This is a genomic window from Thermobifida alba (genome assembly GCF_023208015.1).
GTDB classification, from domain to species: Bacteria; Actinomycetota; Actinomycetes; order Streptosporangiales; family Streptosporangiaceae; genus Thermobifida; species Thermobifida alba.
This window is the reverse complement of the sequence record NZ_CP051627.1, coordinates 964210-1079552: the sequence shown is the minus strand read 5'-3', so window position 1 is coordinate 1079552 and position 115343 is coordinate 964210. Positions and strand designations below refer to the sequence as shown.

General features: G+C 74.9%; 86 protein-coding genes, 2 pseudogenes and 1 CRISPR repeat array (2 of these 89 only partly in view). Of the genes and pseudogenes, 28 read left to right on the top strand and 60 right to left on the bottom strand.

The window, feature by feature from the left end:
• From FOF52_RS04885 to FOF52_RS04855, 7 genes are all read right to left on the bottom strand, one after another.
• Window positions 1–177: the 5' end (the start) of a TRAP transporter large permease gene (locus FOF52_RS04885; RefSeq protein WP_248592636.1), read on the bottom strand. The gene continues 1344 nt to the left of window position 1, outside the view; only the first 177 of its 1521 coding nucleotides appear in the window; the start codon lies at window positions 175–177; its stop codon lies off the left edge, out of view.
• A 16-nt stretch (window positions 178–193) separates the two neighbouring features.
• Entirely contained in the window at window positions 194–730 is a 537-nt protein-coding gene (locus FOF52_RS04880) for a TRAP transporter small permease (protein WP_248592635.1), read from the bottom strand.
• Between the two features lie 98 nt (window positions 731–828).
• The gene (gene dctP, locus FOF52_RS04875; protein ID WP_248592634.1) at window positions 829–2124 is read right to left on the bottom strand and encodes a TRAP transporter substrate-binding protein DctP; all 1296 of its coding nucleotides are present in this window, start codon (window positions 2122–2124) and stop codon (window positions 829–831) included.
• A gap of 276 nt (window positions 2125–2400) precedes the next feature.
• Window positions 2401–3189 carry an SDR family NAD(P)-dependent oxidoreductase gene (locus tag FOF52_RS04870; RefSeq protein WP_248592633.1) on the bottom strand — a complete coding sequence of 263 codons (789 nt, stop codon included), beginning with the start codon at window positions 3187–3189 and terminating at the stop codon, window positions 2401–2403.
• A complete protein-coding gene (locus FOF52_RS04865; RefSeq protein ID WP_248592632.1) occupies window positions 3183–5324 on the bottom strand; it encodes an acetate--CoA ligase family protein in 2142 nt (713 codons plus the stop codon). The genes FOF52_RS04870 and FOF52_RS04865 overlap by 7 nt, the downstream gene beginning before the upstream one ends.
• An 8-nt stretch (window positions 5325–5332) precedes the next feature.
• On the bottom strand, window positions 5333–6181 hold the full coding sequence (locus tag FOF52_RS04860; RefSeq protein ID WP_248592631.1) for a glucose 1-dehydrogenase: 849 nt from the start codon (window positions 6179–6181) through the stop codon (window positions 5333–5335).
• 35 nt (window positions 6182–6216) lie between these two features.
• Window positions 6217–7668: an aldehyde dehydrogenase gene (locus tag FOF52_RS04855; protein WP_248592630.1), complete on the bottom strand. Its 1452-nt coding sequence runs from the start codon at window positions 7666–7668 to the stop codon at window positions 6217–6219.
• A gap of 145 nt (window positions 7669–7813) precedes the next feature.
• Here FOF52_RS04855 and FOF52_RS04850 point away from each other — a divergent pair, with 145 nt between their 5' ends.
• The gene (locus FOF52_RS04850) at window positions 7814–8278 is read left to right on the top strand and encodes a nuclear transport factor 2 family protein (protein WP_248592629.1); all 465 of its coding nucleotides are present in this window, start codon (window positions 7814–7816) and stop codon (window positions 8276–8278) included.
• 77 nt (window positions 8279–8355) lie between these two features.
• Here FOF52_RS04850 and FOF52_RS04845 read toward each other — a convergent pair whose 3' ends face one another.
• Window positions 8356–9480, bottom strand: a complete 1125-nt coding sequence (locus FOF52_RS04845) for an NAD(P)H-dependent flavin oxidoreductase (RefSeq protein ID WP_248592628.1) — start codon at window positions 9478–9480, stop codon at window positions 8356–8358.
• Window positions 9481–11631: an acyl-CoA dehydrogenase family protein gene (locus FOF52_RS04840; RefSeq protein ID WP_248592627.1), complete on the bottom strand. Its 2151-nt coding sequence runs from the start codon at window positions 11629–11631 to the stop codon at window positions 9481–9483. It abuts the gene before it with no gap.
• Between the two features lie 104 nt (window positions 11632–11735).
• Between FOF52_RS04840 and FOF52_RS04835 the strand changes: the two genes are divergently transcribed.
• The 3 genes from FOF52_RS04835 to adhP all read left to right on the top strand — a co-directional run bounded on the left by FOF52_RS04835 (window position 11736) and on the right by adhP (window position 14529).
• Complete coding sequence (locus tag FOF52_RS04835) at window positions 11736–12389, top strand: TetR/AcrR family transcriptional regulator (RefSeq protein ID WP_248592626.1); 654 nt, start codon at window positions 11736–11738, stop codon at window positions 12387–12389.
• Window positions 12390–12441: 52 nt separating this feature from the next.
• The gene (locus tag FOF52_RS04830) at window positions 12442–13245 is read left to right on the top strand and encodes an SDR family NAD(P)-dependent oxidoreductase (RefSeq protein ID WP_248592625.1); all 804 of its coding nucleotides are present in this window, start codon (window positions 12442–12444) and stop codon (window positions 13243–13245) included.
• 270 nt (window positions 13246–13515) lie between these two features.
• Window positions 13516–14529 carry an alcohol dehydrogenase AdhP gene (gene adhP / locus FOF52_RS04825; protein ID WP_248592624.1) on the top strand — a complete coding sequence of 338 codons (1014 nt, stop codon included), beginning with the start codon at window positions 13516–13518 and terminating at the stop codon, window positions 14527–14529.
• Window positions 14530–14670: 141 nt separating this feature from the next.
• Here adhP and FOF52_RS04820 read toward each other — a convergent pair whose 3' ends face one another.
• Complete coding sequence (locus FOF52_RS04820) at window positions 14671–15552, bottom strand: helix-turn-helix domain-containing protein (protein ID WP_248592623.1); 882 nt, start codon at window positions 15550–15552, stop codon at window positions 14671–14673.
• 297 nt (window positions 15553–15849) lie between these two features.
• On the opposite strand from FOF52_RS04820, the gene FOF52_RS04815 reads away from it, so the two are divergent.
• On the top strand, window positions 15850–16179 hold the full coding sequence (locus FOF52_RS04815; protein WP_248592622.1) for a hypothetical protein: 330 nt from the start codon (window positions 15850–15852) through the stop codon (window positions 16177–16179).
• A gap of 146 nt (window positions 16180–16325) precedes the next feature.
• Here the strand turns inward: FOF52_RS04815 and FOF52_RS04810 are convergent, their stop codons facing one another.
• Together FOF52_RS04810 and exaC are read right to left on the bottom strand one after the other, a co-directional pair.
• Window positions 16326–16694: a DUF779 domain-containing protein gene (locus tag FOF52_RS04810; protein WP_248592621.1), complete on the bottom strand. Its 369-nt coding sequence runs from the start codon at window positions 16692–16694 to the stop codon at window positions 16326–16328.
• 2 nt (window positions 16695–16696) lie between these two features.
• On the bottom strand, window positions 16697–18220 hold the full coding sequence (gene exaC / locus FOF52_RS04805) for an acetaldehyde dehydrogenase ExaC (protein ID WP_248592620.1): 1524 nt from the start codon (window positions 18218–18220) through the stop codon (window positions 16697–16699).
• A gap of 283 nt (window positions 18221–18503) precedes the next feature.
• Between exaC and FOF52_RS21875 the strand changes: the two genes are divergently transcribed.
• Complete coding sequence (locus FOF52_RS21875; RefSeq protein ID WP_282573863.1) at window positions 18504–20090, top strand: helix-turn-helix domain-containing protein; 1587 nt, start codon at window positions 18504–18506, stop codon at window positions 20088–20090.
• Between the two features lie 224 nt (window positions 20091–20314).
• A CRISPR array of direct repeats spans window positions 20315–23399; the repeat unit is 29 nt; unit sequence GTGAGCCCCACGCACGTGGGGATGGACCG.
• 452 nt (window positions 23400–23851) lie between these two features.
• On the opposite strand, the gene FOF52_RS04795 is transcribed toward FOF52_RS21875, so the two are convergent.
• From FOF52_RS04795 to FOF52_RS04715, 17 genes are all read right to left on the bottom strand, one after another.
• On the bottom strand, window positions 23852–24040 hold the full coding sequence (locus FOF52_RS04795) for a DUF397 domain-containing protein (RefSeq protein WP_248592619.1): 189 nt from the start codon (window positions 24038–24040) through the stop codon (window positions 23852–23854).
• Window positions 24037–24837, bottom strand: a complete 801-nt coding sequence (locus FOF52_RS04790; protein ID WP_282573862.1) for a helix-turn-helix domain-containing protein — start codon at window positions 24835–24837, stop codon at window positions 24037–24039. Before FOF52_RS04790 ends, FOF52_RS04795 begins: the two co-directional genes overlap by 4 nt.
• A 225-nt stretch (window positions 24838–25062) precedes the next feature.
• Window positions 25063–26106: an acetylxylan esterase gene (locus FOF52_RS04785; protein WP_248592617.1), complete on the bottom strand. Its 1044-nt coding sequence runs from the start codon at window positions 26104–26106 to the stop codon at window positions 25063–25065.
• A gap of 200 nt (window positions 26107–26306) precedes the next feature.
• The gene (locus FOF52_RS04780; protein WP_248592616.1) at window positions 26307–27791 is read right to left on the bottom strand and encodes an ABC transporter ATP-binding protein; all 1485 of its coding nucleotides are present in this window, start codon (window positions 27789–27791) and stop codon (window positions 26307–26309) included.
• Entirely contained in the window at window positions 27788–28573 is a 786-nt protein-coding gene (locus tag FOF52_RS04775) for an ABC transporter permease subunit (RefSeq protein WP_282573861.1), read from the bottom strand. The genes FOF52_RS04780 and FOF52_RS04775 overlap by 4 nt, the downstream gene beginning before the upstream one ends.
• Entirely contained in the window at window positions 28570–29574 is a 1005-nt protein-coding gene (locus FOF52_RS21870; protein ID WP_282573860.1) for an ABC transporter permease, read from the bottom strand. The genes FOF52_RS04775 and FOF52_RS21870 overlap by 4 nt, the downstream gene beginning before the upstream one ends.
• Window positions 29574–31079 carry an ABC transporter substrate-binding protein gene (locus FOF52_RS04765; protein WP_248592615.1) on the bottom strand — a complete coding sequence of 502 codons (1506 nt, stop codon included), beginning with the start codon at window positions 31077–31079 and terminating at the stop codon, window positions 29574–29576. The genes FOF52_RS21870 and FOF52_RS04765 overlap by 1 nt, the downstream gene beginning before the upstream one ends.
• A 46-nt stretch (window positions 31080–31125) precedes the next feature.
• Window positions 31126–31347, bottom strand: coding sequence for a ferredoxin (locus tag FOF52_RS04760; protein ID WP_248592614.1), 222 nt, complete (start codon window positions 31345–31347; stop codon window positions 31126–31128).
• Window positions 31344–32570, bottom strand: a complete 1227-nt coding sequence (locus tag FOF52_RS04755; protein ID WP_248592613.1) for a cytochrome P450 — start codon at window positions 32568–32570, stop codon at window positions 31344–31346. The genes FOF52_RS04760 and FOF52_RS04755 overlap by 4 nt, the downstream gene beginning before the upstream one ends.
• A 46-nt stretch (window positions 32571–32616) precedes the next feature.
• The gene (locus FOF52_RS04750) at window positions 32617–34356 is read right to left on the bottom strand and encodes an ABC transporter ATP-binding protein (RefSeq protein WP_248592612.1); all 1740 of its coding nucleotides are present in this window, start codon (window positions 34354–34356) and stop codon (window positions 32617–32619) included.
• Window positions 34353–36170: an ABC transporter ATP-binding protein gene (locus tag FOF52_RS04745; protein ID WP_248592611.1), complete on the bottom strand. Its 1818-nt coding sequence runs from the start codon at window positions 36168–36170 to the stop codon at window positions 34353–34355. Before FOF52_RS04745 ends, FOF52_RS04750 begins: the two co-directional genes overlap by 4 nt.
• Window positions 36167–36895, bottom strand: a complete 729-nt coding sequence (locus FOF52_RS04740) for a class I SAM-dependent methyltransferase (protein WP_248592610.1) — start codon at window positions 36893–36895, stop codon at window positions 36167–36169. The genes FOF52_RS04745 and FOF52_RS04740 overlap by 4 nt, the downstream gene beginning before the upstream one ends.
• A 34-nt stretch (window positions 36896–36929) precedes the next feature.
• Window positions 36930–37715 carry a thioesterase II family protein gene (locus FOF52_RS04735; RefSeq protein WP_248592609.1) on the bottom strand — a complete coding sequence of 262 codons (786 nt, stop codon included), beginning with the start codon at window positions 37713–37715 and terminating at the stop codon, window positions 36930–36932.
• A complete protein-coding gene (locus FOF52_RS04730) occupies window positions 37712–38863 on the bottom strand; it encodes a Gfo/Idh/MocA family oxidoreductase (RefSeq protein WP_248592608.1) in 1152 nt (383 codons plus the stop codon). The genes FOF52_RS04735 and FOF52_RS04730 overlap by 4 nt, the downstream gene beginning before the upstream one ends.
• Window positions 38860–40008: a saccharopine dehydrogenase NADP-binding domain-containing protein gene (locus FOF52_RS04725; protein WP_248592607.1), complete on the bottom strand. Its 1149-nt coding sequence runs from the start codon at window positions 40006–40008 to the stop codon at window positions 38860–38862. The genes FOF52_RS04730 and FOF52_RS04725 overlap by 4 nt, the downstream gene beginning before the upstream one ends.
• A complete protein-coding gene (locus FOF52_RS04720) occupies window positions 40005–45497 on the bottom strand; it encodes a non-ribosomal peptide synthetase (protein ID WP_248592606.1) in 5493 nt (1830 codons plus the stop codon). The genes FOF52_RS04725 and FOF52_RS04720 overlap by 4 nt, the downstream gene beginning before the upstream one ends.
• Window positions 45498–45570: 73 nt before the next feature.
• Complete coding sequence (locus FOF52_RS04715) at window positions 45571–52086, bottom strand: non-ribosomal peptide synthetase (RefSeq protein WP_248592605.1); 6516 nt, start codon at window positions 52084–52086, stop codon at window positions 45571–45573.
• A gap of 155 nt (window positions 52087–52241) precedes the next feature.
• Here FOF52_RS04715 and FOF52_RS04710 point away from each other — a divergent pair, with 155 nt between their 5' ends.
• The gene (locus FOF52_RS04710) at window positions 52242–53864 is read left to right on the top strand and encodes a (2,3-dihydroxybenzoyl)adenylate synthase (protein WP_282573858.1); all 1623 of its coding nucleotides are present in this window, start codon (window positions 52242–52244) and stop codon (window positions 53862–53864) included.
• A 10-nt stretch (window positions 53865–53874) separates the two neighbouring features.
• Here the strand turns inward: FOF52_RS04710 and FOF52_RS04705 are convergent, their stop codons facing one another.
• The 4 genes from FOF52_RS04705 to FOF52_RS04690 all read right to left on the bottom strand — a co-directional run bounded on the left by FOF52_RS04705 (window position 53875) and on the right by FOF52_RS04690 (window position 57369).
• Window positions 53875–54549 carry an isochorismatase family protein gene (locus FOF52_RS04705; protein WP_282573856.1) on the bottom strand — a complete coding sequence of 225 codons (675 nt, stop codon included), beginning with the start codon at window positions 54547–54549 and terminating at the stop codon, window positions 53875–53877.
• 9 nt (window positions 54550–54558) lie between these two features.
• Window positions 54559–55728: an isochorismate synthase gene (locus FOF52_RS04700; RefSeq protein WP_248592604.1), complete on the bottom strand. Its 1170-nt coding sequence runs from the start codon at window positions 55726–55728 to the stop codon at window positions 54559–54561.
• A 52-nt stretch (window positions 55729–55780) separates the two neighbouring features.
• Window positions 55781–56533: a 2,3-dihydro-2,3-dihydroxybenzoate dehydrogenase gene (locus FOF52_RS04695; protein WP_248593755.1), complete on the bottom strand. Its 753-nt coding sequence runs from the start codon at window positions 56531–56533 to the stop codon at window positions 55781–55783.
• A gap of 98 nt (window positions 56534–56631) precedes the next feature.
• Window positions 56632–57369 carry a class I SAM-dependent methyltransferase gene (locus FOF52_RS04690; protein ID WP_248592603.1) on the bottom strand — a complete coding sequence of 246 codons (738 nt, stop codon included), beginning with the start codon at window positions 57367–57369 and terminating at the stop codon, window positions 56632–56634.
• 236 nt (window positions 57370–57605) lie between these two features.
• Here FOF52_RS04690 and FOF52_RS04685 point away from each other — a divergent pair, with 236 nt between their 5' ends.
• Entirely contained in the window at window positions 57606–58586 is a 981-nt protein-coding gene (locus tag FOF52_RS04685) for a TIGR03557 family F420-dependent LLM class oxidoreductase (RefSeq protein WP_248592602.1), read from the top strand.
• A gap of 19 nt (window positions 58587–58605) precedes the next feature.
• On the opposite strand, the gene FOF52_RS04680 is transcribed toward FOF52_RS04685, so the two are convergent.
• The gene (locus FOF52_RS04680) at window positions 58606–60000 is read right to left on the bottom strand and encodes a hypothetical protein (protein ID WP_248592601.1); all 1395 of its coding nucleotides are present in this window, start codon (window positions 59998–60000) and stop codon (window positions 58606–58608) included.
• Window positions 59997–60893: pseudogene (locus FOF52_RS22025) on the bottom strand (ATP-binding cassette domain-containing protein). Before FOF52_RS22025 ends, FOF52_RS04680 begins: the two are co-directional and overlap by 4 nt.
• A 220-nt stretch (window positions 60894–61113) precedes the next feature.
• Between FOF52_RS22025 and FOF52_RS04665 the strand changes: the two are divergent.
• Both FOF52_RS04665 and FOF52_RS04660 read left to right on the top strand, forming a co-directional pair.
• Window positions 61114–62445, top strand: coding sequence for a sensor histidine kinase (locus tag FOF52_RS04665; protein WP_248592599.1), 1332 nt, complete (start codon window positions 61114–61116; stop codon window positions 62443–62445).
• Window positions 62424–63089: a response regulator gene (locus tag FOF52_RS04660; RefSeq protein ID WP_248592598.1), complete on the top strand. Its 666-nt coding sequence runs from the start codon at window positions 62424–62426 to the stop codon at window positions 63087–63089. Before FOF52_RS04665 ends, FOF52_RS04660 begins: the two co-directional genes overlap by 22 nt.
• 15 nt (window positions 63090–63104) lie before the next feature.
• Here FOF52_RS04660 and FOF52_RS04655 read toward each other — a convergent pair whose 3' ends face one another.
• Window positions 63105–65975, bottom strand: coding sequence for an RNA repair domain-containing protein (locus FOF52_RS04655; RefSeq protein ID WP_248592597.1), 2871 nt, complete (start codon window positions 65973–65975; stop codon window positions 63105–63107).
• A gap of 3 nt (window positions 65976–65978) precedes the next feature.
• Window positions 65979–67766, bottom strand: coding sequence for an RNA ligase family protein (locus FOF52_RS04650; RefSeq protein WP_248592596.1), 1788 nt, complete (start codon window positions 67764–67766; stop codon window positions 65979–65981).
• A gap of 142 nt (window positions 67767–67908) precedes the next feature.
• On the opposite strand from FOF52_RS04650, the gene FOF52_RS04645 reads away from it, so the two are divergent.
• Complete coding sequence (locus FOF52_RS04645; protein ID WP_248593753.1) at window positions 67909–68631, top strand: spermidine synthase; 723 nt, start codon at window positions 67909–67911, stop codon at window positions 68629–68631.
• A gap of 69 nt (window positions 68632–68700) precedes the next feature.
• Here FOF52_RS04645 and FOF52_RS04640 read toward each other — a convergent pair whose 3' ends face one another.
• The 5 genes from FOF52_RS04640 to FOF52_RS04620 all read right to left on the bottom strand — a co-directional run bounded on the left by FOF52_RS04640 (window position 68701) and on the right by FOF52_RS04620 (window position 76136).
• Window positions 68701–69915: a VWA domain-containing protein gene (locus tag FOF52_RS04640; RefSeq protein WP_248592595.1), complete on the bottom strand. Its 1215-nt coding sequence runs from the start codon at window positions 69913–69915 to the stop codon at window positions 68701–68703.
• 17 nt (window positions 69916–69932) lie between these two features.
• Window positions 69933–72152 (bottom strand): DUF5682 family protein, encoded by a 2220-nt coding sequence (locus FOF52_RS04635; protein ID WP_248592594.1) that lies wholly within the window; start codon window positions 72150–72152, stop codon window positions 69933–69935.
• Window positions 72152–73243, bottom strand: a complete 1092-nt coding sequence (locus tag FOF52_RS04630) for an ATP-binding protein (protein ID WP_248592593.1) — start codon at window positions 73241–73243, stop codon at window positions 72152–72154. Before FOF52_RS04630 ends, FOF52_RS04635 begins: the two co-directional genes overlap by 1 nt.
• Before the next feature lie 2 nt (window positions 73244–73245).
• Window positions 73246–74724: a DUF5691 domain-containing protein gene (locus FOF52_RS04625; RefSeq protein ID WP_068755858.1), complete on the bottom strand. Its 1479-nt coding sequence runs from the start codon at window positions 74722–74724 to the stop codon at window positions 73246–73248.
• A gap of 83 nt (window positions 74725–74807) precedes the next feature.
• Entirely contained in the window at window positions 74808–76136 is a 1329-nt protein-coding gene (locus tag FOF52_RS04620; protein WP_248592592.1) for an SWIM zinc finger family protein, read from the bottom strand.
• Window positions 76137–76277: 141 nt separating this feature from the next.
• On the opposite strand from FOF52_RS04620, the gene FOF52_RS04615 reads away from it, so the two are divergent.
• Window positions 76278–77513 (top strand): hypothetical protein, encoded by a 1236-nt coding sequence (locus FOF52_RS04615; RefSeq protein WP_248592591.1) that lies wholly within the window; start codon window positions 76278–76280, stop codon window positions 77511–77513.
• 49 nt (window positions 77514–77562) lie between these two features.
• On the opposite strand, the gene FOF52_RS04610 is transcribed toward FOF52_RS04615, so the two are convergent.
• Complete coding sequence (locus FOF52_RS04610; protein ID WP_248592590.1) at window positions 77563–78627, bottom strand: NADH:flavin oxidoreductase/NADH oxidase; 1065 nt, start codon at window positions 78625–78627, stop codon at window positions 77563–77565.
• Between the two features lie 977 nt (window positions 78628–79604).
• Here FOF52_RS04610 and FOF52_RS04605 point away from each other — a divergent pair.
• Complete coding sequence (locus FOF52_RS04605; protein WP_248592589.1) at window positions 79605–80006, top strand: DUF2267 domain-containing protein; 402 nt, start codon at window positions 79605–79607, stop codon at window positions 80004–80006.
• Window positions 80007–80110: 104 nt separating this feature from the next.
• Window positions 80111–80548, top strand: a complete 438-nt coding sequence (locus FOF52_RS04600) for a DUF2267 domain-containing protein (protein WP_248592588.1) — start codon at window positions 80111–80113, stop codon at window positions 80546–80548.
• Window positions 80549–80617: 69 nt separating this feature from the next.
• Here FOF52_RS04600 and FOF52_RS04595 read toward each other — a convergent pair whose 3' ends face one another.
• Window positions 80618–81112: a YciE/YciF ferroxidase family protein gene (locus FOF52_RS04595; RefSeq protein ID WP_248592587.1), complete on the bottom strand. Its 495-nt coding sequence runs from the start codon at window positions 81110–81112 to the stop codon at window positions 80618–80620.
• 203 nt (window positions 81113–81315) lie between these two features.
• On the opposite strand from FOF52_RS04595, the gene FOF52_RS04590 reads away from it, so the two are divergent.
• On the top strand, window positions 81316–82773 hold the full coding sequence (locus FOF52_RS04590) for an MFS transporter (protein ID WP_248592586.1): 1458 nt from the start codon (window positions 81316–81318) through the stop codon (window positions 82771–82773).
• Window positions 82774–82780: 7 nt separating this feature from the next.
• On the opposite strand, the gene FOF52_RS04585 is transcribed toward FOF52_RS04590, so the two are convergent.
• A complete protein-coding gene (locus FOF52_RS04585; RefSeq protein ID WP_248592585.1) occupies window positions 82781–83536 on the bottom strand; it encodes a tyrosine-protein phosphatase in 756 nt (251 codons plus the stop codon).
• Window positions 83537–83750: 214 nt separating this feature from the next.
• Between FOF52_RS04585 and FOF52_RS04580 the strand changes: the two genes are divergently transcribed.
• The 6 genes from FOF52_RS04580 to FOF52_RS04555 all read left to right on the top strand — a co-directional run bounded on the left by FOF52_RS04580 (window position 83751) and on the right by FOF52_RS04555 (window position 87641).
• Window positions 83751–84569 (top strand): hypothetical protein, encoded by an 819-nt coding sequence (locus FOF52_RS04580; protein ID WP_248592584.1) that lies wholly within the window; start codon window positions 83751–83753, stop codon window positions 84567–84569.
• 38 nt (window positions 84570–84607) lie between these two features.
• Window positions 84608–84820 carry a hypothetical protein gene (locus FOF52_RS04575; protein WP_248592583.1) on the top strand — a complete coding sequence of 71 codons (213 nt, stop codon included), beginning with the start codon at window positions 84608–84610 and terminating at the stop codon, window positions 84818–84820.
• Window positions 84821–84927: 107 nt separating this feature from the next.
• Window positions 84928–85308, top strand: coding sequence for a hypothetical protein (locus FOF52_RS04570; protein WP_248592582.1), 381 nt, complete (start codon window positions 84928–84930; stop codon window positions 85306–85308).
• Window positions 85290–85595 (top strand): hypothetical protein, encoded by a 306-nt coding sequence (locus FOF52_RS04565; protein ID WP_248592581.1) that lies wholly within the window; start codon window positions 85290–85292, stop codon window positions 85593–85595. The genes FOF52_RS04570 and FOF52_RS04565 overlap by 19 nt, the downstream gene beginning before the upstream one ends.
• Before the next feature lie 82 nt (window positions 85596–85677).
• Window positions 85678–86166: a hypothetical protein gene (locus FOF52_RS04560; protein WP_248592580.1), complete on the top strand. Its 489-nt coding sequence runs from the start codon at window positions 85678–85680 to the stop codon at window positions 86164–86166.
• Between the two features lie 359 nt (window positions 86167–86525).
• The gene (locus FOF52_RS04555) at window positions 86526–87641 is read left to right on the top strand and encodes an NAD(P)-dependent alcohol dehydrogenase (RefSeq protein ID WP_248592579.1); all 1116 of its coding nucleotides are present in this window, start codon (window positions 86526–86528) and stop codon (window positions 87639–87641) included.
• An 827-nt stretch (window positions 87642–88468) separates the two neighbouring features.
• On the opposite strand, the gene FOF52_RS04550 is transcribed toward FOF52_RS04555, so the two are convergent.
• Together FOF52_RS04550 and FOF52_RS04545 are read right to left on the bottom strand one after the other, a co-directional pair.
• On the bottom strand, window positions 88469–91033 hold the full coding sequence (locus tag FOF52_RS04550; RefSeq protein WP_248592578.1) for a M48 family metalloprotease: 2565 nt from the start codon (window positions 91031–91033) through the stop codon (window positions 88469–88471).
• Complete coding sequence (locus FOF52_RS04545) at window positions 91014–91517, bottom strand: hypothetical protein (protein ID WP_248592577.1); 504 nt, start codon at window positions 91515–91517, stop codon at window positions 91014–91016. Before FOF52_RS04545 ends, FOF52_RS04550 begins: the two co-directional genes overlap by 20 nt.
• 312 nt (window positions 91518–91829) lie before the next feature.
• Between FOF52_RS04545 and FOF52_RS04540 the strand changes: the two genes are divergently transcribed.
• Complete coding sequence (locus tag FOF52_RS04540; RefSeq protein ID WP_248592576.1) at window positions 91830–92945, top strand: NAD(P)-dependent alcohol dehydrogenase; 1116 nt, start codon at window positions 91830–91832, stop codon at window positions 92943–92945.
• Window positions 92946–93093: 148 nt separating this feature from the next.
• Here the strand turns inward: FOF52_RS04540 and FOF52_RS04535 are convergent, their stop codons facing one another.
• Together FOF52_RS04535 and FOF52_RS04530 are read right to left on the bottom strand one after the other, a co-directional pair.
• Window positions 93094–93852, bottom strand: coding sequence for an ABC transporter permease (locus tag FOF52_RS04535; protein WP_248592575.1), 759 nt, complete (start codon window positions 93850–93852; stop codon window positions 93094–93096).
• On the bottom strand, window positions 93849–94838 hold the full coding sequence (locus FOF52_RS04530) for an ATP-binding cassette domain-containing protein (RefSeq protein WP_248593752.1): 990 nt from the start codon (window positions 94836–94838) through the stop codon (window positions 93849–93851). Before FOF52_RS04530 ends, FOF52_RS04535 begins: the two co-directional genes overlap by 4 nt.
• A gap of 73 nt (window positions 94839–94911) precedes the next feature.
• On the opposite strand from FOF52_RS04530, the gene FOF52_RS04525 reads away from it, so the two are divergent.
• Window positions 94912–95898, top strand: coding sequence for a helix-turn-helix transcriptional regulator (locus FOF52_RS04525; protein ID WP_248592574.1), 987 nt, complete (start codon window positions 94912–94914; stop codon window positions 95896–95898).
• A 176-nt stretch (window positions 95899–96074) separates the two neighbouring features.
• Here the strand turns inward: FOF52_RS04525 and FOF52_RS04520 are convergent, their stop codons facing one another.
• From FOF52_RS04520 to FOF52_RS04505, 4 genes and pseudogenes are all read right to left on the bottom strand, one after another.
• Window positions 96075–96563, bottom strand: a complete 489-nt coding sequence (locus tag FOF52_RS04520) for a hypothetical protein (protein ID WP_248592573.1) — start codon at window positions 96561–96563, stop codon at window positions 96075–96077.
• A gap of 455 nt (window positions 96564–97018) precedes the next feature.
• A pseudogene (locus tag FOF52_RS22120) lies at window positions 97019–97255 on the bottom strand (PQQ-binding-like beta-propeller repeat protein); the annotation flags it as partial.
• Window positions 97256–97276: 21 nt separating this feature from the next.
• A complete protein-coding gene (locus tag FOF52_RS04510) occupies window positions 97277–97570 on the bottom strand; it encodes a hypothetical protein (RefSeq protein WP_248592571.1) in 294 nt (97 codons plus the stop codon).
• Between the two features lie 1657 nt (window positions 97571–99227).
• Complete coding sequence (locus FOF52_RS04505; protein WP_248592570.1) at window positions 99228–101015, bottom strand: outer membrane protein assembly factor BamB family protein; 1788 nt, start codon at window positions 101013–101015, stop codon at window positions 99228–99230.
• A 590-nt stretch (window positions 101016–101605) separates the two neighbouring features.
• Between FOF52_RS04505 and FOF52_RS04500 the strand changes: the two genes are divergently transcribed.
• The 3 genes from FOF52_RS04500 (at window position 101606) to FOF52_RS21865 (ending at window position 103656) form a co-directional block, all read left to right on the top strand.
• A complete protein-coding gene (locus FOF52_RS04500) occupies window positions 101606–102589 on the top strand; it encodes a serine hydrolase domain-containing protein (protein WP_248592569.1) in 984 nt (327 codons plus the stop codon).
• Window positions 102590–102743: 154 nt separating this feature from the next.
• Complete coding sequence (locus tag FOF52_RS04495) at window positions 102744–102992, top strand: hypothetical protein (RefSeq protein ID WP_248592568.1); 249 nt, start codon at window positions 102744–102746, stop codon at window positions 102990–102992.
• Window positions 102993–103527: 535 nt separating this feature from the next.
• Window positions 103528–103656 (top strand): hypothetical protein, encoded by a 129-nt coding sequence (locus tag FOF52_RS21865; protein WP_282573854.1) that lies wholly within the window; start codon window positions 103528–103530, stop codon window positions 103654–103656.
• A 20-nt stretch (window positions 103657–103676) separates the two neighbouring features.
• On the opposite strand, the gene FOF52_RS04490 is transcribed toward FOF52_RS21865, so the two are convergent.
• Window positions 103677–104102: a hypothetical protein gene (locus FOF52_RS04490; protein ID WP_248592567.1), complete on the bottom strand. Its 426-nt coding sequence runs from the start codon at window positions 104100–104102 to the stop codon at window positions 103677–103679.
• Between the two features lie 985 nt (window positions 104103–105087).
• On the opposite strand from FOF52_RS04490, the gene FOF52_RS04485 reads away from it, so the two are divergent.
• Entirely contained in the window at window positions 105088–106026 is a 939-nt protein-coding gene (locus FOF52_RS04485; protein WP_248593751.1) for a CPBP family intramembrane glutamic endopeptidase, read from the top strand.
• An 881-nt stretch (window positions 106027–106907) separates the two neighbouring features.
• Here FOF52_RS04485 and FOF52_RS04480 read toward each other — a convergent pair.
• The 5 genes from FOF52_RS04480 to FOF52_RS04460 all read right to left on the bottom strand — a co-directional run bounded on the left by FOF52_RS04480 (window position 106908) and on the right by FOF52_RS04460 (window position 112797).
• Window positions 106908–107687 carry a maleylpyruvate isomerase family mycothiol-dependent enzyme gene (locus tag FOF52_RS04480; protein ID WP_248592566.1) on the bottom strand — a complete coding sequence of 260 codons (780 nt, stop codon included), beginning with the start codon at window positions 107685–107687 and terminating at the stop codon, window positions 106908–106910.
• A gap of 174 nt (window positions 107688–107861) precedes the next feature.
• Complete coding sequence (locus FOF52_RS04475; protein WP_248592565.1) at window positions 107862–108266, bottom strand: four-helix bundle copper-binding protein; 405 nt, start codon at window positions 108264–108266, stop codon at window positions 107862–107864.
• 120 nt (window positions 108267–108386) lie between these two features.
• A complete protein-coding gene (locus tag FOF52_RS04470) occupies window positions 108387–108896 on the bottom strand; it encodes a hypothetical protein (RefSeq protein ID WP_248592564.1) in 510 nt (169 codons plus the stop codon).
• Window positions 108897–109758: 862 nt separating this feature from the next.
• A complete protein-coding gene (locus FOF52_RS04465) occupies window positions 109759–110748 on the bottom strand; it encodes an LLM class flavin-dependent oxidoreductase (RefSeq protein WP_248592563.1) in 990 nt (329 codons plus the stop codon).
• Between the two features lie 159 nt (window positions 110749–110907).
• Complete coding sequence (locus FOF52_RS04460; protein ID WP_248592562.1) at window positions 110908–112797, bottom strand: outer membrane protein assembly factor BamB family protein; 1890 nt, start codon at window positions 112795–112797, stop codon at window positions 110908–110910.
• Between the two features lie 619 nt (window positions 112798–113416).
• On the opposite strand from FOF52_RS04460, the gene FOF52_RS04455 reads away from it, so the two are divergent.
• A complete protein-coding gene (locus FOF52_RS04455) occupies window positions 113417–113662 on the top strand; it encodes a hypothetical protein (protein ID WP_248592561.1) in 246 nt (81 codons plus the stop codon).
• Window positions 113663–113841: 179 nt separating this feature from the next.
• Here FOF52_RS04455 and FOF52_RS04450 read toward each other — a convergent pair whose 3' ends face one another.
• On the bottom strand, window positions 113842–115343 hold the 3' portion of the coding sequence (locus FOF52_RS04450; protein ID WP_248592560.1) for a DEAD/DEAH box helicase. It continues 184 nt past the right edge of the window; the window shows 1502 of its 1686 coding nt (coding positions 185–1686); its start codon lies beyond the right edge, outside the window — the gene reads right to left on this strand; the stop codon is at window positions 113842–113844.

The following is a 115343-nucleotide window of genomic DNA, read 5'->3' as shown; positions in this document are numbered from 1 at the left end:
GATCGCCTCGGGGACCAGGGGAAGCATCACGCAGATCGCGGAGCCGACGAGGACGACCAGGGTGACCGCGGCCACGATCCACGGTCGGCGTCCCTCGGGGGCGGCCCCGTTCTGCCTGCCGGCCCGCGGTTGCCCGTTGTCGTCCAGCGCCGGGTCGGTCTGGGTTGCGCTCGTCATGGTCTTCTCCCTCCCACTACACGGAGGTGGTCTCGGCGCCCGACGACTCGTCGGCGTCGTCGGCCTCGGGGTTGCGGACGGCCTGGACCGTGGCCCACGCGAACTGCACGGTCAGGCTGGCGAAGGCGAGGGGAACCAGGAAGTAGGTGGGCCAGGAGATCACGTCGCTGACGCCCGCGGTCATCGTGATCTCCCAGGCGTGCACGGCCTCGCCCCAGCCGTACCAGGCGAATCCCGCGGCCATCAGCGCGCTCGCCGCGCAGCCGACCGCGGTGACGTAGGGCTTGGTCGACCGGGGCAGCATCCGGAAGACCAGGTCCGCGGCGATGTGCTGGCCGCGCAGCTGCGCGGCGACGAAGCCGAGAAACGCGACGATCGGCATGTACCAGTACTGCACGTACTCCAACGTGTTGGGCAGCGGGCTGTTGGCGAAGGAGCGCAGCAGGGCGTTGGCCGTGATGTGGAGCATCATCACGAACGTCACGGTGACGGCCGGCACCTCGATGAGCAGTTCGATGACGCGGCGGCCTTTCGGAGCCGGTGGTGCGGTCATGGCTTCTCCGCGGGGCTGGGGTCGGAAGAGAGAGAACGGGAGGGGAGGGGGTCCGGGGCGGGGTCGCCCGCCCCGGACGCGGATGCGGGGGTGCGGGGTCAGGAGGGGCGGTGCTCCAGGAGGATCTCCTCGTACACCCGGGTGACGTAGGGCTCCAGGTCGACCGCGTCGGCGGTGTACCAGTCGGCGAAGCCGTTGTAGTCGGTCTCGTTGGTGTAGCCGAGGTCCTCCTCGACGATCTGCAGCCACTTGGCGGCCGACTCTTCCATCCGGTCGACGAACGCGTCCCCGTCGGCGATCGCCGGGGTACCGCGCAGGTCCTCCAGGAGTTCGGCGTTGGCCTTGTTGAGGGCCTTGCGGGCGTCGTCCTCGAAGACCTCGATCGAGCCGCCGGCCTCGGCGACCTGCGTGGAGGCCTCGACGATGTTCGGCCAGATCTTGTCGGCGATGTTGCTGGTCAGGAAGACGTCCAGGCGGTCCCACATCAGCTGCCGGGCCACCAGCGGCAGCGAGTCCCAGGTGGCCTGGCTGACCGCCATGCCGCCGGGGGCCAGCGCGAAGCCCGCGTCGGGGTCGACCACGACGTGCGGGGCGGCCTCGATGAACCCGCCGAGCACGCCCACGGTGAGGCTGGAGACGCTGCAGTCGACGACGCCGCGCTGCAGGCTCTCGTACAGCTCGGGGTAGGCGACGGACGCGGCGGAGCCGCCCAGCGCCTCGATCTCCTTGCTCTGGGCCTGGCCGCCGGCCGCGGCCTGCATGCCCTTGAGGTCGTCGAGGCTGCGGCGCTCCTTGCTGCAGAACAGCGCGTTGGAGCCGGAGTTGTAGGACGGCATCATCAGCTTGATGCCCTTGTCCTCGTACTCCTGCAGGATCTCGGGGGTGTCGAAGGCGGTCTCCAGCGGCCAGGCGTTGGACTGCAGCGCGCCGACGACGACGCTGTGGTCGGAGAGGAAGCTGGCCTCGATGAGGGCGGCGTTGGCCGGGTACTCCGACGGCTCGTAGATCGGCAGGACCTGGGCGATGTCGAGGCGGCCGTCGATGAGTGCGTCGTCGGCCTCGGCGGGCTCCACGATCGCGTTGGAGTAGGCGATGTCGAACTGCAGTTTGCCGTCGGACCACTCGGTGAGGGCCTCGAAGTAGGCCTCCACGTTGGCTCCGGTGATCGAGCCCTTGGGGGCGGGGCTCTGCGTGGTCAGCGTGATGGGCTCCACGTCGGCGAAGGCCGCGTGGTACTCCTCCATGCTGGCCCCGTACTCGACGCCCTGGCCGGAGCCGCCGCCGGCGCCGGTTCCGGTCTCGGCGCAGCCGGTGAGGGCCAGTGCGCCCACCACGCCGAGCGCGACCCAGGACGCTCTGGGAGCGGCGTCCTTGCTTCCACGTCGTGTGACCATGAATGAACTCCGTTGTTGGATGGGGGGTCGGAGCAACGGCTCCACGTCGCCGACCGCTCAGCGGGATCGGCGGATCAGTGATCTACGCCACTTGGCCCTGATCATCATTAGCCTTATCTGTCCACCGGTCAAGGGTTCATGAGCATCGATTTGACCCCGGTCCCGTCCGCACCACCGCCGCTACCGTGAGTGGTTGCCCCTGGTCACGGCAGGCTGGGGAAGCCTCCCGTGCGTGAACGGCACGGGACCTTCCCGGCCCCGGCGGCCTGCGCCCGCTCAGCTCCGCAGACCGCGCCAGGCGGTCGTGCCCCCGTCGACGGGGAAGATCCCGCCGGTGACGAACGAGGCGTCGTCGGAGGCCAGGAAACACACCACCTTGGCGACCTCCTCGGCCCTGCCGAACCGGGGGATCAGGTGCGCCCCCGTCATCGAGCGCAGCCGCTCCTCGCGGTCCGGCGCCGCCTCCAGGTGCGCCCGGCTCATCGGCGTCTCGATGGACCCGGGGCAGTAGGCGTTGCAGCGCACCTCGGGGGAGAGCGCGATGGCGGTGGAGCGGGTGAGCTGGATGACCGCGCCCTTGCTCGACGCGTAGGCGGGGGTGGCGTAGCCGGTCATGCCCGCGACCGAGGCCGCGTTCACCACCGACGGGCCGCGCTCGGAGGCCCGCAGGTGGGGCGCCGCGAACTTGGTGGCCAGCCAGACCGCCTTGACGTTGACGGCGTAGACCCGGTCCCAGGCCTCCTCCGGCAGCTCCTCCAGCGTGGGCGTGTCGGTGAACGCCGAGTCCAGCACCCCGGCGTTGTTGACGAGGGTGTCCAGTCCCCCTCCGGCCGCCACGGCCTCCTCCACCATCCGCCGCACCTGCGCGGCGTCGGACAGGTCGACCACGGCCGCGTGGGAGCGGGCCCCGTGCTCCGCGACGGCCGCCGCGGTCTCGGCGGCCGCGGCGGCGTCGATGTCGGCGACGGTGACGCAGGCCGCGCCCTGCCGGGCCGCCTCCAGGGCGATCGCCCGCCCCATGCCGTGGCCTGCTCCGGTGACCAGGACCCTCTTGTCGGTCAGCATCCGGCGGTGTCCTTTCCAGACGTGTGCGGGGCGGTGTCGCACCAGGTGACGAGCGCGTCGAGGGCCTCGATGCGCTCCCCCGCGACACGCAGCGGGTTGATCTCCAAAGACTCCAGTCGGGGGCCGAGCTCCTCGGCGAGCCGCCCCACGGCGCTGACCGTCTCGGCCAGTGCGTCGACGTCGGCGCCCGGGCGGCCCCGCACCCCGCGCAGCAGCGCCGCGCCGCGCAGGCTCTGCAGCATCGACCGGGCGCGGCCGGGGGAGACCGGCAGCGGGGTGAGCGCGACGTCGTCGAGGACCTCCACGAGGACGCCCCCCAGGCCGACGGCCAGCATCAGCCCCCAGTCGGGGTCGCGGGTCACCCCGACGAGCAGTTCCAGGCCGTCCGGACGCATCGGGGAGACCAGGACCCCGTCCAGGCGGGCCTCGGGGGCCTTGGCCGCGCACGCCGCGACGATCTCCTCGTAGGCCTCGGCTGCCGCCGCGGCGTCCACGCCCAGCCGCACACCGCCCACGTCGCTCTTGTGCGGAAGGTCGGCGGAGACGATCTTCATGGCCACCGGGCCGCCGAAGCGGCCGGCCGCGGCCCGCGCCTCCGCCGCGGAGCGGACGTGCTGTGCGGGGACCACGGGGATGCCCGCGTCCTCCAGCAGGGCGCGCGCCTGGACCTCGGAGAGCGGGACGGGGTCGACGTCGCGGAGGCGCACCCGGCCGCGCTGCTCCTCCCCGGCGATCCGTTCGCGTTCCAGCGACCAGCGCGCCACCCGGGCCAGGGCGTCGATGCCCAGGTGCAGGCCGGGCACGACGTGGGTCAGTCCCCCCTGGTCGAGGACGGCGCGGGCCTGTGCGCCGATCGGCTGGGTCACCTGGGTGAGGTAGAGGACCGGGGCGGTGGAGCGCGCTGCGCCCGCGCCGATGGCGTCGACGTACTTCTGGCCGTAGAAGGGCTCGCCGTCCTCGCGCCAGGGCAGGCTGTTGACCGCGACCACCACGCCGACACCGGGGTCCTGTCCCACCGCGGCGACCGTCTCCTCCCACAGGGAGGGGTCGAGGATGGCCGCCCCGGTGATGTCGAGCGGGTTCTGCACGTGCCCGTAGGAGGGCATGACCGCCCGGATCCGCTCGGTGGTGGCCGGCGACAGCTCCGGCAGTGCGGCCCCGGCGTCCTGGGCGAGGTCGGCGAGGATGTCGCAGGCGCCGCCGGAGATGGAGACCACGCCCACCCCCGGGCGGGCCAGCGGGCCGGTGTGCGCCGCCACCCCGGCGGTGACCAGCATCGACTCGATGGTGTCGACCCTGATGACCCCGTGGCGGGCGAACACCGCGTCGATGACGCGGTCGTCGCCGACGAGGGCGCCGGTGTGCGAGGCGGCCGCGCGGGCGGCCAGTTCGCTGCGCCCCGCCTTGAGCACGACGACGGCCTTGCCCGCCGCGGCGGCGCGGCGGGCCGCGGCGGCGAACACCTCGGGCTGGCGGACTCCCTCCATGAACACCGCGATGGCGCGGGTCTGCTCATCGTCGACGAGGTAGTCGACCAGGTGTCCGACGGTGATCATCGCCTCGTTGCCGACGGTGATCACGTGGGACAGGCCCACCCCGGACAGCGCCGCGAAGTCCTTCATCGCGCCGCAGCTGGCGCCGCTCTGCGAGATGAGGGCGACGTGGCCGGGGACGGTCGGCGGGTCGGCGAGCACCATCGCGGGCACGCCCGCGGCGACGTTGGTGAAGCCGAGGACGTTGGGGCCGAGCAGCAGCAGGTCGAGTTCGGCGGCCAGGTCGACCAGCTGCTGCTGGCGGCGCCGCCCCTCCTCGCCCGCCTCGGCGAAGCCGGAGCTGAGCACCAGTGCGCCGCGCGCCCCGGCCGCGGCGGCGTCGCGCAGGGCCTCCCCCACCGCGGCCGCGGGCACCATGACGAAGACCAGGTCGACGGGGCGGCCGATGTCCTGGCAGCTGGCGTGGGCGCGGCGGCCGTGCACCCGCTCGGCCCTGCGGTTGACCAGGTAGGTCGCCTCCTCGTGGCCGGCCGCCACGAGGTTGCGGTACAGCAGCGCCGAGAAGGTCGACTTGTCGCTGGCGCCGACGAGGGCGAAGGAGCGCGGCCGGAAGAACTCCCGCAGCCGCTGGGGGGTCACCATGGCGTTCCTCAGCTCTCCGTTCCGATGCGCCGCCCGGCCTCCAGCAGGGCGACGGGGGTGGCGTAGCGGCCCGAGGTGTAGGGGGAGGGCCGGCTCGCCCCGGTCAGTCCGGCGTCCACCGGCAGCACGACGCCGGTGACGAAGGCGGCGTCGTCACTGGCCAGGTAGAGGGCTCCGGCCGCGACGTCGGCGGGCTGGATGGGGCGCCCCATGAGGGCGGTGCGGCCCAGCGCCTCCTCGGCTCCGGCGAGGTCGGTCGCGTCGTCGGCGACGACCCCCGCGGTCATGGGGGAGACCACGGCCCCGGGGATGATCGTGTTGACGCGGATGCCGTGCTGGCGCAGTTCGGCCGCGACCGAGTTGGACAGGCCGATGACCGCGGCCTTGACGGCGCTGTAGATGTGCGGTCCGATGCCGCCCAGCACGCCCGCGGGGCTGGAGGTGGACAGGATGACGCCGCTGCGCCGGGGCTTCATGACCCGGGCGGCGTGCTTCATCCCGCAGATGACGCCGCGCAGGTTCACCGCGATGGTGAGGTCGGCGTCGCTCATCCGGGTGGCGTCGATGGGGCCGAGCGCGCCCATGATCCCGGCGTTGTTGAACATCACGTCGAGTTGGCCGAAGCGGTCGACCGCGGTGTCGACGAGCGCGGCGACGTCCTCCTCGCGGCTGACGTCGGTGCGCACGAACAGTGCGCGCTCGCCCAGCTCCGCGGCCAGGGCGCGGCCGGCGTCGTCCTGGATGTCGGCGATCACGACGCTGGCCCCCTCGGCGTGGAAGCGCCGCGCGGTGGCCTCGCCGATTCCGCTGGCGCCGCCGGTGACGGCCGCGACGCGCCCGGTCAGGCGTTGGGTCATCGTCTCCTCGTTCCCTGTCGTGCCCTTCGCGTCCTTCAGGAGCCGACGGCGATGGACATGGTCTCCAGGTAGGCCCGGAAGCCCTCGGGGCCCATCTCGCGGCCGATGCCGGACTCCTTGAACCCGCCGAAGGGGGAGCCGAAGGCCTGGGGGCGGCCGTTGAGGCTGACCATGCCGGTGCGCATGCGGCGGGCGACGGCCAGGGCGCGTTCCTCGTCGTTGCTCCACACCGAGCCGGACAGGCCGTAGACGGAGTCGTTGGCGATGGCGACGGCCTCGTCGTCGCCGTCGTAGTCGATGACGGCGAGCACGGGGCCGAAGATCTCCTCCTGGGCCACGCGCATCGAGTTGTGGACGTCGGCGAGCAGGGTGGGGGCGACGAAGTGGCCTCCGGCCAGTTCCGGGGGCAGGTGGGGGCGCTCGCCGCCGACGACGACGCGGGCTCCCTCGGTGCGGCCGGTGGCGATGTAGCCCTCGACGCGCTCCTGCTGGCGCCGGCTGACCATGGGGCCGATCATCGTGGCGGGGTCGAGCGGGTCGCCGATCCGCTGGGCGGCGATGGCCTGGGCGAACGCGTCGATGAACTCGTCCCTGCGGGAGCGGGGCACCAGCAGCCGGGTCTGGGCGATGCAGGCCTGGCCGTTGACCATGAACGCCATCGGCAGCAGGGCGGGGACGACCTTGTCGACGTCGGCGTCGTCGAGGATGATCGCGGCGGACTTGCCGCCCAGTTCCAGGGTGACGCGGGCGACGCGGGCGGCGCAGGCGGCCATGATCTTCTTGCCCGCGGCGGAGCTGCCGGTGAAGGCGACCTTGTCGACTCCGGGGTGGTTGACGAGGTGGGCGCCCTCCTCCCGGTCGGCGGGGACGATGTTGAGCACGCCCTCGGGCAGGCCCGCCTCACTCAGGGCGTCGGCGAGGTTGTAGGCCGACAGCGGCGTCTCGGGCGGCGGCTTGAGGATGACCGAGCAGCCCGCGGCGAGCGCGGGGGCGACCTTGAGGGTGGGGGTGCTCAGCGGCCCGTTCCAGGGGGTGACGGCGGCGACGACGCCGACGGGGACCTGGGTGACGAGGCTGGTGTTGCTCCCGTCGCCGCGGCGCTCGTCGTAGTCGAAGTCCTTGGCCAGGTCGGCGTAGTAGCGCAGGTTGCGGAGGGGGTTGGGGACGTGGGCGCGCTCGCTGAACCAGATGGGGCAGCCGAGTTCGGAGGTGATGAGCCGGGCGAGCTCGGGGGCGCGGGCCTCCAGCAGGTCGGCGGCCCGGTGCAGGACGGCGGAGCGCTCCTCGGGCGGGGCGTCGGCCCACACCCCGGAGTCGAAGGAGGCGCGGGCGGCCTCGACCGCGGCGTCGATGTCCGCGGTCGAGGCCAGGGCGGCGCTTCCGACGCGGGCTCCGGTGGCCGGGTTGCGGACCTCGATCTGCCGGGTCTGGCTGCCGGCGGTCCAGCGCCCGCCGATGAACAGTTCGGGACGTTCCGTCAGGGACACGGCGCCCTCCCCTCTCTCCGTCGCTCGGGGCGACTCCCCACGTTCATTTAATGATGATAATTATGAGAATGATAATAATCACATTTGCCGGGTGGGGTCAAGGAAGTTCCGCGGCCCTGCCCCGCCGAGGACGAGGAGACCGGCCATGACCGCCACCGACCCGCACGCCGTGGAGGACCTGCTGAACCGTGTGCGGCGGCTCGAAGAGATGGAGACCGCCCGCAACCACCTGCACCGCTACGCCGAGACCCTGGACGACCCCACCCCCGAGGCGGTGGCCGCCCTGTTCACCGAGGACGGCGTGCTGCGCACCCGGCGCGGCGACGCCGTGGGGCGGCGCGGGATCGCGGAGTTCTACCGCCGGCTCCTGCAGCTCGACCCCGCGGAGAAGCGGCACTTCATCACCTCCCCCAAGACCACCTGGCTGGCGCCGGGCCTGGTGGAGGTCTCCTCCTACTTCCTCTTCACCGGCCGCGGCGCCGACCGTTCGGCCATCGGCTGGGGCACCTACCTCGACCGCATCCGCGTCACCGGCGACGAGGCGCTCATCGCCGAGAAGACCATCACCATGCACGTCGGCACCGACCTGGACGCGGGCTGGCCCGCCTGAGCCCCGGCTGTCCGGGGCCGCGCGGCGCGGCCCCGGACAGCCTTCTCCCTTTCTCTCCACGAAGGTCTGCACGACGCTCACAGCATCCGCTGGAGTCCGCTGATGCACTCGGCGCACTCGGCGGCCATCCCGGCGACGATCTCGGCGGTGGGCCGCAGCTCCGCGAAGGAGCCCACGACCTGCCCGACGAAGAACGACTCCAGGGCTCGGGCGCCCGGCGAGCCCGCCCGCGCCGCCGCGTCGATGCGCTGCCAGGCGTCCTTGGCCAGCATCATCTGCAGCGGCATGCCCAGCGGCTCCGGGGCTCCGGGACGCTCCCACTCGTCGTGCCAGGCGCTGCGCAGCTGGCGGGCGGGCTTGCCGGTGCGGGTGCGCGACCGCACCGTGTCGGTGCTGGCCGCGGCCTGGAACTTCCGTTTGACGTGCTCGGGGGTGATGTCCTCGACGCTGTTGAGCCACACCGACCCGCACCACACGCCCGCGGCGCCCAGCGCCAGCGCGGCGGCCATCTGCCGCCCCGAGGCGATCCCGCCCGCCGCCAGCACCGGGGTGTCCCCGGCGATCCGCACGACCTCGGGGGTCAGCACCATGGTGGCGACGGCCCCGGTGTGCCCTCCCGCCTCCGTTCCCTGGGCGACCAGCAGGTCCACCCCGGCCTCCAGCTGCCGGACGGCGTGCCGGGCGTTGCCGACCAGCGCGGCCGACACCACGCCCGCCCTGCGGGCGCGCTCCACCAGTGACGGCGGCGGCGGACCGAGCGCGTTGGCCACCAGGGAGATGTCGTGGGAGAAGGCGACGTCCAGCAGCGCCTCCACCCCCGTCGGGGCGATGCCCGCCACCTGGCCGTCGGCCGCGCCGAACCCCCGGGACAGGTCGCCGGGGTCCACCCCGTACTTCTCCAGCAGGCCCCGGACGAACTCGATGTGCTCGGCGGGGATCTGCGCGCGCAGCTCCGCCGCCAGGGCCTCGGGGTCCCGGTCCGACGTCGCGGCGGGGACCAGCAGGTCCACCCCGTAGGGGCGCCCCCGCACCTGCTCCTCGATCCAGGTGAGCTGGGCGTCGAGCTCCTCGGGGCGGTAGGCGGTGGCCGCCAGCACCCCGAAGCCGCCCGCCTTCGACACCTCGGCGACCACGGCCGGGGAGCGGCTGAACCCGACCAGGGGAAGGTCGACGCCGAGCAGCTCGGTCAGCGCGGTCCGCATCTACCGCTCCTTCTTCCGTGCCGCGCGCTCCTCGCGGGGCAGTCCCAGGCCGCGCGCGATGATGGCGCGCTGGATGTCGTTGGTGCCGCCGCCGATGACGAACATCGGCGAGGTGCGCAGCGCCCGTTCGAACCCCCCGCCCCCGGGCACGCCGGGCACCTGCGCGCCCAGCGCGGCTTCCGGTCCCAGCAGTTCCAGCACGCCCTGGCCGAAGTCCTCGGCGAGTTCCCCGCCGAGCACCCCCGCCATCGGGGCGGCCAGGTCCGAGGCCCCGCCCCCGGCCATGGCCCGGGTGGCCTCCAGCACCAGGGCGCGGGCGGCCTGCAGCCGGGCGGCCAGCGACTCCAGCCGGTCGCGTTTGGCGGAGCCGTCCGCGCCGAGCAGCCGCTCGGGGTCGGTGCGCAGGTGCTCCAGCAGGTCGTCGAGCTGGCGCAGCAGCGTGGCGGCGACCCCGCCCATGACGACGCGCTCGGCGGCCAGGGCGTCGGTGATCACCCGCCAGCCGCCGTTGACCTCGCCGACCCGCATGCTGTCGGGCACCCGCACGTCGTCGTAGAAGACGGTGCAGGAGACCTCGCCGGACAGCGCGGTGTGCTGCTGGACGGTGATGCCGGGGGTGTCCATCGGCACCAGGAAGATCGTGATGCCCGCGTGGCGCGGCACCGCGTCGGGGTCGGTGCGCACCGCCAGCCACACGTGGCTGGCGGTGTGCGCCCTGGTGGTCCAGGACTTCTGGCCGTTGATGACCCAGTGGTCGCCGTCGCGCACTGCCCGGGTGCGCAGGGACGCCAGGTCCGAGCCCGCCTCCGGTTCGCTGTAGCCCAGGCAGAAGCGCAGCTGGCCGCGCCGGATCAGCGGCAGGAACTCCGCCTGCTGCTCGGGGGTGCCGTGCCGCAGGATCGAGTGCCCCAGCAGCATGGTGGCGCTCATCGCGCGGTCGACCGGGCCGCGCGCGTACTTCATCTCCTCGTTGAGGACGGCCTGCTCGGCGACTCCGGCCTGCCGGCCGCCCGCCTCCTGCGGCCAGCCGAGGCTGAACAGTCCGTGTTCGGCCATCGCCGCGCGCAGCCCCTCCTGGTCGTGCCCCTCCCGGCCGTGCTCGTCGACGAGGCGGTGCTCGGCGAGCAGGGCGCGCACCTCGGCGCGGAACCGCTCGGCGGCCTCGCCGAGGTGGAAGGACGGCAGCGACCGGCCCTGCTCCACCAGGGCGCGGCTGATCCGCACGGCGTGGCGGGCGTGGGCGTGCAGCCGGACCACGTCGGCGTGCACCCGGCGGAACAGCCAGGCGGCCTCGTGCTCCTCGAAGAACCCGATCGCGCCCAGGGTGTGCTGCGCCCCGAACATGACGGACGTGGCCGTGTCGCCGATGTGGCGCACGGCCAGCGCCGCGGCCAGCGGCCACTCCCCGCTTCCCGCCAGGCCGTGGCCGACCGCGTCTCCGACGAGCGCGTTGGCCGCGGCCGTCTCGATGTGGCAGGCGGCGACCCGCTGCTGCACCGCGCCGAAGCCGCCGATGACGCGGCCGAACTGCTCCCGCGTGGTGGCGTGGGCGACGGCCAGCTCGTGGCCGCGCTCGGCCGCCGCGAGCGCCCGCACCGCCAGTCCCAGGGTCCACACCGCCAGGGCGTCGGTGACCGCCGCGGGATCGGCCGCCACCTCGGTCTCCGTCGCGCCGGCACGCACCCGCGACCAGGCGGGCACCGCCAGTCCGGGGGTGGGCTCGGTCCGGCTGATCGGCGCCAGCCGCACCCGCCCGCCGGCCGGGTGGACCAGCAGGAGGTGGGTGGCCTGCGGGGCGGCCTCGCAGTGGTCGGCCGTGTCGGTGTCGGGGTCGTCGACGACGGCCACGATCGGGCGCAGCTGTCCGGAGGCGACCTGTGCGCCGCGGTCGGCGTCGAGCAGCAGTCCGGCGACGTAGGCGTCGACGAGCGGCAGCGGGCAGGCCCGCGCGCCGAGTTCGCGGACCGCGGCGACGAGGAAGTCCAGGGCCCGTTCGGAGGCGAGTTCGAACCATCCCTGCTCGGCCGCGGTCCGCCACAGTCCGGCGAGGTCGCCGTGGGGCGCGGCGGTGGCGTCGCCCCACCGGTCGTCGAGGACGGCGGCGACGGTGCGGCCGAAGTCCTCGGCCTCAGCGCGGATTCCGGTAGACACGTGCCCCTCTTTACTGAACGATTGCCGTATACAAACCTGATAATGAACGGTAGCTGTTCAGTAAGTCAACCCCCGCGAGATGTACGAGTCTGGAGCCCATGAACATGTCCTCACCCAGGGACCGAGGAGGTCGCCCCCGCGACCCGGAGGTGGACCGGCGCATCATCGCCGCCGCCCTGCAGGTCTTCGGCCTGTCCGGCTGGTCGGGATTCAGCATGGAGGCCGTGGCGCGGACCGCCGGAGTCGGCAAGGCCTCGCTGTACCTGCGCTGGACCAGCAAGGCGGACCTGCTCACCGAGGCGGTGGCCAGCAGGTTCGCCCCCATCGCCGAGATCGACAACGGCGACGTCCGCACCGACCTGGTGGAGTTCGCCGACCTGCTGATGGACCTGTTCTGCGGCCCCGACGGGATGGCCGCGCGGCGCATGGCGGTGGAGTCGCGCATCATCCCCGACATCACCGAACGCTGGAGCCGGGTGCGCGAGTCGCAGATCCGCACGAGCCGGGCGATCGTCAAACGGGCGCTGGCCCGCGGCGAACTGAGCCCGCACACACCCGTGTCGGTGCTGCTCGACGCCCTGCACGGCGCGGTGGTCAACTACTCGACCGCCGCTCCCGACCACGTCCGCTCCGACGCCGCGGCCCGCCGCCGCTACGCCCGGCGCCTGGTCGACTTCCTGCTCGCCGCACTGCGCGCCCACACCGCCGAGCAGCGGGCCGCCGACACCGCACCGAGCATGGACAGCACCCCGATTTAGTGATAATCAAAACACTTGATTTGGGTATGTTGTCGGCGTCTCGGGAGGACCCATGGCCGCACAGGGCCGCTTGACGGACAAGGTCGCGCTGATCACCGGAGCCGGATCGGGCTTCGGCCGCGCCAGCGCCCTGCGTTTCGCCGCGGAGGGCGCCCGGGTCGCCTGCGTCGACCTCGACGCGGACGCGGCCCGCCGGGTCGCCGAGCAGATCAGCGAGGCCGGCGGCACCGCCATCGCCCTGGCCGCCGACGTCTCCGCCGCCGCCGACGCCGAACGGATGACCGAGGAGACCCTCGCCCGCTTCGACCGGATCGACGTCGTCTTCGCCAACGCGGGCATCCCCGGCTCCGGCGACGCCGCCGACACCACCGAGGAGGAGTGGGACCGGGTCATCGCCGTCAACCTCAAGGGCGTCTGGCTGACCTCCCGGTACGCGCTGCCGCACATGGTGGAGCGCCGCAGCGGCGTCATCATCAACCAGGCCAGCGTCGGCGGCCTCATCGGCATCCCCGGCATCTTCCCCTACGCCGCCGCCAAGGGCGGCGTCGTCTCCATCACCCGGCAGATGGCCGCCGCCTACGCCCCCGACAACATCCGCGTCAACGCGATCTGCCCGGGCGGGGTCTACACCCCGCTGGTGGAGCGCTCCCGGCAGAAGCGCGGCCTGACCGCGGCCACCGTGGCGGAGGCCAACGCCGCCGCCGCACGCCACTACCCGCTCGGCCGCCTCGGCACGGTCGAGGACATCGCCTCCCTCGCCCTCTTCCTCGCCAGCGACGAGGCCGACTGGATCACCGGGGGCATCTACACCGTCGACGGCGGCCGCAGCGCGGTCGGCACCCTCCCCACGCACTGACCCCGAAAGCCTTCCTCCTCCATCCCCCGCGTCCCCGGACGTCCCCCCGTCCGGGGGCCCACCGCTCCCCCGCCGACCGGTGCGCCGACACTCCCGCGACGCGGGGGAGCCGCCGCGGCTCCCGGGGCAACCTCGGTGCAACCCTGCCGGACCTAGCGTGATGCCCGTCACTTTCCGGGCGCGGCGGGCCCTCGGGAAACCCCCTTCCCCGTTTCCCGGCCACGGCCCGCCCCCCCACTCCGCCCTCCGGTAGGAACGAGGAGCACCATCGTGAAAGCCGCCGTGGTCACCAGCTTCACCGAGCCGCTGCGCGTCGAGGAACGCGACGTCCCCGCCGTCGGCCCCGAACAGGTCCTGGTCCGCATCGAGACCTCCGGCCTGTGCCACACCGACATCCACGCCGCCCGGGGCGACTGGCCCGTCAAACCGTCCCTGCCGTTCGTCCCCGGCCACGAGGGCATCGGCCTCGTGGCGGCCAAGGGCGACCTGGTCGACCACCTCAGGATCGGCGACCGGGTCGCCATCGCCTGGCTGGCCCAGGCCTGCGGCCGCTGCGACCACTGCGTCAGCGGCTGGGAGACCCTCTGCGAGGCCCAGCAGAACAGCGGCTACTCCGTGGACGGCGCCTACGCCGAATACGCCCTCGCCCACGGCGAGTACGTGGTGCGGGTCCCCGACGGCGTCGACCCGCTGGACGCCGCCCCGCTCGCCTGCGCCGGCGTGACCACCTACAAGGCCGTCAAGGTCTCCGGCGCCCGCCCCGGCACCCGGGTCCTGGTCTCCGGCATCGGCGGTCTCGGCCACCTGGCCCTGCAGTACGCCCGCGTCTTCGGCGCCGAGACGATCGCCGTGGACGTCACCGACGCCAAACTCGCCCTCGCCGAGGAACTGGGCGCCGACCACGTCATCGACGCCCGCACCAGCGACGTCGCCGCCGTGGCCCGGCACCTGGGCGGGGTCGACGCCGCCATCGCCCTGGCCGTCAACAACACCGCCGTGCGCGCCGCCTACGACTCGCTGCGCCGCGGCGGCTCCCTGGTCCTGGTGGCGCTGCCCGAGGACGGGCGGCTGGAGATCCCGGTGTTCGACCACGTGCTGGGCGGCAAGAAGGTCATCGGCTCGATCGTGGGCACCCGGGAGGACCTCGCCGAGGTCTTCCGCATCCACCAGCGCGGCGCCACCCGCGTGATCCGCGAGACCCGCCGCCTGGACGAGGTCAACGCCTGCTTCGAGCAGGTCCTCTCCGGAGAGGTCACCGCGCGCCTCGTCTTCGACCTGCGCTAGCCCCGGCGGGGCGGGAGCCCCGGGCCGCCCGACACGGCCGACCGCGGCCGCGCCCGCCCCGCGCCGGTCCGCCGCACAACGACGGCGGACCGGGTCGGGGGGTGAGGGGCTCGGGGGCGGAGCGTGCCGCCCCCGAGCCCCTCACCCCCCGACCTGGTCGAGGTAGGTCTGGATCGGGACGAGACCGTGCCAGAGCTGGTCGAAGTACGCGGCGTAGTAGCTCAGGAAGGTCGGGTCCTTGACGCTGAAGCCGTTCAGCTTCTGCCGCGAGCCCCCGGAGAACGCCAGGAACGCGGTGCTGTCGTCGATCAGGGCCATGTTCTGCCCGTCGGCCCCGGTCGGCCAGCGCAGGATGGTCACCTCGTAGTTGAGCAGACCGGCGGTCTCCGCGTGGTGGTCGCGGACCCAGTCGAGCATGACGGGGTCGGGGGTCCCGGCGATCTCCGGGACCCCGATGATGCGCCGCACGGTCCTCTCGCTGTCCTCGTCCACGGCGGCGCGCGCCCAGTCCAGGATGGCGGCGAAGTACTCCGCGGAGGCCGCCGAGATGTAGTGGGTGGGCGGGTGGCGGCGGATGTAGGTCACCCGGATCTCGGAACGGGCGCCGCGGACCTCCCGGGCCACCGCCCGGTAGAACTCCGGGTTGCTGCGGTACCAGACCACGGGCAGGAGGGCCCCGCCCGACGGCGCGGAGACGGCGCGCCGGGTGCGGCGGATCTCGTCGAGGAGCAGGTGGGTCTCCTCCCACAGGCCCTTCCACTGCCCGGGGGAGCTCCCGCAGGCCCGGACCAGGTTCGACAGCAGCTCCCAGTTCGGGAACCGGCGCCCGTTGAGGATGTCGGAGACCGTGGTGCGCCCGCACCCCATCTGCCTGGCCAGGCTCTCCTCGGTCGGCTGCCCCGCCCGCAGACGCAACTCCCGCAGCCGTTTGGCGAAGTCCAACTGCGGTTGGGGAAACGGTCCGGGAGGTGTGGGCACGCGAACCTCGCAGAACACGGAGCGGCGGACGGCGGGGTCTTCCATTGTCTCCTTTTTCCTGCCTCTGTCACCCCGTTCCGTCCTTTTCCTCCGCTGCCTCCTCTCTTCACCGCCCGGTGCCGCAAAAACGGACATTCCACATCGCTGCCGTTCATCATCGAAGCACCCCGGCACGAAAGGAGGCCGGAATGTAGCACGGTCCCGCCGTCGAAGAAGCGCTCCACGAACCGCGGCACCGCCGCGGCCCCCTGCGCCGAACGCCACCACGCGGGGCCGCCGCCTCCGCCGGCTCACCGGAAGCGGAGGCGGCGGCCCCGCACGAACCCTCCAGGAGCAACTCCCGTGTCCGCACTCCCCACACGGCCTCCCGAGGCCCCCAGGAGGCCCTCCCCGGCCTGGCTGCTCGTCGTCCTGGCAGCCGGCCTCGCCCCGACCGCGCTGGGAGCCGACCCGCTCGTGGTCCTCACCGTCGTGACCACGGCGGCCTCCCTGATCCCGAAAGGAGCCGATACCGTGCAGCTGCTGACGTGCCCGCACTGCGGGCGGACCACCCCGCACACCGAACTGTCGGTCCTGCCGACCTTCGACTGCACCGGACAGGTCCTCGTCGTCTACACCACCTACCGCTGCCACCACTGCGGCCGGCAGCACCGCACCCGGACCACCCCCTGAACCGGCACCGGGCGGCGCTCCCCAGCCCCGGGGTGCCGCCCCGCGTGACCGGCGGGCCTTCTCTCTCCTCGCCGCACATGCGGCGATCTTGTCCCCAATGCCATTTCGGCGGCTTTCGGTGCCTCTGGGGACAAGACCGCGGCGGGCTACTCCTCGTCGGTCAGCAGCCGGGAGCGGATGAGGAACCGCACCCCCTCGGGGGCCTCCACCGAGAAACCGCTGCCCCGCCCCTCGACCACGTCGATGGTCAGGTGGGTGTGCCGCCAGTAGGCGAACTGCGCCTTCGACATCCACACCCCGACCGGCCGCTCCAGCCCGTCGACCCGCAGGTCCCCCAGGTGCACGTCGGAGGCTCCGAGGCGGAACTCCCCCTCGGGGTAGCACATCGGCGAACTGCCGTCGCAGCACCCGCCGGACTGGTGGAACATCAGCGGACCGTGCCGTTCGGTGAGGCGGACCAGCAGCTCGGCCGCCGCGGCGGTCAGCGCCACGCGCTCGACCCGGTGCGCGGCCACGGCTAGAACAGCCCCAGCGCGCTGTCGGAGTAGCTGACCAGCAGGTTCTTGGTCTGCTGGTAGTGCTGCAGCATCATGTGGTGGGTCTCCCTGCCGATGCCCGACTGCTTGTAGCCGCCGAAGGCCGCGTGCGCCGGGTAGTTGTGGTAATGGTTCACCCAGACCCGGCCGGCCTGGATGTCGCGGCCCGCCCGGTAGGCGGTGGTGCCGCTGCGCGACCACACGCCCGCCCCCAGCCCGTACAGGGTGTCGTTGGCGATCGCGATCGCGTCGGCGTAGTCGGTGAACCGGGTCACCGAGACCACGGGGCCGAAGATCTCCTCCTGGAAGATCCGCATCCCGTTGTGCCCCTCGAAGATCGTCGGCGCCACGTAGTAGCCGCCCGCCAGCTCGCCCCCGTGCTCCAGGCGCTCCCCGCCGAGCAGGACCTTCGCCCCCTCCTTCCGGCCGATGTCGATGTAGGACAGGATCTTCTCCAGCTGGTCGTTGCTGGCCTGCGCGCCGATCATCGTCTCGGTGTCCAGCGGGTTGCCCGTCCTGATCCCCCGGGTCCGCTCCACCGCGTCAGCCAGGAAGTCGTCGTAGATGTCGGCCTGCACCAGCGCCCGCGACGGGCAGGTGCACACCTCCCCGGAGTTCAACGCGAACAGCGCGAACCCCTCCAGCGCCTTGTCGTAGAACGCGTCGCGCTCGGCCGCCACGTCGGCGAAGAAGATGTTGGGGCTCTTGCCGCCCAGCTCCAGCGTCACCGGGATCAGGTTCTCGCTGGCGTACTGCATGATCAGCCGCCCCGTGGTGGTCTCACCGGTGAAGGCGACCTTGCGGACACCGCTGTGCTGCGCCAGCGGCTTGCCCGCCTCCGCGCCGAACCCGTTGACCACGTTGAGCACGCCCGCCGGCAGCAGGTCGGCGACCAGCTCCACCAGCAGGTGGATGGACGCGGGCGTCTGCTCGGCCGGTTTGAGCACCACGGCGTTGCCCGCGGCCAGCGCCGGAGCGAGCTTCCACGCCGCCATGAGCAGCGGGAAGTTCCACGGGATGATCTGCCCGACCACGCCCAGCGGCTCGTTGAAGTGGTAGGCCACGGTGTCGTCGTCGATCTGGGAGGTGCGGCCCTCCTGGGCGCGGATCGCCCCCGCGAAGTAGCGGAAGTGGTCCACGACCAGCGGCAGGTCGGCGGCGAGGGTCTCCCGCACCGGCTTGCCGTTCTCCCAGGTCTCGGCGACCGCCAGCCGCTCCAGGTTGGCCTCGACCCGGTCGGCGATGCGGTTGAGCACCAGCGCGCGCTCCGCGGGCGAGGTGCGCCCCCACGCCGGGGCGGCCTTCTGCGCGGCGGCCACCGCCCGGTCCACGTCCTCGGCGGTGCCCCGCGCGACCTCGGTGAACGGACGCCCGGTGACGGGGGTGACGTCGACGAAGTACTCCCCCTTGACCGGCGGCACGTACTCGCCGCCGATGAAGTGGTCGTACCGTCCCCGGTAATCGACGATGCTGCCGGTCGTGCCCGGCGCCGCATAGACGGTCACTGCCGCTTCCCTCCTACAGACACGAGCGAAATGTGTGCTGCGCCACACTAGAAGCGGGAGCGTTGCAGTCCCGTTGCATCCGGCCCCGCCCGACCGGACGGACCACCGTGGCCCAGGTCACCCCGACGATCCGGCGGTCCACCACCGTCCCCCGGACGCCTCGACCCCGGAAGGGGCTTGCCCTCCCGGGGTTTTGCGGTCATGATCCGCAGCATGGCCGCCAGACACCCCCCGCCTGGCCGCCCGCACGCCACGACCGCTTCACCCATCGGACGGTGACGACGTGTCCGTTTCTTCCGGGTCCCCCTTCCGGCAGGGCCGCGCACGGGCACCGCGGCCGCCCTCCCTCCGCGCGCTGCACCGCGCCCACGACGACGTGCTCAGCGGCAACCGCGCCGGCCCCGACCTGCGCTCCGTGGTGTCCGCGTCCTGGGACCGCTCCCTGCGCGCCAGGGTCGACCCCGAGGGCAGCGCCCCTCCCCTGGTCTACGACCGCGACGAACTGCACGAGGTCCGCTCCAGCCACCCGCTGGCCGCCGTGGTGCCGACCCTGCGCCGCATCCTGGACGCCGCGGTGGACGCCTCCGCCCAACTGCTCATCGTCACCGACGCCGACGGCCGCATCCTGTGGCGCGAGGGCTCCGCCCAGGTGCGCGGCGCGGCCGACCGGGTGCTGCTCACCGAGGGCACCCAGTGGCGCGAGGACACCATCGGCACCAACGCCATGGGCACCGCGCTGGCCACCGGCCAGCCCGTGCAGATCTACGCCGCCGAACACCTGGTGCGCACCTACCACAGCTGGACCTGCGCGGCCTGCCCGATCACCGACCCCGACACCGGGCGGCTGCTCGGCACCATCGACGTCAGCGGCCAGCAGGACAGCGTGCACCCGGCGATGGTGCAACTGGTGTCGGCCGCCTCCGAACTCGCCGAGAAGGAACTGCGGCTGCGCATGCTGGCCGCCGACCAGGGCCTGCGCGAACGCCGCCTGCCCGACCTGCACCGCCTCGGCGGCCAGCCCGGGGCGCTGCTCAGCGACAGCGGCCGGGTCATCGCCACGCACCGGCGCGAGGACTGCCCCGTCGCCCTGCCCGACCGCGTCGACACCACCGGCGGCACCCGCGTCGACCTGGGCGGCGGCGTGCACGGCACCCTGGAGCCGCTGACCGAGGGATGGCTGCTGCGCCTGCCCCGCCCCAGGGCACGCGCCGCACCCCGGGGCGGCACCCGGCCCCGCGTTGCGGCCACGGCCCCGCCCCGGTCCCGCCCCGCCACGCCGGGAGCGGACGAGCCGCTGGCGCTGCGCCTGCTGGGACCGGACGCCCCCGCGGTCCGCCTGGGCGGCCGACGCGTCCCGGTGTCCCTGCGCCACGCCGAGATCCTGGCCCTGCTGGCGCTGCACCCGGCAGGACGGACCGCCGAGCAGTTGGCGCTGGGGCTCTACGGCGAGCACGGCAACCCCGCCACCGTCCGCGTCGAGATGCACCGGCTGCGCGCCCAGCTCGGCCAGCACGTCCTGCTTCCCCGCCCCTACCGGCTCGCCGCCGCCCCCGACTGCGACCTGCTACTGGTGCGCGACCGGCTGGCCGCGGGCGACGTGCGCGCGGCCCTGGCCGCTTACCGGGGCGAACTGCTGGGCCGCTCGGACGCCCCGGAGATCCGCGCGGTCCGCGACGAGGTCGCGGCCACCCTGCGCACCAGCGTCCTGGAACTCGGCGACAGCGACCTGCTGTGGCAGCTCGCCTGCCTCGACCTGGGCCGCGAGGACGTCGCGGTCCTGGAGGTCCTGGCCGCGTCCCTGCCCCGCACCTCACCCCGCAGGGCCAGCGCGGTGCAGCGGCTCAACGCGCTGCTCGCCTCGGACGGCTAGCACCGACTCCGGCCGGGAGACGGGGGCCGGGAAACGTTGTGGTCCCCGGCCCCCAGCTGTCCACCGTCCGGTTACGGCCCTCTTCCGCCACGCGGGACGCGGCGGGTGAGCGAAACAGGCGGACTACTGCCGTGAAACTGGTCTAGGCTGCCCCTACGGGCAGAAGCCGCCTGCGAAGCTGGTCACGCGGAGATAACGCTCCACAAAACCGCAGGTCATCTTCTGTGAGCCCCACGCACGTGGGGATGGACCGGCGTCGCGGTCGCACAGAACGGCGTACAGCTTGTGAGCCCCACGCACGTGGGGATGGACCGACGTACCTAAGAAGACCTCTTCCTCGGCTTCGCGTGAGCCCCACGCACGTGGGGATGGACCGGCTTATCCCCTTTTCGCAGGTTGCAGGACGGGGTGAGCCCCACGCACGTGGGGATGGACCGCTCACCTGCGCCACCCCCCACGGCCGCGCTTGGTGAGCCCCACGCACGTGGGGATGGACCGGCCCGTGAGCTGGAAGAGGCGCAGAAGTCGGAGTGAGCCCCACGCACGTGGGGATGGACCGGTGGTAGTGCGGCGCCCCGCGCCGCTGGAATTGTGAGCCCCACGCACGTGGGGATGGACCGGACCGAACATGGCCGTGGCAGCGCCGACCAGAGTGAGCCCCACGCACGTGGGGATGGACCCGCCCCAATGCCCGTTTTGTCCCGGTTTCTGGTGTGAGCCCCACGCACGTGGGGATGGACCGCACGGTGCCACGATCGGCGGCAACGAGTCGAAGTGAGCCCCACGCACGTGGGGATGGACCGTCGGCGCGCATGAGGTCCCGGCGCGCCCTGGCGTGAGCCCCACGCACGTGGGGATGGACCAACGTTCCGGCCGTACCTGCCGGGCGCGAGCCGGTGAGCCCCACGCACGTGGGGATGGACCCGCGTCTGAGTGCGTCTGAGCGCGTCTGATGGTGTGAGCCCCACGCACGTGGGGATGGACCGCTGGCCGCACGCACCCTCGCCTACGCCCGCGGCGTGAGCCCCACGCACGTGGGGATGGACCGTCCGGTCGCGTACTTGATGCGGCCGTTCGCGAGTGAGCCCCACGCACGTGGGGATGGACCGGACTTTCGGCAGGCTCTTCCCGGCGTCGGCGCGTGAGCCCCACGCACGTGGGGATGGACCGCCCAGGCGCACGCCTGGGCTGGCTGTTTGTTAGTGAGCCCCACGCACGTGGGGATGGACCGCCCCGTCCCTGACGTACCGACTGGAGAGCGCGGTGAGCCCCACGCACGTGGGGATGGACCGCTGCACGAGGTCGGGCCGGTGGTGTTCCCCGCGTGAGCCCCACGCACGTGGGGATGGACCGCGGGGTCGGCTTTTGAGCGGATGGTCGCGGATGTGAGCCCCACGCACGTGGGGATGGACCGATCAGCCATCAGCTCCGCCAGGGGCGGGGGCTGTGAGCCCCACGCACGTGGGGATGGACCGTCACGTTCAACGCCTCGTCCGGCGGTCCGTGGGTGAGCCCCACGCACGTGGGGATGGACCGGTGATCCACGTCTCTTCCCTCCGTTGGTTACTGTGAGCCCCACGCACGTGGGGATGGACCGCCGCTTAGCCCGGAAGTGAGGGCCGCGGTGCTGTGAGCCCCACGCACGTGGGGATGGACCGGCGTGGGAGCAGCAGCAGTCGCCCCCCACCGAGTGAGCCCCACGCACGTGGGGATGGACCGACCGGTACCGGGGTGGCGGAGGTGGCGGAGGTGTGAGCCCCACGCACGTGGGGATGGACCGGCATCGCCCCCATCGACGACTGCAAGCAGGCCGTGAGCCCCACGCACGTGGGGATGGACCTCCACTGGTCGATGACGTAGCGTTCGGCGACCTGTGAGCCCCACGCACGTGGGGATGGACCGATCCGCGTGCTCAGCTACGACCAGCTCGCGTTGTGAGCCCCACGCACGTGGGGATGGACCGGCTGTCCGTTGGCTCGCACCGGTTTCGCCAAGGTGAGCCCCACGCACGTGGGGATGGACCGCCCCCCCGCCCCCGTGGGGGGTGCGCATCACGTGAGCCCCACGCACGTGGGGATGGACCTCGTCGGGGCGGTACCAGGCGGCGCCCCTGGTCGTGAGCCCCACGCACGTGGGGATGGACCCGACAGGAGATGACCGATGGGGACTGAGACTGAGTGAGCCCCACGCACGTGGGGATGGACCGGCTTCATTTCGTCATATCGACATGCCCAACCGGTGAGCCCCACGCACGTGGGGATGGACCCGCGGAGAGCGGGTGGACGCTGGTGGCGGTGGCGTGAGCCCCACGCACGTGGGGATGGACCGGCGTCGCGCACGGCCTCGCATTCGGGCATCTCGTGAGCCCCACGCACGTGGGGATGGACCGACGCCGACGCGTTGGCCGCGCGCGGGTACACGGTGAGCCCCACGCACGTGGGGATGGACCGGCGTCGCTACCGAGAACGGTTTCCCCCTCGTCGTGAGCCCCACGCACGTGGGGATGGACCTCCGCCCCGGCCGCCCTGTCCAGCTCCGCCGCCGTGAGCCCCACGCACGTGGGGATGGACCGGCGTACAACAACGTCCGGTCGGCGGCGGTCGCGTGAGCCCCACGCACGTGGGGATGGACCGTGCTCCCCGAGGAAATCCGGTACCTGGCCGTCGTGAGCCCCACGCACGTGGGGATGGACCGCCCCCACGTGTGGGCGCACGTGGGGGCTGACAGTGAGCCCCACGCACGTGGGGATGGACCGGCGACGGCTCTGGCTCGTGTGGATGCTGCGCAGTGAGCCCCACGCACGTGGGGATGGACCGGGTTATGCCCAGTTCCTCGGACTGGCCCGCACGTGAGCCCCACGCACGTGGGGATGGACCGTACGCCGAGCGCGGCTTGGATGACTCCGCTCCGTGAGCCCCACGCACGTGGGGATGGACCGGACACCGCCGTGACCCCCGACCTCATCAGACTGTGAGCCCCACGCACGTGGGGATGGACCGCTGAGCATTCCGATGATGAGTCTGGTGCTCATGTGAGCCCCACGCACGTGGGGATGGACCGCCGGCCGCCCCGCCCACGTGCCCCCGCCCCCGACAGCGTGAACCTCACGCACGTGGGGATGGACCTAGGGGTCGGGTGCCCAGAACTCGATCTCGTGGGTGAGCCCCACGCACGTGGGGATGGACCGCTCGACAAACCCGTCCGCCGCCCGGGTAGGACGTGAGCCCCACGCACGTGGGGATGGACCGTCGAGCTTGCGGCATGCGCTCCTTGGCCTCGTGTGAACCCCACGCACGTGGGGAAAGACCGACCGCGGGCAGGCCGTGGGATTTCGGTATCCGGCGAGCGTCACCACACCGTCTGCAACTATCTCGGGGGCGTTCTCGGGGTGTTGTGCGCTACCGTTGGGATTGCACCTTTCTGTAAGGGTGGTGGGGTGGCCGAAGTTCCCGCTTCCGGGGTTTCCCGGTCGCCGACCTTGCGTCGGTCGAGGCCACCCCGTTTTTCATCGGTTCGCCTCTCCCCAGGGAGTGAAGGGCGGCCGGACGGGGTTGAGACCGTCAACCAACTCTCGGACGGTGTCCGACAGCACGTCCCCGGGTTGTGCGGCGCAGAAGCCGCCGACAGCGCGGATCCGCGCACCCGTCTGCCGCCCCCACGCACGTGGGGACAAACCGTCTACTGTGCTGACGACGCACCTCGGACATGACAGCGCCCCCGGGCAGGAAACCCGGGGCGCGAAGAACCAGCGGGGGCGGCAGCTACAGCCGCCCTGCCTTGGCCTCCGCCAGGAACGCCGCCCACGCCCCGGGGGTGAAGTCCAGGTGCCCCAGTTCCCGGTGCTGTGTGTCGCGCACCAGCACCGCACGCGGAGTCTCCGCGACCTCGACGCATTCGCCACCGGTCGAGTTGCTGTAGCTGGACTTGTGCCAGACCAGTTCAGCGCTCATGAGAATTCTCCTTGAATCTGCGCGATCAACTCCCGGGAAGCCGAGGGGGGTAGCGCGGCACCCAGCAAGTCTCTGAACACTCGTGCGTAGTCGCCTATGTCGGTGGTTGCGCTGCTGGAACGCCGTGTCTCCAAGTACAGGATGTCAGGTCGGTCGTGAAGAGAGTACAGCGTGAACGCCTCAGGAAACCCTGGATGATACTCGGTTTCGAAAGGGATGACATGGAGCGAGATGTGCGGTTCCTGCGCCTCTTCCAATAGATGGGCGAGCTGTTCCGCCATGAGGTCGCGCCCGCCGAACGGACGCCGCAGGACCGTCTCCTCGACCGCGACCACCAGTCGCGGAGGGTCCTTCTTCTTGAGGACGGCCTGCCGGTCCATCCGCCCGCGCACCAGACGGGCGATCTCCTCGGCCGGGCTGGTGGGCATCCCCGCCCTCAGGAGGGTGTGGGCGTACCTCTCGGTCTGGAGCAGGCCCGGGATCACGAGCGGCTGATAGGTGCGGATCTCGTATGCGGCCCGCTCCCGCTCGGTGCCGTCCTGGTACCACTCGGGTATCCCCGCGCCCGATGAGGCGTCCCACGAGTCCACCAGTATTCCGCCGGTGCCGAGCACCTTGTCGAGACGTTCCAGGTGTTCCCGTTTGATCCCTCGCGCGCCTCGTTCCATTGCACTCAGCATCGTGGGGGAGACCATGATCTTCTGGGCCACTTCGTGCTGTGAAAGCCCAGCTCGCTCACGGTATCCCCGGATTTGGCGACCGAGTCGCAACCAGCGTTCTTTAACCGCATGCGCCATGGCTGCACATTTCAGCACACGTCAACGACCATTCGCCACCTGGTCACTCTCCCCTTTGCGGAAGGGAGCAGACCCCCTGGCGGCTCAGAAGGTGTGCAGGCATGGTAAAGGTGAACGGCCCCGGCCCGCCTTCCCCCAGTCGGCGATCCTGGCCCCAGGGGCATGGTCGAGCGCTTCTGATGGTCCTGGGGACAAGATCACCGCGGGTTCAGGGATGCCGCGGGCTCAGAGGCGACCGCGTTCTCGGGACTGCCCGTCCGTCCCGTCGTGGACGGTGACCGTGCCGCGCGCCGTCACCGGTTTGCCGTCGAGCAGCGGCGCGAGGAAGGCCAGGGAGGCGCGCAGGTCCTCCACGCCGCCGCCCTCGTGGGCGTTGTAGGGCCACACCAGCATGTCCTTCGGTCCCGCGTAGGCGTTGTGGGCGGCGAACACCGTCGACGGAGGGCAGACCGGGTCCATGAGCCCGACGGTGAACAGCGCGGGCGCGCCGGCCCGGGCCGCGAAGTGCACGCCGTCGATGTAGGACAGCGTCCGCAGCACCGCACCGGCCCTGGTCCGGTGCACCGCGAGGTACCGGGGGATCTCCGCGTAGGGGTGGGCGTCGGTGACGGTGACGGCGCGGTCGATGTGGCAGAGGAACGGCACGCAGGCGACCACCCCGGCCAGGCCGTCGACGAGCCCGGCGGCGGCCAGCGCCAGCCCGCCGCCCTGGGAGCCGCCGACGACCGCCACGCGCGCCGGGTCGACGGCGTCGAACGTCCGCGCGGCCTCCACCGCCCGCACCGCGTCGACGACGAGGCGCCGGTAGTAGTAGGCTGCGGGGTCCTCGATGCCGCGGGTCATGAAGCCGGGGAACGCCGCGGCGCTGCCCACCGGGTCGGGGGTGGCCCCGGCCCGGCTGCCGGCCGCGCCCTGCCCGCGGGCGTCGATGCTCAGGTGCGCGAACCCGGCGCTCGCCCACTCCAGGCCCTCCAGCACGTCGCCGCGGCCGTTGCCGTAGCCGGGGAACTCCACGACCGCGGGCAGCGGGCCGTCGGCTCCCCGCGGGGTCTTCAGCCACGCCCGGACCGGGTGGCCGCCGTAGCCGTTGAAGACGACGTCGTGGACGTCGAGGGTGCGCACCGGGGTGTCCACCTTCGCCACGCGCAGGCCCAGGGGACGGGTGCGGGCCTCGGCTAGCGAGGACTCCCAGAACTCGTCGAAGTCCGCGGGGGCGCCGGTCGCCGCCCGGTACTCCAGGAGGCTGTCCAGTGGGAGGTCGACGTGCATGGTCGCCGTTCCTTTCGGTCGTCCGGCGGCCGTGCCGGAACGGCCCGGAGCAGCCCGCGTGGCCGGGCTTCCGGTCGGCGCGCCGGTGGCTCACGCGGGAAAGGTATCCGAATCCCGGACCTCCCCCGCACGGGGCGGTGCGGCCGCGGTCCGGCCCCGGGCGTCCCGCCGCGCGTGCGCGGGGCTCCGGGGCGGCCGGGTCAGGAAAGGTCGGCCGCGGTGCCGTGCCGCGCCCGGTCGGGGCGTCCCGCCGCGCTGGCCGCGGCCGGGCGGGGCCACCGCTGGGGGACGAGCGCCCGCCGCTCGGGGTCCACGGCGAGCACCCGGTCGGCGCGGGCGGCCACCGCGCGGTCGTGGGTGGCCACGACGAGGGCCGTGCCGTGCGCCGCGCGCAGCCCGTCCAGCAGGTCGAGGACGCCCCGGGCGGTCGCGGCGTCCAGGGCCGAGGTGATCTCGTCGGCCAGGACCACGTCGGGGTCGGCGGCCAGCGCCCGCGCGATTGCGACGCGCTGGCGCTGGCCGCCGGAGAGCCGGCCGGGGCGGCGGCGCGCCGCCTCCGCGGGCAGGCCGACGTCCTCCAGCAGGCGCGCCGCGGCCGCGGCGGCCTCGGCGGGCGGCATCCCGCGCAGCAGGCGCGCGGTCCGCGCCAGCGCGGTCGCCGCCCGGTGCGCGGGGTTGAGCGCGCCCGCCGGGTCCTGCCCGACGAACTGCACCGCGCGCAGCAGCGCGCGGTCCCGCTCGCGCACCCGGGGCGGCGCCTCCCGGCCGTTCACCTCGACCGTTCCCGAGCGCGGCGGGTGGAGTCCGGCCAGGGCGCGCAGCAGGGTGGACTTGCCGCTGCCGGAGGGGCCGAGGACGGCCACGAACTCCCCCTCCCCCACCTCCAGGTCCGCCCCGTCCAGCAGCACCCGCCCGCCCGGCACGTCCAGGGTCAGGCCGCGCGCCGCGAGGACGGCGCGCCGCCCGGGACGCCGCGCCGGGGCGGCGGGGGCGGGACGGCGCGCGGTCCGCCGCGGGCCGACCTCGACCACGTCGTCGGCGACCCGTTCGACGAAGGAGCGGTCGTGGGAGACGACGAGGGCGGCCGCGCCCGGGTCGGCGCGCCGCCGCTCCAGCAGGGCGGCCACCAGTTCCACCGTCGCCGGGTCCAGTCCGCTGGTCGGCTCGTCCAGGACGAGCAGCGGGGGCGCGCCCACGGCCGCGCGGGCCAGCGCGACCCGCTGGGCCTGGCCGCCGGACAGCTCGTGCGGGCGGCGGTGGCGCAGCCCGGGCTCCAGGCCGAGGTCCTCCAGCACGCGGGCGACCGCCCGGTCGCGTTCGCCGCCGCGCAGGCCGGGGCAGCCCTCGGCGACCAGGGCCGCGACCGTGCGCAGGGGGTGCAGGTCGCCGACCGGGTCCTGGCCGAGCCACCCGACGGTGCTCCTGCGCCAGCGGCGCGCGGCCCGCCCGTAAGGCACCGGGCGGCCGTTCCACAGCGTCGTGCCGCCGACCCGGCGCAGCCCGGGGGCGAGCGCGTCCAGCGCGGCCAGCACCGCGCTGGTCTTGCCGCCGCCCGACTCGCCCACCACGGCGACGACCCGCCCCGCGGGGGCGCGCAGGTCCAGCGGTCCGACGATCCGCCGTCCCCGCGCGTCGGCCACCTCGATCCCGCGGGCCAGCAGCCCCGTCCCGTCCCCGGTGGTCATTCCGCCCTCCCGTCGTGCCGCGCGGCCGCCTGGACCGTCAGTGCCAGTGCCACGGTCACCAGTCCCAGCGCCGCCGCGGGGGCGGCGACCGCCGCCGGGTTGGCCGCGACACCGGGCATGTTCTCCCGCAGCATCAGCGCCCAGTCGGGGGCGGGCGGGGACGCCCCGAAGCCCAGCAGGCCCAGCGCCGAGGCGACCTGCACCGCGATGACCAGGCGCAGCCCCAGGTCGGCGGCGACCAGTCCGCGCACGGCGGGCAGCACCTCGCGCACGAGCACGGCGGCGGGGCGCTCCCCCCGCGTCCACGCCGCCTCGACGTAGCCCGCGTGGCGGACGCCGCGGACGGCGTCGCGGACCACGCGCAGCGTCAGGGGCGCGCCTCCGCAGACGGTCGCCGCCACGACCGCGGCCCGGCCCGGGACGGCGACGGCGACGACCAGGGCCAGCAGCAGGGAGGGGACGGCCAGCAGCAGATCGGCCGCACCGGTCAGCACCCGGTCCGCGAGCCGCCCGCCCCAGCCCGCGGCCAGTCCCCCGGCCACCCCCACCGCTGAGGCGGCCAGCGCGGCCGCGGCCGCGGTGGCGACGAGGTCGCGTCCGCCTGCGAGCACCCGCGACCACACGTCGCGGCCCAGGCCGTCGGCGCCGAACGGGTGGCCGGGCCCGGGGGCCTGCCAGGCCGCGGCCACGACGGCGGTCGGGTCGTGCGGGGCGAGCAGCGGGCCGCCGACCGCTGCGCCCAGCAGTGCCGCCGCCACCGCGGCGGCCGCCGCGCCTCTCACCGCGCCTCCCGGGGCGCTCCGCCGCGGCGGGGGTCCACCGCCGCGGCGACGAGGTCGGCGGCGAGCAGTCCGGCGAGGACGACCAGCGCGGCCAGCATCGCGACGGCCTGGACGACCGGGACGTCGCGGGTGGCTACCGCGGAGACCAGCAGCGATCCCAGGCCGGGGTAGCCGAACAGCGTCTCCACGACCGTGGTGGCGGCGACGAGCCCCCCGGCGCTGACCGCCACCACGCGCACGAACGGGGCCAGCACGAACGGCAGCACGTCGACGCAGGCCACGGCCCAGGCGGGGCGGCCCCGGCGGCGCGCGTCGGCGACGTGCGGCCGGCGCAGGGCGTCGGCCACCGCCCCCGACAGCAGACCCGCGCCGAACAGCGCCGTGGGCAGCGCCACCGACAGCACCGGCAGCACCAGCAGCTCGGGGCTGTCCAGCGGGGAGGCCCCCGGTGCCAGGAGCGAGACCGCGGGCAGCAGTCCCAGGGTTCCCGACAGCAGCGCGGCCAGGCCGCTGGCGGCCACGGCCGTCGGGACCGCCGCGGCCCCGGTGAGGACGGCGGTGGCCGCCGCCCGGACGCGCCGGGCCGCCCCGGCCCACCAGCCCAGGGCCAGCATGAGGGGGGCCGCCACCGCCAGCGCGCCGGCGACGAGCGCGGCGGTCGCCGCGGCCCGCTGGGCGACGGCGTCGGCGACGGGCCGCCCGTTGACCAGTGAGGTCCCCGCGTCGCCGGTGAGCAGGCCGCCGACCCAGTCGGCGTAGCGCCGCCAGGCCGGACGGTCCAGGCCGAGCTGCGCGCGCAGCTCGGCGACCTGCTCCTCGGTGGCCCCGGGGGCGGCGCGCGTCCACGCGGCGTCCCCGGGCAGCACGTCGGTGGCCGCGAACACCGCGATCGAGGCCGCGGCGAGGAGCAGGCCCGTGCGCGCGGCGGCCAGCGCCGCGGCACGGGCCGCGCCGCCCCCGGAGGAGGGGGAGGGGGCGGCGGCCTTCACGGTGTCCGGCATCAGCCGCCCACGCCGGCCTGGTCGATGAACAGCCGGTGGAAGCCGGGGCCGGTGGGCAGGCCGCTCACCGCCTCCGTGGCGAGGTCGAGCCCGTCGCCGGTGCCCCACACCACGTAGCCGCCCTCGTCGGCGAGGCGCTGCTGCAGGCCGGCGAGGCGGTCGCGGCGCTCGTCGGCGTCGGCGGTGGCCAGCGCCTCGGCGAAGTCGGCGTCCCACTCCTCGTCGTTCCACCCGGTCTCGTTGATGGGGCCGTCGGAGACCAGCGCCATCCGGGCGAAGTCGACGAACCCGCTGCCTCCCAGGCTGTTGAGGTAGAACGGCTCGACGTTCCACACCTCGGCCCAGTAGGTGTCGGGCGGGACCACCTCGACCTGGACGTCGACGCCGGCCTCCTGGAGCTGCTCGGCGACCAGCACCGCGGCCTCCTCCATGCCGGGGTAGGAGTTGGTGGTGTGCAGGGTGAGGGAGAGCCCGTCGCCGTGCCCGGCGTCGGCGAGCAGCTCGCGCGCCCGCTCCACGTCGCGGTCGACCGGGGCGGCGTCGGGCGCGGAGGGGTCGGCGGGGCTGACGATGTCGGCGCCGACCTGCCCGTGGCCGAGGAAGACCGTCTCCACCAGCTGCTCGCGGTCCACGGCGAGTTTGACGGCCTCGCGGACGCCGGGGTCGTCGAAGGGCTCGCTGCCCAGGTCCATGACGAGGGGGTAGTTCACCGCCGCGGGCCGGTGCACCACCTGCAGTCCGCCGGTGCCGCCGTGCTCGCCCGCGGCGGCCGGGCTGACGCTGCCCGCGACGTCGGCCTGCCCGGAGGCCACCGCCGCGGCGCGGGCGGCCGGGTCGGCCATGGCGATGATCTCCAGGCGGTCGACCCGGGGCTCGGGCCCCCACCAGTCGTCGTTGCGTTCCAGTACGGCGGTGGTGTCGTCGCCGTCGCCGAGCACGAACGGCCCGGAGCCGACGGCGGGCTCGGTGAGGTCGTCGCTGCCCTCGGGGACGACGAAGGTCAGCGCCGCCAGGGCGGCGCCCACCTCGGCGTAGGGCTGGACGGTGGCCAGTTCCAGTCCGTGCTCGCCGGTGACGGTGGAGGCGTCCAGGTCGAACATCGACAGCCGCCCGTTGTTCTCCGCCCCCTTGCCCTGGATGCGGCGCAGGGAGAACAGCACGTCGGCGGCGGTGACGGGGCTGCCGTCGGAGAAGACCGCGTCGTCGCGCAGGTCGATCCGCCAGCGGGTGAGGTCGCCGTCGACCGGCTCCCAGGACTCGGCGAGCCGGGGCTGGATCTCCCCGTGCTCGTCGGGGACGGTGAGCACGTCGTAGAGCATGGCGAAGCGCAGGTAGTCGGCTTCGTTGGCGACCCTGCCGTGCGGGTCGTGGGTCGTGGCCGCCGGGGAGCCGACCGCCGCGTAGCGCAGGGTCGCCGTCTCCTCGGCGGGGGCGGCCTCGTTCGCGCATCCGGCCGCGGCCAGGGTGATGGCGCACGCCGCGGCGAGAACGGATCGCAGTCTCATCTGGTTCGGTGTCCTTTCGGGAGGGAGGCGGCCGCAGGCCGCGGGGTCAGGCGGGGTCGGTCACGCGCAGCGCGCCGGAGGGGCACAGGTCGGCGGCCAGCAGCGCGCGGTCGCGGGCGGGGCCGTCGGCGTCGGCGCGCCGCAGGACGACCAGTCCGTCGTCGCCCTGGTCGAACAGGTCGGGGGCCACGCGGGCGCACTGCCCGGCTCCCGCGCACACCCCGGTGTCGGCGCGCAGCCGCAGCGGCCGCGCGGGGTCGGGGCTCACCACCGGACCGGCACCTCCTCCAGGCCGAAGATGGCGGAGGCGGACCTGGTCGGCAGCTCCTCGACCGGGACGGCGAGCCGCAGCGTCGGCACCCGGTCGAACAGGACGCGCAGCGCGACCTCCAGTTCCAGGCGCCCCAGGTTCTGGCCGACGCACTGGTGGGGGCCGTAGCCGAACGCCACGTGGTGGCGTTCGGGGCGGGTGATGTCGAGGGTGTCGGGGCGGTCGAAGGCCCGCGGGTCGCGGTTGGCGGCGGCGAGCAGCGCGATGAAGCCGTCGCCGGCGGGGATCGTCGCCCCGTCCAGTTCGATGTCGTCGGCGGCCACGCGCAGCGGGATGACGTCGGCGACCGACAGGTGGCGCAGCAGCTCCTCCACGGCGTCGGGCCACCTGTGGGGTTCGGAGCGCAGCAGCTCCAGCTGGTCGGGGTGGCGCAGCAGGGCGAGCGCGGCCAGCGGGATCATGTTGCGGGAGGTCTCGTGCCCGGCGTTGAGGGTGATCCCGATCTGCGACAGCAGCGACTGCCGGGAGATCTCCCCCCGGGCCAGCGGTCCGGTGACCAGGCGGCTGATGAGGTCGTCGCGCGGGTCGGCGGCCTTGGCGTCGACGAGCTTGTCCAGCAGGCCGAACAGTCCGGCGAGCGCGGCCCTGACCTCCTCGGCGGTGCTGGAGCGGCTGCCGGAGACCGAGGTGACGCGCCGGAAGAACTCCAGGTCCTCGGTGGGCACGCCGAGCAGGCGGCAGATCACCGTGGTGGAGACGCGGTTGGCGTAGTCGCCGACGAGGTCGGCGGGGCGCGGCCGGGAGAGCAGGTGGCGCACCTGCTCCTCGCAGATCTCCTCGACGGCGGGGCGCAGTTCGCGGACGCGCTTGACGGTGAACTCGCCGATGAGCATGCGGCGGACGCGGGTGTGCTCGGGCGGGTCCATCCGGATGAACGGCCGCAGTTCGGCGGCCACCGCCTGCTCGCCGTCGCCGAGCGCGGGGAACGCCGGGTGGCGGGCGTCGGAGCTGGCGGCGGGGTGCGCCAGCGCGGCGCGCACGTCGGCGTGCCGGGTCACCAGCCACGCCTCCTTGCCGCCGGGGATCGCGGCCCGGGTCAGCGGCCGCGCCTCCCGCAGGTCGGCGTAGCCGTCGGGCGGGGCGAAGGGGCAGGAGCGGGCGATGGGGAAGACGACGGCGGAGTTCTCCTCCGGTGCGGCGGAGTCCGGCGGTGGGGTCATGGCGGGATGCCTCAGCTTTCTCTGTCTCGGGGTGAGGACGTGCGGGTCAGGTGCTCGCGGCGGCGGTCAGCCGCCAGCCGAGCGCCTTCTGCCTGGCGTGCAGGAACTCGGCGTAGCGGCCGTTCGCGGCGGCCAGCTCGCCGGGGGCGCCCTGCTCCGCGACGCGGCCGCCGTCGAGGAAGACGATCCGGTCGGCGGCGCGGACGGTCGCCATGCGGTGCGCGATGACGATGACGGTGCGTTCGCGGGCCAGTTCGGTGACGGCGGCGGAGACGACGGCCTCGTTCTCCGCGTCCAGGGCGGCGGTGGCCTCGTCCAGGACGACGACGGGGGCGTCCTTGAGCAGCGCGCGGGCGATGGAGACGCGCTGCTTCTGCCCGCCCGACAGCGCGGTGCCGCCCTCGCCGACGCGGGTGTCCCACCCGTCGGGCAGTTCGGCGACGACGCGGTCCAGTCCGGACAGGCGGGCGACGCGCTCCAGTTCGGCGCCGTCGGCGCCGGGGCGGGCCAGGCGGATGTTGTCGGCGATGGTGGCGTCGAACAGGTAGACGTCCTGGAACACCATGGCGACGTGGCGCGACAGTTCCTCGCTGCCGATGTCGCGGACGTCGACGCCGCCGATCCGCACGGCGCCGCCGGTGGCGTCGTGGAAGCGGGCCAGGAGGCGGGCCGCGGTGGTCTTGCCCGCCCCCGACGGCCCCACCAGCGCGGTCACCGACCCCTCGGGGACGTGGAACGACACGTCGGACAGGGCCTGGGTGCCGTCGTCGTGGCGGAAGCTGACGGAGTCGAACTCCACGTCGAAGCGTTCGGGGCGGCGCGGGCGGTCCGGTTCGGGCAGCGGCTCGGCGGCCAGCACCTCGTTGATGCGGCGCAGGCCGGTCTCGGCCATGCGCAGCGCCCCGCCGAGTTCGGCCGCGCCGGCCACCGCGTGGGCGCAGCGGGCGACCGGCACGAGCAGCGCCACCAGCAGCGGTGCGGGGGTCTGGGCGTCGAGCGCGAGCAGGACGGCCACGGCCAGCAGCGCGCCGAAAGCCAGGCGGGCCAGGAAGCCGAACGCGAACATGGCGGGGACGGCGCGCAGGAGCAGGCGGCGCACGGCGGCGTGCTCGCCGCGCAGGGACTCCTCCAAGGCCGCGTGCCCCTGGTCGAGGCGGCCGAAGGCACGCAGCACCGGCTGGGCGCGGGCGTACTCCAGCACCCGCCCGGCGGCTTCGTCGGCGGCGGCGTCGCGGGCGGCGTCGTTGCGCGCCACGGCCGCGTTGCTGCGGCGGAACGCCGCCCACAGCGGCAGGGCGGCGACGGCGGCGGCCGCCGCGAGCCGCCAGTCGAACACGGCCAGGCCGACCAGTGCCACGGCGGGGGTGATGACCGCGTCCGACAGCGGCGGCAGGATGTGCACCGGCACCTGCATGGTGCGCGAGACCCCGTCGGTGGCGATCCGGTTCAGCTCGCCGAGGCGGGCCCCGGTGAACCAGCCCAGCGGCAGGCGCGCCACGTGGTCGCCGATGCGGCGGTGCAGTCCCCGGGAGATGCTGCCGCCGAGGGTGAAGTTCAGGTAGAGGCTGACCGACCGCAGCACCGCGTAGCCGGCGGTGACGGCGAGCAGGGCCGCCAGCCACGGCAGCGCGGCCTCGGGGCCGGGGCCCAGCAGGGCCGCGAACACCGGCACCAGCAGGGCCAGCAGCACGCCCTGGAGCGCGGAGACGGCCGCGGTGAGCAGCAGGCGGTTGCGGACCGGCCGGGCGTGGTCGGGTCCGAGTGCGTCGAGGAACGCGCGGATCACCGGGGGGCTCCTTCCCTGGGGGCGGGGGTCTGCTGGGCGCGCCACAGGGCGGCGTAGCGTCCTTCCCGCTCCAGCAGTTCGGCGTGGGTGCCGGTCTCGACGATCCGGCCGCCGTCCATGACGGCGATCCGGTCCGCGCCGGTGACGGTGGCCAGGCGGTGGGCGACCACCAGGACGGTGCGGCCCCGGGCGAGCGTGCTGAGCGCGTCCTGGACGGCGGCCTCCGCCACCGGGTCGCTGGCCGCGGTGGCCTCGTCCAGCACGAGCACGGGGGTGTCGGCGAGCAGCGCCCGGGCGACGCAGACGCGCTGGACCTCTCCCCCCGATAGGTGGGCGTCCTCGCCGACGACCGAGTCGTAGCCGCGGGGCAGGCGTTCGACGCGGTCGGCGACGCGGGCCGCGCGGGCCGCCGCCTCGATCTCGGCGCGCGAGGCGGACGGGCGGCCCAGGGCGATGTTGTCGGCGATCGACCCGCGCAGCAGCCGGGCGTCCTGGAAGACGAAGCCCACGGTGCGGTAGAGCGCGTCGGCGGGCATGTCGCGGACGTCGGCGCCGCCGACGCGGACGGCGCCGCCGGTGACGTCGTGGAAGCGGGCCGGGAGGGTGGCCAGGGTGGTCTTGCCCGCCCCGGAGGGACCGACCAGGGCGGTGACCGTTCCGGGTTCCAGTACCAGGTCGACGCCGTGGAGGACCTCGGCGGCCTCGCCGCCGTCCTCAGCGGGGTAGGAGAAGCGCACGTCGTCGAAGACCACGCGCGCCCCGTCGGGCCGGGCCGTGCCCTGCCGGGCGAGCACGGGTGCGTGCAGGAGCGCGTGGACGCGGCGGGCCGCCGCGGCCGCGGCCTGGATCTGCTGGACCCGCGAGCCGATGACGTTCATCGGCGCGCACAGCGCCGGGGCGAGGAGCGCGCACGCCGCGACGTCCAGCGGCCGGCTCCAGCCCAGCGCGGCGCTCGCGGTTCCCGCGGCGGTGACCGCGACGGTCGCCATCACCGGGGACAGCACCAGGAAGGAGGCGACCGACGGCGCCATCGTGGAGCGGGACCAGTCGGTGAAGAACGCGGCGAAGCGGTCGGCGGCGCGGACGTAGCGCTCGTGGGCGCGGCGGTGGCCGCCGAAGTGCTTGACCACGGCGATGCCGTCGATGAACTCCACCGCCCCGGTGTTGATGTCGTTCATGGCGGCCGCGTACTCGGCCATCTTGCGCATCGACCCCGACATGGCGCGGGCGAACAGCGCCGTCCCGGCCGCGGCCAGGGCGGCCGCGACCAGGGCGAGCCGCCAGTCCACGGCGAACAGGTAGACCAGGGCCACGACCGGTGCGGTGAGCACGGCGGCCAGGTCGGGCAGCGTGTGCGCCACCAGCGAGTGCACCTCGCCGATGTCGTCGTGCAGGGCCTTCTTCACCCGGCCCGACCCGCGCGCGGTGAACCAGCCGAGCGGGACCCGGGCCAGGCGGGCGGCCAGGGCGAGCCGGACGCCCAACTGCATGTCGTTGTCGGCGAGGTGGCCGACCAGGGTGGAGGCGTATCCGGCGGCCAGGGCGGCGACGGCCGCGGCGAGGGCGAGGGCGACCAGCGTCCAGGCGCGGCCCGCGTCGACGGCCCCGCCGTCCAGGAGGGTGCGGCCGAGTTCGACCACGACCACGAGCGGCAGCAGGCCCAGCGCGCTGGCGGCGGCCTGCAGGGCCACCGCCGCCCCGATGCGGCCCCTGACGCCGGCGAGCAGCGCGGCCAGCGGTCCCGGCTCCCGGCGGGATCCGGGGGGCGGGTCCGCCGCGCCTGCGGGGGGCGCCGTGTCGGCGTTCCGGGTCATTTGACCAGCACCCCGATCTCGGGTGTGGCCTCGCGTCCGGCCTGCACGAGGCGTTTGGCGGTCATCCCCGCCTCCTCGGCGAGCTGGGGGATGCCGAAGGTCTCCCAGTCGTACTCGTCGGTGACGGTGCGCACGAGTTCGCCGCCGCGGTGGACCCGCCACTCGGTGCGCCAGCGCATGACGTCCGCGCCCGCGGGCTCGCCCGCGATCCACCACTCGTAGACCTGCTCGCCCACGGTCTCGCGGACCATCCGGGTGGGGGGGATGCTGCGGGGCGTCTCCACTCCCATGAGCTCGACGACGATCGGCCCGCCCGGGGGCAGCCGGTCGGCCAGGCGGCGCCACAGGTCGGCGCGTTCGGCGCGGGTGAGGTGCCCGGCGACCCCGAAGATGACCGCCGCGGAGATCGTGTCGGGCAGCGGCATGGTCTGCGCCGGATCGGGCAGCACGGTGACGCGCCGGCGCAGGTCGGGGTCGCCGAAGACGCGGCTGGTGAGGATCGCCCGCATGGTGGGGGACGGCTCGGCGGAGACGATGCGCGCCGACGGCAGGGTCTGGGCGATGGTCGCGGTGACGAGCCCGGTGCCCGCCCCGATGTCGACGACGGGGCCGTGGCCGGTGTCGAGCCCGGCCAGGGCGGCCCGCAGCGCGGGGCCGCTGGAGGCCAGGTGGCGGTGGCCGACGAGGTCGAAGAACTCGGCGGCCGGGGAGTAGTAGTCGATCACGGGGGTGCTCTCTTCCTTCCGCGGGTCGGTCGGGTCAGGGCGTGCTCGGCCACGGCCCCTGGGCAACCAGTGCCGGGTCGATCCGGCGCAGCAGCGCGCGGACCACCTCGCCTCTGCGGGCCGCCAGGTAGAAGTGGCCTCCGGGGAACTCCTGGACGTCGACGCGCCCGGTGGTGGCGGTGTCCCAGCGCCGGGCCGAGGCGGCGTCGACCTCGGGGTCGCGGTCGCCGACGAACACGCTGACCGGGCAGTCCAGCGGCGGTCCGGCCAGCGGGCGGTAGCGTTCGATCAGCCGGTAGTCGCTGCGGACGTAGCCGAGGACGGCGGCGCGCAGCCCGGGGTCGTCGAGGATCTCGCGTTCGGTGCCGCCGAGGCGGACGAGTTCGGCGACCAGGGCGTCGTCGTCGGCCTGGTGGACCCGTCCGCCGGGCGCGTCGGCGGGGGCGCGGCGCCCCGAGGCGAACAGCCGCGTCGGCCCGGCGTGCCCGCGTCCGCGCAGCTCGCGGGCGAGCTCGTAGCCGACGGCCGACCCCATGCTGTGGCCGAAGACCGCGTAGGGCCGGTCCAGCAGGGGTTCCAGCCCGTCGGCGGCCGCGGCCACGAGGGCGGACATGTCGTCGACGGGCGGGTCGGTGAACCGGTCCTCGCGGCCGGGGTACTGCACGCACAGCAGGTCCACGCCGGTGGGCAGCAGCGCGGCCCAGGAGCGGTAGGCGTTGGCTCCTCCGCCGGCGTGGGGCAGGCAGATCAGGCGCATCCGGGCGTGCGCGGCGGGTCGGAAGCGGCGCAGCCAGGGGTGGGGCGAGGTCGCGGCGGTCATCGTGGTCCTGTCTGGGCGGAGGGGGCACTCGGGCTGGGGCCGCAGACGTCGGCGGCGCGCAGCGGGCGCGGGGGCGCGGGGCGGATGATCTCGGGCCGGCCGAGCCGGGCGGTGACGTCGTGCCACATGCGGCACACCGACAGGTCGTACTGGCCGCGGGCCAGGGGGTCGGCGCGGGCGGCGATGTCGGCGGCGAGTCCGCGCAGCGCCCGGGCGATCGCCTCCGGCCAGGTGTGGTCGAACACGCCGCGGAAGGGGCGCGGCGCGGTGCCGTCGAGCACCGTGGTGCTGGGCTCGTCCAGGTGCGCGGTGCCCTCCCCGTCGGTGGTCAGCCGCCGGTGGGCGTCGCGCGGCACGTGCAGCCGAGGGCTCCACAGCACGGGGCCGTGGGTGTCTGCGAGGGTGAGCACCCCGCCCTCCGCGCCGACGGCCAGGCGGTGCCAGAGCAGGGCGTGGTTGTCGCCGTCGGCCGGGTCGAGCTGGTTCTGCACCCGCAGCACCACCGGCACACCGCCGACCACCCCGTGCAGCACCCGGTAGGGCTGGGGGGAGTGCGCGAGCGCGGCCACGGCCTCCTCCTGGGGGTGGGGGCCGGCGAACGCCCACGGCCGGACGCCGCCCAGCGCGCGGCCGAGCACGTCGAGCAGGGGGTAGAGCACCTGGATCGCGGAGGCGGCGTCGACGAACAGCGGGCGCCCGTGTCCGCGCAGCGCCTCGGCGGCCCGCAGGAACCGGGTGATCGGGGCGACGTGCCGGTAGAAGGGGTTGAGGTGGTAGACGCGGCCCGCGGCGCGGGCCGCGCGCAGGGTCTGCGCCAGTTCGTCGTGGTGGACGGGGTGCTCCTGGAGGACGTGGACGCCCCTGGCCAGCAGCGCGCGGGCCAGTTCGCTGCCCGGCCCGCCGGAGACGGCCGCGCCGACGACGACGCAGGCGACGTCGACGTCGTCGGGCACCTCGGCGACCGAGGTGTACAGCGGCACGCCCTGGGCGCGCGCGTAGTCGCGGGAGTAGTCGCCGCCCCTGGCGAGGATGCCGACCAGTTCGAACTCCCCGTCCATGGCCCGCACGGCCCGGACGTAGCAGCGGCCGAACCCGGTGCCGCAGACGATGGTGCGCAGCGGGCGGACGGGGCGGGCGGCGGCCGTCACAGCGCCCCCTCCTCGACCCCGGCCGCGGTCCCGTCCGCCGCGGCTCCGTCCAGCAGGTGCAGCGTGCCCGCGTCGGCGTCGTCGAACAGCAGGCGCACGGTGGTCCGCGGGTCCAGGACGTCGCAGGCGTAGTGGAGGCCCGGGGGAACCGCGCCGCGCAGCACCTCGTGCGCGGCCACCGCGGCGACGCGGCCGCTCAGGCGGTAGCTGTCGGCGGTGCGGACGACGAGGCAGCGTTCGCGCACCTTCCCCTCCACCCGTTCGGTCAGTTGGAAGACCAGCAGGTAGTAGGGGGTGCGTCCGGCCAGGTCGAGGTCTGCTGCGGCGCGCAGCCGGGCAGCGGTCGCCCCGTCGGCGCCGTCGGGGCGGCCGGCCGCCCCGGTCAGCACCGCGCGGGTCCGCGGCCCCGGGTGGACGGTGTGCCACTGCACCTCCCGCAGGCCGAGCGCGGCGGCGAGCCGTTCGGCCTCGCCGGTCAGGAACGGCTGGACGAACGCCTCCTCGGGGAAGAAGGGGGCGCGGACGCCGTCGCGGGCCTGCAGGGCGCGGGGCACGCGCCGCCCCGCGCGCCAGACGGCCAGGGGCTCGCCGAAGACGGCGGCCTGGCGCGCGCTTCCGGGCAGCGACAGCAGCAGGTCGGCCGCCGCGGCCTCGGTGCACCGCTCCAGGCCGCCGGTGTAGGCGACGACGCGCTCCAGGCGGCCCCGCGCCGCCCAGCGGGGCAGCAGCGCGGACAGGCCCGGCAGCACCCCCGCCGACAGCACGGCGGTGCGCCGCCCGGCGAGGCCGTCCCGGCTGAGCCGGGCGTGCACCGGGGCGTCGCCGGTGACGTCGACGTAGTCGGCGCCGGCGGCCAGCGCCGCCCGGGCCACCCGGTCCACGATCCGGTAGGAGGGGCCGGCGCAGTTGACCACGACGGCGCAGCCGGAGCAGAAGTCCGCCAGCGCCGCGGCGTCGTCGAGGTCGACGGGGCGGGCCTCGGCCCCCGCGCCGAGTTCGGCGGCCAGGGCGCGCAGCGGGGCCGCGCGGCGCCCGCCCAGCCGCAGCCGGGTGCGGCCCAGGCCGCGCAGGGCGCGCGCGGCCTGGGCTCCGACGGCTCCGGAGGCGCCGACGAGGCCGACCAGAGGCTGGTCCGCGTCGGTCATCGGATGACGTCCCCTCCGGTGATCTCGGCGAGCAGCTTCACGATGCCCGGGGCGTAGGGCACCGACAGGCAGCTGAAGTGGTCCCCGGGCACGTCGACGATCCGCAGCTCGCCCAGGACCAGCCGCTCCCAGTAGTCGGTGACGCTCTCCTTGTTGCCGGGGAAGGGGTAGGAGCCGCTGTGCCGCAGGAACGTGACGTCGCCCGCGTAGGGCTGCGGCTCGTAGCGGGAGATCGCGAAGACGCTCTGGCGGAAGATGCGGAACAGGTTGTGCAGCGCCTCCGGCTCGTAGGTGCCCGCCGACGGCGGGACCGCCGCGCACATCCGCTCGACGCGGACCTCGCGCGGCACGTCCGCCAGCGCGCGGAAGCACGCGGCGACGTCGGCGTACTCGCCCCCCAGGCGTCCGATCGCGCCGTCGGGCAGCAGGCCGGGGGTCTGCTCCAGCAGCGCGTCGGAGGCCGCCGAGACGCGGTTCTCGTCGGCGGGGAAGCCGACCGCGGCCGGGTCGATGCCCATCATGACCGCGAACGCGTACTCGGAGATCAGCTCGTCGTCGAGGCGGAACGGGGGCCGGTGGGTGCTGATCGCGGTGAGGGAGGCGACCTCGGCTCCGGCCTCGGTGAGGGTGCGCGCCACCTCCGTGGCGATCAGTCCGCCCAGGCAGTAGCCGACGACGTGGAACCGGCGCACGCCCCGCTCCAGCAGGGCGTGCGCGTAGTCGGCGGCCCAGCGGGTGATGACGGTGCCCGGGTCGGCGTCGAGGAACGCGGCCACGTCGGGCAGTTCCAGTCCGGCCAGCGTGGCCGCGCCGCCCGCCCGGCGGCGGATCTCGGTGATCAGCGCGCGGTAGGGGACGAGCGTGCCGGTGCCGGCGTGGACCAGCGCGGTGACCGGTTCGCCGCCGGAGCCGTTGAGCGCCACGTAGGGGGTGGCCGCGGCGGCGGGGGCCTGGACGGCCGCGCCGGAGCGGTCGCGCAGGTAGGCGGCGAGGCCGGAGACGGTGGGGCGGCGCAGCATGTGCCGCAGCACGACCTCCCACTCGATGCCCTCGGCGTCGGGCACCGCCTCCCCCAGGCGGCCGACCATGCGGGCCACCAGCAGCGAGTCGCCGCCGAGCGCGAAGAAGTCGTCGTCGCGTCCGACGTGCTCGCGTTCCAGGAGTTCGGCCCAGAGCGCGGCCAGGGAGCGCTCCAGGTCGTCGGCGGGTTCGGCGGAGACGGTGGCCACGGTGGCGGCGTCCTCGCGCGGCAGGCGGGCCGCCAGCGCGGAGCGGTTCACCTTGCCGTTGGCGGTCAGCGGCAGCGCGTCGAGGATCTGCCAGTGGGCGGGCACCATGGGGTCGGGCAGCCGCTCGGCGGTGTGGCGGGCCAGTTCGCCCGCGGTCACCGCAACGCGGTCGTCCTTGAGGCGGACCAGGTGGAGGGTCTGCCCGGTGCGGGCGAGGCGGTCGTCGGCGTCGGGCAGGACCGCGGCCGGGTGCGCGTCCGCCTCGGCGTACAGGTCCTCCCACTGTCCGCGGGTGAGGAACGTCTGGTCGGCCTCGGCCCGCACGTCCCGGTGGCCGCCGTCCAGCCCGTCCAGGAACTCCATGGACACCAGCAGCGGCGGGTTGTGCTCGCGCGTGGTCTCGATGGACACCAGGTGCCCGCCCGGGGTGAGCAGTTCCCTGATCCGGCGCAGCGCCGCCGCGGCGTCGACGGCGTTGTGCAGGACGTTGGCGGCGACGACGACGTCGAAGGAGTTGGGCGCGTAGCCCTGCTCCGCGGTGTCGCGGTTGAGGTCGAACAGGCCGTAGGAGATCCAGGGGAAGTCCGCGAACTGCTCGCGCGCCTCGGTGAGGAAGAACGGGGAGATGTCGGTGAACCGGTACTCGACGTGGTGCCCGGCCAGGGCCGGGACCGCCGCGGCGGTGGTGCCGCCGACGCCCGCGCCGATCTCCAGGACCCGCAGCGGCTCCTCCCCCCGGTGGGCCCCGGCGATCGCGCGCAGCGCCGCCGCGGCCGCCGCGTTGAGGTGGCGGATGGCGAGGTTGTCGCGGTAGGCGGCGCCCGCGGTGTCCAGTTCCGCTCCGGGGAACAGCAGGGTGCGCACGTCGAGGTCTGCGGCGACCAGTTCGGGCAGCCGGTCGGCGCAGGCGCGCATGTACTCCAGCACCTCGGTGCCGTAGTCGACGCCGCGCTCCAGTTCCGCGACCCGCTCCCAGGCGTTCCGGTACTCCTCCTCGGAGACCGGGCGCAGCCCCGACAGCGTGCCCGCCTCCTCGCGCAGCCGTCCGGCGCGCACGAGCGCGTCCAGCCAGCGGCCGACCAGGCGGTGGTGGCGCCGGTCGGCGCGCAGCGCGGCGAGGACGGCGGCGCGGTCGCAGGCGGCGCCGGGGGAGGCGAACAGGCCCGCGCCGGTGAGGGTGCGGGTGACGGCGGCCAGCGCCACCTCGTCCATGGCGTCCAGGAGCGCGGTGAGGCCGTCGCGGTCGAGGCCGGCCGTGGCGCGCCGCACGGCGTCGCGGGCGGCGTCGGCGGCCTCGGCGGTGGCGCGGCCGTCCGGTCCGGTGCCGTCGCGGCGGGCGGTCTCGACGAACGCCGCGAGCCTGCGGGAGTCGCGTTCCCCCACGGCGACGACCGCGGCGGCGGCGACGGCCGGGTGCGTCTGCAGCGCGGCCTCGATCTCGGCCAGCTCGACCCGGTGGCCGCGGATCTTGACCTGGGAGTCCTCGCGGCCGAGGAACTCGATGTCGCCGCTCGGCCGGTAGCGTCCCATGTCGCCGGTGCGGTAGAGGCGCTCCCCGGTGGCCGGGTGGGTCACGAACCGCTCGGCGGTGCGGGCCTCGTCGCCCAGGTAGCCCAGGGCCACGCCCGCTCCGCCGATGTACAGTTCGCCGGGCACCCAGTCGGGGCGGTCGCGCATCGCCCCGTCCAGGACGTGGAAGGTCTGGTTGGTGAGCGGACGTCCGTAGGGGATGCTCGGCCAGTCGGGGTCGACCCGCTCGACCGGGTGGTGGATGGACCAGATGGCCGCCTCGGTCGCACCGCCGAGGCTGACGACGGACAGTCCGGGCACGCGGGCGCGGACGCGGTCGGGCAGGGCGACCGGAATCCAGTCCCCCGACAGCAGGGCCACGCGCAGCGAGGGCAGCTCGACCGTCCGGTCGGCGTCCAGGTAGTCGCAGAGCATCTGCATCTGCGCGGGCACCGAGTTCCACAGCGTCACCCCGTGCTCGGCGGCCAGTTCGGCCCAGTGCGAGGGGTCCCCCCTGCGTTCGGCGTCGGGCAGCACGACGGCGCCGCCCGCGCCGAGCAGGCCGAAGACGTCGTAGACCGACAGGTCGAAGCCGAGGGAGGCCAGTCCCAGGACGCGGTCCTCGGCGGTGACCGCGAAGCGCCGGTTGACGTCGTCGACGGTGTTGCGGGCCGCGCGGTGGGAGACCATCACCCCCTTGGGGGTGCCGGTGGAGCCGGAGGTGTAGATCACGTAGGCGAGGTCGTCGGGGTCGGCGGCGCGCGGCGGGAGCTGCGCGGGCGGCTCGGCGGCGGGGACGAGGTCGACGGCGACGGGGTCGGTGTGCGCGCCCCAGTCGGCCGCGGCGGCCAGCCACGACTGGGTGAGGACGCAGCGCACCCCGGCGTCGTCGAGGATGGCGTTGCGGCGCGCGGCCGGCTGGGCGACGTCGACGGGCACGTAGGCGGCCCCGGCGAGCAGCACGGCGCAGACGGCGACGACCTGCTCGACGCCCTTGTCCATGGCGACGGCGACCCGGTCGCCGGGGCGGCAGCCCCGTTCGGCGAGCACCGCGGCGAGGGCCGCGGCCCGGCCCCACAGCGCTCCGTGGCCGAGCGCGCCCTGGGAGGTGATCACAGCCGGGGCGTGGGGGGTGCGCAGCGCGGCGGCCAGCGCCTCCTCGTGCAGCAGCCCCTCGGGCAGCGGGCCCGCGGTGGCGTTGGCGCGGGCGCGCCGGCGCGCCTGGTGCTCGGGGAGGCGGACCGGGTCGGCGGCGTCCCACGGCCCGTCGGAGGCGGCCAGGTCGCGCAGGAGCGCGACGTAGGCGGCGAAGGCGTCGTCGGCCACCCCGTCGGGCAGGACCCCGTCGCGCACGTCCCAGCGGACGGCGAGGCCGCCGCCGGTCTCGGTGACCTGGCAGTCCAGCCACACCTGGGGGGTCTGGCTGAGGCCGTGGACCTCGTGGTCGGCCCACGAGCCGCCCTCGGCGCCCGCCGCGGCGCCGAGGGCGCCGGTGAAGACGACCGGCATGAGCACGGCCGCCTCGTCGCGGCGGCGCGACAGCTCGGCCAGCAGCTCCACACCGGAGTACAGGGAGTGGTCGAGGTCCTCGACCAGCCGCGCCTGCCGGGTGCGGGCGCGTTCGGTGAAGGTCGCCCCGTCGCCGGCGCGCACGGCGAGCAGGGTGACGGTGGTGAAGTCGCCGACGATCCGGTCGACGTCGGGGTGCAGGGGCAGTCTGCGCGCCGCGGGGAGGTTGAGGGTGAAGTCGGGGCGGCGGCTCCACCGGGCGACCGTCTCGGCGTAGGCGGCCAGCGCCACGGAGGAGGGGGTGACGCCGCGGGCCGCGGCCCGGGCGCGTAGCTCCTCCCACTCGGCCGGGGAGAGCGCGGCCGAGCGCCGGGTGAAGCGGGGCGGGGCGTCGGCGGCGCGGTCCGCCAGCGGCAGTTCCGGGGCGGGAGGGAGGTCGTCGATCCGCTCCATCCAGTAGGCCCGGTCGCGGTGGTAGCGCGCCCCCTCCTTGAGGGCGCGCTGGGCCAGCACGTAGTCGCGGAAGGTCGCGCCGATCGCGGGGAGTTCGCGGCCGGGGTCGGCGTACAGCGCGGCGAGCTCGTCCAGCAGCAGCCGCACGCTCGCGTAGTCGGCGACGAGCAGGTCGGCCGACAGGTGCAGGACCGAGCGGTCGTCCCCGCGGGTGTGGTGCAGGCGCACCAGCGGCCAGGCCGCGGGGTCGGGGACCAGGTCGCGCAGCCGCTCCCGGGTGTGGCGGGCGCGCGCCCCGACGTCGCCGCCGCGCGCGTCGGTGACGGTCAGCGAGGGCTGGGGGGCCTCGGCCAGGACCCGCTGGTGGCCTTCGGCCGACACGACCGCGCGCAGCATGTCGTGCCGCCGCACCAGGGCGTCCCAGGCCCGGCGCAGCCGGTCGGGGTCGAGGGGCGGCAGCTCCAGTTCGGCGTAGGCGTGGCAGGCCACCCCGCCGTAGTCGTAGGCCGTCCCCCGGCCGACGAGGTAGGCGCCCTGGACGTCGGTGAGGGGGAAGGGGTCGTGGCGCCGGGCGGGGTCGGGGGTCAGCGACGGGGCCTCCTCGGCCCGCAGCAGGGCCACGACCTCGTCGCGGCGGGCGCGCAGCAGTGCGCGGCGCTGGTCGGTCAGTGTTCCGGCGGGGGCGCGGTAGCGCAGCCGGCCGCCGTCCTCCCACAGGTGGACGCCTTCGGCGCGCAGTTGTTCCAGCAGGGTCGCAACGGGCTCGAAGGGCCCCTGGGCGGCATTCACGTGTTCTCGTCTCTTCCTGTCGACGTCGCCGACCGGGCGGGTCGGGAGGGGCTGGGGGTGAACGGGGGCGGGGTCAGATCTCGCCGGTCTCGTCCGCGCCGACGGCGGCGCGGACCTGGTCGGCCAGTGCGGCGAGGGTCGGGGCGGCCAGGAAGGCGCGGGTGGACACCTCCGCGCCGAAGACCCGGCGCAGTTCGCCGATCATGCGGATGGCCAGCAGGCTGGTGCCGCCCAGCGCGAAGAAGTTGGCCTCGCGGTCGGTGACGGGGGTGTCGAGGAGTCCGCCCCAGACCTCGGCGAGGCGGCGTTCGACGTCGTCGGCCGGTGCGGCGCCTTCCGTCTCGGCGGCGGGTGCGGCGAGGTCGGCGAGCGCGGCGACGTCCACCTTGCCGTTGGGGGTCAGCGGGAACTCCGCCACCGCGCGGACCACCGCGGGAACGGCGGGGCGGGGCAGGCGTTCGGCCAGGTGCGCGGTGAGTTCGCCGGGGTCGGGGGCGGGCTCGCCGGTGGTGACGAACGCGCACAGCCGCCGCCTCTGGCGCGGTCCGACCGCGACCACGGCCGCGCGGCGCACGGCCGGGTGCTCCTCCAGCGCCGCCTCGACCTCGCCGGGTTCCAGGCGGTGCCCGGCGACCTTGACCTGCCGGTCCAGGCGGCCGAGGAACTCCAGCACCCCGCCGGGCCGGTAGCGTCCCAGGTCGCCGGTGCGGTACCAACGCTGTCCGGCGGCGGTGACGAACTTCGCGCGGGTCCGCTCCGGGTCGCCCCGGTAGCCGCGGGCCACACCGCCCCCGCCGATCCACAGCTCACCGGGCACCCAGTCGGGGCAGTCGCGGCCGTGGGCGTCGACGACCCGGTAGCGCTGGTTGCGCAGCGGGTAGCCGTAGGGCACGGAGGGCCACCCGGGCGGGGCGTGGCCGCCGTCGAAGGCGTTGGACCAGATCGCGGCCTCGGTGGCGCCGCCGAGCGCGACGAGGCGGGCGCGGCCCGCGGTGGCGGCGCGCAGCCGGGGGGCCAGGTCGGTGCCCACCCAGTCGCCGGAGACCAGGGCCAGGCGCAGGTGCGGGGGGAACTCGGCGCCCTCCGCGGCGAGCAGCAGCATGTCCAGCAGGGCGGGCACGGTGTTCCACACCGTCACCCGGTGCCGGACCGCCAGGTCGCGCCAGCGCGCGGCGTCGCGCCGCTCCTCCTCGGTGGGCAGGACGACGGCGCCGCCCGCGCCGAGCAGGCCGAAGATGTCGTAGACCGACAGGTCGAAGTCGAGCGCGGACAGGCCGAGGACCCGGTCGTCGGGGCCGACGCCGTAGCGTTCGTTGACGTCGGCGACGGTGGCGGCCGCGGCGGCGTGGGTGACCTCGACGCCCTTGGGCTCGCCGGTGGAGCCGGAGGTGAAGACGACGTAGGCGAGGTCGTCGGGGTGGCGGGGCACGGGGGCGTCCAGCGGCGGCTCGGCGTACAGCTCCTCCGGCCGGGCCCGCCGCGCCGGGTCCCCGCCCGCGCCGACGGTGAAGGCGATCCGGGCCGCGCGGTGGACGCGGTCCCGGCGCAGCCGCGGCTGGTCGGGGCCGACCGGCACGTAGACCGCCCCGGCGGCCAGCACGCCCAGCACGGCGGCGACCTGGTCGGGGCCCTTGGGCAGGCACACCGCGACCGCGTCGTCGGGGGCGACGCCGCGCCGCCGCAGGCCCGCCGCGATCCGCAGCGCGCGCTCGGCCAGCTCGCCGTGGGTGAGCACACCGCCGTCGGTGACGACCGCGGGCCGGTCGGGGGCGCGGTCGGCGGCGGCGAACACCGCCTCGTGCAGGACCGCGCGCACCGCCGGGGCCGCGGGGGCGTTGACCCGGTCGCGCGCGGCGCGCTGCCCGCTCGGCAGCACGTCGTCGGGAGCGGCGATCCGCCCGGTGGCGGCGAGGTCGCGCAGCAGGTCCAGGTAGGCGGCGAACATGGCGTCGAGCACGCCGGGGCGGAACAGCTCCTCGACGGCGTCCCAGTACACGTCGAGTCCGCCGCCCACCTGGAGCACCTGGTTGTCCAGGTGGACCTGGGGCGACTGCGACAGCCCCCAGATCCGTCCGGGGAAGCCGGGCGACAGGTCCATGGACGCCTCCCCGCCGCCCACGCCCAGGGAGCTGGTGAACACCACCGGCACGCCGGGCTGGGCGGTGCCGGTGCGCCGCGCGAGCTCGTGCAGCACCCAGCCGGCCGAGACGTCGCGGTGGTCCAGGTCGGCGCCCAGCCGCCGCTGCAGCGCGCGGGCCGCCTCCAGCAGCCCCTGCCCGGGGCCGCGCCGGTAGGAGGTCAGCGACAGCGACGTGAAGTCGCCCAGGACGCGGGAGATGTGCGGGTGGACCTCGGAGCGGTTGAACAGGGTCAGCGTCAGGCTCAGCTCCGTCTGCCCGCTCCACGCGGCGAGCACGTCGGCGTAGCAGGCCAGCAGCAGGGTGGAGGGGGTGATCCCGGCGGAGCGGGCCAGGCCGGCCAGCGCCCGCCACTCCCTTGGGGCCAGCCGGTCGGCGCGGCGGGTGAAGCGGGGGCGGTCGACGTCGGCGGGGTCGACGGCGAGGGGCAGGTCGGGGGCCGGCGGCAGCGCGGCGATCCGTTCCCGCCAGTAGGCGCGCGCCGCCTCCACGCGCTCGGGGTCGGCCCGGACCTGGGTGACGTAGTCGCGGAAGGACACCTCGACCGGCGGCAGCTCGGCGTCGGGGTCGGTGTGGAGCCGGTCCAGTTCGGTGTAGAGGGTCATGATGCTGAGCGCGTCCAGGACGATGTAGTCCAGTCCGATCCCGAGGCGGGTACGCCGTTCGCCGTCGCGCGTGTACCGCACGGCGCGCACCTCGAACAGCGGCCACCGGGTCGGGTCGAACAGGCGGTGCGACATCTGCTCGCGCAGCGCGGCCAGAGCGGGTGCGGGGTCGGTGTCGGCGGCGTCGACGACGGCGATGCGGTAGGCGGGCACCTCCGCCAGGACCCGCTGGTCGCCGTGGTCGTCGAAGACCGCCCGCAGCATGTCGTGCCGCCGCACCAGCCGGTTCCACGCCCGCTCCAGCCGGTCCAGGTCCACTTCGGCCCCGTCGAACTCGCTGTAGTGGTAGGTGCCGACGCCGCCGAGGGTGAACTCGGGCGATCGGCCCAGCAGGTAGGCGCGCTGCACCTCGGTGGGCGGGAAGGGGTCGTGCCGGTGTGCGGGGTCGGGGCGGACGGCGGGGGCGCGCCGGGCCGGCCCCCGCGCGGTGAGGGACGCGGCGAAGTCCCGCAGCACGGGTTCGGCGAACAGCCGGGCGACCCCCGCGTCGGCGTGCCCGGCCGCGCGCAGCGCCGCGACCACGCGCGTGGCCAGCAGGGAGTCGCCGCCCAGCGCGAAGAAGTTGTCGTCGCGGCCGACCCGGTCGCACCCGAGCAGGTCGGCCCAGATCCGGGCGACCTCCTGCTCGACCGGTCCGCGGGGGGCGTCGCCCGTCCCGCCCCCGCCGCGGGAGTGTCCGCGCACCAGCCGGGCCACGGCGGCCCGGTCGGGTTTGCCGTTGGCGGTCAGCGGCAGGCGGTCCAGGACCACGATCCGCTCGGGCAGCATGGCCGCGGGCAGCAGCGACGCCGCGTGCTCGGCCAGGCGTGCGGGCAGGGTGCCGTCGCCGCCGTCGGCGGCGACCGCCGCCGCCAGGCGGGGGGCGGGCCCCTCCTCGGCGAGCGCCACCGCGGCGCCCACCTCGGGGTGGGCGCGCAGGGCGGCCTCGATCTCGCCGAGTTCGACGCGCACGCCGCGCACCTTCACCTGGTGGTCGACGCGGCCGAGGAAGTCCAGGGTCCCGTCGGGGCGGTAGCGCAGCAGGTCGCCGGTGCGGTACCAGCGCTGCCCGTCGCGCTCCACGAACCGGTCGGCGGTCGCGGCGGGGTCGCCCCGGTAGCCGTCGGCCAGTCCCGCGCCGCCCACCCACAGCTCGCCGGGGACCCAGTCGGGGCGGTCGCGCTCCTGGGAGTCGACGACGCGGCAGCGCACGCCGGGCAGGGGTCGGCCCCACGGCACCGAACTCCACGCGGGGTCGGCCCGGTCGACCTCCTGGAGCGTGGAGTGGATCGCGGCCTCGGTCATGCCGCCCAGCGCGAGGAAGCGGCAGCCGGGGGCGAAGGCGCGCAGCCGGGCGGGCAGATCGGCGCCGACCCGCTCGCCGCCGAGCAGCACCGCCCGCAGCGGCGGCAGCTCCGCCAGTCCCGACTCGGCCGCGGTGAGCAGCATGTCGAGGAGGGTGGGCACGCAGTTGAGGACGGTCACGCCGCCGCGGACGGCGGTGCGCGCCCAGTTCGCGGCGTCGCGGCGCGCCTCCGGCTCGACGAGGACCGCGGCGCCGCCCGCCGACAGCGGCGCGAACAGGTCGTAGACCGACATGTCGAAGTCGGCTTCGGCGAGGGCGAGCGTGCGGTCGGCGCCGGTCATGCCCAGCAGGGCGTTGAGCACGTCGACGGTGTGGGCGGCCGCCCGGTGCGGCACCTGCACCCCCTTGGGCTCTCCGGTGGAGCCGGAGGTGAACAGCAGGTAGGCGGGCGCGTCGGGGGAGACGTCGCGCGGCTGTTGCAGGGGGTCGGCGGCCAGCGCCTCGGCCAGTCCGAGGACGGGCACCTCCGGGGCGGCCGCGGTGCCGTCGGCGTCGGTGAGCAGCAGCGCGGCCCGTCCGCGGGCCAGGACGCGGGCGAGCCGGGCGGGCGGCTGGTCGGCGCCCACCGGCAGGTAGGCGCAGCCCGCGGCGAGCACGCCGAGCAGCGCGGCGGCCTGGTCGCGGCCGCGGGGCAGCGCCACCGCGACGGTGTCTCCGGGTTCGACGAGCGGGGCGAGCGCCCCGGCGACGCGCAGCGCGCGTTCGGCCAGCTCCCCGTAGCCGGTTCCGGTTCCGTCGGGGGCGACCACGGCGGTGCGGTCGGGGGCGCGGCGGGCGTGTTCGAAGAACGCGCGGTGCAGGGGGCGCGGCGCGGGCGCTTCGGCGTCGACGGCCGCGGCCGCGCGCCGCCGCAGTTCCGGCAGGCGGGGCCGGTAGGGGGCCCGCCATGCCTCGGAGGTGTCGACCAGCGCGTCGACCAGGCCGCGGTAGGCGGCGAACGCGGCGTCGAGGAAGCCGGGGGCGAACACCCGCTCGCGCGCGTCCCAGTTGAGCAGCAGTCCGCCGTCGAGTTCGGTGACCTGCGCGTCCAGCCACACCTGCGGCCCCTGGGAGATGATCCACGACGGTTGGCCGAAGCGCTGTTGGACGGTGTCGGTGAACAGGGGTCCCAGGCCGATGGCGCTGGTGTAGACGACGGGGGCGAGCACGGGGGCGCCGCCCGCCGCGCGGGCGAGGTCGCGCAGCACCTCGACCCCGCTGTAGGCGCCGTGGTCGATGGCCTGGCGCAGCTCCTGCTGGGTGCGGCGGGCCCGTTCGGCGAAGGGCAGGGGCTCGGTGGTGTCGGCGGCGACCAGGACCGAGCCGCTGAAGTCGCCGACCAGCCGGTCGACGTCGGGGTGCAGCGGGGCGCGGTCGAACAGCGGCAGGTTGAGCAGGAAGCGGGGGGAGGCGCTCCAGGCTCCCAGGACCTCGGCGAACGCGGTGGCCAGCGCGGCCGCGGGGGTCAGTCCGCGGGCGCGGGCGCGTTCGGCGAACCGCCGGGAGCGGTCGGGGTCGAGCCAGTGGTGCAGCCGGGTGGAGCGCGTGTGGGGGCCGCCGGCCGGGGTGGGGCGGGTGGCGTCGACGACGGTGGGCAGCTCCGGGGGCGCGGGCAGGTCGGCCAGCCGCTGGTGCCACCAGTCCCGGGCGCGCTGGCGGGCCGCGGTGTCGCGTGCGGCGCGTTCGGCGAGGTAGCGGGCGAAGTCGTAGTCCAGCGGGGGCAGGTCCCGCCCGTCGTAGGCGGCGGCCAGGTCCTCCAGCAGCACCCGCAGGCTCAGCGCGTCGGCCACGATCATGTCCAGGTCGACGTGCAGCCGGGTGGCCCCGCCGGGCAGCAGGGACAGCGCCACGTCGAGGACGTGGCCGGAGGCGACGTCCATGCGCCGGTGGGTGGCCTGGTCGCGCAGGTCGGCCAGGCGGCGTTCGGCCTCCTCCGGCGGCAGGCCGCGCAGGTCGTGCACGGTGACCGGGCGGTGGCGGCCGGGCGGTGCGACGCGCTGGCGGCCGTCGTCGAGGAAGCGGGCGCGCAGCATGGGGTGGCGCCCGGTGACGGCGGCGACGGCCGCGTCGAGCCGCTCGGGGTCCACCGCGCGGCCGTCGAACTCGGTGTAGAAGTGCGCGGCGACCCCACCGAGCGGCTGCTCGTCCTGGCGGCCGATCCAGTAGGCGTGCTGCATCGTGGCGAGGGGGAACGGCGCGTCGGCGTCCGGCGCGGCCGCCGCCGCGGCCCGGGGCGGGGTCGGGGCGGCGTGCTCCAGCAGCGCCGCCCACTGCTTGACGGTGGGCGCGGCGGCCAGTTCCTCGAAGGTGACCTCGGCGCCCCTCTCCCGCCACTCGCCGACCAGGCGGATCAGGCCCAGGGAGTCCAGGCCGTGGTCGAAGAGGTCGTCGCCGTCGGTGAAGTCGGTGGTGCCGAGGATCTCCGCGACCCGCTGCCGGACCGCCGCGACCGGTTCCCGCACGTCCTACCGCCCTCCGTCTCGGGTGGGGCCACCCACCGCCCAGAAAATGAAAACTGTTTTCATTTGCGGCACTATGTATAGCATCGCCGCCTTGGTCCAGTCGAGACCGTGATGCGGCAATCGCGAGCAGACGCCCGAAATATGCGGAGGATCACGTGGAACAGGACTGGACTCCCTGGCCGGAGGAGGTCGCGGCCGAGTACCGCCGGGCCGGGTACTGGCGCGACCAGACCCTCGACGCGCTGCTGCGCGAGGGAGCGCGCCGCCACGGCGCGCGCACCGCCCTGGTCTCGCCCTCCGGCAGGCTCGACTACGCCGGACTGGACGCGCGCGTCGACCGGCTGGCCGCGGGCCTGGCCGCCCTCCCGCTGCACCCGGGAGAGCGCGTCCTGGTGCAGCTGCCCAACTGCGAGGAGTACGTGACCGTGCTCTTCGCCCTGCTGCGCCTGGGCGCGGTCCCCGTCCTGGTACTGCCGTCCCTGGGCCGCGCCGAGGTCGTCGCGCTGGCCCGGCTCAGCGGCGCCGCCGCCCACGTCGTCGCCGCCGGCCGGGGTGTGCGCGACCCCCGGCTGCTGGCCGAGGAGACGGCGCGCGCCTGCCCGACGCTGCGCCACGTCGTCGTGGCCGGGGAGCCGGGGGCGGACCGCCACCACGGTGTCGCCGGCCTGGCCGCCTCCGCCGGGCCCGTGCCCGAGGCGCCCCCGGGTCGCGCCGAGGACCCGGCCCTGCTGCTGCTGTCGGGCGGCACCACCGGAGTGCCCAAGCTCATCCCCCGCACCCACGCCGACTACGGCTACAACGCGCGTGCCTCGGCCGAGGTCTGCGGACTGCACGGCGGGTCGGTCTACCTGGCGGTGCTGCCCGCGGCGCACAACTTCACCATGGTCTCCCCGGGCATCCTCGGCACCGTCGCGGCGGGCGGCACGGTCGTGCTGTGCCCCGACCCCAGCCCCACCACCGCCTTCTCCCTCGTCGAGGCCGAGCGGGTCACGATCACCGCGCTGGTCCCCGCCCTGCTGCCGCACTGGCTGGACGAGGCCGCGCGCACCCGCCGCGACCTGTCCAGCCTGGAGGTCCTCCAGGTGGGCGGCTCCCGCCTGGACGAGGCGACCGCCCGCCGCGTCCGCCCGGAGCTGGGCTGCCGCCTGCAGCAGGTGTTCGGCATGGCCGAGGGGCTGAACAACTACACCCCGCTGGACGCCCCCGACGACGTCGTGTGCACCACGCAGGGCCGCCCCCTCTCCCCCGCCGACGAGATCCGCGTCGTCGACGAGGAGGACCGCCCCGTGCCCGCGGGGACCCCCGGCGAGCTGCTGGTCCGGGGGCCGTACACGCTGCGCGGCTACTACCGGGCCCGGGAGCAGGACGCGGCGCGGTTCACCCCCGACGGGTTCTACCGGACCGGCGACCTGGTGCGCCGCACCGCCGACGGCGACCTGGTCGTCGTCGGCCGGGTCAAGGACCAGGTCAACCGGGCCGGGGAGAAGGTCGCCGCGGTGGAGGTCGAGGAGCACCTGCTCGCGCTGCCCGGCGTGCGCGCCGCCGCGGTCGTGGGCGCGCCCGACCCGCACCTGGGCGAGCGCACGGTGGCGTTCGTGGTGACCGACGGGCCCTGCCCGCCGCAGGAGCAGGTGCGGCGGGCCCTGCTGGAGCGCGGGCTGGCCCCCTTCAAGGTCCCCGACGAGCTGCGCGGGCTCCCCTCCCTTCCGCTCACCGGCATCGGCAAGGTGGACAAGAAGCGGCTGCGCGAACTGCTGGCCGACTCCCCGGCGCCCTGACCCCTCCCCCTCAGCGGTCCCCGGCCGGGACGGCCCCGTTCCGGCCGGGGACCGCTCGGTCCAGGTCCTCCAGGACGGCCCGCGCGGTCGTGACCGCGGCGCAGCGGCGCGCCGCGTAGTCCAGCGCCATGGCGTGGTCGGCGGCGGAGAAGTCGGCGACCGCGTCGGCCACGACGAACGGCTCGATGTCGCGCATGAACGCGTCGCAGGCCGTCATGAGGACGCCGATGTGCGCGTAGACCCCGCAGACGACCAACTGGTCGCGGCCGGCCCCGCGCAGCAGCTCCGCCAGGCGGCTGCGGGCGAAGGCGCTGTAGCGCCGCTTGGTCAGCACGGTGTCCCCGGCGCGGGGCGCCACCTCGGGCACCACGGCGGTGTGCCGCTCCTCGTCGCGCAGCCCCTCCCCCCAGAACGCGCGCAGCAGCCCCCGCTCCGCGCTGCTCTGGGACCCCGGCTGTACGGTGTAGATTACAGGGATGCCCAGGTCGGCGCAGCGGTCGCGGAGCGCTCGGACGTTGCGCAGCAGCGCGGGCACCGGCTCGGCGTCGGCGCGGAAGGCGCCGAGGAAGTAGCGCTGCATGTCGTGGACCAGCAGCGCGCAGCGGTCGCGCTCCGGACGCCAGCCGACCCGGGTGGGCGGCGGCTCCTCGGGCATCGGGTAGGGGGCGATTCGGGGCAGGGTCACGGGTCCTCCTCACTCCGCCGGTGCGGCGGCCAGCGCGGCCAGCACGGTGCGGAACTTGGCCTCGGTCTCGGCGAGCTCGGCCGCCGGGCGGGAGTCGGCGACGATCCCCGCGCCCGCGAACAGCCGCACCTGCCCGCCCGCGACCTCGGCGCAGCGCAGGGCGACCGCCCACTCGCCGTCGCCGTCGGCGCCGCACCAGCCCACCGCTCCCGCGTAGTGGCCGCGGTCGAACGGTTCGAGCTCGCCGATGGCCCGCCTCGCCTCCTCGGCGGGCGTCCCGCACACCGCCGGGGTGGGATGCAGCGCGCGGGCGAGCGCCAGCGAGGACACCCCCGGGTCGGCCAGCTCCCCGGTGATGCGGGTGCCCAGGTGCCACATGGTCGCGGTCGCGGTCAGGGCGGGCCGCGCGGGCACCTCGAGGGCCGCGCACAGGGGGCGCAGCGCGTCGGCGACGGCGGCCACGACGAACGCGTGCTCCCGCCGGTCCTTGGCCGAGGCCGCCAGGGAGCGGGCCCGCTCCCGGTCGACGCCGGGGTCGGCGTGGCGGGGAGCGGACCCGGCGAGCGGATGGCAGGACACGGTCCTCCCCCGTTTGGCGACGAGGAGTTCGGGGCTGGCGCCGACCAGGGTGGTGCGCGGGCCCGCGGCGGGCACGTCCACGGCGAACAGGTACCCGCGCGGGTCCGGCCCGGCGAGCCGCCGCAGCAGCAGCCCCGGGTCGACGGGGCGGTCGGCCTCCAGCCGCAGGGTCCTGGCCAGGACGACCTTGCGCAGCCCCGTCCGGGCGATCCGGTCGACGGCCAGCGCGACGCCGCGCGCGTACTCGTGCGCGGCGGGCTCCTCGCGGCGCTCCCGGATGCGCGGGAGGGGGCCGGGCGGCACCCGGGCGCGCTCCGGCGGCCCCGCCACCGCGGTGCGCGGCACCGCGAGGCGCGCCGGGGCGCCGGGGTCGAAGGGCAGCGCCCCCACCGCGATCGGGGCCGACTGCGCCCCCGCGGCGGCGAACGCCTCGGCCAGCCGTTCGCGCAGGCCGCTCTCCGGCTCCCCCGGCGGCAGGACCACCTCGCGGACCGGGTCGCGCGCCAGCAGCGTGCGTCCGGGCGCGGCGAAGGCGAAGTCCCCGGGGCGGTAGTCGGCCAGGGACACGGGGGGCGGGGCGAGGGGGCGTGCGGAGGTCATGGAGGTGTCTGCCGTTCTGTCCTGGAGGGTGCTGTCCGGCGGCGGCGCGCGGTCAGGAGCCGAGCGTGGCCCCGCCGTCGACGCGGAGGTCGTGCATGGTGATGTGCCGCGCCCCGGGCGAGGCGAGGAAGAGGACCGCGGCGGCGACGTCGTCGGGGTCGGCGACGCGCCCCAGGGGGATGCCCGCGCGGAAGTCCGACGGCGACCCGGCGACGGCGCGGGCCGCCCCGGCGCCGCCGCGCCACAGCTCCCGCTGCATGGGGGTGTCGGTGGAGCCGGGGGAGACCACGTTGCACCGGATGCCGAAGCGTGCCAGTTCCAGTCCCAGGCACCTGGTGAAGTGGGTGGCGGCGGCCTTCGACGCCGCGTAGGCCGCCATGCCGGTCCGGGCGACGTCCGCCGCGTTGGAGCTGACGGTGATGATCGTCCCCGTCCGCCGCGGCACCATCCTCCGGGCCACGGCCCGGGAGACGTGGAACACCCCCGCGCTGTTGACGGCGAAGACGGCGGCCCAGTCCGCCGCGGCGTAGTCGAGGACCGGTCCGGGGCGCAGTGTCCCGGCGACGTTGACGGCGACCGCGACGGGGCCCTGCTCCTCCTCGACGCGGGCCACGGCCTCCTCCACCGCCGCGGGGTCGGCGACGTCGACGAGGTGTCCGCGGACCTGCGCCCGCCCCGGGGCGGCGAACCGCTCGCCGAGGCGCTCGACGCCGCCGTCGACGTCCAGCGCGGCCACGGGCACGCCGTGGTCGGCCAGGGCCCGCACGACGGCGGCGCCGATGCCCCCGCAGGCCCCCGTCACCACCGCGACCCCGGTCTGTGCCGCGCCGCGCCGGGCCGTGGAGGACGCCTCGCCGGGGCCGGTCCGGGTGGACCCGCCCCGGCCCCGGCCGGAGTGCGGGGTCACCGCCTCCCCTCCCGGGTGACGACGAAGAAGCCCGCGTCGGCGGGGCCGTGCGGGACGGCGGCCAGCCCGTGCCCGGCGACCTCCGCGGCCAGGGCGTCGGGGCCGAGCGTGAACCACTCGTAGGAGACGGCGCTCTCGGTGACGGCGCCGTCCGCTCCGGTCACCCGGTAGGTCATCTCCCAGACGAGGCGGTCCCGCCCCGCGGGTTGCGCCCTCGCCCACCCCTCGTAGCGGGCGTGTCCCACGCGCACGTCCGCCATCGGCGACAGCGGTACCGCCACGGGTTCGAAGGGAGGTGAGAGGTTGAGCACCACGCGTCCGGCGGGGGCGAGCCGTTCGGCGGCCAGCGCCCAGAACCCGGCGCGGTGGGCCGGGGGGAGGTGTCCGATCACGTTCATGGCGACCAGTGCGCCGAGGGGGGCCGGCAGCCGGGCCCCGGGCAGGCCGCCGGCGACCACGGTGACGCGCGTGCGCAGCCGCTCGTCGGCGAGGACGCGGGTGAACAGGGCGGCGCGCATCCCGGGCGAGGGCTCCACCGCCAGCACCTCCGCGCCGGGGACCGCCTCGACGACCGTCCGCAGGGCCCGCCCGCTCCCGGCCCCCGCGTCCACGATCGGCCCCGACGCGGCGTCCAGGCCGTGCAGGGCCCCGGCCAGCAGCGGCGCGGCGCTCTCCCACCAGGGGGCGATCATCATGTCGATGTACTCGGCCGAGGCCCTGTAGTGGTCGTCCACGGCGTTTTTGTCCCTTCGTCCCGTCGCGCCGGATCGGCGTGAGGTGCGGCCGTTTGCTACCGAAAATGATTATCACTCTCAAAATGGTCTGTCCACCCCGGGGCAAGCCTCCGGGGCTCCGGCCGGGCGGGCCCCGCCGTCCGCGTGCCGTATGCCCGGCCGAGCCGCGTTTGCCGGAAACCTCCCCTGGATAGGGGGCAGCGGTGGCACCGCAGAACCCTTCGGAGGGAGTCGGCATGAGGATCGGATACAAACTCGCGACCGAGGCGTTCGGCCCCGACGAGATCGTCCGCCAGGCGGTTCTGGCCGAGGCGGCGGGCTTCGACTTCGTGGAGATCAGCGACCACTTCCACCCGTGGCTGGACGACCAGGGGCACTCGCCGTTCACCTGGACCCTGCTGGGCGCGATCGCCGTCCGCACCGAACGCGTCGGCCTGGTGACCGGCGTGACCTGCCCGACCGTCCGCTACCATCCCGCGATCATCGCGCAGGCCGCGGCGACCACCGCGCTGCTCTGCGGCGGCCGCTTCACCCTGGGCGTCGGCTCCGGGGAGCGCCTCAACGAGCACGTCGTGGGGCGCGGCTTCCCCGACACCGTGCGGGTGCGCCACGAGATGCTGGGCGAGGCCGTGGAGATCATCCGGCTGCTGTGGCGCGGCGGCTACCAGAGCTACGAGGGCCGGTACCTGCGTCTGGAGGACGCGCGGATCTTCGACCTGCCCTCCGAGCCGCCGCTGATCGCGGTGGCGGCCAGCGGGCAGCCGTCGGCGGAACTGGCCGCCCGCCTGGGGGACGGGCTGTTCGCCACCGAGGCCAAACCGCAGATCGTCGAGTACTACCGGGGCGCGGGCGGCGGCGGACCGCGCTACGCCGAGGTCCCGGTGGCCTGGGCGCCCGAGGAGGAGGCCGCGGTGCAGGCGGTCCTGGCGACCTCCCGGTGGGCGCTGACCGGGTGGAAGGTGATGAGCGAACTGCCCAACCCGGTCAACTTCGACGCGGCCAGCGCCACCGTCCGCGCCGACGACGTCCTCGACGCCTTCGCCTGCGGCCCCGACCCGGAGCGCTACGTCGAGGCCGCGCAGCGCTACGCCGACGCCGGGTTCGACCACCTGGTGATGCAGAACGCCGGTCCCGACCCCGACGGGTTCCTCGACTTCTACCGCAGCGAACTGGCCGACCGGCTGCGCCGACTGGCTCCGCGGACCGCGGCGGTCTGAGCCGCCGCTCCGCGGCGGCTCAGCGCCGGGCGTGCCGGAGTTCGGCGACGGCGACGGCGGCGGCGAACAGGGCGACCGCGGCCAGGAGGACCGCTCCGGGAGGCGGTCCGGCCAGTCGGCCGCCAACCCGCACCGCACCGAGGAAGTCCACCGCCGACACGCCGTTGAGGACGAGGTACCACAGGGGCGTGTACCCGGCCTGGAACAGCCGCCGCGTGCCCGAGACCGTGCCGAGCACGAGGGCCAGCGAGGCGACGAACGCGGCCCCGCCCGCCCAGGCGGCCACGCCGGGCCAGTCCGCCGTCGCCGCCATGCGGACGAGGGGCCCCAGGCCGGTGAGGGCGGTCAGGAGCATCCCGGCCGCCCACTCCGCCGCCACGCGCCGGCGGCGTGCGGGGCAGGCGGCCAGCACGGCGTCGACGTCGCCGCGCCCCGGATGCCGGGTGCCCAGTCCCGACCAGAGCAGGACGGGCCAGATCCACGCCGCGAGCAGCACCGCCGGCACCGTCCCGCCGGGGACGGCCAGGGCCGCCGCGTTCACCGCCGCGGCGACCGCCCACCACCAGCGCGGCATGCTCCGTGCCAGGACCCGCGACCGTGCGGCGACCGTCCTCGCAAACGCGCCGAGGCTCCGGTCCGGCGCCGCCGCCAGCCCCCGGTAGGCCACCCGCCGCCACGGCCGCGGCGCCTCCGGCGCCCCGTCCGCCGCGCGCCGCCCCCGGCCGGGGGCGGCGCGCCGGAACCACAGGGCGGGCAGGAGCGCCACCAGGAGAGCGCCGAGCACCACGGCGAGGCGCTCCGCCAGGTAGCCCCACGGCAGCTCGAACCCCGACCACGAGAACACGCCCGCCGTGGAGTCGATCTGCATCAGCCCCACCGCGAACTCGGCCGTGTCCGCCTCGATCCCCTGCCCGGCCATCTGGTCCCGCATGGACTCGGCGACCGGCCCGGTCCCCAGGACCCTGCCCTGGGCCGCGATCACGAGAGCCAGCCACACGGGGAACCAGACGAGGGTGCCCGCCCCCTTCCGCAGCCCGGGGACGGCGTCGGCGAGGACCGCGAGGTTCCCGGTGAAACGGCCGGCGTAATGGGCCCAGCCGCGCAGCGGGCCCGCCGCGAGCACCTGCGCGAGCCCGGCGGCCCCGCCCCGCCCGCCGGTTCCGGTGACCACGTAGAAGCCCGCCAGCGACAGCCACAGCGCGCCCGACAGCGCCGCGGCCGTGCCGACGTAGGCGCTGTTGTACTCGGCCCGGTACTCCCCCAGGCCCACCACGACCCAGCGCGACTCGGGGTCCGGGACCGCCAGGTGGGCGAGTGCGGCCGACGCCAGCAGCGCCGCCAGGAACGACGGTTCCCTGACCCGCTGCCGCCAGGTTGCCAGGGCGGTTCCGGCGGCCGCGCGCATCTGCCTCACCACCGCTCCTCCCCCGGGCCCGGGCGCGCTGCGCCGTCTTGGAGGAGCGCGAGGTAGGCGTCCTCCAGGTCGGGGTCGCACGGCCGGCCGTCGCGGTGCGGGGGCTCCTCGGCGACCAGCCGCATCCGCACGCCGTCGCCGGTGTGCACGATCCGGCTGACCGGGAAGCGGCGTTGCAGCGCCGCGGCCTCCTGCGGGGCGGCGGTGACCTGCCAGACCCGTCCCCGCGCCCGGTCCCGCAGCTGCTCGGGGCTGCCCCGGTAGACCAGGCGGCCGCGGACGACGACCGCGAGGTCAGCGGCGACGGACTCGACGTCGGAGACGATGTGCGTGGACAGGACCACGGTCCGGTCCGCCGCCAGGTCGCCGAGCAGGGAACGGAACCGGACGCGTTCCTCGGGGTCCAGGCCGGCCGTGGGCTCGTCCACGATGAGCACCCGCGGGTCGGCGAGCAGCGCCTGGGCGATGCCGACCCGCCGCAGCATGCCGCCCGACTAGCCGCCGAGCGGGCGCCGTGCGGCGTCCGCCAGGTTCACCAGTTCCAGCAGTTCAGCGATGCGCCTGCGGGCGGTCCGGGCGGGCATGCCCCTGACCGCGGCGAGGTAGGCCAGGAACTCCCGGGCCGAGAGGTTGGGATAGCCGCCGAAGTCCTGCGGCAGGTAGCCGAGGACGCGGCGCAGCGGGTCGGGGCGGGCGACGGCGTCGACGCCGCGGTAGCGGACGGTGCCGGCGGAGGGCCGGGTGACGGTGGCCGCGATCCGTATCAGGGTGGACTTGCCCGCGCCGTTGGGGCCGAGCAGCCCCAGCAGGCCGGTGCCCAGGCGCAGCGTCAGGCCGTCGACGGCCCGGGTGCCGCCCCGGTAGGTCTTGGTGACGTTCTCCAGTTCCAGCATCACGCGGCCCGCCCCGCCGCCGTGTCCCGCCGTCCCGGTTCTGTCGGCATGCGTTCCTCGTCCTTTCGTGTCGGGTCCTCGGGGGCGGTGTCGAGCACACCACCGGCGGGCGCGGTCCGTCACTACGTCCACCTCCGGTCCGGGGGTGGGGCTGGCCCCACCCTTTCCGGGGGGTCTGGGCGGATGGCCGGGTGCGGCGGTCGGCGCCTACGATCGGTGCGTGGCCGATCGAGCTCCCGCGACTCTGCTGAGGGCGCTGGCCGTTCCCCGCTACCTGGTGTCGGGCTGGCCGTGGCGCGCGCTCGGCTACCTGCTGTCCGCGCCGCTGCCGGTGACGGCGGCGCTTCCGGCGCTGCTGCCGGTCGCGGCGGGGACCGTCGTGGCCTGGGCGGTGCTGGCGCGGTGGTGGACCGGTGCGGGGCTGGCGGCGGCCGTGGCGCTGGTGGGCGTGGCCCTGGCGGCCGCGGTGGCCCCGGTGGCGGTCGCGCCGGTGACCGCGGTGGAACGGCTGCGGCTGGGCCTGGTGGACGGGCGTCCGCTGCCGCCGCGCCCCGAACCGTCCGACGGCGACGGCTGGCGGCGGCTGCGCGCCCGCTACACCGATCCGGAGGTGTGGCGGGAGGTGGCGCACGCCGTCGTCGCCGTGCCCGCGGCCGTCGCGGCCTGCTGCGTCGTGGCGCCGCTGCTCCTGCTGGTGGGCACCGTGCTGGCGGCCCCGCTGATCGTCCTGTCCGGTGGCGGGCCGGCCGTGTTCGGTCCGGTCGTGGTCTCGGGGGCGGGCGGTGCGCTGCTGGTCATGCTGGTCGGGGTGGCGGCGCTGCCCGTGCTCGGATACCTGGCGGGTCTGCTCGCGGCGGGGCAGGCCGCCCTGGGCCGGGCGCTGCTGGGGGGCGGCTCGGCGCGGCGGCTGCGGGCAGAGCTGTCGGAGGTGGCGCGGTCGCGCGCCCGGATCGCGAACGCGTTCACGGCCGAGCGCCGCCGTATCGAACGCGACCTGCACGACGGGGCCCAGCAGCGGCTGGTCAACCTCACCCTGCGGCTGGGCATGGCCCGCCTGGACCTGCCGCCCGACTCTCCCGCGTCCGCGTCGGTCGCGGCCGCCCACGAGGAGGCCAAGCAGCTGCTCGCCGAGTTCCGGGAGTTCGTCCACGGCATCCATCCGGCGATCCTCACCGACCGCGGGCTGGTTCCGGCGCTGCGGGAGCTGGCCGACCGCTGCGCCGTTGCCGTCACCGTCGACGCCGACCTGCCGGAACGGCCGCCGGCTCCCATCGAGTCCACGGCGTACTTCGTCGCGGCCGAGGCCCTGTCGAACGTGGCCAAGCACAGCGGTGCGCGCCGGGCCGAGGTGACCGTGCGCGGCGACGGCGCGGTGCTGTCGCTGCAGGTGCGCGACGACGGCCGCGGCGGTGCCGAGGAGCGCGGCGGCACCGGCCTGTCCGGGCTGTCCGACCGGGTGGCGGCGGTCGGCGGCACCCTGGTCCTGTCCAGTCCGGTCGGCGGTCCGACCGTGGTGAGAGTGGAGCTTCCGTGCGGTCCGAACCAGCTGTGAGCGTGGTCCTCGCCGAGGACGGGGTGCTGTTGCGGGAGGGCCTGGTCGGCCTGTTGGAGCGCTTCGGCTTCCACGTGGCCGAGGCGGTCGGCGACGCCGACGCGCTGGTGGCGGCGGTCCGCCGCCACCGGCCCGAGCTGCTGGTCACCGACATCCGCATGCCGCCCGGGCACCGCGACGACGGGTTGCGGGCGGCCGTGCGGCTGCGCGCGGAACGCCCCGACCTGGCGGTGGTGGCGCTCAGCCAGTACGTGGTGCAGGACTACGCCGCCGAACTGCTCGACTCCTCCGCCGGTGCGGGCCTGGGGTACCTGCTCAAGGACCGGGTGGCCGACGTCGCGGAGTTCGCGCGGACCCTGCGCCGGGTGGTGGACGGGGCGACGGTCATCGACCCGGAGGTGGTGCGGCGGCTGCTGCGCCGCCGCGACGACCCGATGGAGCGGCTCACCCCGCGTGAGCTGGACGTGCTGGCGCTCATCGCCGAGGGGCACTCCAACACGGCGATCGCCCGCGCGCTCGTCGTCAGCGAGGCGGCGGTCGGCAAGCACGTCGGCAACATCCTCGCCAAACTCGACCTGCCGCCGTCGCAGGACGTCAACCGCCGTGTCCTCGCGGTCCTGGCCTACCTGCGGGGCCGCGGCTGAGGGGCGGGCCGCCGCTCAGCGCAGCGTGGGCACCTGCCCGCCGTCGGCCCGGTGGACGCGGACGCCGGGCAGGCGGGCCCGCCACGGCCCGGTGACGTCGGCGAGCGCGGCGGCGTCCGGCGGGGTGCGGCCCAGGCCCACGGCGAAGCAGACCTGCCGCGGATCGGCGGTGAACGGGCGCGGCCAGGCGTGCGCGTCCGCCACGCCCGCCTCCGCCAGGGCGGTCAGCAGCGCCCGCATCCGGCCGCGGACCCGGCCCAGTGCGGTGTCGACGTGCTCGCCGGGCAGCGGCCGCACCTCCACCACCGCCCACGCGGCGTGCCTGCGGTGCAGCGGCGGCGGTCCGCACAGTGCGGGCCGGGGGTCGGTGCCGGTGCGCGCCGCCTCCTCCACGGTCTCCCAGGCCCGGTACAGCTCCTGGTCCAGCAGGTCCCGCAGGGACTCGTCCACCTGGCCGGTGCAGGAGCGGACCGGTGCCGTGGGGGTGAGGATCCGCACGGGCGCGGCCGGGACGTGTGCCCTGGGAGCGGTCGGCAGGGTGACGGGCCGCCGCCAGTCCCAGGCGGCCCACTCGGCGAAGAAGCGGCCGAGCAGCGTGTCGGGGCCGTCGTCCGCGCCGCTGTCCCGGACGGTGCGTGCGGCCAGGACGGTCCAGGCCAGGCCGGGCAGTCCGCCGAACGGGGCGCAGTCCAGTCCGCGTGCAAAGGCCCACGCTCTGACGTCGCGGGCCAGGGCGGCGAAGGCGGTGTGGCGGCCGTCGACCGCGGCGCGCACCGCCTCGGCGTCGCTGACCGCGCTCAACGCGGCCGCGGCGGCGTCGCCCAGCTCGGTGCGGCGGGCCACCGCCTCGGCCGGGTCGACCTCTCCGGTGGCGACCACGACCAGGTCCACGGGGACGGGACCGAGCCGCAGCCGCAGTCCGGGGGTGCGCGCCCCGGTGATGTGCCGGACCCGGCTGCTGCCGGGGAGTGCGGACACGCGTGCCGCCAGGGCGTCGAGGTCGGCCTGCCCGGGCAGGGCCGCGACCAGGTCCAGGTCCGATCCGGTGCGGGCGCAGCCCATGCGGCGCGATCCGACCAGGTGGAGTGTCGCCTCGGGCAGGGCCTCCGCCAGCCGTGCCACGAGCCGGGCCTCCTCCGTGTCCCGGGGTGCGGCGGCTCCGGCGGTGGGGGGCGCCGGGGCGGGGGTTTCCGCGGGCGCGGGGGCCGGCTCGTCGAGCCAGCGCACCTCGCCGGTGCCCAGCGCCACGGTCGCGCGGGGCCGCATGGGTTCGCCGCCCCGGCGTGACAGCAGCACCAGTTCGCTGACGCGGGCGGCCGTGTCGGGCGGCTGCGCCGCGTGCTCGGCGGTGGACCGGTCCGGGGCGGCGGCCCGCCCCGGGACCGGGTGCGGGGTGGGGTCCGTGCCGTCCGTCCCGCAGCGGGGGAAGCGGCGGCGCAGCGCGGCGCGCAGCTGCTGCCACGGCCCGGCCTCTGAAAGGGCCGGGTCCAGCTGGGCCGTGGCGTGGCCGCGGCGGGCGGGGACGCCGGTGCCGCGCAGGCGCGTGTCGAACGGGGCGACGGTGGCGGCGGCCTCGGCCAGCAGCGGTGCGGCCCGCTCGAAGTCCGCTTCGGGTACGAACCCGGACAGCACGGGGACGTGCGGCGGCCACCGGTCGGCGTCCGGGTGGTGGTGTCCGCAAAGGTGCTGCGGTGTCGGCCGCGGCTCCTCGGGCGGCAGCCACACCAGTGCGGTGCGGGTGCTCGGCGCCGTGTCGAGGACGTCGGAGGGCGTATCGCCGCTGCCGCCGACCGCGATGTCGGCGACGACGCCGTAGTGGTCGGAGGCGAACAGGCCGTCCCCGGTGGCGGGGGCGTCCCCCAGCAGGCGCGCGGCCGTGGCGTGCAGGCCCGTTCCGCGCAGCAGCACGCGGTCGAGGCGGGCCGCGCGTCCGGTCCGGGAGGAGAGTGCGGCCAGCGGGTTGGCGCCCGGGTCGAAGGTGGGGGTGTGGTCGTCGGCGCCGTGCACCTGCGTCCAGGCGTCGTCCAGGCCCAGCCGGGAGGCGAGGGCGGGGTCGCCGTCGTTGAAGTCGCCCACCAGGACGACGTCGGTGCCGGCGACGGGCAGCGCCTCGGCGAGGAGGGCCAGCTCCGCTGTGCGGCGTGCGGCCCCGTCGACGGTGTGGTCGCTGGTCAGGTGGGTGGCGGCCACCGTGATCGGCCCGTCGGCGGTCGCCACGACCAGGGCGGCCGCCGCCTTGTGGGGGCCCAGCGCGCACAGTCCCGCCTCGGTGACGGGCAGGCGGCTGAGCAGCAGCAGTCCGTACTCGGCGGTGTCGCGGCCGTGGGGGTCGAGGGAGAGGGTGTAGCGGTCGCGCACCCACGGTTCGCGGCACAGCAGGTCGAGCAGGTCGGGTTCGACCTCCTGCAGCGCGATGACGTCGGCGTCGGCCCGCCGCAGCGCCTCCAGCAGCAGGGGTCTGCGCCGCGCGGTGTCGATCCGGTCGCCGTCGTAGCGGTCCCACAGCGTGTTCCAGGTCAGCACGCGCAGGCGCGCCACGGGCGGCGCCTCCCCCGCGGGTTCGGCGGGCCGCCATCCGGTGCCGGGCCGCCAGGCGTGCGGGGGGCGCAGGACGAAGAACGGGGCGGTGAGCCGGCGCGGGCGGCGGACCCGTCCGGCGGTGGAGCCGTCGATCCGGTCCACGCCGGTGGCGCGGTCCCAGACCACTTCGCCGTCGGCCTCGATGAACAGGATGCGGTGCCAGGGGATGTCGCCGCCGGGGGTGAAGTCGGTCAGCCGGACCCGTTTGGTCTGCCCGCTCCGGTCGTGGACGCCGAGGACGAACCGCTCGGGGTCGAACCGCGGGTCCCAGCGGACCCGGTGGTAGATCTCCTCGCTGGTGCGCATGGTTCAGTCCTCCTCGTCGTGCAGGCCGCCCGCGGTGTCGCCGATTCCGCCGCCGGCTCCGACGTACCAGGTGCGGTGGGCCTCGTCCGGGTAGGGCGGTTCGTAGCGGCGCAGCTGGCCGTCCAGTACCGCGGGGGGAACCGGGTGGTCGCGGGCGGTGTTGCGGCGGGCCAGGTCGTCCTCGTCGAGCAGCCACACCGCGTGGGTGAGGAGCGCGTCGCGGCGGCGGGCCACGGCGTGGACCAGGGAGCGCTGGTGCCGGTTGAGGGCGGTGGCGTCCCACACCACGGTGCCCCCGTCGGGCGCCGCGTCGCGCAGGGCGGCGTCGAGCCGGTGCAGGCCCTCGTCGAGGACTGCGCGGTTGGCGCGCTGGTCGGCGCGGGAGCCGCGGTCCCGGCGCAGGTCGTCGAGGGAGACGACGGTGTGGACCGCGGGCAGGGAGCGGGCGAAGGTGCTCTTGCCGCTGCCGGACGGTCCGACGGTGACGACGAGGCGGGGGAAGGCGCCGTTGCGCCACCGCCAGGTCAGCGCGGCCGCCTCCGCGGCGGTGCCGATGCGTCCCCGGGTGAACGCGCGCCGCGCCTCGGCCCAGCGGCGGTCCGCCGTGTCGGGGTCGCCGTGGGCGAACTCGTCGCGCAGCTGGGCGCGCAGGGTCTCCAGGGGCGCCTCGCCGAGCAGTCCGGCGTCCTCGGCGTGCAGTTCGGACCAGGCGACCCGGTCGCGGGCCTCCTCGGCTTCGGCGTCGTCGCGTCCGGTGAGGACGGCGGCGGCCAGGGCGTGCAGCACGCCCAGGTCGGCGGCCTCGGCCAGGCCGGCCAGTCCGGTGCGCCGCTGCTCGTCGGGGAAGTCGCGGTGCAGCAGGCCGTGCAGGCCGACCAGGTCGGCGGTGCGGCGGGCCTGGCGGGGGCCGAGCCGGTCCGTCAGGCGGGGGGCCAGCCAGGCGCGGCGGGTGCGGTGCAGCAGGGCGGCCAGCACCCCGGTGAGGCGGGCGTCGCCGGTGCGGCCCAGCAGGTCGAGGCGGGAGGCGGCGTCGGCCGCCGCGGCCCGGGCGTGCGCGGCGTCCGCGGGGGTGGCCGCCGCGGGCCCGCACAGGTCGGCGGGGGTGAGGTCCAGGGCGGCGAGCAGCGCCTCGGGGTCCGGTTCGGCTCCGGAGCGCACCTCCCACAGGGCTGCGGTGGGCGCCAGCCCGTTGGGGACGACGGGCGCGGACATCCAGTGCTCGTCGGTCTGCACGTGGTGGGGGCGCACCCACTTGGCGACGCGGTGGGCGAACTCGTCGTAGGAGAAGCCGTCGACGGTGCGCACCACGTAGCCCTCCTGGCGGGCGGTGTCCACGCGCAGCGCGCGCAGGGCCCGCTCGTCGAAGACGCCGCGCCACAGCACCGGCGGTGTCGGCAGGCCCAGCCGCCGGGTGACGCGCACGGTGGCGTCCCAGTCCAGGCAGTGGTCGCCGTCCCACACGGAGAAGGCGTAGAACCAGCTGTCCAGGGCGGGGTAGGCGAGGGAGTGGCGCGCGTACATGTTCTCGCCGCACACCCGCCGGCCGGGCGGGAGGGCGCGGGCGATCCGGCCGTGCAGGGCCTTGATCCAGGCGCGGGAGGGGTGGTGGGCGGAGTCCAGGGACCGGGCGTGCAGCCCGTCGGGGTACAGGGTGGTGTTCTCCCCGTCGAGCTTCTCGGTGACCACGACCTCGCGGCCCGCCAGCCCTGCCAGGCCGCTGGTCCGCACGTCGTCCGCGCTCGCCCCCGGGGACCAGGGCAGGTGCGGGGTACGGGGGTAGGCAAACCACATGATCGGTGCTTTCGACGCCGGGTGCTGCGACGACTGTAGGGGCGGCCGCGGCGCGGGGCCACCGATTTTCTCCGGTCCCGGCGGCGCGGCGCGCCCGGACGTGGCATGCTCGTCGCACCCCACAGCATCGGAGGAGCACATGGTGAGCACCCGTTTCCAGGAGCTCGACTGGAGGCCGACCCCGATGGGGGAGCTCAGTCTGCGCCGCCGCTGGGACCCGGTCTTCGGCGAGTACGCCTACGAGGTCAAGCTCGGCGACGAGTACCTGATGTCGAGCCTGTTCACGACGGCGGAGGTGGAGGTGGCGCGGCTGGCCCTGGCCTGGCTGCCGCAGCCGCGCCTCGACGTGGCCGTGGGCGGGCTGGGGCTCGGCCACACCGCGCGTGCGGTGCTGGCGGACCCGCGGGTGGGGTCGCTGGTCGTGGTGGAGGCGCTGGGCGAGGTGATCGAGTGGACCGAACGCGGCCTGGTGCCGGAGGGGGCCGCGCTGGCCGGCGACGCCCGCTGCCGTCTGGTCCACGGCGACTTCTTCGCGCTGGCCGCGTCACAGGAGGGCTTCGACCCCGACACCCCGAGCCGGCGTTTCCACGCCGTCGTCGTCGACATCGACCACTCGCCGCGGCACCTGCTGTCCCCCGGCCACGCCGGGTTCTACGAGGCGGCCGGACTGCGGCGGCTCACCGGCCACCTGCATCCGGGCGGGGTCTTCGCCCTGTGGTCCAACGATCCGCCCGACGCGGGCTTCACCGCGGTGCTGGAGGAGGTCTTCACCGAGGTGCGGGCGCACACCGTCGCCTTCCCCAACCCCCTGCAGGGGCGCGAGGCCGCCAACACGGTCTACCTGGCGCGGCACGGGTCCGGGTGAGGCGTCGGCGGTTCCCGCCGCACGCCCCACCCGCGGCCCCGCGCGCAGGCGCTGCGCGGCCCCGTCCGGCTACGCGGAGTCCGCGTGCTGCTCCACCCAGGCCGTGAGCGGCCGCCCCTGGATGGCCGCGGCCATCAGCTCCGGGAACTGGTCGGGGGTGCAGGCGAACGCGGGCACCCCCAGCGCGGCCAGGGCCGCGGCGTTGTCGCGGTCGTAGGCGGGCGCGCCGTCGTCGGAGAGCGCCAGCAGCACCACCACCTGCACCCCGGCCGCGGTCATCTCCGCGACCCGGCGCACCATCTCGTCGCGGATGCCGCCCTCGTACAGGTCGCTGATGAGCACGAACACCGAGTCGGCGGGCCGGGTGATGAGGCTCTGGCCGTAGGCGATGGCCCGGTTGATGTCGGTGCCGCCGCCGAGCTGGGTGCCGAACAGCACCTCCACGGGGTCGCTCAGGTGCTCGGTGAGGTCGACCACGGCGGTGTCGAACACCACCAGGGAGGTGCGCAGGGTCCGCATCGACCCCAGCACCGCGCCGAACACGCTGGCGTAGACCACGGAGGAGGCCATCGACCCGCTCTGGTCGACGGCGAGGACGACGTCGCGCTGCACGCCCCTGCTGCGCCGCCCGTAGCCGACGAGGGTCTGCGGTACGACGGTGCGGTGGTCGGGCAGGTAGTGCTGGAGGTTGCGGCGGATGGTGCGGTCCCAGTCGATGTCGGAGACGCGGCGGGGGCGGGTGGTGCGCGCCGAGCGGTCCAGCGCGCCCTGCACCGTGGAGCGGGTGTGCTGGGCCAGTCTGCGTTCCAGGTCCTCCACGACCCGGCGGACCACGGCGCGCGCCGTCTCGCGGGCGGTGTCGGGCATGACGTCCTTGAGGGACAGCAGGGTGCCCACGAGGTGGACGTCGGGTTCGACGGCCTCCATCATCTCCGGTTCCAGCAGGAGCTGCCGCAGGTTGAGCCGGTGCAGGGCGTCCTGCTGCATGACCCGGACCACGCTGGCGGGGAAGTAGTCGCGGATGTCGCCGAGCCAGCGCGCCACCCTCGGCGCGGAGGCGCCGAGGGTGGCGCCGCGCCGCCCGCCGAGGTCCTCCACGCCTTCGTCGGAGCGGTTGTACAGGGCGGCGAGCGCGGCGTCCATGCGGGCGTCGTCGCCGGTGAGGACGGTGCCCGGGCCGCCGCCGAGCGACGCGGCGCAGGCGTCCTCGGCCTTGTTGCCCAGCACCAGCCGCCAGCGGCGCACCCGTTCGGCGGACGCCGCGGGGTCGAAGTCGTCGTGCATCGTTGCCTTCCGTGCTCTCAGGTGTGGGCGGGCAGGCCGAGGACCGCGGCGGCCGCGGCCACCGCGGCGGCGGCCCGTCCGGTGTCGACCGGCTGCTCGGCGGGGTCGCGGTCGACGCCGCCGCGGACCACCAGCTCGGCGATGGAGCGGCGTTCGGCCGCGGTGAAGCCGCCGAAGGTGCGGCGCAGCAGCGGCAGCACGTCGACGAAGGCGCGTCCGCTCAGCCCGGTCAGCCACTGGTCGATGAGGTCCAGCAGGGCGCTGTCGTGCACCAGCAGCAGCCCGCTGTCGGCCGCGAAGCCCTCGATCCAGGCGGCGGTGCGTTCGGGCGGGGTGCCGGGCGAGGCGACCTGGCTGAGGCGCAGGCGCAGGGTGTCGGCGTCCAGGCGGCCGCTGTCGCGCAGGAGGCGGTGTGCGCGTCCGCTGAGGCGGCCGGGGACGCCGCTGCGCGGCGCGAGGGCCTCCAGGGCGTCCAGCCATCCGGTTTCGGCGTCGCCGCCGAGCAGGACCGCCGCCGTGTGGGTGGCGTCGACGTCGGCGGCCACCGGGACCGCCGCCGCCTCGTCCAAGCCGGTGACCGCGACGGTGAGGCCCGCGCAGACGCGGCGCAGCATCTCCACGGCGACGCCGCGCAGCGCGTCGGCGTCGAAGCGGCGGACGCTGCCGTAGCGGACGGAGCGCGCCAGCGGCGGCAGCGCCCTCATCAGCCGTTGGATGTCGGCGTCCTCGGCGGCCCGCCGCGAGAGCTGCGCCACCGTGTCGGTGAGGGCGTCGGGCAGGTCGGCGAGCAGGCAGTCCTCGACGAGTGCGGTCAGCGCGGGCAGGTCGGCGTCGGCGGCGCGGTCCCGGACGCGGGCGGCGGTCGCGGCGGCGACGGTGGTGCCCCACCGGCTGGCCTCGATGACCGCGAGGTCGTACTCGGGTTCCCAGCGCAGGGCCCACGTCTCGCGGAACGTGCCGCGCGACCGCACGGTGTCGCGGCGCGGGGCGCCCCACGGCACGCCGAGCAGTCCCAGCCGGTGCAGCAGGACGCTGCGTTCCCGGTCCACGTCCTTGCGCAGGTCGAGGACGAGGTCCCGGTCCAGTGCCCCGGGTTTGAGGCGCAGCCGCTTCTGCTGGGCGGCGAGGTCGCGCTGGAGCGGGACGGTGGGCGTGTCCGGCGGGACCGCGCCGAGCCGCTCCCCCAGGGCCATCTCGTCGTGCACGAGGCGGGCGCGCAGTTCCGCTCCCTCGCACAGCACCGCGGAGGTGGCCTCGGCGGTCTCCTCCAGTCCGGCCAGTGGGCGGCCGCGCAGCGCCGCCAGGGTCTCGCACAGCCGTACCGCCTCGATGACGTGGGAGGAGGAGACCGCGTGGCCGCGGTCCCGCAGTCGGCGTGCGGTCTCGGTGAGCCACCGTTCCACGGGCCGGTCGGGCGTGGTGAACAGGTGGTGGTACCAGCCGGGGGAGCGTACTCCGGCGCGGTAGCCGCTGGCGGCGGCGAGCCGTCCGTGGGTCCACGGGATCCAGGTGGTGGCGACCCTGGTCTTGGGCAGGCCGCGCAGCAGGCGGGCGTCGGCGGTGGCGGCGGGCAGTTCCAGCAGGGCGGGCACGTGCCAGGCGCCGCAGACCACGGCGATCCGTTCGTGCCCGGCGCGCAGGGCGGCGCGCAGCACCTGGCGCATGTGCGCCTCGCGGCGGGCCTCGTGCTCGGTCTCGGGTTCGGGGGCGAGTTCGGCGCGGACCGCGGCCATGGCCTCGGCGATGGCGGGGAACGGGGAGGGGCCGCCGTCGCGGCGCTGCTCCACCACGTCGTCCCACCAGCGTTCGGGGTCGTCGTAGCCGGCGGCCTCGGCGAGGACGCCGAGCGGGTCGACGCGCACGCGCGGCGCCTCCCCCTCTCCGGTCTCCTCCTCTTCTTCGGTGCGCGCGGCCAGGGTGTGGGCGGCGGGCAGGTCGCAGAAGCGCACCTCGGCGCCGTGCTCGGCGGCGTAGCGCAGCGCCTGCCACTCCGGGGAGAAGACCGCGAACGGCCAGAACGCGGCGCGGGACGGTTCGGAGCGGTCGTAGGCGAGCAGCGCCACCGGCGGTTCCAGGCCGCCGACGTGCCCGACGAGCGCGTCGGCTTCGGGGGGGCCTTCGATGAGGACCGCGTCGGGGCGCAGCCGCTCCAGTTCGGCCCGGACCGCGCGCGCCGACCCGGGGCCGTGGTGGCGGACGCCCAGGACGTGGACGCGGTCGGTGTCGAGTGCGGGCATCAGTGGCTCGCCTCCCGGCAGGCGGCGTAGAAGTCGTCCCAGTCCTCGCGTTCGCGGACCACGGTCTCCAGGTACTCGCGCCACACCACGCCGTCGGAGACGGGGTCCTGCACGACCGCGCCGCTGATGCCGGCGGCGACGTCGGTGGGGCGCAGCACGCCGTCGCCGAAGTGCGCGGCCAGGGCGATGCCGTTGGTGATGACGGAGATGGCCTCGGCGGTGCTGAGGGTGCCGCTGGGGGACTTGACCTTGGTGCGGCCGTCCTCGGTGATGCCGTTGCGCAGTTCCCGGAAGACGGTGACGACGCGGCGGATCTCGGTGAGGGAGGCGGGCACCTCGGGCAGGTCGAGGTTGCGGCCCAGCTGGGCGACGCGGCGGGTGACGATCTCGACCTCGTCGTCGGCGGTCTGCGGGACCGGCAGCACGACGGTGTTGAAGCGGCGGCGCAGCGCGCTGGACAGGTCGTTGACGCCGCGGTCGCGGTCGTTGGCGGTGGCGATGATGTTGAAGCCGCGCTGGGCCTGCACCTCGATGCCGAGTTCGGGCACCGGCAGGGTCTTCTCCGACAGGATGGTGATCAGCGCGTCCTGCACGTCGGAGGGGATGCGGGTGAGTTCCTCGACGCGGGCCAGGCGGCCCTCGGCCATGGCGGTCATGACGGGGCTGGGCACCAGGGCCTTCTCGGAGGGGCCCTCGGCGAGCAGGCGGGCGTAGTTCCAGCCGTAGCGCACCGCTTCCTCGGCGGTGCCCGCGGTGCCCTGGACCAGCAGGGTGGAGTCGCCGGAGATGGCGGCGGCGAGGTGTTCGGACAGCCAGGTCTTGGCGGTGCCGGGCACGCCGAGCAGCAGCAGGGCGCGGTCGGTGGCCAGGGTGGCGACGGCGACCTCGACGATGCGGCGCGCGCCCACGTACTTGGGGGTGATCTCGGTGCCGTCGTCGAGGGTGGCGCCGAGGACGTACTGGGTGACGGCCCACGGCGACAGCTTCCAGCCGGGCGGGCGGGGGCGGTCGTCGGCCTTGGCGAGGGCGGCGAGTTCCTCGGCGTAGGCCTGTTCGGCGTGGGGGCGCAGCACGGCGGGGGTGGCGGTCATGGTCAGGTCAGCTCCTTGCGCATGTCGTGACGGAATCTGAGGGTGTTGACGAGGTCGGTGAGGCGGCGGTTGCCAGCGCCTTCGGCGGCGAAGCGCTCGTACAGGCCGGGGTCGAGGTGCCGGGAGGCGTGCTCGCGCACCTGGTACAGGCGGTGGGGGTCCTGGTCCTCGGCGAGCAGCCGGTCGGCCATGCGTTCGCTCAGTTCCCTGTTCCACGGGAAGTCCAGTGCGTCGAGCAGGGCGCCGAAGCGGTGCGGGATGTGGAGCCGCCCGCTCTCCCAGCGCAGCGCCCAGGCGTGCTGCTCGTCGCGGGGCAGCAGGGCCAGCAGGCCGGCCATCCGGCACTCCGCCTCGGGGAGGTCGAACGCCGCCGGGGTCATGGAGTCCAGGAGCGCCCGTGCCCAGTCCAGGTCGCCGTGCAGTGCCGCCGCGTTGGCGAGGATGCTGCGGACCTCGGGGTCCGCGACGGCGTCCAGCACCTGTCGGGGGGTGTCGCCGAGGCGGCCGATCCAGGTGGCCGGGGGGATCTGGGACAGCAGGGGGCGCACCCGCGCCGCGGGGGTCTGCTGCTCGTCCTTCTCCTTCTTCTTCTTGGTCCCCGGGTCGAGCAGGGAGGTGAACTCGGCGTCGACGTCGCCGGGCTGGTCGACGACGATCCTGCGGGTGCCGCCCGAGTCGTCGACGCGCAGCAGGCGGGCCGTCTGCTCGGCCAGGCGGCGGCCGGTGTCGCTGCCGGGCAGCCGCATGAGCAGGACCGCGGCCAGGACGCGCACCCGGTGGGTGCGGTCGCGCAGCGCCGTGGCGAGCAGCGGTTCGTCCTCCTCCGACAGTCCGGTCTCCAGGGTCGCCAGGAGCGCGTGGCGCTGGTCGGCGCGTTCGTGCGTCCAGGTCTGGGCGAGCAGGTCGCGGGCCGCGGCGGGGTCGGTGCGGCGCAGCGCGGCGAGGTGGAGGCGGCGCAGCGCGGGGGTGCCGGTCTTCCAGGCCTCGGGGTCGAAGACGGTCTCCTCGGGGTCGGCGCTCTCCAGGAAGAAGAGCCAGGCCGGGTTGTGTTCGGCCAGCCAGCGGGCGCGGGCGCCGCCGAGGCGGGCCAGGACGGGACGGACCTGCGTGTTGCTGCGGGCCCGGTCGAGCAGCGCGGGCAGGACCTCCGGGGGGAGCCGGCGGCCGGTTGCGGCGGCGAGGTCCAGCCATTCGGGCAGGACCTCGGGGTGCCTTCCGGCGAGGATCGACTGCAGCCGGACCAGGGCCGGGCCGTCGATCAGGGGTGCGGTCTCGTCCGGGGCGGGCGGCGGCGGGGCGATCCGGCGGGGGCGCTGTCCCGCGCGGCGCCGCACGGCGGCCAGGGCGGCGCGGTCGAGCAGCGCGGTGGCGGGGTCGCCGCCGCTGGCCCCGGGCAGGCCGGGCGTGGGCGGCACGGCGCGCCGGGAGGTACCCACCAGGGCCGTCGACACGAGGTCGGGCCAGGGGTCGGGGTCGGTCACGTGGCTTCCTTTCGGGATGGCACGGGCACTGCGCACAGCGGGCGGGTGGGGGTCGGGGGCGGTGTCGCCGGGCGGGACGCGGGTCAGGCGACCGGAACGGCCCGTCCCCGGGCGTCCCACACGGTGAGCGGGCGCAGCCCGTCGGGGGTCCACTCGCCCGCTGCGGTGAGGCCCCGGCCGCCGCTGATGCTGAACAGCTTCCAGCCGGCGTCGTCGACGAGCAGCGGCAGGGCGTCGCCGGAGGGGTCGACGATCCACCAGCCGTCGTCGTGGGCGACGACGGCGTCGGCGAGCACCACCGGCCACACGTCGCGCCACGGGTCGTCGGCCAGGGCGCGGGAGACGTCGTCCAGCGCGTCGGCGACGGAGCCGCCGGGCGGGGCGCCGACGCGCTGTTCGGCGTGGCGTGCGGCGACCACGGCGCGGTTCTCCGCGGGGTGGAGGGCGAGGTCGGCGTCGAGCAGGGTGCCGACCCGCGCCGGGGTGTCGAGGGCCCGCCCCCCGTGGGCGAAGGACAGCAGCGCGGCGGTGCGCCCGGTGTCGCGGCCGCGCAGCCAGATCCGCCGTCCGCGCACCCGCTGTCCGGCGTCGAAGTCGTGGCGGCCCAGGACGTACCAGTGGTCGCGGACGGTCTCGTCGGGGTCGGGCAGCGGGAGGCCGACGCGGGCGCGAACCGCGGCGCCCAGCCCCGCGGGCAGTTCGTCGCGGCGGCGGTAGCCGACGCACAGCAGGTGCAGCAGCGCGTACTCGGTGAGGAGGCGGTCGGGCCAGTCGGCGGCGGTGATCACCCCGGACAGGGCCCGCACCCGTTCGGCGAGCCGCCCGGCCTGGGCGTCGACGAGGCGGGCGGCCACGGTGTCCCACTTCTGGTAGCCGCGTCGGCGGCTGTCGACGAGTCCGGTGCCGATCTGGTCGGTCAGCCAGGTCTGGAACTCGGTCAGCCCTTCGGCGACCCGTTCCTCGCGCTGCCGTGCGCGGCGGGCCGCGGCCTCGGGGTCGGCGGGGGGCCCGGCCTTCTTCGGGGTCGTGGGTGCGGCCGCCTTGGCGGTGCGCTTGGCCAGCCATTCGTCGAGCCAGTCGGGGCCCGCGTCCTCGGCGGCCTCGCCCTCGGCCCACAGGCTCAGCAGGGCCAGCACGTGCTTGCAGGGGAACTTGCGGCTGGGGCAGCTGCACCGGTAGGCGGGCGCGCCGGGGCCGACCAGGTGCGCCGCGGCCTGGTACGGCTTGGCTCCGCTGCCCTTGCATTCGCCCCACACCGCTGCGGCGCCGCCGGGCGCGTCGGTCCCGGGCTCGGCGGCGCGCCAGCCCAGCCTCGGCCAGGAGGTGGGTCGGGCGATCTTCGTCGCGGCCCTGCGGGACGACGCGTCGGGGGCGAGTGCCCAGACGTCGTCGGTGGTCCATCGTTCGCTCACGTCAGCAGACCGTAGGGGCAGCCGGTGACAAAACCGCGATCATCGGGGTGAGCTGCGGCAACACCGTTCCGGGGCCGCGCCGCTCCGGGGGCCGGCCGCCGTGCGCCGCCGGGTGTCGGCGGTGTCGGGCACACTGCCGCCATGACGCACACCACCGGTTGGGACGCGGCCGCCGAGGTCGACTGGTCGAAGCTCTGCCACGCCTACGGGGCGGCCTACGACACGCCCGCGCACCTGCGCGCGTTGACCGACGGCGACGCCGACGCCGTGCGGCGGGCCCTGAAGCACCTGTGCAGCGCGGTGGTGCACCAGGGCACCCCCTGGCCGGTCACCGCCCCGGCGGCCCGGGTCGTCGCCGGGCTGCTCGCCGAGGAGTCCCTGTCCCGTCCGGCGGCCGCCCCGGTCGGCGCCGCGGGGGACGCGGGGGACGCGGGGGCCCCGCTGCGTTCGGCGCTGCTGTCCTTCCTCGCCGGTGTGGCCGAGGCGGGGTGCCCGCACCTCGACGACGCCGAACTGCGCGCGGCGGCCTTCCCCGCCGATGTGGCGCCAGAGCGGGTCGACGCGGCCCCGGAGGCGGTCCTCGACGGGGACGCGGCGGCGTGGCCGGGCGAGTCCGGGGCCGTCGAGGCGCTGACGGCCCGCGCGGTCCTCGACCTCCGCGCCGCCGCCCCCGTGCTGCTGGACGCGGTCGTGCCCCACCTGGCCGACGGTGAGCCGCTGACCCGGATGCACGCCGCGCACGCGGCGGCCGCGCTGGCCGTCCTCGTCGGCGACGCCGCCCGGAGGGAGGACCTGGCCGACCGGGTCGCGGCGGCGGCCCGCCGTGCGGTGCGGCGCGACGAGCGCGCCTGCCTGGTGCTGGCGCTGGGCGACCTGGGCCGTGCCCCGCGCGCCTTCCTGGCCGATCCCGATCCGGCGGTGCGGGCCTGCGCCGCGCTCGCCCCCGCGCTGGCCGGCGACCCCGACGCGGTCGGGGAGCTCCTGGCCGCGCTGGCCGATCCGGCCGCCGCCGACGCCTGGTTCACCCACCGGCCGCCGCAGTTTCCGCACCACGTCCGCTTCACGCTGGTCCGGGCCGCGGTGGAGCGGGTGGACGACTTCGCTCGGCTGCTGCCGGCGGCGTGCGCCGTGGCCGCCGTGGCCGGTCCCTTCACCGCCGACTTCGACTGGGGTCCGCTGCTGTGCGCCGCCTTCCCCACGCCGCTGTCCGGTGCCGCGGTGGGCGCCGACCTCACCGACGCGCAGCGGGCCTACCTGCGTGCGCTGGTCGCCAACGAGTCGCTGTGGCGGGGGCGGGTCGGCAACGCGGCCCTGGGGCTGCGCCGGGTGGGGCTGCCCGAGGACCGCGAGTCCTGCCGTCGGCTCGCCGCTTCCTGACAGCCCTGGGGCTGGGGCCGCGGCGCGGCCCCCGCCGGGGTGTGCCGGTTCAGACGAGGCGGGCGCGCTCGTAGGGCCGGGGCCACAGGTTGCCCGCGCGCAACCGGTCGGCGGCGTGCAGCGGCCAGTGCGGGTCGCGCAGCAGGGTGCGGCCCAGCAGCACCGCGTCGGCCGAACCGGAGGCGACGATCTCCTCGGCCTGCTCGGGGGCGGTGATCAGGCCGACCGCGCCGGTGGGCACCTCGGCCTCCAGCCTGATCTGCCGGGCGAAGGGCACCTGGTAGCCGGGGCGGACCCGGATGGGGGCGTTGGGCACCGCGCCGCCGGTGGAGGTGTCGATGAGGTCGACGCCGCGTTCGGCGAGCAGCCGGGCCAGGCGCACCGAGTCGTCCCCGGTCCAGCCGCCCTCGACCCAGTCGGTGGCGGAGATCCGCGCGAACAGGGGCCGGTGGGACGGCCACACGCGGCGCACCGCCCCGGTGATCTCCAGCAGCAGCCGGACGCGGTTGTCGAAGCCGCCGCCGTAGGCGTCGGTGCGGTCGTTGACCAGCGGGGAGTAGAACTGGTGGGCCAGGTAGCCGTGCGCGAAGTGCAGTTCCACGACGTCGAACCCGGCGGCCTCGGCGCGGCGGGCGGCCTCGGCGAACCGCTCGGGCAGCGCGGCGACTTCTTCGGTGCGCAGTGCGCGCGGCGCGGCGAGGGACCCGAACGGCTGGGCGGTGGAGCTGACCGTGGGCCAGCCGCCCTCCGACTCGGGCACGCTCCGCTCCCCCTCCCACGGCACGGCGGTGGACGCCTTGCGGCCTGCGTGCGCCAGCTGGACGGCGGGAACCGCGCCCTGGGCGCGCAGGAAGTCGGTGATCCGCCGCCAGGCGGCGGCCTGCTCGTCGTTCCACAGTCCGGTGTCGGCGGGGCTGATCCGCCCTTCGGGGACCACGGCGGTGGCCTCGGCCATCACCAGTCCGGCCCCTCCGGTGGCGAACTGTCCGAGGTGGACCAGGTGCCAGTCGTTGGGAACGCCGTCGGTGGCCGAGTACTGGCACATCGGGGAGACCCACACCCGGTTGGGGACGAGGACGTCGCGCAGCTTGATCGGTTCGAAGAGGTAGCTCACACAGAGCGTGAATCGTCGGGTGCACCCCCGCATTCCCTCTTCTTCCGTGAACTTTGTCACAGCAGCGGGTCGGGGGTGGTGTTCCTCCGGCCCCGGGAGCGAGGAGGGGATGCGTCCCGGGCTTCCCCGGGCGTCCTCGGCGGCCCGGTGGCCGACGCTGCCCCCGTCCTCGTGGTCGGGGCCGGCCAGCTCCCCCCTCGTCCGTGCCGCGGCGGACGCACTCCGCGCCGGCGTCGTGGCGGGCGGGGTCCTCCACGACGTCGTGGGCGGCCGCGGGCCCCGCCGCGGCCCTGGCGTTGCAGGTGACGGGGAACCCGCCGGAGACCTCGGTGCTCCACGGCACCTCCACTCCCCGGTCGGTGACGGTGCAGGCGGGCTGCACCTCCTCCGCGCGGGTCGCGTCGGCCTCGGGGCGCGCGGCGGCGGTGTCGGCGGAGAACCCCCGAGCGTGTCCGACGGCCGCCCGGAGCACCGTCCCCCCGCTCTTCTCCGTGGGCGGGGCGTCCTCGCCGGGCTCCGGGGCAGCGCGCCCCCGTCGAGCAGGGGCTGCCGCTCGGGGATCCCTCCGGCCCGGTACCGGCCGAGGCCGGGGCCGCCGCACGCGGCCGTTCTCCGCTGCGCGGCCGGAGTGGGGGAAGGAGCCGTCGTGTTCTGCCCTCTCGGCTCTGCACACGGGTCGCCGGGCGCGGGGTGCGGCGCCCCGGCGGCGGGCCGGGGGCCGTGCCACGGCACGGCCGCGGGAGGTCCCGCCGGGGCGGCATTCTTCCGCCGCCCCACCCACCGGCCGTCCGTTTCACCTCCTTCTGGCCGGAAACAGCAAGAGCCCACGGGCACCACCCCCCAAAAGCCACCAAAATCCGCATATTCCCCTGTGCTTTTGGTAGGGGGCGGAGGCAGGCGAGTCATTCGTGCCGTGGGACGGGGGTCCGCGGCGCGGACGGATCCCACCGCTTTCGACACGCACACGGGGGAGAGCAATGCAGCACGACACGTTCATCGGACAGGTCCAGGCCCGGGCCCGACTGGACAGCCGGGGGTCGGCCGAGACCGCCACCCGGGCGACGCTGGAGACACTGGCCGAGCGGATCCCCGCCGATCTCGCCAACGACCTGGCCGCACAACTGCCACGGGAGATCAGCGAGCACGTGCTGCGCATCACCGCGCAGCCCGGTTCCGAGCACGGGCACCGGTTCGGCCAGGACGAGTTCATCGCCCGGGTCAAACAGCGCGCGCACACCGACGACCCCAAGGCGGCGCACATCGCCCGGGTGGTGTTCGAGGTCCTCAACGAGGCGACCACCGGCAGGACCATGGACAAGGTCCGCCACAGCCTGCCCGAGGACCTGCGCCAACTGACCCTCGCGGGCAGCACGGGCTGAGCGCCGCCGCGGCAGGCGGTGCCCGGCCCGCCGGTGTGCCGCGGAGCCGCTGTCGGCTCCGCGGCACGCGGCCGCCCGGGCGCCGCCGTGGAGAGGAGAGGCCGTTGATCGCACACCAGGAACTCATCGACCGTGTCGCCGCACGCGAGGAGGTCGCCGACAGCGAGGAGGCGCGCCGCGCGGTGCACGCCGTGGTCGCCTCACTGTCCCCGCGGCTGGCTCCGGAGGCCCGCAGGGACCTGCGCCGGGAGCTGCCCAAGTCGCTCTGGGAGGACCTGGACCGCGGACAGGCCGCGTCCGCCCGGGCATCCGGGGACCTGGCCCAGCAGGTGAGCGAGGAGCTGCACTGCCCGCCCGAACACGGGCTGCGACTGGCCCGGGCCGTGGTGTCCGAACTCGCGCTGGCCTCGCCCGTCCTGGGCCAGGAGATGGCCGAATCGCTGCCGGAGGACCTCGCGGACTGGAGCCGCGACCCGGTGGGGGCACAGGAACGCGCCGACACGCGGACGGCGGAGGAACCGGGTGAGAACCGGGGGAGCTGACCGCGGCGCGGACACGCGCACGCGACGGGGCGGCGGCCGCGGCGGCCGCCGCCCCGCGCGGATCGCGGATCAGGCTGTCGCGAGCGCCTTGCGCCCCATCTCGTTGGCGTAGCGCTCCAGCTTGCCCGCGGTCTCCTCCTCCTGCAGGAGGTTGGTCTCCAGCAGCTGCATGCACGTGGTCTCGCCCATGAGCATCGCCTTGTTGACCAGCCCCCGGTAGGCGGCGATCTCGAAGTGCTCGATCTTGTCCGCCCCGGCCAGCGCGAACATCGTCAGCACCTGCGGCGACGGGTTCATGCCGGCGAACTGACGGAACTCCTGGTGGATCGCGTCGACCACGGCGCAGGGCACGTCCTGCGGGGACTCGCCGATCGCCTGGAAACACTGCTCCAGGTTCTTGATCTGCTGCTGCGTCTCCTGCTTGTGCTCCCGCAGCATCTGCATCAGCTTGTCGTCGTCGACCTTGCCGGACACCTCGTCCAGCATCTCGGCGATCTTCTTCTCACCGGTGTACATCGACGACATCTCGTGGATGAACAGATCCCTGGGGTTCTCCAGCTTCATGGCCTCTCCTCGTCGGACGGACTCGGGCGCTCCCCCGGCTACCCCCACCCCCGCCGCATCCACCCCTTTTTCCGGGGTTTTGCGGTTTCTTCGCCATTGCCCCTCCGCTCCGCGACGCGCGTCCGTCAAGGAGTTGCCCGGCTTCGTCCAAACCCCCGCCAAACCGGGATTGGGTGGCGCTCACCCGGTCAGGGGCATGCGTTATGAGCAGCGTCACCACCGACATCCCCGCTCGCCTCGACCGCCTGCCCTGGGCCCGCTGGCACTGGCTGATCCTGGCCGGCCTGGGCAGCGTGTGGATCCTGGACGGCCTGGAGGTCACGATCGTCGGCGCGATCGGGTCGCGCATCACCGAACCGGGCAGCGGTCTGGCGATCACCGAGGCGCAGGTCGGCCTCGCCGCGTCGGTGTACATCGTCGGGGCCTGTTCGGGGGCGCTGTTCTTCGGCCACCTGACCGAGAAGTACGGCCGCCGCAGGATCTTCCTGGCCACCCTGGGCGTCTACCTGGTGGCCACGGTGCTGACCGCGTTCGCCCCCAACGTGTGGTGGTTCTACGCGTGCCGGTTCTTCACCGGCTTCGGCATCGGCGGGGAGTACGCGGCGATCAACTCGGCGATCGACGAGATGATGCCCGCCCGGCTGCGCGGCCGGATCGCGCTGATGGTCAACGGGTCGTACTGGCTGGGCGCCGCGGCCGGGGCGGCGATGGCCTACCCGCTGCTCAACCCCGACCTCCTGCCCGAGGACATCGGCTGGCGGGCCACCTTCGCGATCGGCGGTGTGCTGGGACTGGTCATCCTGGTGGTGCGGCGCATCGTGCCGGAGAGCCCGCGCTGGCTGGTCATCCACGGCCGCACCGAGGAGGCCGAACGGGTGGTGCGCGGCATCGAGTCGGAGGTCTCCTCCGAGACCCACACCGACCGGCTGCCGTCGATCGACCCCCGCCGGGTGCTGACCCTCCACCAGCGCGACACCACCACGTTCCGGGAGCTGGCCGCCACCATGGTGCGCACCTATCCGCGGCGCACCGTGCTGGGCCTGTCCCTGTTCACGGGGCAGGCGTTCCTGTACAACGCGGTGTTCTTCACCCAGGCGCTGGTGCTCACCGTGTTCTTCGACGTTCCCTCCGGACTCGCGCCGCTGTTCATCATCCCGCTGGCGCTGGGCAACTTCCTCGGCCCGGTGCTGCTGGGCCCCCTCTTCGACTCCCTGGGCCGCAAACCGATGATCGCGGGCACCTACATCGGTTCGGGGCTGCTGCTGGTCGGCACCGGGCTGCTGTTCCAGAACGGACTGCTGGGCGCGGTCACGCTCACCCTGTGCTGGTGCGTGGTGTTCTTCGTGGCCTCCGCGGGCGCCAGCTCCGCCTACCTGACCGTCAGCGAGATCTTCCCGATGGAGACCCGCCCCCAGGCCATCGCCCTGTTCTACGCCACCGGCACCGCGCTGGGCGGCATCCTCGGCCCCGGCCTGTTCGGCGCGCTGGTGGGCAGCGGCGAGGTGGGCCAGGTGGCGTTCGGCTATTACCTGGGTGCGGGCCTGATGATCGCCGCGGGGATCGTGGAGATCTTCATCGGCGTGGAGGCGGCCCGCCGCTCCCTGGAGGACATCGCCGCTCCGCTGAGCGCCCGGGGCGGGCAGCCGCTGGCCCCCACGTGAGGACGGGCTACTCCACCAGGGCCTCGGCCAGCCGGTGCAGTTCCTCGGCGGTGACGCCGCGGTCGCGCAGGTAGCCGCGGGCTCCGCCGTACTCGGCGGCGAGCCGGTCGAGGAAGACCTCCATGGTCTCGGGGAAGGCGCTGAACGCCTCCTCCGGCATGGCCGCGAGCCGCTGCTGGTAGGCGGGGACCCCGCTGAGCTGGGCGTGGATGGCGCCGAGGTGCTCGCTGGTGCGTGCGTAGTCGGCGACGACGTCGTCGCGGTCCACGCCGAGCGCCGCGAGTACGAGCGCGACCGCGGCGCCGGTGCGGTCCTTGCCCGCGGCGCAGTGCACCAGGGCGGGCAGGCCGGGACGGTCGCCCAGGGTGCGCACCATCCGGGCGAGCGAGTCGCCGGCGTGCTCCAGGTAGCTCAGGTAGTGTGCGGCGATCGCGGCGCTGCTGGTGGGTGCGGCGTCGACCATCCGGCGTCCGGCGTACAGCGGCAGGTGGGCCGTCTCGATGCCGGCCGCGACGGTCGCGGGCGGGGGCGCCTCCCACGCCTCGGTGCGGCCGCGCAGGTCGACGCGGGTGCGTATCCCGAGGTCGTGGACGAGCCGGTGCGCCTCCGCGGCGTCGAGGAACTGGGGGGAGGCGCTGCGGTACAGCCGTCCGGTGCGGACCCTGCCGCCGTCGGCGGTGCGGACCCCGCCCACGTCGCGGAAGTTCAGCAGGGTGGTGAAGGCGGGGGGCGGGGGTGCGGGGGTTTCACTGGTCTGGGTCACCCGGCCATCTTCGCCGATCCCTGCATTCCGGACAATCGGTGCCCTCACCGGCGGCCGGGTGCCCGCCCCGGGCGGGCTGCGTCCGGCGGGCGTCCACGGCGCGGGGAGCGGTCCCCGCTTCCCGCCGGACCGCCGTCCGTTCCCAGGCGGACCTGGACAAACACTGGTCACGGAACGACAAAAAGGGATTACTTTCTGTGATAAACAGGTAACCGTGGGCCCTCACTGGAGTCAGGTCAGACTCGTCGCCAAGCTCCTCAGCGCCGTCCTGGCGTTCGCCGCGGGAGTGGCTCTCGCCGGGCACGAGTCGGGGCTGTGGCACTTCTCCCCCCGCGAGGAGTTCCGGCTCGCCGCGGTCAGCGTCACCCTGCTCTTCCTCGCCTCGGTCGTCTCGGCGGTCCAGCAGTGGCGCGCGGACAGCGCCGAGGTCACCCTCAGGAACGTCCAGCGGGGGGTCACCCACGCCCTCCACGCGCTGCTGTTCCGGATCCAGGACGAGACCGGTATCGACGTGCGCGACCTGGGCGCCACCGTCCACCTGTGCGCCCGCACCGGCCTGTGGCCGTACCGCCGCGAGAGGCTGGTGCCGTTGACGCGGGTGCGCTTCCGCGCGACCAGCGCCTCGGGCACCACCTGGCGCCCGGGGGTGGGGGTCATCGGCCGCTGCGTGGCGCTGGGCAAACTGCTCGTCGTGGACGTCGCGGCGCTCGACCGGCAACTGGAGGGGACCACCGAGGCCGAGTGGCAGGAACTCCAGCAGCTCGAACGGCGCGAACCCCCCGAGCAGTCCCTCACCCTCGGCATGAGTTACCGTGAGTGGCAGCGGGCCCGGGGCAAGTTCAGCGTCATCCTCGCCACCCCGTTGATCGGGCAGGGCGCCACCCGGTCGAAGATCCTGGGGTGCGTGTCGGTCGACATCATGGTCCCCGATCCCGGTTCCGACAGCTACCGACTACTGTCCGACGAGGCCGTGCGGTTCGCCGCCAGCGCCGCGGCATACGAGATCAGCAACGTTCTGGCCGCCTCCACCTGATCCCGGTCCGCGACGCGGAGAGACGAGGGGTGAGGACCGTGAACGACCGCCGGGGGGCGAGGCCCCGCGTCCTGGTCGCCGACCCGAGGCAGACCGTGGAGTCGGCCAAGCTCCTCACCGAGGAGATGGAGCGGCTCGGCGCCCCGTCGGCACGGGCCGCGGCCCGGCTCTTCGACGCCCGCCGCGCCCTCCGGGACGCGTCCCTGCTCCGCCGCCTGTTCTCCCGCCGTCCGTGCTCCCGCTGCCGCTGATCTCCCGCGACCAGCACAACGATTCCGGCGGAGTCCAAAAACCCGAAATTCCTCATCCCCGTGGGAGTCAGCCTGGACGGGGGCGCGCCGACAACGACCGCCGCCGCGTGCACGCCGACGGCCGCGGCAGCCACGCCGAGGTGTCCGCCGCGCTGCGCCACCCGGGCACCCCGGAGAACCGCCACCTGTTCAGCGGACTGCTGTGCACGATCGACCTGGCTTCCGACCCGGTCGGCGTCCACGACGGACCGCTGGAGTTCGCGCCGCCGCGCGTCGACTTCCTGCTCCCCCACGGCAACTGGACCTCCCCGCCCCCGCGGCGCACCGCCGACCCCGCGCACACCCCCTACGCCGACTGGCTGCGCGCGGTGTTCGACCGCTGGTACGGGCAGCGCCGCCAGGAGACGGAGGTCCGCCTCTTCCAGGAGATCATGAACCTGCTGCTGGGGGCTCCAGCCGCAGTGAGGCCGTGGGCACCAGTCCGGTGAGGCTGCTGGTCATCGACACCGACAGCGCTCTCGAACAGGTCGACACGCTCAGGTCCGTCTACCCGGGAGCCCCCGCGACCGGACTGAACGTGCACACCAGCGACCTGGACGCCGCGCTGCGCCACCCGGCGATCGCGGTCCGCCAGCTCGGCCTCGACGCGCTGGGCGGCGCCTGCCGCCCCTGCTCGCTGCGTGCGGTGTGCGGGGAGGCTACTACCCGCACCGCTACCGGGCGGGCCGGGGGTTCGCCAACCCCTCCGTCTACTGCCCCGACCTCATGGCGCTGATCCGACACATCCGGAACCGCGTGCGCGCCGACGTCGAGGCGCCGCGACGGCGGTCGGCACGCACCGGCGAGAAAGGACCGGGATGACGCCGCACACGCTCTCCGACGCGGAGTTCACCGCCCTGGCCCGCGGGCACGGCGACCACGCCGCCGTCGCCCGGCTGCGCTCCGCCCGGTACAGCAATCGGCTGGTGCTGCTGCGCGCCCTGCACGGCGCGGCGCACGAACGCGGCCTGGCCGAGCACTTCCTGCCGGGCTACACCCTGCTGGCGGACATCCAGCGCACCTCCCCGGCAGCCGTGCGCACGGCGCTGCTCCTCCCTCAGGTGGGCTCCTGGGCCGCGCACACCCTGCGGCGGCTGCACACGGCGGGGGACGCGCCCGCGGGCCCCTGTGGGCGGACGTCGCCCACGTGGGCGCGGTGGCCGTCTCCGCCGTCGTCCACGCCCGGGTCGGCTGCGAGATCACCGTGCCCGTCCGGCGGGGCGCGGTGGCGCTGCCCGGCCTGGGCCTGGCTACGCTGCCCGGCGCCGCGGCCACGGCGCCGGTGCGGGTGGCGGACGGGCTGGTGACGATCAGCGGCGAGGACCGGGTGGTCCTGCCCGCGGACCTCTCCGAGCCGGCCGCCGCATGGTTCCCCGCCGCCCCGCGCGGAGCGTCATCGGGAGGTCTGCCCCGCCCCGGAGCGGGCGGTGGAGTCCCCGGCTCCGGACCGGGTGTCGAACCCCCCTCCCGTCCGGTCCACGGGGCGGGGAGGACGGGCCCCTGCCGTTCCCCGGCCTTCCGGCAGCGGCTCCGTCCTCCTCCCGTCGGTGCCGCACGGACCGGACGCCCGCGACCGAATCCCGGCCGGTTCCGTGGGTAGCGGTCCGCTCCAGGGCCCCGTGCCGCACCAGCGCGGGGCGGCCCCGACGACCGACCGGGAGGGAGCATGGTCTCCACCGTCACCGCGGCCGTGTTGGACCGGCCGCACGAATCCTTCCGCCTGCAGGAGGTCACCCTCGACGATCCGCAGCCGCACGAGGTGGTGGTGCGGGTCGTCGCCTCGGGGGTGTGCGGCACCGATCTGGGCGTGCAGTCCGGGCACATCCCGTTCCCGCTGCCGGGTGTGCTGGGCCACGAGGGCGCCGGGGTGGTGGAGGCGGTCGGCTCCGAGGTCACCTCGGTGGCCCCCGGCGACCACGTGCTGCTCACCTTCACCAGCTGCGGCACCTGCCGCAACTGCCGCACCGGGCACCCCGCCTACTGCGTGGAGTTCCTGCCCCGCAACCTGGTGGGCGGCCAGCGCGCCGACGGCAGCGCCACCCTGCGCCGGGGCTCGGAGACGCTGCACGGACACTTCTTCGCCCAGTCGTCCTTCGCCACCCGGGTGCTGGCCGACGAACGCGGTGTGTGCCGGGTGGACCCGTCGGCGGACCTGTCCCTGCTGGCCCCGCTGGGCTGCGGCATCCAGACCGGGGCGGGCGCCGTCCTCAACGTGCTGCGTCCCGAACCGGGCAGCACGCTGGCGGTGTTCGGCGTGGGCGCGGTGGGCCTGGCCGCGGTGATGGCCGCGACGATGACCGGCGCCACGCGGATCATCGCCGTCGACCTCGTCGACTCCCGTCTGGAACTGGCCCGCGACCTCGGCGCCACCGACACGGTCAACTCCGGCTCTACCGACCTGGACGAGGCGCTGCGTGAACTGACCGGCGGGCAGGGGGTGACCCACGCGGTGGACGCCACCGGCCACACCGGGGTGCTGGCCAGCGCGTTGCGGGCGCTGGCCCCCAACGGCACGCTCGGCCTCGTCGGCGCGCCCGCCGCGGGCACCACCATCGACGTGGACGTCAACTACGTGCTCAACGGCCGCCGGATCGTCGGCATCACCGAGGGCGACTCCAACCCGCAGGTGTTCCTGCCCGCCCTGGTGGACCTGGTGCAGCAGGGCCGGATGCCGCTGCGCAGACTGGTCACGCCCTATGCGTTCGCCGACATCAACGACGCGGTCGAGGCGGCGCGGTCCGGGGCGGTCCTCAAACCGGTGCTGGGCTTCGACGGCACCTGACCAGGGGTGCGTGGCGCCGCCGGGCCGCGGTCCCGTCGCCTTCCGGTGCCGGGGCGGCCGCTCCCGGCCGTCCCCTGGAGGAGGCCGGGGCCGCTGCGCCGGCGTCGGGCATCCGCGCTCCGAAAGGAGGAAACACCGCCGTGCGGACAACGCCCCCTCCCGGGGCCGGTGGTCATCGGCTCACCCGCCCCACCAGGAGCTTCAGTGCTGGAAGCCCGTGTGGTGGAATGTCGCCGGATCATCCTCGGCAGCACTTCCCCGGTGGGCGTTTCCAGCGGTTTCCCGGGGTGTTCGGAGTACCGGGGAGGCAGTTCCCCCCACGGACTTCCGGCGCCGCAGAAAACGAACGGGAAGCCGCGGAAAACGGATGCCCGAAAGCACCGGAAAATCGAAAGAAAGGAAAACAGACCGGCCGGATCTGCAGTGGAGGCCAGCCATCGGGAATCCGATGAAGAGAAGCGACGGCAGAACCCAGGACACCCCCGGAAACACGCGGTTCGAACGAGCGGCTTCCCTGGAACAGGATTCCCCTCGCTGCTTTCCGCCCCACCTGCCCCGGCTTGAGGCGTCCCGCGTCCCGTTCTGCGCCGCCGGCACCGACTCACGCCGCGGCCCAAGAGAGCTCCCGCAGGTACGGCTCCGGGGCGCGAGCGGGGACAGGCAGGGACCGAGCCGACCGGCGGGGTCCGCGTGGCACATCGTGGTGCTGCCCCCACAGACCGGGGACCGCCGCGGCCCGTTAAGGCCACCGCGCCGCCGACGCGGCGTGGTGCCGGGGCCGGCCCGGCAGTGGTGACCGCCGACGGGGGACGCGGCGGTCACCCCGGTCACCGCGGGCCCTCCGTCTCCTGGCAGTAGTAGGCCACCGCCCGCAAGAACCGGGACCACGGCACCTCGGCGCCGTCGAGCGCCGCATTGCCGAACGCGGCGAGCACCGGGTCCCGGCTGGAGGCCGCGAGGACGAGAAGCGCTTCCCTGCCGCTTCGGACGTCGAGGACGTTGGAACCGGGGAACACGTCCCCGGCCTGTTCACACACTTCGGTCCGTTCCACCGTTCCCGGCCGCACCCGCGCCGCCAGTTCGGGGCGCGGACCGTCGTGGACCAGCGGCCTCCGCGCCAGGCTGTCGGCCGCCCACCCCGCCAGCAGGACCACGAGAGCCAGCACCGCGGCCAGCACCCCGTACCCACCGGTTCGCTCCGCCTGCGCCGCACCGGCCGCCGGTGCGGGCCGGGCCTGGGCGGGACGGGGCGGCGCCTTGCGGCGGGCCCGCAGCGCGGCGCCGGCGGCGGTGGCCGGAAGGCACACGAGGAGCAGCGCGACCACCGCCAAGGGTCCCAGCCCGGCGGTGCCGAAGGCCCCCAGGACCGCCGTGCCCGCCCGGGCCCAACACCCCGCCGAGGCGGGTTCCGCCAGGCAGACCGTGCCGTTGACCGCCGCGGCGAACGCGAAGGGCTGCAGGGCCGCCGTCACGAGCACCATGACCACGGAGGCGCACAGCGCCACGCCGCTCCTGCCCCGGCCCCCCAGCAGCACGCCCAGGCCCGCGCCGGACAGCGCCGCGGACAGCAGGGCACCGGCAACCGCCGCGGCAAGCCGCAGGTCGGGACTCCACCACGACGGCAGGGGACCGCCTCCGGCCACCACGCCGGAGATGAGGATCGCCATCACCACCAGCAGCAGGTGCACCCCCGCGACCCGGTGGCCGAGCAGCACCGGCGCCCACCGCCGCCAACGGCGTTCGCCGCGGCTCTCACCGGCCTGCGGCAGCGCGGCCACGCACAGCGCCGCACACCCCAGCCCCACGGTGAAGTACCACGTCTGCGAAGCGGCGAAGAGTCCTCCCCACACCGCCAGCGCCCGCCCCAGCGCGTCCGCCTCCCCCAGGTGCCCGTTGACGATGACCCACACGGTGGACAGGCATCCGAACGCCACCGCGGCGCATCCCAGAGTGGATGCGTACACCTTCCGCCACCGGCGGGACGTGCCCAGTCCCATCCGCGCGCCCAGCGCCGCCCACCGCAGGAACACCAGGCAGGCCAGCCACAGCAGGAGGGCGGAAAGGACCGCGAGTTCGGGGTGCGCCGCCAGGGGGACGAGCCCTCCGGGCGCGAACTCGTGCGGCACCGAACAGCCGAGGAGGACGCCTCCGGCCAAAGCCCCCGCCGCCCGCCCCAGACCACGCGGACGCCCTCCGGCCGCGTCCACCGCGTTCCACACCACCGCCGCCACGACCACGCCCACCAGGGAGCCGAGCAGCAGGGACGCCGCCCCGTGGCCGTGGTACTCGTCGTTGCCCGCCAGCAGGCGCGCGACCAGGGCCAGATGCGTCTGCCCGACGCCCAGCACCGCTCCCGCGAAGAACAGGTCGACTCCGGAGACGCGGACGAGCCGGTCGGGAGCGTCGAGCACCCGCCGCCGCTCCTCGGGGGGAGGATGGTAGCCGCGCAGCGCGTGCCATCGGGACCGTTTCGCCCCCGTCTGCGCCAGGGCCGCCAGGGCGCGCTGCAGTTCGGGGTCGCCCGGGGCAGCCGCGGCGGCCCGCAGATCGGCGTAGTGCTCCCGGGTGCGCAGGACCCGGGCACGCGCCAGGTGCAGCACGGCCAGAACGAGCAGCGCGGTCGCCGTCATCCGCAGCACCGCGGGGCCGACCTCTCCGCCCCCGGCCCTCGTGAAGACGAACAGGTGCGCCGGCAGCGGCAGCAGTGTCATCCCCAGCAGCGCCCACCAGGAGGCCACGGCCAGGTAGGTGAGGTCGACGTCGCGGTTGCGCAGGTGGGCGAGTTCGTGCCGGATCACCGCCCGGCTCCGTCCGCGGAAGGGGGCCGTGAGCAGGGCGAGGTCGATGGCGATCCAGTACCGGCCCCACGCGCCGAACACGCGCGCGCCGCCCGCCGTTCCCGGGGTGACGAGCAGGGTGACGCGCCGCGCGGCCCCGCCCGGTTCCTCGTGCAGCGCCTGCTCCGCGGCCCTGACCGCCCCGGAGGTGCGCGGCAGCCGCAGCGCACGCAGGCGCCGGCGCAGGACCACCGGATAGGCCGTGTAGACCACGGCCGTCGTCACCGCCCAGACGGGTACCGCCCCCAGGAACCACCAGGCGGCCAGCCGTTCCCTCCCCGTCAGGCAGTCGAGGAAGGTCTCGAGCACGGCCCGGTCGGAACCGGCGCCGACGACGTTCCCGGCCTGTTCGGCGCAGGTGTCCGCCAAGGGCAGCGGCTGGTCCAGGATGACGGACAGGTACGGCAGGTACCACAGCCCCACGTACATGGCGCCGATACTCGCGCCCGCCATGAGCAGCACGAACCGGATACTGGTCGCGCTGGGAAGCCGGAACGGGTCGAACCGGCGCTGCGGGGCGGGCGGTCCGGTGGTGTCAGCGGCCGGAACGGTCATCGGAGTCCCCGTCGGCGACGGTGAGCTCGGCGACGACGGCACGGGCGAGTTCGGCTGCCCGCTCCGGCGGAAGGTGGGCCCGCACGGCGTGTTCGGTGACGGCCGCGGCCACGTCGGGGATCCGGTCGGCGGGCAGCGGCGGAACCGGGGCGCGGGGATCGGGTGCCACGCGGGTGAGCCGCAGGCGCCGCAGCGTCCAGTCCCAGGCCCGCTGCCACCAGGGGCGCACGGTGTCGGTGACCGATTCGACGACCAGTTCGTGCAGCACGGTCAACACCACCCCCGTGACCAGGCCGACGGCGATCTCCCCGAAGCCCAGCGGGTTGTCGGCGGTGCGGGCGGCGGAGCTGCCCCGGGCCAGGAAGTCGTCGCGCAGCTGGGGGTAGTAGGGCTCTTCCTCGGGGGCGCAGCGGGCCACCACCCGGCGAGCCACGGAGTCGACGGTCGGGAGCGGGGCGGACGGCAACGGCGGGGGATCGATCACGCGGGACTCCTCCACAACGCGGCGGCGGGAACACCGATAGTAGGACGGTTCCCCCTGGAGCGCGGGAGTTTCCGCCCACTTGTGGACAACTCCGCCCCTACCCGCCCCGGGGCGGGTAGGGGCGGAGACCGTGCGAGGACACGCTCCCCCGCGGGCGAGGCGCCGCCGGTGGCACGGAACGCGGTCGGCCCCGGACGGCACGCGTGCGTTCCCGCGCCCGTCGTGGAGTCGCCCGCGCCGCTCGCGGGTAGGGGAGACCCGGCAGGGCCCCGCCCCGGCCGGGCCGCCGACCTCGACCCCCCAGGACAGGACATGACCTTCTCCGCCACCGCAGCCGTGCTCGACTCCCCCGGCGCACCTTTCGAACTCCACGAAGTCACGCTCGACGACCCGCGCCCCCACGAGGTGGTGGTACGGATGACCGCCAGCGGGATGTGCGGCACCGACCTGGGCGTGCGGGCCGGACACATCCCGTTCCCGCTACCGGGCGTGCTGGGCCACGAGGGCGCCGGGGTGGTGGAGGCCACCGGGTCGCGGGTCACCTCGGTGGCCCCCGGCGACCACGTGCTCCTCACCTTCACCAGTTGCGGGACCTGCCGCCACTGCCGTTCCGGCCACCCCGCCTACTGCGTGGAGTTCCTGCCGCGCAACGTGCTGGCCGGCGGGCGCGCCGACGGCAGCGCCACCCTGCACCGGGGCGGGGAGGCGGTCCACGGCCACTTCTTCGCCCAGTCCTCCTTCGCCACCCGGGTCCTGGCCGACGAGCGCGGCGTCTGCCCCGTCGCCCCGGACGCGGACCTGTCCCTGCTCGCCCCGCTGGGCTGCGGCGTCCAGACCGGGGCGGGCGCGGTCCTCAACGTGCTGCGTCCCGAGCCCGGCAGCACGCTGGCGGTGTTCGGGACGGGCTCGGTGGGCCTGTCCGCGGTGATGGCGGCGGCGCTGACCGGCACCATTCGGATCATCGCCGTCGACCTTCTCGACTCGCGCCTGGAACTGGCCCGCGACCTCGGCGCCACCGACACCGTCAACCCGCGCTCCACCGACCTCGACGAGGCCCTGGCCGAGCTGACCAGAGGCGAGGGGGTGACCCACGCCGTGGACGCCACCGGCCACCCCGGGGCCGTGGCCGGAGCACTCCGGGCGCTGGCGCACCGCGGCACCCTGGCACTCGTCGGCGCCCCGCCGCCGGGCACCACCGCCGCCGTCGACCTCTCCCACATGCTCCACGGCCGCCGCGTCGTCGGCGTCACCGAGGGCGACTCCACCCCGCAGGTGTTCCTGCCCGCCCTGGTCGACCTGGTCCGCCAGGGCCGGATGCCGCTGCGCAGACTGGTCACGCCGTATCCGTTCGCCGACATCAACACCGCTGCCGCCGACGCCGAGGCGGGAACGGTGGTCAAACCGGTCCTCCGCTTCGACCAGGACTGACCGCCGGCCCGCCGCGCTGCCGTCCCCGGAGGAGTCCCCGCAGCGGAGCCGAAAAGCCACGGAGCGCAACCGCCACCCGGGACACGCGTCCCGACCGGCGGGCGTGCCGCCGCGGCCTTCCCGACCGGCGGGCGTGCCGCCGGTCGGCTCAGTCCGCGCGGCGCATCGTGGTGATGCCCACCCACAGGCCCACCACCGCCACGGCCACCGCGGCCAGCGCGCCCCAGGCGATGACCGGCGCGGCCAGGTCGCCGTTGAACAGGGCGCGCTGCGCGTCGACGACGTAGGTCAGCGGGTTGAACCGCGACAGCGTCTGCAGCCAGCCGGGGCCGCCCTCCACCGGGAGCATGATTCCGGCGAGCAGCACCAGCGGGAACAGCAGGGTCTGCTGCACCCCCCAGAACAGCCAGTGCCGGTCCTTGGACACCAGCGCCAGCGCGTAGGAGAGGCAGCCCACCCCGATGCTGAAGACGCTGAGGATCAGCAGCCCGCAGACCGCCCCGAGCGGGCTGGGGCGGAACCCGAACGGAACGGTGACGACGAGGATGACCGCGGTCTGGACGAGGACCGGCACGATCTCCTTGAGCGCCCGGCCCACGATCAGCGCGGAGCGGCGCAGCGGCGAGACCAGCATCCGCTCGTGCGAGCCGAGCTGGATCTCGAACAGCAGGTTCGCCCCCGTCGACATGGTGGCGAACAGGCAGGACATCACGACGATGCCGGGCACGAACCACTGCAGCGTCGACTCCTCGCCCAGGCCGCCGGGCAGCAGCGGCGCGAACAGCGCGAGGAAGATCAGCGGCTGCACCAGGCTGAAGACCACCGAGAACGGGTCGCGCAGCACCGGGCGCAGCTCCCGGACGAAGACGGTGACGGTGTCGGTGATCGGACTGGTCGGGGCGGTCATGCGGGGATCTCCTGGTTCGCGGGCCGTGCGGTGGCCGCGGCGTCGCGGAGGCTGCGGCCGGTGAGGTTGAGGAACACGTCGTCGAGGGTGGGGCGGACGATCTCGACGGCGGCCACGGGCAGGCCCGTCTCGTCGAGTTCCCGCAGCAGCTTCGGTGCGATCCGGGAGCCGCCGTCGATCTCCAGGACCACCTGCGGCCCGGTCCGCTCGCCGCGCGCGCCCGCCGCGATGCCCAGCAGGCGGGGCAGGGCCGCCGCGGCGTCGTCCTCCCGGTCGAAGGTGAGGGTGATGCGGTCGCCCGCGTACTCGGCCTTGAGCTGTTCGGGGGAGGCGTCGGCGATGATCCTGCCGTGGTCGATCACCACGACCCGTTCGGCCAACTGGTCGGCCTCGTCCAGGTAGTGGGTGGTGAACACGATCGTGGTGTCGTGGTCGGCGCGCAGCCTGCGGATGTGCTCGTGCAGGTTGGCCCGGTTCTGCGGGTCCAGTCCGGTGGACGGCTCGTCGAGGAACAGCAGCGGGGGCGTGTGGACCAGTCCCAGGGCGATGTCCAGCCGCCGCTTCTGCCCGCCCGACAGGGAGGAGGAGCGCCGGTCCGCGACGCTCTCCAGGTCGAGGGAGGCGAGCAGTTCGGCGGCGCGGCTGCGGGCCGTGGCGGTGTCCAGTCCGTAGGCGCGCCCCTGGGTGACCAGTTCGTCGCGGCCGCGCTGGTTGTACCCGGAGCCGGTGCCCTGGCCGACGTAGCCGATGCGGGCGCGCACCTCGCGCGGCTGGGTGCGCACGTCGAACCCGACGACCCGGGCGGTTCCCGACGTGGGGGGCAGCAGGGTGGTGAGCATGCGCAGCGTGGTGGACTTCCCGGCCCCGTTGGGCCCCAGGATCGCGACCATCTCCCCCGCCTCCACGCGCAGGTCGATGCCGCGGACCGCCTCGACGGTGCTCTTGCGGGAGGTGAAGTGCTTGGTCAGGGCACTGGTGTGGATCATTGTCTCGGTCACAGGCCCACTCTAGAAGCCTTTTCGGCCACCTTCCGTCCGTAATATGCGGGACGCTGGAGTCATGGCGAACACGAGCACGCGGATGCTGCGGCTGCTGTCCCTGCTGCAGACCCACCGGTACTGGCCGGGACGGGAGCTGGCCGAACGGCTGGGGGTGAGTGAGCGCACCCTGCGCCGCGACGTGGACCGGCTGCGGGAACTGGGGTACCCGGTCGACTCGAACCGGGGGGTGGCGGGCGGCTACCAGCTGCGGTCGGGGGCGGCCATGCCGCCGCTGCTGCTCGACGACGAGGAGGCGGTGGCCATCGCGGTGGGACTGCACACGGCCGCCCTGGGCGCGGTGGCGGGCATCGAGGAGACGTCGGTGCGCGCCCTGGCGAAGGTCGTGCAGGTGATGCCGCCCCGGCTGCGCAACCGGGTGGAGGCGCTGCGCTCCTCCACCGCGCCCGTCGCCCCCGGCGGCGGCCCGACGGTCGACGCGGTCACCCTGACGGTGATCGCGCAGACCTGCCGGGACACCGAGATGCTGCGGTTCGCCTACACCTCCCGCGGCGGCGAGGAGACCCGGCGGCTGGTGGAGCCGCACCGCCTGGTGCCGCTGTGGCACCGCTGGTACCTGGTGGCCTGGGACGTGGGCCGCAACGACTGGCGCACCTTCCGGGTGGACCGCATCACCGAGCCGAAGGCCACGGGCGCCCTCTTCGTCCCCCGGGAGGTTCCCGGCGGGGACGCGGCGGAGTTCGTGCGGCGGCGCAACCTCACCGTGTCCCGACGGCACCGGGTGGTGGTCGAGGTGGACGCGGACGCCGCCGACGTGCGGCGGGCCGTGGCGTCGTGGGGGACGGTGGAAGAGGCGGACGGCGGCGGGTGCCGCCTGACTATGCACGTCGACACTTTCGACTGGCCGACGCTGGTGCTCGCCTCCCTCGGCGCGGACTTCCACGTGGTCGACCCGCCCGAGTTCCGCGACTACCTGCGCGACCGCGCGGAGCGGTTCCTGCGCGCCGCCGGACCGCGGTCCCCGGACGGTCCGCAGGACGGCTCCTGAACGCACTCCCGCGGCGCGGCCGGACGGCCGACCCCGTTCCGGTCGCCGCGGACGGCGGCGGTGTCCGTGTCCGGTGGCCCTGACCGGAGGGGTCGCTAGCCGAAGCCGCCCCGTCCGTTCGCGGCACCGGTGGGTCGTCTCCCGCGGGGGACGGCCCACCGGCGCCGCCGTCGTGCTCAGTGCAGGGCGACGAGGTTCGTCACCGCGGTGTCGGTGACGAGGACCGCTTCCCTTGCGGAGATGAATCGGATGGCTTCGCTGTCCTCGCTCAGCCGCACCCCGTCGAGCGGGATCCGGACGGGCTCGGTGGCGGAATTCCACGGCGCCACGCCGACCAGGTGACTTCCGGGGGAGTCCGTTGCGGGCCGGACCGCCACGACCGCGTCCATCAGTGCCACCCATGCGTGGCCGCCAGGATCGTCCAGTCCGTCTGGGTCGCGCATCCGGGCGACCATTTCAGGTTCTTTGCCGGGGAAGTACACGAGGAACTCGTAGACGAGCGTGTCCGTCTGCGGATCGTGGCGCAGGGCCGTGACCCCGTCGGAGGTGAAGTGGAGACGGTCGTCGTATCCCGCAAGCTCCAAAGGCTCCGTGTGGCGTATGCCGCTCCCCAGGTCCAGCACCAGGTACTCGTGGCCGTCCGTGCGGTGCTTGGCCGCGACCACCGATCTGGACGCGGTGAAGGACGGGGCGTCCAGACGGGTGTCGGCACGGGGGTGGGCGAGTTCGGGGAAGGCGCCGAAGGGTTCTTCGGCCTCCCACTCGTGGGTCCACTCCTCTTCTCCGGTGTCCGCGTCGTAGGCGGTGAGGCGGTTCGTGCCCCCGACAGTCCGGCAAGCTCCTCTGCAGGGGTGCGGGGCAGTTCGGGGTGGCAGGGCTGGGCGACGACGATCCTGTCATCGTAGGTGCGGATCCAGGATCGGGTCTGCTGTTGCACCAGGCAGTGCGATGACAGGGCAGTGCTCCACAGGTGGGCGTCGGCGGCCAACGAACGCGCGGTGGGCTGCCAGCCCGTATCGGTCTGTTCCAGCGGGATGCGGGCGTTGGCGGTGAGCAGCCCGATGTCGGCTTCCTGGGATGTGGGGAGCACGGCGTGGCCGCGCCGCTTTCCGGTGATCGAGTCCAACGCCACCACCGCACTGCCCGACTCGGTCTCGTGGGACAGGACGGTGGTCTCCCAGTCGGGGGTGACGTTGGCCGTCATCTCGGTGCCCGGCAGCAGGTAGTGCCAGGTCTGCTCACCGGTGGCGGTGTCCAGCGCGATCACGCCGTGGCCCACGTCGACCACCGCGCCCCCGGCCGTGGGCAGCAACCTCGCCGGGCGGATGTCCTGGGGCGGCTGCCAGGTCCAGGCCACCTCCTTGACCGTGAGCGGTGCTTAGTCGGGGCTGTCGGCGTCGGCAGTGGTGTGGTCGACTCCGTCGAACAGCGGCGGCAGCGGCCGGGACAGGGCCTGCCCACACGTCCACGCGACCGTGGCCAGCAGCACCGTGACCAGCGCTCCGACGGCCAGCCTGCCGGTCAGGGCCGGTCCGGTGGGCCGGTGGTTGTGTCCGGCCGCGGCCACCACCACTGCACCGAGCACCACCGCGACCGATCCGGCCCAGCCCGAGACGTAGGACAGCGTGTGCTCCCCGGACCGTCGAGCAGCCAGGCGGGCCGTTCCAGCCACGCCAGCAGTGCGGTCGAGACGGCCACCACCGCGCCGGCGGCCACGGGTCGGCGCACGGTGTGGCGCTGTTCGGGTGGAATCCGCTCCAGCAGTTGCAGCAGCAGCGCCCCGCAGCCCAACCCGGTCAGCACCCAGAAGATGATCCGGAACGGGTTGCCTACACCCCCTTCCCCTGCCAGAGCAGTGGCCACGGTGGTCACCAGCCCCACCGCCACCAGTCCCACACCGGACCAGATCAGGAAAGACCGTCCACGGGACACAGCCCCGGAGGGATCGGCGGGCATCACGGTTCTCCCAACGTGTGGTGTGACGGGACGGGGCCTCTCCTGCCAGAAAGATCCGACAGAGGCGCGGAAACTCTGCGCTGCTTGTTCGGACCGGTGAGAAACAAGAAATGGAGGCAGAGCCGACGGGTTACCACCGCGTTTCGCACGAAACGCGAACGAAACCGGACAGCGGACGTCAAGCGGATGGCCACATGCGGCAACAGCACTTCACGACCGCAATGACAGGACCCACATCTCCCTAACCTGTGGAGGGAAAGGTCTAGGAGTCCAACAGCGCTCTCCCATTTCTGGAGAGCGGTCGAAGACAGGGAAGATCCGCGAGTAATGGAGAGGTCGGGGTCAATCCCCAGGGAGCGGTCAGCTCGGGAGTTGACGCAGAACAGCTGGCCGACAATCTCACCGGGATCAGGGACTTCTTCAACACCGCGGCCGACAACGCGCAGGCCGCCGCGGGCAGGGACCCCTGGTGCGGCGACCACATCGATTTCGCCGAAAGCCACGAAAGCTTCATGTGCGGGCCTGGAGGAGCACGCCACAACCCTTGCCGGGAGCATCCAGGCGACTTCCTGAAGTACGCCCTGGGAGGGGCCATCAAGGATCCCGACTACTACCGGGGCCCGAATGTCAACCTCCTCGAAGAGAAGAGCACCTACGTCGGAAAACAGTACAATCTCCTTGCTCTTCACTGGCTGGTCGACAACGGTGACGTCCACATCTCCAACCTGAGCGACACGATCCTCCTCCCGCCGGACGACATACCCGTTTGGATTCCCCACGCAAGCTCGCGACTCCCTGATTCGATCTTCGAATGGCGCGCCCCCTCACCCTGCATGACTATTCCGACGCAGCCAACGACGACATGCTGCTGCTACTCGAACAGCACAAGTTCGGTGGTCCCGACTTCCCACAGGACAACGGAAGGACTTACGTCAACGATTACGTGGAGACCGTGATCACAAGTCAGAACGACTGGACGGACGAGTACAGGCACCGGGAAACCGGCGACGCGTACGGAGCGTATGTCAACGGAACCGCCGACGACAAACAGCCAGGACCAGGAGGAAGAAGGAAAAGAAAAAGAATGGTTCCCCCGTGGAACCGGAATCCGGAAACCATGACAGGCAACGGCGGGTGCCATGACCGCCTGCCCGGTCTGGTGCGAATCGCCGCGGAACTGTGCGTGTGCCTGTTGTACGCCGGCAACGGATGGAACCGGCGCCGCCGGGGCTCCGGAGCCAGTGGACTCACACGTGATCTGGCGGGCCACCGTGCCGTGGCAGGCACGGGAGTCGGTGATCTTGTCCCTAGTGCCACAACCGCGGTCGAAGGTGGTACTGGGGACCTGGCCGTGCGCAAGCGACGTCCACGGGTCACCGCAGGCCGAGGACCGGGCCAGGGGCTTCGTCGGAAAAGTACGCCCTGGTCTCTTCGACGACGAGGAGCAGCGCGCCCGGGACCGGGAGCAGGCGGGGACCGCCGGCCTCGTCGGCCCTGTCGGCCGGTCCGGCGGCCGCCGGGACGTCGAGCGGGATCTCGCGGGTCTCGCCGGAACTCCACGAGGTCACGCCCACCGCGGCACGGCGGGACTCCGTCCCGGCCGCGGCCCCGCCCAGGCGCACGTCGACCACCGCGTCCGCCAGGACCGCCCACTCGCTTCCGAGGACCACCGGTGCCGGTGGCCCGTCGGGCGGCGTCTCCACCGCAACGGCGGCCCCGGGGTCGCCGGTCAGCGTCCACCGCTCGTACCGCGTGCCGGGCAGCTCGGGGTCGTGGCGGGCGAACACGACCGAGTCCGCCGCGAAGTGGACGCTGCCGCTCCCCTCCGGGAGCAGCAGCGCGTCGGCCAGCACCTCGCCGTCGGCCCGGTCCACCACCAGCCAGGGGCCTTCGTCGTCCCCCTCGGTCACCGCGACCACCGCGTCGTCCGCCGTGGTCGGCTGGTGGGGACGGGCACCGGCGATCCTGGGGGCGGCCGAGGACGCCGCCGCCCACTCCCTGGTCCACAGGGGCTCACCGGTGTCGGCGTCGAAGGCCGTCAGCCGGTTCGCCGCCCCCTGGGCGTCGCCGGCATCCGCCTCGCCGGTGGCCTCCGCCGGTTCCTCGTAGCACCTCTGGGCGACCACCACCATGTCGGAGAAGACACGGACCCACCGGCTGTCCGATGACGGGGCGGCCCGGCACCCGGCGTCCTGGGGGGCTTCCCACCGGAGCACGTCGTCCGTCAGCCCCCACGCCGTGAGCGTCCACGCACCGTCCCCCTCGTCCACCAGGATGCGCGCGTCGGCGGTGAGCAGGCCCACGTCCGGGGACCCCCGTCCGCCCCAGTCGTCCCACCCGGTCAACTGTTCGGGGAACACGGTGGCGCCGCGGACCTGTCCGGTGGCGGCGTCCAGGGCGAGCAGCGCACCCGTGTCGTCCTCGTCCCGGAAGGCGACGGCGACGGTCCGGCCGTCGGGGGTGACGCTGGCCTGCACCCAGCCGCCCGGCCGCAGGTAGTGCCAGGTCTCCTCGCCGGTGGCGGTGTCGAGCGCGACCACACCGTAGTCGAGGGCCACCACCGCTCCTGTAGCCGTGGCCATGACCCGCGCCGACCACGTGTCCCCGGGCGGCCGCCACATCCAGGCGACCTCTTCCACCATGGACGGCACCGGACCGGCCTCTGCGGCCTCGGCGGTGACATGCCACACCCGGGACGGCTGGTGCAGCGGCACGAGGGGGCGCAGTCCCGTCCACGCAGCCGAGGCCAGCACCGCCGTCACCGCGATTCCGCAGGCCACACCGGCCAGGGAGGGTCCCGTCCAGCGGAGCCGCCGGCCCCGTCCGGCCGCGGCCACCGCGATCACGCCGAGGGCCACCGCTCCCAGGCCGGCCCACCCCGCCGTGGACCACGGCGTGTCCGCACCGGGACCGTCGAAGAGCCAGAGCGGCCGGTCCAGCACCGCCAGGAGGACGGTGAGCAGCACGGTCGAGACCGCCCCCAGCCCCGTGCCCTCCCGTACCTTCCCCGGATTCTCCGGGCTCCCTTCCGAAGGCGGGAGCACCGAGAAGAGGTGCAGGCCGACCACGATCCACAGACCGACGCGAAGCAGGTGCGCCCCCGACTCCCCCGCGTGGAGCAGCAACGCGGTCGCGTTCGCCAGGAGGCCGGTCACCAGCATCCCGACTCCGCACCAGGCAAGGAAGGAGGCCCCACGGAACTCGGCTTTCGGGGGAGCGGTCTGCGTCAACGTGCGATTCCTTCTCACGAATGGTCGCGTGCGGCCGAGCTGGAATTTCAGTGCTTTTCTCCGAGTGTTCTCCGCGTTTCCCGGAAATCCTGGCACACGGCGACTCCACTGGCCAGAGCGGGTTCGATTCCGGACAACACGGAAAAGAAGAACCACCTCTTCCTCCCACAAAGGACAAACACACGAGCAGGGCGATCGCCAACAGTGCACCCGGTGTCAACTCGCTGTTTCTCAGAAAGACACCGAGAATTCGCTTCTGTGTTCTCTCGGGCCGCCGGGGCGACCATCGGAGCGGAAAGCGGCGTGGCCCGCCGTTCCTCCGGTCCGACGGAAGGGCCGGTCGATGCTTCCGGAGGCTCCGTCGGGCGCGAGGCGGCCGGAAGACGCGGCGGCGCTGTCCAGATATCTCGGGAAAACGTCGACTACGGTTGGCGTGTGCACCGTGTCCGACCGACCGAACCCGCGGCCCTGACGGCCGACCGCGGCCGACACGCCCATCGCGCTCCGAGGGGAGGCCGCCCGTGACCGTCGAGGTCCACGGCGACGACCGGCTCGCCGCCCGACTGGAGGAACTGCTGGGCCCCCGCCATCCGGTGGCCGCGGCGGCCGTGGTCCGCCCCAGCGGCACGGTGGTGGCCTGCCGCGGCACCGGTCCCGACTCCGACTTCGAGATCGGGTCGATCTCCAAGGGCGTCACCGGACTGCTGTACGCCGACGCGCTCGCCCGCGGCGAGATCGGCCCGGACACCACCCTCGGCGCACTGCTGCCGCTGGACGGGGCCGCCGCGGCGGCCGTCACCCTGTCCTCGCTGAGCACCCACCGCTCCGGCCTGCCCACCCTGGCGCCGTCGGCCCACTCGTGGCGGCGCACCGTCGCCCTGTGGTGGCGCGGCGCCAACCCCTACGGCGAGAACCTCGCACAACTCCTCGACCAGGCCCGGAGCGTCCGCCTGGGCAGACCGGTCCCCCGCTACTCCAACCTCGGGTTCGAACTGCTCGGCCACGCCCTGGCCCGCGCCGCCGACACCACCTACGCCGACCTCCTCCACCGGCGCGTCGCCGCCCCGCTGGGACTGGAGCACTGCTCCGTCCCCGCGTCGGCCGACCACCTCCGTCCCGGGGCGCTCACCGGCACCAGCAGGCGGGGACGGCCCGTGGAACCCTGGACCGGCGAGGCGCTGGGACCGGCGGGCGGCATCCGGGCCTCCGTCACCGACCTGGCCCGCCTCACCGGGGCGCTGCTGGCGGGCACCGCCCCGGGCACCGCCGCCCTGGAGCCGGTCGCCTCCTTCGGCTCCGCTGCCCGCATCGGCGCCGCGTGGATCACGGTCCAGGCGCAGGGCCGGTCGGTCACCTGGCACAACGGCGGCACCGGCGGTTTCCGCTCCTGGCTCGGCATCGACCGCACCGCCGCCACCGGTGTCGTCGTCCTCTCGGCCACCGCGCGGTCCGTCGACCGCCCCGGGTTCGCCCTCCTGGCCGAGTACGGCGGCGCCGGCCGGTGACCGCGCCCCGGGGCCGACCAGTCCTCGGCCGCGGTGCGGCGTTTCCGGGACCGGTCCCGGGACCGGTTGACCTCACGTTTGGTTGAGGTGTCAGGGCGGCGACCGCGGAGGCGGTCCGGAAGCCTCCGCGGCTCTCCCCGGAAAGGCATCCGACATGAGCGGCCTCGGTCTTGGTGTCACCCTGCCCGTCTCAGCCTCCGGCCGCGGCCCCTCCGGCGTGGTCGGGACCGCGTGTCTGGTGGAACAGGCCGAACTCGACGCGGTGAGCGTCCCCGACGTGCTCGTCGGGGACGGAACGCCCGCCCTGGAGGCGGTGGCCGTGCTCGCCGCGGCAGCGGCGGCCACCGAACGGGTCCCCCTCGACTTCGGCGTGCTGGCCCTGTCCGCCCGGTCGACCGTCTAGCTGGCCGCGCACCTGCAGACCCCTGCAGCGCCTGTCCGGTGACCGGGTCCGCCTGGGGACGGGGCTCGGAGGTTTTCCCGGCTCCCCGTTCTGGCGGGCCGTCGGCGGTCCCGAGAAGGGCAGGGGCGCGGCGGTCGACGCCGCCCTGTCCCTCCCTGCCGCGCCCGGTCTCGGGCGAACCGGTGCGCCTGGACACCGTCCCCGGGCAGCCGGTCCTGCACCTGGCCCCTGCGGCGCCGATGCCGCCCGTGCTCGTCGGCGGAGGCCCCTCCGAGGCGGTGCTGCGGCGCGCCGTGGTCCACGGCGACGCCTGGCTGCCCTCCGCCCTGAGCGCCGACCGGGTGGCGCGGGTCGCGGCACGGCTGCGCGAGCTCGCCGTCGAACGGGAGCGGCCCGCGCCGCGCATCCACCTGGGCGTCCACGCGATGCCGGGCGACGGCGTCTCCACGGCGCGGCGGGCGGCGCCGCTGCGCGAACTGGGCGGCTTCTTCGGGCTCGTCTCGGAGCGGGTCGCCGAGACCGTGGTCGTCGGCGGGTGGAGCAGGCCGCCGAACGTTTCGCCGTCTACGCCGAAGCGGGCGTCGACGAGCTCGTCCTCAGCCTGGACGGCGAGGACCACGCCCTCCGGATCGCCCTGGCCGCCGAAGCCCGCTCCCTGCTGTGAGGTCCGGCGGGTGCGGGGCCTCAGTCGCGGATTCCGCGCAGGCGCTGCAGTCCCAGTGCGCAGAGCCCGCAGACGGCACCCCACCCGGCGTTGACGGCGAACAGCGGGATGATCGCGAACGGCCTGGTGAGGGGGCCCTGCAGCTCCCCGGTCAGCAGCGGGGAGAGGACCGCGCTCAGCACGAGGGAGGCCAGCGCGTACCCCAGACCGGTGGCGAGGAGCGTCAGCAGGGGGTGGCGCACCCGGCCGAGGCCTGCGGCGAGGATCCACACCAGCGAGACGGCCACCGTGAGGACGATGGGCGTCACCGGCTTGCCGAGCGTGTCGCTCAGGCCGACGACGGAGAACAGGGGCCGGACGAGCGCGACGGCCACCAGGACGGCCACGAGCGGCCAGTGGGGTCTGCGCCAGAGCGGGACGGTCGGCTTCCGCTGGTCTGAGGTCATGCCCCCATCATGGGCAGACACCCCTGTCTTCCGCGTCGTCCCACGGCGGGTTTCCGCCGTACTCTTCTCGACGCAGTCCCGGGGAACGGCCTACCTCTGCGGCGGTAGGCGTCCCGGTCGTGCGCCGCATCCCCGGGAGCGGCAGGGGAGACGAGCCGGGGCGTGGGTCCGCGACCGGTGAACGGCGGCCGCCTTCCGGGGGACCGGTCGAGGGCCGGGGCCGCCCGGGAGGCGCGTCCACCGGGCCGGGGCGCGGCCAGGACGCCGCCCCGCCGTCCCCGCCGGGGAGAGGGCCTTCCCGTGGCTCCCGGTCCCGTGGCCGTGTTCCCGCTGCCCGGCCACGGACGTGTGGTCTTCTTCGAACCGCCGGCCGCCTCCGCGTGCATCGTGGCGGCGCGTCCACCTACGGCGTCCCGAGGGTACGGCCGCCTTCGGGGACCGCAGCGTGTGCTCCGCCTCCGGGCTGGAGCGGCCGGCCATCGGCCGGTACGGCATGATCGCCGCACCGCCCCGGTTCCGGACGGTCGGCGCCGGCCGTCCCCCGACGGGCGTGTCCCCTTCGCCGTGTCCGGCGGCGAGTGGGCGGTGCGGCCCCCGTCCCTGTCGCCGTCGGGCACGGACCGGCACGGGACGTCTGACGCGCGTCGGCACGGACGCCCCCACTCCCGACATATCTCGACAGTCGGATTCCTCCTATAGTCGGACCATGCTGTTTTCGACATTTCCCGCACCGGCGGTTCCGGTGTCCTCCCGTGCGGCCGCTCCCCCGGGGACCGGCCGCACGGGGGGGCGGCGCCGGGAAGCACCGCACCGGTGCCGCCCCGGGGCGGGGCCGGACTCCGGCGGGCCGCCGGACCTCGGACCCGGCCGTCCTCCCCCACGTCCCCCGCCCCTCCTCCCACGGCGCGCATGCCCCGCCGCCTCCTTACGCCTCGCGGCGGGAGCGGCGGCGTCGACCGACGGACCCGACAACCGGAGAGTGAGTATGTCCTCCGACCGCACCCCCCTGTCCCTGACCGTGTTCCTGCTGCTCGCTTTCGGGCTGTCGTGGCTGTTCGCAGCGCCGCTGTGGCTGGGCGACGGTCTCGACAGCCCGCTCTTCCTGCCCCTGTCGCTGGCCATGATGGCCACCCCCGCGATCGCCGCGCTCGTGGTCGTCTTCTTCGTGGAGCGCCCCGAGCACCGAGCGCGAGCGTTGGGCCTGTGGCCTCTGGGGCCGGCCGGACGCCTGATCGGCTACCTCGCCCTGGCCATGGTCGTCCCGGTCGTCCTGATCCTCGCGGCGCTGCCCGTCGGCGCTCTGCTCGGCGTGTACCCGGCGGACTTCGTACACCTGTCCGGGTTCCAGGAGCAGCTCGACAGCCAGTGGGAGGCTCTGGGGGACGAGATCCCGCAGCCCCCGCTCGGCCTGCTGTTCGTGCTGCAGCTCATGGGCGTGGCCACCGGCGCGTTCCTCAACCTCCTTCCCGCGCTCGGCGAGGAGCTGGGCTGGCGCGGCTGGCTGCTGCCGCGCCTGTACCGTTTCGGCGCCGTCCCCGCCCTCCTGGTCAGCGGTGTCATCTGGGGGCTGTGGCACGCGCCGCTGATCCTGCTCGGCTACAACTACCCCGACGCCCCGCGCTGGCTGGGCCTGCTGGCGATGGTCGGCATGTGCGTCGTCGTCGGCATGGTGTTCGGCTGGCTGCGGCTGCGGTCCGCCTCGGTGTGGCCGGCCGCGCTCGCGCACGGCTCGTTCAACGCCGCGGCCGGGTTCTCCTTCGTGTTCGTCCAGGCCGGGGAGACCGTCGACACCGTCCACTCCACCATCCTCGGGTGGAGCGGGTGGATCGTCCCGCTCGTGCTGGTCGCCGTCCTGTTCGCCACCGGCCAGTTCCGGCCCGCGCAGGCGGAACCGGCGCAGGCCGCCGAACGGCCCGCCGCCTAGGACGGGTGCCGCCCGGAGGAGAAGTCCTGCCACGGGGCCGGTCGTCCGCCGCGCGGTGGACGGCCGGTTTCCGACCGGGCGGGGTCCCGGTGCCCGGGTCCGTCGACCGCGGCCGGTCCGCTCCGGGGCGGTGCCCCGTGACCCCCTCCATCACCGGTGTGACAGTCGCGTTCCGCGACCGGAGGACTCGACTGCGCAACGTGCGGGCACGGAGCGTCGACGCGGTGTTCACGCTCGCGGTGCGGGGCAGGGTGGCCGAGGCGTCACTGCGGAAGGCCGCCGCGGAGTCCGGGCTCAACATCGGTTCCGTGCGGCACCACTTCGGCAGCCACGGCGAGCTGCTGCGGGCCGCCGCCGACGAGGTCGGTCGGCGGATGGAGCGCCGGCCGCGGGCCGAGGAGGCACCGGCCCCGCCCACGACGGTCGGTGAGCGCCGCCGGTCCCTGGAATCGGTGGCCGCGGCCCTGCTGCCGACGGGGAGTACGGACCGCGCCCTCGCCGTGGGAGTGGGCGCGGTCCTCGCGGTCATGGTGGCCCTGACCGGTCTGTGGCAGGTGCGGCCGGTTCCCGTGGCGGTGCTGTACCCGCTGGTGATGGTCTGGGGCGGGGCGGTGTTCTGGAACTCCCCCGCCGTCCAGGCACGGCTGCACCTGCTGGCGGGGCCGGCCGCCACCCAGGCGCTGGCGTTGCCCACCTCCGGCAGCGGCCTCGGTGCGGCCTGCGGCGGAACGGTCGGCGGTCTCCTCCTCGACGTCGGCGCCCCGGCAACGCTTCCGGTGGTCGCCGCCGGGGCCTCGGCGCTGCTCCTGTTCCGGCTGGCCGCGCACCGCTCCCGGGACGCGGCCCCCGCTCCTCGGGGCAGCGGTGACGTGCCCCCGCGCTCACCTCAGGGCGACCTGCTCCAGCCAGCGGTCCAGCAGGGCGGCGTCGCCTCGCACCTCGACCCGGCCGCTGTCGACGGGCAGTCTGCGGTGGCAGAGCCGCAGTACGTCGGTGAGCGCGCCGCGCACCGTGACGTCCGCCCGTCCGCGGCCGAACCGCCAGCTGAGGCCCTGCTCGCCGACCTCCACCAGCCACTCGGCCCGTCCCCGTCCCGCGGGGTCGGCAGCGTGCAGCCCGATGGTGCGGCCCCCGTCCCCGGGGAACGCCACCGCCCCCGGAGCGCCGAACAGTTCCAGTAGTTCGGTGACCGTGTCGGCGGCGACCTCCGGGGCGACGGTGTAGTCGGCGTCCACCGCGGCGGCCGCGTCCGCCCGGTGCACCACCAGGTCGTGCGTGGCACGGCGGGCCCACGACAGGGCGGTTCCGGGGATCGTCCAGACCGCGACGTCGAGGTCGGGGCCGGCCTCGCGCAGCGCGTCGGCGCACTCCTCGGCCTGGCGGGCGAGCCAGGCGTCCAGCACGGCCGGGGCGTCGGTTCCGGGTCCGGCCGCGTCGTCGGCGCGGCCGTCCCGGAGCGGTCCGACCGTGTTCCGCACGGCCGCCCCCACCGCGTGGAGGTTGCCGCCGACGTGCCGGACCAGGTCGAGCAGTGTCCAGCCGGGACAGGTGGGGACCGCGGCGGACCAGTCGGCCCCGTGCAGCGTCGCGCGCAGCTGCCCCGTCTGGTCGGTGATCTCCGTGCAGTAGCGGTCGTGTCCGAGACGTGTCGTACGGCGCACCCTATGCGGTGGCTGTGACCCCCCGGATCCGCTTCGTCACCGTCCTGTCCGGTCCGGGCACGCGGTCCGGCGGTGTGGTCCCCCAGGCGGACGCCGCCGCGCGGCGGGCCCGGACACGGCCGGCGCCGTGCGGCCCCGCTGCCGGAAGCAGCGGGGCCGCACGGCGCTCCGGGGTCACAGGGAGGCGATCAACTCCCGGCAGACCATCTCGCAGCGGCGGCACGCCTCGGCGCACACCCGGCAGTGCTCGTGGTGTCCGGCGTGGCGAGCGCACTCGTCACCGCACGCCTTGCAGGCCTGCGCGCACGCCTCCAGGACCGCGCGGGTCAGGTTGGCGTCGTAGCCGGTGTGCCGCGACAGCACCTGGCCGGTGGTGGCGCAGAGGTCGGCGCAGTCCAGGTTGGTGCGGATGCACTTGGTGAGCTCAGCGACCGTGTCCTCGCTGAGACAGGCGTCCGCGCACGCCGTGCACGCCTGGGCGCACTCGAAGCACGCCTCGATGCACGCCCGCAGTTTCTCCCGGTCGACTCCGCCCAGGCTCTCGGGATAGGTCTCCAGCATCTGTCCCGTAACGCTCACGGTGCTCTCTCCTTCCGGGACCGACGCAGCCCGCGCACGGTCGGGGCTGTGCGTGACGCCGGACCCCCCGACACCGCTATCCGCCCGGGCCGGACCTAACCGGCCGACCTGCGCCCCGCGTCAGGAATCGCTGCCCGTCTCCCTCCTCGGTGCGAAGGAGGCGAGCAGCGCCGCCAGCCACAGCACGACGGCGGCGGTGAAGCCGACCCCGATCCGCGCCAGTTCGGCGTCCCCCATCAGGGTCGCCGCGATTCCCGCCGCGCCGGTCGCACACAGCAGCACCCCGGTCCACAGGTACAGCGCTCTCCGGAAGACCGCGGTGAGCAGGAGGACGTGGAGGCCGACGACCACGCAGACGCTCCCGGGGATCAGTTCCGGCCTGTCGAGGACGACCAGGGCCCCTCCGGCGGCGACCCCCACGACCAGCAGGCTCAGTCCGACGGAGGCGAAGGCGCCCTTCTGTCTTCCCGTCATCGGCGTGTTCGGGGGTGCGGAGAATCCCGTCCGGGTCGCGACCACCACGACGGTGAAGGTGGCCAGCATCGACCCGCCGAGAGCGAGCAGCAGCGACGCGGTGTCGGCCAGGGCGGAACTGGCACTCATCGCCCAGAGGAACGCGAGCACGGCCATGGGGATCACCCCTCGCGGCCGTGTGGAACTCTCCGAAACCGGCGAGGAGGGGATGGGAGGTGAATTCATACCGCCCTCCTTCCCCACCGTTTTCACGGAAAACCGTGGGATGACGGGAGGTTGATTCCGGACACCGTCTTCCGAGGCGACAAAACTGCAGGTCTCCATTTTCTCCCGGGTCCCAGGCGTCGCTTCTGGCCACATTCGGTCACCTTCTGCTCGCCCCCGTGGAAATGACGGAGCAGAATGGCGTCCCCCGTCCCCGGGGCCGCCCGGCGACACCGCACGGCCGGTCTCGTGCCGGTGTCCGCTTTCCACCGCGCTCGCGTCCGGTGCGGTTCGGGGCCGCCCCGTGCGGCACGGATGCGGCACTGCCCGTTCCGTGACGCCATCGCGTCATGGCTGCTTCCCACGGAACGGGCGGTGCCGCGTAACCGGCCCGCCGGACTGCGCGCCGCCCGGGCGCGCCCCGAGCCCCGTTTCCTCCCGCCGCCGGTGCACATTCCCGGCCTGCGGCTGGGCACCTGCCCGGCGATCCGCCGCGTGGAACTCACCGACGACCGTGTTCCCCTCGTCCCCGGCGTCTTTCTCCACCCCGGCGCCACCGCGCGGGCGCTGCGCCGCTACTGGGAGTTCCTGCTGAATCCTCCGGGGCCGCACCTGCGCTACCCGACGCCGGCGGAGTGTCCCTGCCCGGAGTGTCGAAGCGACGACGTCTGCTGTGCCCGCGACGTCCTGGCGGAGGTGCTGTCCCGGCTGCCTCCCCGGCCCCGTTGCGGCCCGGGCCGCGTGGTGCGCGCCCTGGAGGCGGAGTTCCTGCGGGCGCACCCCGCCCCGCCGGGCTGCCGCCTCGGGGCGCGGCTCAGGCCGCGGCGAGCCCCCAGGCGTCGGCGAGCAGTTCGTAGGAGCGCAGCCACGCCTTGCGGTCGGTGACGGAGGAGGCGACAATCAACTCGTCGGCCTGGGCGTGCTCGGCGAACCAGGTGAGGTAGTCGCGCGCCTCGGCCGGGTTTCCGACGGCGGTGTACTTGACCATGGTGAGGATCTGCCGTCCGGCGGGGGCCTGCAGGACCGCGTCGGCCTCCTCGGGGGTGAAGGTGCGGCCCCGCCCCAGGAACAGGCTCACCCGGGCGCGTTTGACCTCGGTGAACAACTGCTGCGCGGTCTCGGTGTCCTCGGCCACGATGGCGTTGACCCCGGCGATGACGTACGGCTCGGCCAACTGCTCGGAGGGTTGGAACTCGCGCCGGTACAGGGCGACGGCCTCGCGCAGCGCGTCGGGCGCGAAGTGGGAGGCGAAGGAGTAGGGCAGGCCGAGCGCGGCGGCGAGGCGGGCGCCGAACAGCGAGGAGCCGAGGATGTACAGCGGTACGTTGGTGCCCTTGCCGGGGGTGGCGTCGACCCCGGGGACCCGGGACTCTCCGGTGAGGTAGCCCTGCAGTTCCAGCACGTCCTGGGGGAACCGGTCGGCGGAGGCGGCGTCGCGGCGCAGCGCCCACATGGTCTTCTGGTCGCTGCCGGGCGCCCGCCCCAGTCCCAGGTCGATGCGTCCGGGGTGGAGGGTCTCCAGGGTGCCGTACTGCTCGGCGATGGTCAGCGGCGCGTGGTTGGGCAGCATGACACCGCCGGCCCCCAGGCGGATGCGGCTGGTGTGCGCGGCGACGTGGGCGATGAGCACACTCGTCGCCGACGAGGCGATGGTGGGCATGTTGTGGTGCTCGGCGTACCAGATCCGCCGGTATCCCCACTCCTCGGCGTGCTGGGCCAGGGTGACGCTGGCCTCCAGGCTGTCGCCTGCCGTTTCCCCCGTGCCGATGTGCGCGAGGTCGAGAATGGAGAGCGGGACTGCCATGGCGGTGCGGGCCCTTTCGTCATGGGGACAGAACAGGTGCCGGGAGGGGGCTCCCGGCACGTCTGGTCTACAACAGCGGCGCCGGGCGGGTTATTTCCCGGTCCCGCGGCGGCCCGGTCCCGCTCCGGGCGGGGCCTCCCGGCCGGGGCCGCCCCCGGTTCAGCGCAGTCCGAAGACCGGTCGCTCCCGTTCCCCGGTGAGGGAGTCGGCGATGTCCTCGAAGACGACGAGCGCGCCCGGCACGGGCAGCAGGCGCACCTGGGAGATCCCGCTGGTCGGGACCATGCCGTCGAGTTTCAGGGTGAACGGTTCGGCCGTGTCGTCCCACGGCGTCACACCGACGTCGTAGCCGCCTCCGGTGGCGGCGTCCTCGCTGAGGTGCACCATGACGGCCGCGTCGGCCAGGTCCACCCACTCGGTTCCGGCGAGCACGTGCGGGAACGGGGCGCCGCTGGCGGCGCTCCGTTCCAGTCGGCCGTCCAGGGTGCGCCGTTCGTGCACCAGCGTTCCCCCGCGTTCCTCGTCGATGCGCACCACCGAGACCGAGTCCGCGGTGAAGTGGGCGCTGTGGCCGTGCTCGGTGAGGTCGAGGTCGTCGGTCAGCACCTCGCCGGTCTCCCGGTCCACCACCAGGTAGCGGATGTCGGAGCCCCATTTCTCCACGGCGACCACCGAGCCGTCGGAGGTGACCGGGTGGAGGTGGGAGCGGTGGCCGGTGCTGTGGTAGCTGATCTCCGGGTTGGGCCCCACGGGCCCTTCCCCGGGGTGTTCGGTGCGCCACAGCTGCGTCCCGGTGGCCGCGTCGAAGGCGGTCAGGCGGCTCACTCCTCCGCGCAGCTCCGTCTCCGTGTTGAGGACGCTGCTCTCCCACCGGGCTCCGAAGCGGCTGGTGCCGTCCAGGTCCTCGTGGCAGTCCTGGGAGACCACCACCGCGTCGGGGAAGGTGCGGATCCAGGTGCGGGGGCGGCGGTCGATCAGGCAGCGGGGGTCCAGCGGGGCGGTCCACAGGGGGGCGTCGGTGTCCAGGGCGCGTGCCGTGAGCCGCCAGTCGCTGCCGTACTGTTCCACCAGGAGCCGTGCGTCGGCGGTGAGCAGGTCGACGGGCGCTCCGCCGCCCAGCCATCCGATCCCGCGTTCCCGGCCGGGGTCCCCGTCCAGGCGCAGCGGGGTGTCGCCGCGGAGCCGGCCGGTGGCGGCGTCCAGGGTGAGCAGCGCCTCCCAGTCCCCCCGGTGGTCGTGGACGGTGAAGGCGAGCGCGACGGTCCTGCCGTCGGGGGTGACGTTGACGTCCACCTCCGTGCCGAGCCTGCGGTAGTGCCAGGTCTCCTCCCCGGTGACGGGGTCCAGGGCGACCACCCCGTCGCCGACGTCGACCACCGCGCCGGTGACCGTGGCCAGCACCCGGTGGGTGCGCGCCCCCTCCGGGGGGCGCCACGTCCAGGCGACCCGGTCGACCGTGGAGGGCAGCGGCCGGGGCGCGGCCGCCGCGGCGGTGGCGTGCGACACCAGGGCCTCGGCCGCGGCCACCCACGCCGCCGTGGCGATCAGCAGGACCGTGGCCGTGCCGCAGGCCAGTCCGGCCAGGGGCGCGCCGGTCCACCGGGGCCGGTGGTTGCGTCCGCACACCGCCACCAGGACCGCGCCGCCGGTCATGGCCACCAGCCCGGCCCAGCCCAGGACCGCCCAGGGGGTGCTGCCGCGGTCGGGGACGGCGGCGCCGAGCAGCCACAGCGGCGTCTCCAGCACGGCCATGCCCGCCGCGCCCGCCGCGAGGATCCACCCCAGCAGGACCGGTTTGCGGGAGGTCTCCCGCTGCTGCTCCTCGGGGACCCGCTCCAGCAGTTGCAGCAGCGTCAGCCAGCCGCACAGGCCGGCCAGCGCCCAGAAGAAGACGCGGATCACCGGCAGCAGGCCGGGGCCTTCGCCGCCGTGGCCGAAGACCGGGGGCGCGAACAGGCCGACCAGTGCGCCCACCGTCAGCATCCCCACACCGACCCAGGTCAGGAAACGCCGGACGGAGTCGTGGATGCGGGGGGTTGTGGTGGGCATGGTCGCGGTTCGGCTCCTCGGCGGATTTCTCGGTGGCGTCGACTACGGGGGCCTGCCGTTCCAGTGCCTCCGCCGTCGAAGAGCCGACGAATCCCCCTCCGACGGAACCTGACGCGGGCGGCGGAGTCCCGGGCCGGCCGTCCGGTCCCGCCGTCCCGGTCTGGGGGGCGTTGCCCGGCACCGCACACCGTTTCCGGGGCCGCGCCGACGGCCGCGGTCGGCGGCCCGGAGGGAAGGCTTCGGCAGTCGTCTTTTCCGCCGTTCCGGTTTCTGACGAAAGTTTACGAGGATTTCGCTTCCGTCACCACCGTCGGAGGCAACTCGTGGCACAATCCGACGGTGCCGGAAACTCCCTTTGCGCACGACCGCCGGATTTTCCGCACGAGAATTCCCGAGAACCGCCCCCGCGGTCCGTGCTGTGCCATGTCTGTCCGCCTGCCCCGCGGGAGCGACGTCTGCCGAGGAGAACAGAATCATGGGTTACCCGGGCCATCCCTCCCACGGGGGCTACCAGGGGCCGCCTCACGGCGGTAGCGGAGGATGGGGGGTCCCGCCACCGCCCCCGCCGCACGGTGGTCCTCCCCCGTTCGGGGCCCCGCACCGACCGCCCCCGGCCAGCATGACCAGCCCGTTGATCTCGCTGGTGTGCAACCTGTTCGCCCTCTGCTTCCTGGGCTTGTTCGCGCTGGTCGGCGCGGCCCTGGCGGGCATCGCCCTGGGGATCCACCAGAGCCATCCGCAGGCGTCGCGGGTGCTGGCCGTCATCTCCTGGGTCGTCTTCGGTCTCGAAGTCCTCCTCGGCATCGTGCTCTTCGCGTTGTACGGCTACGTCCTCTTCACGGAGCTCGCCCTGGCCGACTACTGAGCCCGGTTCCGCGGGTCCCCGTCCGCATCCGACGCAGCCCCGGACGGCGCCCCGGCCACCGGCGGGTGCGCGGCAGCGGAGCGGACGGCGGGCCGGGAGCCCGAGGCGTCACGGCTCCGCCGCACCCGCCCCGCTGCTGCCACCGCGGTGGCAGCAGCGGGGCGCCGCCGGCGGACGGCTCAGAAGCGTTCCCGGCGCACCACGGTGCGGCGGCCCTTGATGGTGCTGTTCTTCAGCGCGGCGATCACCCCGTCGGCGGTGGACTCGGGCACCTCCACCAGGGAGAAGCGGTCGGCGATCTCGATCGCGCCGATGTCGCGCCCGCTCAGTTCGGTCTCCCCCGCGATCGCGCCCACCAGGTCCTGGGGGCGGACCCGGGCGTTGCGGCCGATGCCGACGAACAGACGGGTCATGCCGTCCGAGGGGCCCCGGCCGCGCCGCTCCCCGCGGCCCGGCCCGCTGCGCCGTCCCCGCCCCAGGCGCTCCCCGCGGTCGGCGCGGATCACCGGCTCGGGAATCTCCTCCTCCTCGCTGACGGCGCCGCTGGCCTCGTGCGCCAGTTTCACCGCGGCCAGCGCGATCTCCATGATGTCGAACTCCTCGGCGAGCGGCTCCACCACGACGCGGAAGGGGTCGAGGACGGCGTCGTCCTCGGCGAGGATCTCGTACAGCGCGGCGCGGGTCAGCTCCATGCGCCGGGCGTGCAGGTCGGCGACGGTCGGCAGCTTCTCGACGCTGATCTGGCCGTTGGTCTCCCGCCGGATGGTCTTGAGCATGCGGTGCTCGCGCGGCTCCACCAGGGTGATCGCCACCCCTTCGCGGCCGGCCCGCCCCACCCGGCCGATGCGGTGCACGTAGGTCTCGGTGGCCGAGGGCACGTTGTAGTTGACCACGTGGGTCAGGTGCTCGACGTCGAGCCCGCGGGCGGCCACGTCGGTGGCCACGAGCAGGTCGGCGGTGCCGCTGCGCAGCCGTGCCATGACGCGGTCGCGCTGTTCCTGGCTCATGCCGCCGTGCAGCGCCTCGGCCCGGTAGCCGCGGGCGTTGAGGGTCTCGGTGAGCTGGTCGACCTCTTCGCGGGTGCGGCAGAAGACCAGGGCCGCGGTGGGCGACTCGACGTCCAGTACGCGTCCCAGCGCGGCGGGCTTGTACGGGCGGGCCACGACGTAGGCGTTCTGCCGGACCTTCGGCGCCTCGCCGGGGGCGGGGGCCTCGCGGGCGATGCGCACCCTGACCGGGTCGTCCAGGTGGCGGCGGGCGATGCCGTCGATGCGCTCGGGCATGGTCGCCGAGAACAGCACCATCTGGCGCTCCTCGGGGACCTGCTCGACGATCGCCTCGATGTCCTCGGCGAATCCCATGTCGAGCATCTCGTCGGCCTCGTCGAGGACGACCATGCGCACGTCGTCCAGGACGAGCGTGCCGCGGCCGATGTGGTCCAGGGCGCGTCCCGGGGTGGCGACGACGACGTCGACGCCGCGCTCCAGCGCCCGCAGCTGCCGTCCGATGGGCTGGCCGCCGTAGATCGGGAGCACCCGCGCGCCGATGTTGCGGCCGTAGCGGTGCAGCGCCTCCGACACCTGCAGGGCCAGCTCGCGGGTGGGGACCAGCACCAGCGCCGACGGGTGGTCCCCCCGTTCGCCGTCGGGCAGCCGCTGCAGGATCGGCAGGGAGAAGGCGG

What these genes read in the sequence shown, in the direction of transcription:
- FOF52_RS04880 (WP_248592635.1), bottom strand. Translation starts at nt 730, where the DNA reads ATGACCGCACCACCGGCTCCGAAAGGCCGCCGCGTCATCGAACTGCTC.
- dctP (WP_248592634.1), bottom strand. Translation starts at nt 2,124, where the DNA reads ATGGTCACACGACGTGGAAGCAAGGACGCCGCTCCCAGAGCGTCCTGG.
- FOF52_RS04870 (WP_248592633.1), bottom strand. Translation starts at nt 3,189, where the DNA reads ATGCTGACCGACAAGAGGGTCCTGGTCACCGGAGCAGGCCACGGCATG.
- FOF52_RS04865 (WP_248592632.1), bottom strand. Translation starts at nt 5,324, where the DNA reads ATGGTGACCCCCCAGCGGCTGCGGGAGTTCTTCCGGCCGCGCTCCTTC.
- FOF52_RS04860 (WP_248592631.1), bottom strand. Translation starts at nt 6,181, where the DNA reads ATGACCCAACGCCTGACCGGGCGCGTCGCGGCCGTCACCGGCGGCGCC.
- FOF52_RS04850 (WP_248592629.1), top strand. Translation starts at nt 7,814, where the DNA reads ATGACCGCCACCGACCCGCACGCCGTGGAGGACCTGCTGAACCGTGTG.
- FOF52_RS04845 (WP_248592628.1), bottom strand. Translation starts at nt 9,480, where the DNA reads ATGCGGACCGCGCTGACCGAGCTGCTCGGCGTCGACCTTCCCCTGGTC.
- FOF52_RS04835 (WP_248592626.1), top strand. Translation starts at nt 11,736, where the DNA reads ATGTCCTCACCCAGGGACCGAGGAGGTCGCCCCCGCGACCCGGAGGTG.
- FOF52_RS04830 (WP_248592625.1), top strand. Translation starts at nt 12,442, where the DNA reads ATGGCCGCACAGGGCCGCTTGACGGACAAGGTCGCGCTGATCACCGGA.
- FOF52_RS04820 (WP_248592623.1), bottom strand. Translation starts at nt 15,552, where the DNA reads ATGGAAGACCCCGCCGTCCGCCGCTCCGTGTTCTGCGAGGTTCGCGTG.
- FOF52_RS04795 (WP_248592619.1), bottom strand. Translation starts at nt 24,040, where the DNA reads ATGAGCGCTGAACTGGTCTGGCACAAGTCCAGCTACAGCAACTCGACC.
- FOF52_RS04790 (WP_282573862.1), bottom strand. Translation starts at nt 24,837, where the DNA reads ATGGCGCATGCGGTTAAAGAACGCTGGTTGCGACTCGGTCGCCAAATC.
- FOF52_RS04785 (WP_248592617.1), bottom strand. Translation starts at nt 26,106, where the DNA reads ATGCACGTCGACCTCCCACTGGACAGCCTCCTGGAGTACCGGGCGGCG.
- FOF52_RS04780 (WP_248592616.1), bottom strand. Translation starts at nt 27,791, where the DNA reads ATGACCACCGGGGACGGGACGGGGCTGCTGGCCCGCGGGATCGAGGTG.
- FOF52_RS21870 (WP_282573860.1), bottom strand. Translation starts at nt 29,574, where the DNA reads ATGCCGGACACCGTGAAGGCCGCCGCCCCCTCCCCCTCCTCCGGGGGC.
- FOF52_RS04765 (WP_248592615.1), bottom strand. Translation starts at nt 31,079, where the DNA reads ATGAGACTGCGATCCGTTCTCGCCGCGGCGTGCGCCATCACCCTGGCC.
- FOF52_RS04755 (WP_248592613.1), bottom strand. Translation starts at nt 32,570, where the DNA reads ATGACCCCACCGCCGGACTCCGCCGCACCGGAGGAGAACTCCGCCGTC.
- FOF52_RS04745 (WP_248592611.1), bottom strand. Translation starts at nt 36,170, where the DNA reads ATGACCCGGAACGCCGACACGGCGCCCCCCGCAGGCGCGGCGGACCCG.
- FOF52_RS04735 (WP_248592609.1), bottom strand. Translation starts at nt 37,715, where the DNA reads ATGACCGCCGCGACCTCGCCCCACCCCTGGCTGCGCCGCTTCCGACCC.
- FOF52_RS04725 (WP_248592607.1), bottom strand. Translation starts at nt 40,008, where the DNA reads ATGACCGACGCGGACCAGCCTCTGGTCGGCCTCGTCGGCGCCTCCGGA.
- FOF52_RS04700 (WP_248592604.1), bottom strand. Translation starts at nt 55,728, where the DNA reads ATGACCTCCGCACGCCCCCTCGCCCCGCCCCCCGTGTCCCTGGCCGAC.
- FOF52_RS04685 (WP_248592602.1), top strand. Translation starts at nt 57,606, where the DNA reads ATGAGGATCGGATACAAACTCGCGACCGAGGCGTTCGGCCCCGACGAG.
- FOF52_RS04655 (WP_248592597.1), bottom strand. Translation starts at nt 65,975, where the DNA reads ATGCGCACCAGCGAGGAGATCTACCACCGGGTCCGCTGGGACCCGCGG.
- FOF52_RS04650 (WP_248592596.1), bottom strand. Translation starts at nt 67,766, where the DNA reads ATGTGGTTTGCCTACCCCCGTACCCCGCACCTGCCCTGGTCCCCGGGG.
- FOF52_RS04640 (WP_248592595.1), bottom strand. Translation starts at nt 69,915, where the DNA reads ATGCACGACGACTTCGACCCCGCGGCGTCCGCCGAACGGGTGCGCCGC.
- FOF52_RS04635 (WP_248592594.1), bottom strand. Translation starts at nt 72,152, where the DNA reads ATGCCCGCACTCGACACCGACCGCGTCCACGTCCTGGGCGTCCGCCAC.
- FOF52_RS04630 (WP_248592593.1), bottom strand. Translation starts at nt 73,243, where the DNA reads ATGACCGCCACCCCCGCCGTGCTGCGCCCCCACGCCGAACAGGCCTAC.
- FOF52_RS04615 (WP_248592591.1), top strand. Translation starts at nt 76,278, where the DNA reads ATGACGCACACCACCGGTTGGGACGCGGCCGCCGAGGTCGACTGGTCG.
- FOF52_RS04605 (WP_248592589.1), top strand. Translation starts at nt 79,605, where the DNA reads ATGCAGCACGACACGTTCATCGGACAGGTCCAGGCCCGGGCCCGACTG.
- FOF52_RS04595 (WP_248592587.1), bottom strand. Translation starts at nt 81,112, where the DNA reads ATGAAGCTGGAGAACCCCAGGGATCTGTTCATCCACGAGATGTCGTCG.
- FOF52_RS04590 (WP_248592586.1), top strand. Translation starts at nt 81,316, where the DNA reads ATGAGCAGCGTCACCACCGACATCCCCGCTCGCCTCGACCGCCTGCCC.
- FOF52_RS04560 (WP_248592580.1), top strand. Translation starts at nt 85,678, where the DNA reads ATGACGCCGCACACGCTCTCCGACGCGGAGTTCACCGCCCTGGCCCGC.
- FOF52_RS04555 (WP_248592579.1), top strand. Translation starts at nt 86,526, where the DNA reads ATGGTCTCCACCGTCACCGCGGCCGTGTTGGACCGGCCGCACGAATCC.
- FOF52_RS04550 (WP_248592578.1), bottom strand. Translation starts at nt 91,033, where the DNA reads ATGACCGTTCCGGCCGCTGACACCACCGGACCGCCCGCCCCGCAGCGC.
- FOF52_RS04540 (WP_248592576.1), top strand. Translation starts at nt 91,830, where the DNA reads ATGACCTTCTCCGCCACCGCAGCCGTGCTCGACTCCCCCGGCGCACCT.
- FOF52_RS04535 (WP_248592575.1), bottom strand. Translation starts at nt 93,852, where the DNA reads ATGACCGCCCCGACCAGTCCGATCACCGACACCGTCACCGTCTTCGTC.
- FOF52_RS04530 (WP_248593752.1), bottom strand. Translation starts at nt 94,838, where the DNA reads ATGATCCACACCAGTGCCCTGACCAAGCACTTCACCTCCCGCAAGAGC.
- FOF52_RS04525 (WP_248592574.1), top strand. Translation starts at nt 94,912, where the DNA reads ATGGCGAACACGAGCACGCGGATGCTGCGGCTGCTGTCCCTGCTGCAG.
- FOF52_RS04505 (WP_248592570.1), bottom strand. Translation starts at nt 101,015, where the DNA reads ATGCTGGTGACCGGCCTCCTGGCGAACGCGACCGCGTTGCTGCTCCAC.
- FOF52_RS04495 (WP_248592568.1), top strand. Translation starts at nt 102,744, where the DNA reads ATGAGCGGCCTCGGTCTTGGTGTCACCCTGCCCGTCTCAGCCTCCGGC.
- FOF52_RS04490 (WP_248592567.1), bottom strand. Translation starts at nt 104,102, where the DNA reads ATGACCTCAGACCAGCGGAAGCCGACCGTCCCGCTCTGGCGCAGACCC.
- FOF52_RS04485 (WP_248593751.1), top strand. Translation starts at nt 105,088, where the DNA reads ATGTCCTCCGACCGCACCCCCCTGTCCCTGACCGTGTTCCTGCTGCTC.
- FOF52_RS04470 (WP_248592564.1), bottom strand. Translation starts at nt 108,896, where the DNA reads ATGGCCGTGCTCGCGTTCCTCTGGGCGATGAGTGCCAGTTCCGCCCTG.
- FOF52_RS04465 (WP_248592563.1), bottom strand. Translation starts at nt 110,748, where the DNA reads ATGGCAGTCCCGCTCTCCATTCTCGACCTCGCGCACATCGGCACGGGG.
- FOF52_RS04460 (WP_248592562.1), bottom strand. Translation starts at nt 112,797, where the DNA reads ATGCCCACCACAACCCCCCGCATCCACGACTCCGTCCGGCGTTTCCTG.
- FOF52_RS04455 (WP_248592561.1), top strand. Translation starts at nt 113,417, where the DNA reads ATGACCAGCCCGTTGATCTCGCTGGTGTGCAACCTGTTCGCCCTCTGC.